Source organism: Pyrobaculum islandicum DSM 4184, from assembly GCF_000015205.1.
Lineage (GTDB): Archaea > Thermoproteota > Thermoprotei > Thermoproteales > Thermoproteaceae > Pyrobaculum > Pyrobaculum islandicum.
Map to the genome: position 1 here is coordinate 55,122 of NC_008701.1, position 111,140 is coordinate 166,261.

The 111,140-nt window shown below is 53.6% G+C and carries 122 protein-coding genes, 2 tRNA genes and 7 pseudogenes (1 of these 131 only partly in view); 64 read left to right on the forward strand and 67 right to left on the reverse strand.

Annotated elements, in window-relative coordinates; genetic code table 11:
- The 4 genes from PISL_RS00310 to PISL_RS00325 all read left to right on the forward strand — a co-directional run.
- On the forward strand, nt 1–514 hold the 3' end of the coding sequence (locus PISL_RS00310) for an ABC transporter substrate-binding protein (RefSeq protein WP_011761820.1). Its footprint begins 1,553 nt before the window's first position; the window shows 514 of its 2,067 coding nt (coding positions 1,554–2,067); the start codon falls outside the window, past its left edge; its stop codon occupies nt 512–514.
- Nucleotides 515–533: 19 nt separating this feature from the next.
- The gene (gene modD, locus PISL_RS00315) at nt 534–1,352 is read left to right on the forward strand and encodes a ModD protein (protein ID WP_011761821.1); all 819 of its coding nucleotides are present in this window, start codon (nt 534–536) and stop codon (nt 1,350–1,352) included.
- A 172-nt stretch (nt 1,353–1,524) separates the two neighbouring features.
- Nucleotides 1,525–2,640: a hypothetical protein gene (locus PISL_RS00320; protein WP_011761822.1), complete on the forward strand. Its 1,116-nt coding sequence runs from the start codon at nt 1,525–1,527 to the stop codon at nt 2,638–2,640.
- A gap of 26 nt (nt 2,641–2,666) precedes the next feature.
- Nucleotides 2,667–3,095, forward strand: coding sequence for a hypothetical protein (locus PISL_RS00325; RefSeq protein ID WP_053240223.1), 429 nt, complete (start codon nt 2,667–2,669; stop codon nt 3,093–3,095).
- Between the two features lie 94 nt (nt 3,096–3,189).
- Here the strand turns inward: PISL_RS00325 and PISL_RS00330 are convergent, their stop codons facing one another.
- The 5 genes from PISL_RS00330 to PISL_RS11205 all read right to left on the reverse strand — a co-directional run bounded on the left by PISL_RS00330 (nt 3,190) and on the right by PISL_RS11205 (nt 5,538).
- Nucleotides 3,190–3,390 carry a hypothetical protein gene (locus PISL_RS00330; RefSeq protein WP_167827576.1) on the reverse strand — a complete coding sequence of 67 codons (201 nt, stop codon included), beginning with the start codon at nt 3,388–3,390 and terminating at the stop codon, nt 3,190–3,192.
- Nucleotides 3,391–3,461: 71 nt separating this feature from the next.
- The gene (locus tag PISL_RS00335; RefSeq protein ID WP_167827577.1) at nt 3,462–4,196 is read right to left on the reverse strand and encodes a DUF4352 domain-containing protein; all 735 of its coding nucleotides are present in this window, start codon (nt 4,194–4,196) and stop codon (nt 3,462–3,464) included.
- A gap of 648 nt (nt 4,197–4,844) precedes the next feature.
- Nucleotides 4,845–5,102, reverse strand: coding sequence for a nucleotidyltransferase domain-containing protein (locus PISL_RS00345; RefSeq protein WP_245218405.1), 258 nt, complete (start codon nt 5,100–5,102; stop codon nt 4,845–4,847).
- 88 nt (nt 5,103–5,190) lie between these two features.
- Entirely contained in the window at nt 5,191–5,391 is a 201-nt protein-coding gene (locus tag PISL_RS11200; RefSeq protein WP_245218471.1) for a HEPN domain-containing protein, read from the reverse strand.
- Nucleotides 5,392–5,448: 57 nt separating this feature from the next.
- Nucleotides 5,449–5,538: a HEPN domain-containing protein gene (locus tag PISL_RS11205; RefSeq protein WP_245218406.1), complete on the reverse strand. Its 90-nt coding sequence runs from the start codon at nt 5,536–5,538 to the stop codon at nt 5,449–5,451.
- Nucleotides 5,539–5,861: 323 nt separating this feature from the next.
- Between PISL_RS11205 and PISL_RS00355 the strand changes: the two genes are divergently transcribed.
- The 5 genes from PISL_RS00355 (at nt 5,862) to PISL_RS10390 (ending at nt 7,597) form a co-directional block, all read left to right on the forward strand.
- Nucleotides 5,862–6,194, forward strand: a complete 333-nt coding sequence (locus PISL_RS00355; protein WP_011761827.1) for a hypothetical protein — start codon at nt 5,862–5,864, stop codon at nt 6,192–6,194.
- 385 nt (nt 6,195–6,579) lie between these two features.
- The gene (locus PISL_RS11210; protein ID WP_011761828.1) at nt 6,580–6,855 is read left to right on the forward strand and encodes a hypothetical protein; all 276 of its coding nucleotides are present in this window, start codon (nt 6,580–6,582) and stop codon (nt 6,853–6,855) included.
- Nucleotides 6,856–7,104: 249 nt separating this feature from the next.
- Nucleotides 7,105–7,191: a hypothetical protein gene (locus tag PISL_RS11215; protein ID WP_245218472.1), complete on the forward strand. Its 87-nt coding sequence runs from the start codon at nt 7,105–7,107 to the stop codon at nt 7,189–7,191.
- 94 nt (nt 7,192–7,285) lie between these two features.
- The gene (locus PISL_RS10385; protein WP_167827579.1) at nt 7,286–7,429 is read left to right on the forward strand and encodes a hypothetical protein; all 144 of its coding nucleotides are present in this window, start codon (nt 7,286–7,288) and stop codon (nt 7,427–7,429) included.
- Between the two features lie 18 nt (nt 7,430–7,447).
- Entirely contained in the window at nt 7,448–7,597 is a 150-nt protein-coding gene (locus PISL_RS10390) for a hypothetical protein (RefSeq protein WP_167827580.1), read from the forward strand.
- A gap of 212 nt (nt 7,598–7,809) precedes the next feature.
- Here PISL_RS10390 and PISL_RS00365 read toward each other — a convergent pair whose 3' ends face one another.
- Nucleotides 7,810–8,712: a GP88 family protein gene (locus tag PISL_RS00365; RefSeq protein ID WP_011761829.1), complete on the reverse strand. Its 903-nt coding sequence runs from the start codon at nt 8,710–8,712 to the stop codon at nt 7,810–7,812.
- Between the two features lie 28 nt (nt 8,713–8,740).
- Between PISL_RS00365 and PISL_RS00370 the strand changes: the two genes are divergently transcribed.
- The 4 genes from PISL_RS00370 to PISL_RS00385 are packed head-to-tail and all read left to right on the forward strand — an operon-like array spanning nt 8,741 to nt 11,929.
- Nucleotides 8,741–10,168: an AAA family ATPase gene (locus PISL_RS00370; RefSeq protein ID WP_011761830.1), complete on the forward strand. Its 1,428-nt coding sequence runs from the start codon at nt 8,741–8,743 to the stop codon at nt 10,166–10,168.
- Nucleotides 10,169–10,171: 3 nt separating this feature from the next.
- Nucleotides 10,172–11,326: a hypothetical protein gene (locus PISL_RS00375; protein ID WP_011761831.1), complete on the forward strand. Its 1,155-nt coding sequence runs from the start codon at nt 10,172–10,174 to the stop codon at nt 11,324–11,326.
- A 27-nt stretch (nt 11,327–11,353) separates the two neighbouring features.
- Nucleotides 11,354–11,698 carry a hypothetical protein gene (locus PISL_RS00380; RefSeq protein WP_011761832.1) on the forward strand — a complete coding sequence of 115 codons (345 nt, stop codon included), beginning with the start codon at nt 11,354–11,356 and terminating at the stop codon, nt 11,696–11,698.
- 21 nt (nt 11,699–11,719) lie between these two features.
- Nucleotides 11,720–11,929: a hypothetical protein gene (locus tag PISL_RS00385; RefSeq protein WP_011761833.1), complete on the forward strand. Its 210-nt coding sequence runs from the start codon at nt 11,720–11,722 to the stop codon at nt 11,927–11,929.
- 217 nt (nt 11,930–12,146) lie between these two features.
- On the opposite strand, the gene PISL_RS00390 is transcribed toward PISL_RS00385, so the two are convergent.
- Complete coding sequence (locus PISL_RS00390) at nt 12,147–14,006, reverse strand: metallophosphoesterase family protein (RefSeq protein ID WP_011761834.1); 1,860 nt, start codon at nt 14,004–14,006, stop codon at nt 12,147–12,149.
- Entirely contained in the window at nt 14,003–15,280 is a 1,278-nt protein-coding gene (locus PISL_RS00395) for an ABC transporter (RefSeq protein WP_011761835.1), read from the reverse strand. The genes PISL_RS00390 and PISL_RS00395 overlap by 4 nt, the downstream gene beginning before the upstream one ends.
- A 94-nt stretch (nt 15,281–15,374) precedes the next feature.
- Here PISL_RS00395 and PISL_RS00400 point away from each other — a divergent pair, with 94 nt between their 5' ends.
- Entirely contained in the window at nt 15,375–16,871 is a 1,497-nt protein-coding gene (locus PISL_RS00400) for an ABC transporter substrate-binding protein (protein WP_011761836.1), read from the forward strand.
- Between the two features lie 11 nt (nt 16,872–16,882).
- Here the strand turns inward: PISL_RS00400 and PISL_RS00405 are convergent, their stop codons facing one another.
- Both PISL_RS00405 and PISL_RS00410 read right to left on the reverse strand, forming a co-directional pair.
- A complete protein-coding gene (locus PISL_RS00405) occupies nt 16,883–18,685 on the reverse strand; it encodes an ABC transporter permease (RefSeq protein ID WP_011761837.1) in 1,803 nt (600 codons plus the stop codon).
- On the reverse strand, nt 18,682–19,725 hold the full coding sequence (locus PISL_RS00410) for an ABC transporter ATP-binding protein (RefSeq protein ID WP_011761838.1): 1,044 nt from the start codon (nt 19,723–19,725) through the stop codon (nt 18,682–18,684). The genes PISL_RS00405 and PISL_RS00410 overlap by 4 nt, the downstream gene beginning before the upstream one ends.
- A 73-nt stretch (nt 19,726–19,798) precedes the next feature.
- On the opposite strand from PISL_RS00410, the gene eif2g reads away from it, so the two are divergent.
- Both eif2g and PISL_RS00420 read left to right on the forward strand, forming a co-directional pair.
- A complete protein-coding gene (gene eif2g / locus PISL_RS00415; RefSeq protein WP_011761839.1) occupies nt 19,799–21,034 on the forward strand; it encodes a translation initiation factor IF-2 subunit gamma in 1,236 nt (411 codons plus the stop codon).
- A gap of 107 nt (nt 21,035–21,141) precedes the next feature.
- Nucleotides 21,142–21,615, forward strand: a complete 474-nt coding sequence (locus PISL_RS00420; protein WP_011761840.1) for an NUDIX hydrolase — start codon at nt 21,142–21,144, stop codon at nt 21,613–21,615.
- Here PISL_RS00420 and PISL_RS00425 read toward each other — a convergent pair whose 3' ends face one another.
- Genes PISL_RS00425 through PISL_RS00440 form a run of 4 tightly spaced genes read right to left on the reverse strand, consistent with a single transcriptional unit; the run spans nt 21,616 to nt 25,484 of the window.
- The gene (locus PISL_RS00425) at nt 21,616–22,737 is read right to left on the reverse strand and encodes an ABC transporter permease (protein ID WP_011761841.1); all 1,122 of its coding nucleotides are present in this window, start codon (nt 22,735–22,737) and stop codon (nt 21,616–21,618) included.
- Entirely contained in the window at nt 22,718–24,709 is a 1,992-nt protein-coding gene (locus PISL_RS00430) for a COG1361 family protein (RefSeq protein WP_011761842.1), read from the reverse strand. The genes PISL_RS00425 and PISL_RS00430 overlap by 20 nt, the downstream gene beginning before the upstream one ends.
- Entirely contained in the window at nt 24,702–25,181 is a 480-nt protein-coding gene (locus PISL_RS00435; RefSeq protein WP_011761843.1) for a hypothetical protein, read from the reverse strand. Before PISL_RS00435 ends, PISL_RS00430 begins: the two co-directional genes overlap by 8 nt.
- 3 nt (nt 25,182–25,184) lie before the next feature.
- Complete coding sequence (locus tag PISL_RS00440; protein ID WP_011761844.1) at nt 25,185–25,484, reverse strand: hypothetical protein; 300 nt, start codon at nt 25,482–25,484, stop codon at nt 25,185–25,187.
- A gap of 47 nt (nt 25,485–25,531) precedes the next feature.
- Between PISL_RS00440 and twy1 the strand changes: the two genes are divergently transcribed.
- Nucleotides 25,532–26,587: a 4-demethylwyosine synthase TYW1 gene (gene twy1 / locus PISL_RS00445; protein ID WP_011761845.1), complete on the forward strand. Its 1,056-nt coding sequence runs from the start codon at nt 25,532–25,534 to the stop codon at nt 26,585–26,587.
- Between the two features lie 96 nt (nt 26,588–26,683).
- On the opposite strand, the gene PISL_RS00450 is transcribed toward twy1, so the two are convergent.
- Nucleotides 26,684–26,920 carry a Holliday junction resolvase-like protein gene (locus PISL_RS00450; RefSeq protein ID WP_053240227.1) on the reverse strand — a complete coding sequence of 79 codons (237 nt, stop codon included), beginning with the start codon at nt 26,918–26,920 and terminating at the stop codon, nt 26,684–26,686.
- On the opposite strand from PISL_RS00450, the gene PISL_RS00455 reads away from it, so the two are divergent.
- The 5 genes from PISL_RS00455 (at nt 26,868) to PISL_RS00475 (ending at nt 30,600) form a co-directional block, all read left to right on the forward strand.
- Nucleotides 26,868–27,419, forward strand: coding sequence for a hypothetical protein (locus tag PISL_RS00455; protein WP_167827568.1), 552 nt, complete (start codon nt 26,868–26,870; stop codon nt 27,417–27,419). The two genes, PISL_RS00450 and PISL_RS00455, sit on opposite strands and share 53 nt — an antisense overlap.
- A gap of 49 nt (nt 27,420–27,468) precedes the next feature.
- On the forward strand, nt 27,469–27,810 hold the full coding sequence (locus PISL_RS00460) for a nucleotidyltransferase domain-containing protein (protein WP_011761847.1): 342 nt from the start codon (nt 27,469–27,471) through the stop codon (nt 27,808–27,810).
- Between the two features lie 21 nt (nt 27,811–27,831).
- On the forward strand, nt 27,832–28,254 hold the full coding sequence (locus PISL_RS00465; protein WP_011761848.1) for a bis(5'-nucleosyl)-tetraphosphatase: 423 nt from the start codon (nt 27,832–27,834) through the stop codon (nt 28,252–28,254).
- Between the two features lie 136 nt (nt 28,255–28,390).
- Nucleotides 28,391–29,104: an ABC transporter ATP-binding protein gene (locus PISL_RS00470; RefSeq protein WP_011761849.1), complete on the forward strand. Its 714-nt coding sequence runs from the start codon at nt 28,391–28,393 to the stop codon at nt 29,102–29,104.
- On the forward strand, nt 29,101–30,600 hold the full coding sequence (locus tag PISL_RS00475) for a hypothetical protein (RefSeq protein WP_011761850.1): 1,500 nt from the start codon (nt 29,101–29,103) through the stop codon (nt 30,598–30,600). Before PISL_RS00470 ends, PISL_RS00475 begins: the two co-directional genes overlap by 4 nt.
- Here the strand turns inward: PISL_RS00475 and PISL_RS00480 are convergent.
- Nucleotides 30,591–31,100, reverse strand: coding sequence for a PaREP1 family protein (locus PISL_RS00480; RefSeq protein ID WP_011761851.1), 510 nt, complete (start codon nt 31,098–31,100; stop codon nt 30,591–30,593). The two genes, PISL_RS00475 and PISL_RS00480, sit on opposite strands and share 10 nt — an antisense overlap.
- A gap of 123 nt (nt 31,101–31,223) precedes the next feature.
- On the opposite strand from PISL_RS00480, the gene PISL_RS00485 reads away from it, so the two are divergent.
- Nucleotides 31,224–31,838 carry a hypothetical protein gene (locus PISL_RS00485; protein ID WP_011761852.1) on the forward strand — a complete coding sequence of 205 codons (615 nt, stop codon included), beginning with the start codon at nt 31,224–31,226 and terminating at the stop codon, nt 31,836–31,838.
- Between the two features lie 156 nt (nt 31,839–31,994).
- Here PISL_RS00485 and PISL_RS00490 read toward each other — a convergent pair whose 3' ends face one another.
- Nucleotides 31,995–32,504 (reverse strand): hypothetical protein, encoded by a 510-nt coding sequence (locus PISL_RS00490; RefSeq protein ID WP_011761853.1) that lies wholly within the window; start codon nt 32,502–32,504, stop codon nt 31,995–31,997.
- A gap of 72 nt (nt 32,505–32,576) precedes the next feature.
- Here PISL_RS00490 and PISL_RS00495 point away from each other — a divergent pair, with 72 nt between their 5' ends.
- Complete coding sequence (locus PISL_RS00495; protein ID WP_053240228.1) at nt 32,577–33,578, forward strand: formate--phosphoribosylaminoimidazolecarboxamide ligase; 1,002 nt, start codon at nt 32,577–32,579, stop codon at nt 33,576–33,578.
- Here PISL_RS00495 and PISL_RS00500 read toward each other — a convergent pair.
- Nucleotides 33,571–34,611 carry a formate--phosphoribosylaminoimidazolecarboxamide ligase family protein gene (locus PISL_RS00500; RefSeq protein ID WP_053240229.1) on the reverse strand — a complete coding sequence of 347 codons (1,041 nt, stop codon included), beginning with the start codon at nt 34,609–34,611 and terminating at the stop codon, nt 33,571–33,573. The genes PISL_RS00495 and PISL_RS00500 overlap by 8 nt on opposite strands.
- A gap of 76 nt (nt 34,612–34,687) precedes the next feature.
- On the opposite strand from PISL_RS00500, the gene PISL_RS00505 reads away from it, so the two are divergent.
- The 3 genes from PISL_RS00505 (at nt 34,688) to PISL_RS00515 (ending at nt 36,587) form a co-directional block, all read left to right on the forward strand.
- On the forward strand, nt 34,688–35,869 hold the full coding sequence (locus PISL_RS00505; RefSeq protein WP_011761856.1) for a glutamyl-tRNA reductase: 1,182 nt from the start codon (nt 34,688–34,690) through the stop codon (nt 35,867–35,869).
- 22 nt (nt 35,870–35,891) lie between these two features.
- Nucleotides 35,892–36,006 (forward strand) — tRNA-Pro (locus PISL_RS00510).
- Between the two features lie 113 nt (nt 36,007–36,119).
- Complete coding sequence (locus PISL_RS00515) at nt 36,120–36,587, forward strand: PaREP1 family protein (protein WP_011761857.1); 468 nt, start codon at nt 36,120–36,122, stop codon at nt 36,585–36,587.
- Here PISL_RS00515 and PISL_RS00520 read toward each other — a convergent pair.
- From PISL_RS00520 to purE, 3 genes are all read right to left on the reverse strand, one after another.
- Nucleotides 36,584–37,912 carry a hypothetical protein gene (locus tag PISL_RS00520; RefSeq protein ID WP_011761858.1) on the reverse strand — a complete coding sequence of 443 codons (1,329 nt, stop codon included), beginning with the start codon at nt 37,910–37,912 and terminating at the stop codon, nt 36,584–36,586. The two genes, PISL_RS00515 and PISL_RS00520, sit on opposite strands and share 4 nt — an antisense overlap.
- 47 nt (nt 37,913–37,959) lie before the next feature.
- Nucleotides 37,960–39,036: a 5-(carboxyamino)imidazole ribonucleotide synthase gene (locus tag PISL_RS00525; protein WP_011761859.1), complete on the reverse strand. Its 1,077-nt coding sequence runs from the start codon at nt 39,034–39,036 to the stop codon at nt 37,960–37,962.
- Nucleotides 39,037–39,106: 70 nt separating this feature from the next.
- The gene (gene purE, locus PISL_RS00530; RefSeq protein WP_011761860.1) at nt 39,107–39,589 is read right to left on the reverse strand and encodes a 5-(carboxyamino)imidazole ribonucleotide mutase; all 483 of its coding nucleotides are present in this window, start codon (nt 39,587–39,589) and stop codon (nt 39,107–39,109) included.
- A gap of 142 nt (nt 39,590–39,731) precedes the next feature.
- Between purE and purL the strand changes: the two genes are divergently transcribed.
- The 4 genes from purL to PISL_RS00550 all read left to right on the forward strand — a co-directional run bounded on the left by purL (nt 39,732) and on the right by PISL_RS00550 (nt 44,909).
- Complete coding sequence (gene purL / locus PISL_RS00535; protein ID WP_011761861.1) at nt 39,732–41,813, forward strand: phosphoribosylformylglycinamidine synthase subunit PurL; 2,082 nt, start codon at nt 39,732–39,734, stop codon at nt 41,811–41,813.
- A gap of 1 nt (nt 41,814) precedes the next feature.
- Nucleotides 41,815–43,083, forward strand: a complete 1,269-nt coding sequence (locus tag PISL_RS00540) for an amidophosphoribosyltransferase (protein ID WP_011761862.1) — start codon at nt 41,815–41,817, stop codon at nt 43,081–43,083.
- Between the two features lie 73 nt (nt 43,084–43,156).
- Nucleotides 43,157–43,990, forward strand: a complete 834-nt coding sequence (gene purN, locus PISL_RS00545; RefSeq protein WP_053240230.1) for a phosphoribosylglycinamide formyltransferase — start codon at nt 43,157–43,159, stop codon at nt 43,988–43,990.
- Nucleotides 43,974–44,909, forward strand: a complete 936-nt coding sequence (locus PISL_RS00550; RefSeq protein WP_011761864.1) for a bifunctional 5,10-methylenetetrahydrofolate dehydrogenase/5,10-methenyltetrahydrofolate cyclohydrolase — start codon at nt 43,974–43,976, stop codon at nt 44,907–44,909. The genes purN and PISL_RS00550 overlap by 17 nt, the downstream gene beginning before the upstream one ends.
- On the opposite strand, the gene PISL_RS00555 is transcribed toward PISL_RS00550, so the two are convergent.
- A complete protein-coding gene (locus tag PISL_RS00555) occupies nt 44,890–45,609 on the reverse strand; it encodes a phosphoribosylaminoimidazolesuccinocarboxamide synthase (protein ID WP_011761865.1) in 720 nt (239 codons plus the stop codon). The genes PISL_RS00550 and PISL_RS00555 overlap by 20 nt on opposite strands.
- Before the next feature lie 113 nt (nt 45,610–45,722).
- Here PISL_RS00555 and purD point away from each other — a divergent pair, with 113 nt between their 5' ends.
- The 5 genes from purD to PISL_RS00580 are packed head-to-tail and all read left to right on the forward strand — an operon-like array spanning nt 45,723 to nt 50,084.
- On the forward strand, nt 45,723–47,159 hold the full coding sequence (purD, locus tag PISL_RS00560) for a phosphoribosylamine--glycine ligase (RefSeq protein WP_011761866.1): 1,437 nt from the start codon (nt 45,723–45,725) through the stop codon (nt 47,157–47,159).
- Entirely contained in the window at nt 47,156–47,410 is a 255-nt protein-coding gene (locus PISL_RS00565) for a phosphoribosylformylglycinamidine synthase subunit PurS (RefSeq protein WP_011761867.1), read from the forward strand. Before purD ends, PISL_RS00565 begins: the two co-directional genes overlap by 4 nt.
- Complete coding sequence (gene purQ, locus PISL_RS00570) at nt 47,403–48,044, forward strand: phosphoribosylformylglycinamidine synthase I (protein WP_011761868.1); 642 nt, start codon at nt 47,403–47,405, stop codon at nt 48,042–48,044. Before PISL_RS00565 ends, purQ begins: the two co-directional genes overlap by 8 nt.
- A gap of 1 nt (nt 48,045) precedes the next feature.
- A complete protein-coding gene (locus PISL_RS00575) occupies nt 48,046–49,164 on the forward strand; it encodes a phosphoribosyltransferase family protein (protein ID WP_011761869.1) in 1,119 nt (372 codons plus the stop codon).
- Nucleotides 49,161–50,084: a phosphoribosylformylglycinamidine cyclo-ligase gene (locus PISL_RS00580; protein WP_011761870.1), complete on the forward strand. Its 924-nt coding sequence runs from the start codon at nt 49,161–49,163 to the stop codon at nt 50,082–50,084. The genes PISL_RS00575 and PISL_RS00580 overlap by 4 nt, the downstream gene beginning before the upstream one ends.
- 189 nt (nt 50,085–50,273) lie before the next feature.
- On the opposite strand, the gene PISL_RS00585 is transcribed toward PISL_RS00580, so the two are convergent.
- Nucleotides 50,274–50,804 (reverse strand): sirohydrochlorin chelatase family protein, encoded by a 531-nt coding sequence (locus PISL_RS00585; protein ID WP_245218474.1) that lies wholly within the window; start codon nt 50,802–50,804, stop codon nt 50,274–50,276.
- Nucleotides 50,799–51,091: pseudogene (locus PISL_RS11220) on the reverse strand (zinc ribbon domain-containing protein); the annotation flags it as partial. The gene PISL_RS00585 and the pseudogene PISL_RS11220, both read right to left, overlap by 6 nt.
- Before the next feature lie 79 nt (nt 51,092–51,170).
- Here PISL_RS11220 and PISL_RS10400 point away from each other — a divergent pair.
- Nucleotides 51,171–51,583 (forward strand): annotated as a pseudogene (locus PISL_RS10400) (zinc ribbon domain-containing protein); the annotation flags it as partial.
- Nucleotides 51,584–51,732: 149 nt separating this feature from the next.
- Here PISL_RS10400 and PISL_RS00595 read toward each other — a convergent pair.
- Together PISL_RS00595 and hemL are read right to left on the reverse strand one after the other, a co-directional pair.
- The gene (locus PISL_RS00595) at nt 51,733–52,845 is read right to left on the reverse strand and encodes a TIGR04053 family radical SAM/SPASM domain-containing protein (RefSeq protein WP_011761873.1); all 1,113 of its coding nucleotides are present in this window, start codon (nt 52,843–52,845) and stop codon (nt 51,733–51,735) included.
- 2 nt (nt 52,846–52,847) lie between these two features.
- Nucleotides 52,848–54,122, reverse strand: a complete 1,275-nt coding sequence (gene hemL / locus PISL_RS00600; RefSeq protein ID WP_011761874.1) for a glutamate-1-semialdehyde 2,1-aminomutase — start codon at nt 54,120–54,122, stop codon at nt 52,848–52,850.
- A 44-nt stretch (nt 54,123–54,166) separates the two neighbouring features.
- Here hemL and cobA point away from each other — a divergent pair, with 44 nt between their 5' ends.
- Both cobA and PISL_RS00610 read left to right on the forward strand, forming a co-directional pair.
- Nucleotides 54,167–54,901 carry a uroporphyrinogen-III C-methyltransferase gene (cobA, locus tag PISL_RS00605; RefSeq protein ID WP_011761875.1) on the forward strand — a complete coding sequence of 245 codons (735 nt, stop codon included), beginning with the start codon at nt 54,167–54,169 and terminating at the stop codon, nt 54,899–54,901.
- Nucleotides 54,874–55,521: a uroporphyrinogen-III synthase gene (locus tag PISL_RS00610; protein WP_011761876.1), complete on the forward strand. Its 648-nt coding sequence runs from the start codon at nt 54,874–54,876 to the stop codon at nt 55,519–55,521. The genes cobA and PISL_RS00610 overlap by 28 nt, the downstream gene beginning before the upstream one ends.
- Here PISL_RS00610 and PISL_RS00615 read toward each other — a convergent pair.
- On the reverse strand, nt 55,504–55,695 hold the full coding sequence (locus PISL_RS00615; protein ID WP_011761877.1) for a hypothetical protein: 192 nt from the start codon (nt 55,693–55,695) through the stop codon (nt 55,504–55,506). The two genes, PISL_RS00610 and PISL_RS00615, sit on opposite strands and share 18 nt — an antisense overlap.
- 244 nt (nt 55,696–55,939) lie before the next feature.
- On the opposite strand from PISL_RS00615, the gene PISL_RS00620 reads away from it, so the two are divergent.
- The 3 genes from PISL_RS00620 (at nt 55,940) to PISL_RS00625 (ending at nt 57,774) form a co-directional block, all read left to right on the forward strand.
- Nucleotides 55,940–56,524 carry a helix-turn-helix domain-containing protein gene (locus PISL_RS00620; RefSeq protein ID WP_011761878.1) on the forward strand — a complete coding sequence of 195 codons (585 nt, stop codon included), beginning with the start codon at nt 55,940–55,942 and terminating at the stop codon, nt 56,522–56,524.
- Between the two features lie 60 nt (nt 56,525–56,584).
- Nucleotides 56,585–56,776, forward strand: a complete 192-nt coding sequence (locus PISL_RS11225) for a hypothetical protein (protein WP_245218407.1) — start codon at nt 56,585–56,587, stop codon at nt 56,774–56,776.
- 341 nt (nt 56,777–57,117) lie between these two features.
- Nucleotides 57,118–57,774, forward strand: coding sequence for a precorrin-2 dehydrogenase/sirohydrochlorin ferrochelatase family protein (locus PISL_RS00625; RefSeq protein WP_053240232.1), 657 nt, complete (start codon nt 57,118–57,120; stop codon nt 57,772–57,774).
- Between the two features lie 31 nt (nt 57,775–57,805).
- Here PISL_RS00625 and PISL_RS00630 read toward each other — a convergent pair whose 3' ends face one another.
- Nucleotides 57,806–58,042 carry a hypothetical protein gene (locus PISL_RS00630; protein ID WP_053240233.1) on the reverse strand — a complete coding sequence of 79 codons (237 nt, stop codon included), beginning with the start codon at nt 58,040–58,042 and terminating at the stop codon, nt 57,806–57,808.
- 21 nt (nt 58,043–58,063) lie between these two features.
- On the opposite strand from PISL_RS00630, the gene PISL_RS11605 reads away from it, so the two are divergent.
- A complete protein-coding gene (locus PISL_RS11605; RefSeq protein WP_342364422.1) occupies nt 58,064–58,183 on the forward strand; it encodes a zinc ribbon domain-containing protein in 120 nt (39 codons plus the stop codon).
- A gap of 561 nt (nt 58,184–58,744) precedes the next feature.
- Here the strand turns inward: PISL_RS11605 and PISL_RS00635 are convergent.
- Nucleotides 58,745–59,209, reverse strand: coding sequence for a DUF6884 domain-containing protein (locus PISL_RS00635; protein ID WP_011761881.1), 465 nt, complete (start codon nt 59,207–59,209; stop codon nt 58,745–58,747).
- Between the two features lie 35 nt (nt 59,210–59,244).
- Between PISL_RS00635 and PISL_RS00640 the strand changes: the two genes are divergently transcribed.
- Nucleotides 59,245–60,051 carry an undecaprenyl-diphosphate phosphatase gene (locus PISL_RS00640; protein WP_011761882.1) on the forward strand — a complete coding sequence of 269 codons (807 nt, stop codon included), beginning with the start codon at nt 59,245–59,247 and terminating at the stop codon, nt 60,049–60,051.
- Here PISL_RS00640 and PISL_RS00645 read toward each other — a convergent pair.
- Complete coding sequence (locus PISL_RS00645) at nt 60,037–60,702, reverse strand: queuosine precursor transporter (RefSeq protein WP_011761883.1); 666 nt, start codon at nt 60,700–60,702, stop codon at nt 60,037–60,039. The genes PISL_RS00640 and PISL_RS00645 overlap by 15 nt on opposite strands.
- 54 nt (nt 60,703–60,756) lie before the next feature.
- On the opposite strand from PISL_RS00645, the gene PISL_RS00650 reads away from it, so the two are divergent.
- Nucleotides 60,757–61,506, forward strand: a complete 750-nt coding sequence (locus PISL_RS00650) for an indole-3-glycerol-phosphate synthase (protein ID WP_011761884.1) — start codon at nt 60,757–60,759, stop codon at nt 61,504–61,506.
- The gene (locus PISL_RS00655; protein ID WP_011761885.1) at nt 61,507–62,460 is read left to right on the forward strand and encodes a cation diffusion facilitator family transporter; all 954 of its coding nucleotides are present in this window, start codon (nt 61,507–61,509) and stop codon (nt 62,458–62,460) included. It begins immediately after the preceding gene.
- Here PISL_RS00655 and PISL_RS10410 read toward each other — a convergent pair.
- The 3 genes from PISL_RS10410 to PISL_RS00665 form a co-directional block, all read right to left on the reverse strand.
- Nucleotides 62,375–62,656 (reverse strand): transcriptional regulator, encoded by a 282-nt coding sequence (locus PISL_RS10410; RefSeq protein WP_011761886.1) that lies wholly within the window; start codon nt 62,654–62,656, stop codon nt 62,375–62,377. The genes PISL_RS00655 and PISL_RS10410 overlap by 86 nt on opposite strands.
- A 38-nt stretch (nt 62,657–62,694) precedes the next feature.
- Nucleotides 62,695–63,675, reverse strand: a complete 981-nt coding sequence (locus PISL_RS00660; protein ID WP_011761887.1) for a sodium:calcium antiporter — start codon at nt 63,673–63,675, stop codon at nt 62,695–62,697.
- A 33-nt stretch (nt 63,676–63,708) separates the two neighbouring features.
- Nucleotides 63,709–63,780: transfer RNA gene (locus PISL_RS00665), tRNA-Ala, on the reverse strand.
- Nucleotides 63,781–63,910: 130 nt separating this feature from the next.
- Between PISL_RS00665 and PISL_RS00670 the strand changes: the two genes are divergently transcribed.
- Nucleotides 63,911–64,897, forward strand: a complete 987-nt coding sequence (locus tag PISL_RS00670) for a metal ABC transporter solute-binding protein, Zn/Mn family (protein ID WP_011761888.1) — start codon at nt 63,911–63,913, stop codon at nt 64,895–64,897.
- Between the two features lie 129 nt (nt 64,898–65,026).
- Here PISL_RS00670 and PISL_RS11235 read toward each other — a convergent pair.
- Nucleotides 65,027–65,239 (reverse strand): annotated as a pseudogene (locus tag PISL_RS11235) (PaREP1 family protein); the annotation flags it as partial.
- Between the two features lie 246 nt (nt 65,240–65,485).
- Here PISL_RS11235 and PISL_RS00680 point away from each other — a divergent pair.
- Nucleotides 65,486–65,821, forward strand: a complete 336-nt coding sequence (locus PISL_RS00680; protein ID WP_011761890.1) for a DsrE family protein — start codon at nt 65,486–65,488, stop codon at nt 65,819–65,821.
- On the opposite strand, the gene PISL_RS00685 is transcribed toward PISL_RS00680, so the two are convergent.
- From PISL_RS00685 to PISL_RS00695, 3 genes are read right to left on the reverse strand one after another with little or no spacing between them, the layout of a single operon-like run.
- Nucleotides 65,818–67,371, reverse strand: a complete 1,554-nt coding sequence (locus PISL_RS00685; RefSeq protein WP_011761891.1) for a hydantoinase B/oxoprolinase family protein — start codon at nt 67,369–67,371, stop codon at nt 65,818–65,820. The genes PISL_RS00680 and PISL_RS00685 overlap by 4 nt on opposite strands.
- Nucleotides 67,368–69,311, reverse strand: a complete 1,944-nt coding sequence (locus PISL_RS00690; RefSeq protein ID WP_011761892.1) for a hydantoinase/oxoprolinase family protein — start codon at nt 69,309–69,311, stop codon at nt 67,368–67,370. Before PISL_RS00690 ends, PISL_RS00685 begins: the two co-directional genes overlap by 4 nt.
- Nucleotides 69,308–70,060, reverse strand: a complete 753-nt coding sequence (locus PISL_RS00695; protein WP_245218408.1) for an MFS transporter — start codon at nt 70,058–70,060, stop codon at nt 69,308–69,310. Before PISL_RS00695 ends, PISL_RS00690 begins: the two co-directional genes overlap by 4 nt.
- Nucleotides 70,061–70,500: 440 nt before the next feature.
- Between PISL_RS00695 and PISL_RS10420 the strand changes: the two genes are divergently transcribed.
- Both PISL_RS10420 and PISL_RS00700 read left to right on the forward strand, forming a co-directional pair.
- A complete protein-coding gene (locus PISL_RS10420) occupies nt 70,501–70,650 on the forward strand; it encodes a TFIIB-type zinc ribbon-containing protein (RefSeq protein ID WP_167827581.1) in 150 nt (49 codons plus the stop codon).
- A gap of 157 nt (nt 70,651–70,807) precedes the next feature.
- The gene (locus tag PISL_RS00700) at nt 70,808–72,028 is read left to right on the forward strand and encodes an RNA-guided endonuclease InsQ/TnpB family protein (protein WP_245218409.1); all 1,221 of its coding nucleotides are present in this window, start codon (nt 70,808–70,810) and stop codon (nt 72,026–72,028) included.
- Here the strand turns inward: PISL_RS00700 and PISL_RS00705 are convergent.
- Entirely contained in the window at nt 72,011–72,376 is a 366-nt protein-coding gene (locus PISL_RS00705) for an MFS transporter (RefSeq protein WP_011761895.1), read from the reverse strand. The two genes, PISL_RS00700 and PISL_RS00705, sit on opposite strands and share 18 nt — an antisense overlap.
- A gap of 312 nt (nt 72,377–72,688) precedes the next feature.
- Here PISL_RS00705 and PISL_RS00710 point away from each other — a divergent pair, with 312 nt between their 5' ends.
- Genes PISL_RS00710 through PISL_RS00720 form a run of 3 tightly spaced genes read left to right on the forward strand, consistent with a single transcriptional unit; the run spans nt 72,689 to nt 76,235 of the window.
- Nucleotides 72,689–73,951 carry a hypothetical protein gene (locus tag PISL_RS00710; RefSeq protein WP_011761896.1) on the forward strand — a complete coding sequence of 421 codons (1,263 nt, stop codon included), beginning with the start codon at nt 72,689–72,691 and terminating at the stop codon, nt 73,949–73,951.
- Nucleotides 73,948–75,051: a hypothetical protein gene (locus PISL_RS00715; RefSeq protein ID WP_011761897.1), complete on the forward strand. Its 1,104-nt coding sequence runs from the start codon at nt 73,948–73,950 to the stop codon at nt 75,049–75,051. Before PISL_RS00710 ends, PISL_RS00715 begins: the two co-directional genes overlap by 4 nt.
- Nucleotides 75,052–75,065: 14 nt before the next feature.
- A complete protein-coding gene (locus PISL_RS00720; protein ID WP_011761898.1) occupies nt 75,066–76,235 on the forward strand; it encodes a glycosyltransferase family 2 protein in 1,170 nt (389 codons plus the stop codon).
- Here the strand turns inward: PISL_RS00720 and PISL_RS00725 are convergent.
- A complete protein-coding gene (locus PISL_RS00725; protein ID WP_011761899.1) occupies nt 76,186–76,713 on the reverse strand; it encodes a hypothetical protein in 528 nt (175 codons plus the stop codon). The two genes, PISL_RS00720 and PISL_RS00725, sit on opposite strands and share 50 nt — an antisense overlap.
- A gap of 10 nt (nt 76,714–76,723) precedes the next feature.
- Between PISL_RS00725 and PISL_RS00730 the strand changes: the two genes are divergently transcribed.
- Nucleotides 76,724–77,983: a hypothetical protein gene (locus PISL_RS00730; protein WP_011761900.1), complete on the forward strand. Its 1,260-nt coding sequence runs from the start codon at nt 76,724–76,726 to the stop codon at nt 77,981–77,983.
- Entirely contained in the window at nt 77,980–79,104 is a 1,125-nt protein-coding gene (locus PISL_RS00735) for a glycosyltransferase family 4 protein (protein ID WP_011761901.1), read from the forward strand. The genes PISL_RS00730 and PISL_RS00735 overlap by 4 nt, the downstream gene beginning before the upstream one ends.
- Here PISL_RS00735 and PISL_RS00740 read toward each other — a convergent pair.
- The 8 genes and pseudogenes from PISL_RS00740 to PISL_RS00765 all read right to left on the reverse strand — a co-directional run bounded on the left by PISL_RS00740 (nt 79,064) and on the right by PISL_RS00765 (nt 88,202).
- Nucleotides 79,064–80,449 (reverse strand): glutamate synthase-related protein, encoded by a 1,386-nt coding sequence (locus tag PISL_RS00740; protein ID WP_011761902.1) that lies wholly within the window; start codon nt 80,447–80,449, stop codon nt 79,064–79,066. The genes PISL_RS00735 and PISL_RS00740 overlap by 41 nt on opposite strands.
- Nucleotides 80,450–80,579: 130 nt before the next feature.
- A complete protein-coding gene (locus PISL_RS00745; protein ID WP_011761903.1) occupies nt 80,580–81,242 on the reverse strand; it encodes a class II glutamine amidotransferase in 663 nt (220 codons plus the stop codon).
- Nucleotides 81,242–82,537, reverse strand: coding sequence for a glutamine synthetase family protein (locus PISL_RS00750; protein ID WP_011761904.1), 1,296 nt, complete (start codon nt 82,535–82,537; stop codon nt 81,242–81,244). Before PISL_RS00750 ends, PISL_RS00745 begins: the two co-directional genes overlap by 1 nt.
- 152 nt (nt 82,538–82,689) lie before the next feature.
- Nucleotides 82,690–83,577, reverse strand: coding sequence for an ATP-binding protein (locus tag PISL_RS00755; RefSeq protein ID WP_011761905.1), 888 nt, complete (start codon nt 83,575–83,577; stop codon nt 82,690–82,692).
- A gap of 47 nt (nt 83,578–83,624) precedes the next feature.
- Nucleotides 83,625–83,783 carry a hypothetical protein gene (locus PISL_RS10425; protein WP_167827582.1) on the reverse strand — a complete coding sequence of 53 codons (159 nt, stop codon included), beginning with the start codon at nt 83,781–83,783 and terminating at the stop codon, nt 83,625–83,627.
- A 724-nt stretch (nt 83,784–84,507) separates the two neighbouring features.
- Nucleotides 84,508–85,911 (reverse strand): CRISPR-associated DxTHG motif protein, encoded by a 1,404-nt coding sequence (locus PISL_RS00760; protein WP_011761906.1) that lies wholly within the window; start codon nt 85,909–85,911, stop codon nt 84,508–84,510.
- Between the two features lie 417 nt (nt 85,912–86,328).
- Nucleotides 86,329–86,610, reverse strand: a pseudogene (locus tag PISL_RS10430) (transposase family protein); the annotation flags it as partial.
- A gap of 668 nt (nt 86,611–87,278) precedes the next feature.
- The gene (locus PISL_RS00765; RefSeq protein ID WP_011761908.1) at nt 87,279–88,202 is read right to left on the reverse strand and encodes a hypothetical protein; all 924 of its coding nucleotides are present in this window, start codon (nt 88,200–88,202) and stop codon (nt 87,279–87,281) included.
- Between the two features lie 841 nt (nt 88,203–89,043).
- Here PISL_RS00765 and PISL_RS00770 point away from each other — a divergent pair.
- The gene (locus tag PISL_RS00770; protein WP_011761909.1) at nt 89,044–89,475 is read left to right on the forward strand and encodes an ArsR/SmtB family transcription factor; all 432 of its coding nucleotides are present in this window, start codon (nt 89,044–89,046) and stop codon (nt 89,473–89,475) included.
- Between the two features lie 96 nt (nt 89,476–89,571).
- On the opposite strand, the gene PISL_RS00775 is transcribed toward PISL_RS00770, so the two are convergent.
- Nucleotides 89,572–90,654 (reverse strand): AAA family ATPase, encoded by a 1,083-nt coding sequence (locus PISL_RS00775; RefSeq protein WP_011761910.1) that lies wholly within the window; start codon nt 90,652–90,654, stop codon nt 89,572–89,574.
- 124 nt (nt 90,655–90,778) lie between these two features.
- On the opposite strand from PISL_RS00775, the gene PISL_RS10435 reads away from it, so the two are divergent.
- Nucleotides 90,779–91,000, forward strand: coding sequence for a hypothetical protein (locus tag PISL_RS10435; RefSeq protein WP_167827583.1), 222 nt, complete (start codon nt 90,779–90,781; stop codon nt 90,998–91,000).
- 503 nt (nt 91,001–91,503) lie between these two features.
- Here PISL_RS10435 and PISL_RS00780 read toward each other — a convergent pair.
- From PISL_RS00780 to PISL_RS00795, 4 genes and pseudogenes are all read right to left on the reverse strand, one after another.
- Nucleotides 91,504–92,004, reverse strand: a complete 501-nt coding sequence (locus tag PISL_RS00780) for a hypothetical protein (protein ID WP_053240234.1) — start codon at nt 92,002–92,004, stop codon at nt 91,504–91,506.
- A gap of 80 nt (nt 92,005–92,084) precedes the next feature.
- Nucleotides 92,085–92,975 carry an MBL fold metallo-hydrolase gene (locus PISL_RS00785; RefSeq protein ID WP_011761913.1) on the reverse strand — a complete coding sequence of 297 codons (891 nt, stop codon included), beginning with the start codon at nt 92,973–92,975 and terminating at the stop codon, nt 92,085–92,087.
- 57 nt (nt 92,976–93,032) lie between these two features.
- Nucleotides 93,033–93,958, reverse strand: a pseudogene (locus PISL_RS00790) (CoA transferase).
- On the reverse strand, nt 93,940–94,335 hold the full coding sequence (locus tag PISL_RS00795) for an acyl-CoA thioesterase (RefSeq protein ID WP_011761914.1): 396 nt from the start codon (nt 94,333–94,335) through the stop codon (nt 93,940–93,942). Before PISL_RS00795 ends, PISL_RS00790 begins: the two are co-directional and overlap by 19 nt.
- 164 nt (nt 94,336–94,499) lie before the next feature.
- Here PISL_RS00795 and PISL_RS00800 point away from each other — a divergent pair, with 164 nt between their 5' ends.
- Nucleotides 94,500–95,063, forward strand: coding sequence for a hypothetical protein (locus PISL_RS00800; protein WP_053240235.1), 564 nt, complete (start codon nt 94,500–94,502; stop codon nt 95,061–95,063).
- A 74-nt stretch (nt 95,064–95,137) separates the two neighbouring features.
- Entirely contained in the window at nt 95,138–95,380 is a 243-nt protein-coding gene (locus PISL_RS10440) for a hypothetical protein (protein ID WP_167827584.1), read from the forward strand.
- Here PISL_RS10440 and PISL_RS10445 read toward each other — a convergent pair.
- From PISL_RS10445 to PISL_RS00830, 7 genes and pseudogenes are all read right to left on the reverse strand, one after another.
- On the reverse strand, nt 95,377–95,598 hold the full coding sequence (locus tag PISL_RS10445; RefSeq protein WP_167827585.1) for a hypothetical protein: 222 nt from the start codon (nt 95,596–95,598) through the stop codon (nt 95,377–95,379). The two genes, PISL_RS10440 and PISL_RS10445, sit on opposite strands and share 4 nt — an antisense overlap.
- Nucleotides 95,599–95,743: 145 nt before the next feature.
- Nucleotides 95,744–96,040: pseudogene (locus PISL_RS00810) on the reverse strand (zinc ribbon domain-containing protein); the annotation flags it as partial.
- A gap of 75 nt (nt 96,041–96,115) precedes the next feature.
- Entirely contained in the window at nt 96,116–96,856 is a 741-nt protein-coding gene (gene cas6 / locus PISL_RS00815) for a CRISPR system precrRNA processing endoribonuclease RAMP protein Cas6 (RefSeq protein ID WP_053240236.1), read from the reverse strand.
- Between the two features lie 9 nt (nt 96,857–96,865).
- Nucleotides 96,866–96,997: a hypothetical protein gene (locus PISL_RS11485; RefSeq protein WP_280531767.1), complete on the reverse strand. Its 132-nt coding sequence runs from the start codon at nt 96,995–96,997 to the stop codon at nt 96,866–96,868.
- Between the two features lie 238 nt (nt 96,998–97,235).
- Nucleotides 97,236–97,943, reverse strand: a complete 708-nt coding sequence (locus PISL_RS00820; RefSeq protein WP_053240237.1) for a cytochrome b/b6 domain-containing protein — start codon at nt 97,941–97,943, stop codon at nt 97,236–97,238.
- A 35-nt stretch (nt 97,944–97,978) separates the two neighbouring features.
- Nucleotides 97,979–98,641 carry a 4Fe-4S dicluster domain-containing protein gene (locus PISL_RS00825; RefSeq protein WP_011761920.1) on the reverse strand — a complete coding sequence of 221 codons (663 nt, stop codon included), beginning with the start codon at nt 98,639–98,641 and terminating at the stop codon, nt 97,979–97,981.
- Complete coding sequence (locus PISL_RS00830) at nt 98,638–101,055, reverse strand: molybdopterin-dependent oxidoreductase (protein ID WP_011761921.1); 2,418 nt, start codon at nt 101,053–101,055, stop codon at nt 98,638–98,640. Before PISL_RS00830 ends, PISL_RS00825 begins: the two co-directional genes overlap by 4 nt.
- Nucleotides 101,056–101,225: 170 nt before the next feature.
- On the opposite strand from PISL_RS00830, the gene PISL_RS00835 reads away from it, so the two are divergent.
- Genes PISL_RS00835 through PISL_RS00845 form a run of 3 tightly spaced genes read left to right on the forward strand, consistent with a single transcriptional unit; the run spans nt 101,226 to nt 102,808 of the window.
- Nucleotides 101,226–101,753: a hypothetical protein gene (locus tag PISL_RS00835; RefSeq protein ID WP_011761922.1), complete on the forward strand. Its 528-nt coding sequence runs from the start codon at nt 101,226–101,228 to the stop codon at nt 101,751–101,753.
- A gap of 16 nt (nt 101,754–101,769) precedes the next feature.
- Nucleotides 101,770–102,336: a hypothetical protein gene (locus tag PISL_RS00840; protein ID WP_011761923.1), complete on the forward strand. Its 567-nt coding sequence runs from the start codon at nt 101,770–101,772 to the stop codon at nt 102,334–102,336.
- 19 nt (nt 102,337–102,355) lie between these two features.
- Nucleotides 102,356–102,808 (forward strand): hypothetical protein, encoded by a 453-nt coding sequence (locus PISL_RS00845; RefSeq protein WP_011761924.1) that lies wholly within the window; start codon nt 102,356–102,358, stop codon nt 102,806–102,808.
- Nucleotides 102,809–103,040: 232 nt separating this feature from the next.
- On the opposite strand, the gene PISL_RS00850 is transcribed toward PISL_RS00845, so the two are convergent.
- The 7 genes from PISL_RS00850 to PISL_RS00880 form a co-directional block, all read right to left on the reverse strand.
- Nucleotides 103,041–103,694 carry a peroxiredoxin gene (locus tag PISL_RS00850; RefSeq protein ID WP_011761925.1) on the reverse strand — a complete coding sequence of 218 codons (654 nt, stop codon included), beginning with the start codon at nt 103,692–103,694 and terminating at the stop codon, nt 103,041–103,043.
- A gap of 78 nt (nt 103,695–103,772) precedes the next feature.
- Nucleotides 103,773–105,176 (reverse strand): putative sulfate exporter family transporter, encoded by a 1,404-nt coding sequence (locus PISL_RS00855; protein ID WP_011761926.1) that lies wholly within the window; start codon nt 105,174–105,176, stop codon nt 103,773–103,775.
- 183 nt (nt 105,177–105,359) lie between these two features.
- Nucleotides 105,360–105,695: a TusE/DsrC/DsvC family sulfur relay protein gene (locus tag PISL_RS00860; RefSeq protein WP_011761927.1), complete on the reverse strand. Its 336-nt coding sequence runs from the start codon at nt 105,693–105,695 to the stop codon at nt 105,360–105,362.
- 37 nt (nt 105,696–105,732) lie between these two features.
- Nucleotides 105,733–106,128: a glutathione S-transferase gene (locus PISL_RS00865; protein WP_167827586.1), complete on the reverse strand. Its 396-nt coding sequence runs from the start codon at nt 106,126–106,128 to the stop codon at nt 105,733–105,735.
- The gene (gene dsrB / locus PISL_RS00870) at nt 106,118–107,254 is read right to left on the reverse strand and encodes a dissimilatory-type sulfite reductase subunit beta (RefSeq protein ID WP_011761929.1); all 1,137 of its coding nucleotides are present in this window, start codon (nt 107,252–107,254) and stop codon (nt 106,118–106,120) included. Before dsrB ends, PISL_RS00865 begins: the two co-directional genes overlap by 11 nt.
- Entirely contained in the window at nt 107,251–108,489 is a 1,239-nt protein-coding gene (gene dsrA / locus PISL_RS00875; protein WP_011761930.1) for a dissimilatory-type sulfite reductase subunit alpha, read from the reverse strand. Before dsrA ends, dsrB begins: the two co-directional genes overlap by 4 nt.
- Nucleotides 108,490–108,526: 37 nt before the next feature.
- The gene (locus PISL_RS00880) at nt 108,527–109,294 is read right to left on the reverse strand and encodes a respiratory nitrate reductase subunit gamma (protein WP_011761931.1); all 768 of its coding nucleotides are present in this window, start codon (nt 109,292–109,294) and stop codon (nt 108,527–108,529) included.
- A gap of 83 nt (nt 109,295–109,377) precedes the next feature.
- Here PISL_RS00880 and PISL_RS00890 point away from each other — a divergent pair, with 83 nt between their 5' ends.
- Complete coding sequence (locus PISL_RS00890) at nt 109,378–110,385, forward strand: radical SAM protein (RefSeq protein ID WP_167827587.1); 1,008 nt, start codon at nt 109,378–109,380, stop codon at nt 110,383–110,385.
- 172 nt (nt 110,386–110,557) lie between these two features.
- Here the strand turns inward: PISL_RS00890 and PISL_RS10450 are convergent.
- A pseudogene (locus tag PISL_RS10450) lies at nt 110,558–110,896 on the reverse strand (zinc ribbon domain-containing protein); the annotation flags it as partial.
- A gap of 51 nt (nt 110,897–110,947) precedes the next feature.
- Between PISL_RS10450 and PISL_RS10455 the strand changes: the two are divergent.
- Nucleotides 110,948–111,139 (forward strand): hypothetical protein, encoded by a 192-nt coding sequence (locus PISL_RS10455; protein WP_167827588.1) that lies wholly within the window; start codon nt 110,948–110,950, stop codon nt 111,137–111,139.
- Nucleotide 111,140 lies beyond the last annotated feature (1 nt).

The window sequence follows — 111,140 nt, forward strand, 5'->3', positions numbered from 1 at the left end:
CATAACCCAAAGGCCAAAGGTGTACGTAGGCGCAATCTCTTACAAAGGCGGCCAGCCCTTTGAAGCGACTCAGTCGTACTTCCCCCCTCTGGTCTTGCTGAACACGCCGGGGGTCGCAGATAGATATGGAATAAAAGGGGTCGCTAAGATCGACTGGGAGGCGCTCTTGAAGGAGCAGCCTGACGTGATCTTCATCGACTTGGGGAACTACATGTTTGTAGTGCAGGACTTTAACAAGAGCCGGGATAAGTACTGCGCTCTTAAGGCCTTTAGAGAGGGGAGGGTATACGGCATTTTGATGTACAACTGGTATGGAACCAATATCGCTACGCTTTTTGCTGACGCCTATTTTATGGGTAAGGTGCTTTATCCTGAGGCGTTTAGGGATGTGGATCCTGTGGCTAAGGCTGACGAGATCTATAGGGAGTTCCTCGGCACGCCCCTCTACACGGCAATAGCCAAAGACTTCAAAGGAGGATTTAGACAGCTGACAGAATTCAAATGCGGGTCCTGAGCCCACTAGTTTTTCTGGCATGAGGAGCCGGTTGGAGGCTTGGCTTTTGGAGGATCTGGGGAGCTACGACTTGACTACTGAGGTTCTAGGCATCGGGGGTCTGAGGGGGGTTGCCCAGCTCTTCGCCAGGGAGGAGGCGGTGGTGGCTGGGTCTGAGGAGGCGGCTGAGGTGTATAGGCTGGCGGGCTGCGGGGAGGTGGAGGTGGTTAAGAGGAGCGGCCAGCTGGCACGGAGGGGCGACGTCGTGTTGCGGGCGGTGGGGGAGGCCCGGTGTCTACACGCCGCCTGGAGGACGGCGCAGGAGGTCGTTGCTTGGGCCTCGGGGGTCGCCACGAAGACGAGGAGGCTGGTGGAGCTGGCGCGGCGGGTCAACCCAAGGGTCGTGGTGGCGGCTACGCGGAAGACGCCGCCCGGCCTGAGGGCGCTGTATCACAAGGCGGTGCTGGCGGGAGGGGGTATGGTCCACAGGTGTTGTCTCTCCGACGGCGTACTCGTCTTTAGAAACCACCTGGTCTTCCTGGGAGAGGGGGCTCTGCAAAAGGCCGCAAAGGCGGCTGCGGTTAGGCCAGCCGGCGTGGAGGTGTCCACCGTCGAGGAGGCCGTTGAGGCGGCGAAGGCGGGTTTTAGCTATATCCAGCTGGAGCGGATGACCCCGGAGGAGGTGGCGGAGGCGGCGGCGAGGGTCAGGTCGGTGAACCCCCGCGTGGTCGTGGGGGCGTCGGGGGGCATAGACGAGCACAACATCGCGTCTTATGCCCCACATGTCGACGTGGTGGTTACCTCTGCCCCCTACCGCGCGCCGCCTATAGACTTGGGAACTGAGATGACGCCTTTATAAAAAACCCTTTGTACGTCTTGACAAGAGTAGCTGAGGACTAGTACAGAAGCCATAGCTGCAAGTCTCGAAAGCCGCATGTACCAGGATGTAAAAACCATCTATAACACCTCGGCGTTGAGTATCTCCCGATGGTTTACAACTTAAAGTTTATATATAACGTGTAGGTTTTGATATGCGTTGGTTGTTTGTTTTAGTGGTGCTTGCCGCGGCACTTTACGCCCAACAGGTTGTCCGCGTGGTTTATCCCCTGCAACTCCCACCTGCAGACATTTTCTCTCTGTATGTGGATTTCAAAAAGGCGGTACCTATATGTCCCCCATACTGCAACAATACTGAGATTGTATCCGTAACTCTAAATGGGGTACTTGACGTGAGAAGCGGAGGCGGCTACAGCGTTGTGCTTTACTACGACAGAGGAGGGGGGTGGAGAGCCTTGTGTACTCTGCCGGTTGTGCACAACGCCTTCTCTGGCTCATGCGCCGTGCCAAGCGACGCCAAGAGCTTAGGCATAGCCCTCTGGCAAGGCGGCAGGTGGCTCCAGAGCGTCGATATACACAACCTGAGGTTTTGGACAGCATGTCTATGTGTCCCAAGGCCGCCTACTATAGAGGGCGTGGATCACCCGTCTGTGGCTAAGGTGGGCGAGGACGTCAGATTCCACGTCTGGCTAAACTGGTGCGGCAACCGCCAGGAGGAGGTCAGACTCCAAATCGGCGGCGTCGAAGTTGTTAAAAAGGCGAGCATAAATTACACATGCCCATTGAGAGTCAGAGTCGACTTCGGGCCCTTCCGCTTTGAAAAACCGGGCGTATACAACTGGACGGTGAGGACACAAGCCGACGTACGCTCTGGCTCTATTAAGATAGAGGATGTTAAGGTCTGTCCCCCAATCCTGTGGCCGCCGAGGATAATTAACTACTCCGTCCCCAGCGTTGTGTACGTCGGCGAGCCGTTCGACGTCAAAGCCGTTGTTGAGGGGAATGTGCCAGCCCTCGTCGTGTTTAGGCTTGGTAATACCACGACAAGCCGCTATGTAGAGTTGGGAAAGGACGGATGTGTAGAGAAGAGGGAGATAGTCTTCAAGCCGCCTCCCCTCAGCAGGCCGGGGACAGAGTCGTGGACGATAGAGGTGTGGATGAATAGAACGAAAACCGACGAGAAGCGGGGGGTGCTTGAGGTGAGGAGTAGGTGTAGCCCGAGGGTCTCGGTGGAGGGCCCACAGCGCGTCTACCTCGGGTCGTCTTTTAACATGACCCCGGCAACTGTGGAGTTAGCGGCGGCGAGCTGAGGATGTCTTTTTCGCCTTTTGAATTTGTGGACGTTAGGCCTGGGGATCTGCTTGGCAGAGACCCGCTGGTGGGGAAGAGGGAGGTGTCCGGCGGCAGCTTGATATATGCCGTAGCTAGAGTGGGGCCGACTCAAGCCCCCACGCCCCCCGGCGTATTTATCGCTATTAGATTCAAGGCTGTGGCCCCCGGCGAGGCTGAGACCAGAGTAGAAAAGGCCAGCTTCGCAGACGAGAAGTTCAACGACGCGGCGGTCTTGGCAAAAAATGCAAAAGTGGTAGTGACGGCGCAGGTCACAACACCCACAACACCCGCCCCCACGACGCCCTCCAAGCCGCAGCAAGAAACTGCGACCACCACGGCGCACTACCAGATCCCGCCGGAGGCGGCGGCGCTTGCAGCCCTCGCCGCAGTCAGCGCGGCAGTAGTCGTCCTAATGGCGAGAAGGAAAACTTAGCGATCTGCTTGACGCTATGGGACATATTTTGCCTTACGATAGAGGAGTATTATGCCGGCTACTGCCACCGTGGCGGTTGCTATTAAGGCTATTTTTACAATAGCCCCCCTCTCTGACTGCCAAGCTCCTCTGTGAGCTTTTTCCTTTCTTCCGCATACGTGGCTTTTAGTTTTTCAAGCTCCGTAGACAGCTCGTTTAGCTTTCTCCCCAGTTCTACAGCTCTTCTAGTCCATGTGTCAACCTCTTCACGACATATGCTTAATTCGCCTTTCATTTGAGCCCTGTCTTTAGGCACTAACAATCATAAACTTCTTTTATTGCTGTCGGAGCTTAGCAATTGCTGTAGCCGGAGTATAGCCTGTGAAACTAGCCAAATTTGATAACGATCTCATACCCCCCGACTATCCCCGTCCTTATGTGGAGCCGCTCTGGTCTCTCGCCGGTTGGTATTTGGAAAAGCACGTCGCCTTCGGCGGCGGAGCCGGGAGCCACACGCGCCGTGGTGTCTAACGCTCTAAATTCGACGGCAGATTTTACAACCTCGTCGGAGACTCTCCACACGAAGTCTAGGCTGAAGGGGTATATCCTCTCATAGCTCCTCCTGGCGTCTGTAACAAGCACAAAGCCGTATATAGGCGGCGAGTTAGTTTCTCTACCCACGTTTTCAACTCTCAACCTGACGACCACGAGCTTGTGGCCTTCCTTCGCCTTGTAGTAACTACTATCGCTTCTAATATACGCCGCCTCTCTCACATCCACTGCAGTGATAACCCAGTCCCCAGCTTTCACCCCCCGGCCTAGAGTCCCCGTCAGATTCACAACCTTTGACGCCTCTCTGGCGGCCTCAGCCAGAGACCATAGAGCGATGTGTACGATAAAAGTGCCTAATAACGCCAGGAGAGAAAATATCATCAACACCACGCCCAATATCAATGGCAGTTTTGCAGACTCTCTCTTTGCTACCATATACGCCCCAATGACTATGCCGGCGATTGCAAAGAGATACCCCAACAAAGCAGACGTAGCCCACGCCACTGGAAACGCAAACAGAGCTAGAAAAAATCCCAGGAGAAACAACACAACAGCCTTCCACACTCTCATAATACCTACAGACCAACATAGATTTGTACTTTTTGAGACTACAACTGTTGTAAAGTCGAGCTCCAAGACGTCATGGAAACCTATAGTGGCCACTGCAGCGGAACCGCTCGCCTACGCTATCTTGGGGGCCGAGAGACGTGTACGAGAGACGTGGGAGCTCGTTGACAAAGGCAAGGTCATACAAGCCAGAAAAGTTCTATAAAGTTGGCAGAGACGGCCCTGGCCGAACTACATAACCCTAGGAAAACCATGCGAAGTCGGGGAGGTAGAGCGCGCTAAGGCTATATAACGCGGCTAAAGAGCTGGTCTTAATATATGACGGCGTCTACAGGTCTTAGAATATATGACGTGTTGCACATACGCAGATTCCGGGCTCACAGCTGAAGACGTCAAACGCAACATAGGCCCTAGAGGACATCGTTGCAATACTCTGGAACAAAGTCAGAAAGACATAACCCACAACTTAATCGCCGTTGTACAAGCTGCTTTTAACGTACGCCGCTCTCCTATTGAGTCTGTATTACAGGCCCTATCGACTTGGCCGGTGGCCGCCGCCTCCCACAGCCTAGTCTCTCTATGCCCTGCCGCGTCCCGCCGGGGTCTAGCGGGGGCTTTGCTGATGTCCCTGCTTCGTCTCCCTACATGCTCCTACGGCTTCGCAGAGGGCCTCGGCGTCTCCGGCCAGGAGTATGCCGCTGGCGATCTCCTCGGCGAACCTGGTGCCCGCCATCTTTCTGAACTCCTCCACCGTGTAGACCCGGGCTCTAGGTCGATGGGGAACGACGAGTCGAGGAAGTCCGGTATCCTGTCCATAGGCCTCCTCCCGTCCTCTCTAAGCACTATCACCACGTCGGCGTCTGAAAACGCCGTGTAGTCCCCCCTCGCCAGAGAGCCGATCAGAACCACCGCCAGGGCCCCCGCTCCACAGCCCACCTAGCGCACCGGAAAAGCTCCCTAAACACCCTCTCCACATCTAGTCTCTCACCGACATACCTCACAATCCTCTCGACGGCGCCCTCCGCATCCCCCTGGTGAAGTAGTCCATCGGAGTTCTCTCGGGGTGCGCGTTAGGGTATCTAGACGGTATGTAGAATTTGTCAAGCCCCTTCGCCGCATCGACGAGGTCGCCGGGCGGCTTGACGTGCGCCGGGAGGCCGGCCAGAAGATAGAGCTGCCCCACGTCTCCACCCCCCAGACATTGGTAGAGAGCCTTAACCGCCTTCTCCGCGGCTTGATGCGCGGCGAAACACGCCTACTCGTAGTCTCCAAACTCTAGAGACCTCCTCGCGTGCTTCAGGTCGCGGAGGGCTTGCCTAAACCAGTCACGCGCCCTAGAGACCACACAGCTGCGTGCACACCGCTTTTTCAAAATCTTGTCGCTGTGTACAAACATCGACGAGTTGCCTCCGAACCTGCAAATAGACGGAAAGCTATTGCAACTCCTCAGCGTTCCTCACCCCCAGCTCTCTATACACGGAGCGCTTTATCCTCCCACCTCGACCAAGCCCCATGCAGAAGAGCCACTTCCCCAGCTCCACAACTCCTTAGAATTTGTAGACGTCAACCTAAATCGATGGTCGCGGTGTCAGAGATGGCGGCCTCCGGAGTCGTCGGCAGGATGGATCTCGCCCCGAAAGGCTTATATAGGGGGGTGGCGGATTGAATGTGGCTGAGAACTTGATTGCGGCCGTTCTGGGCAAGGCCGCCGAGGAGGCCCTAGAGACCGCTGTGCAGGCCTATCTGCAGAAGAAGATCTCGAGGGAGGACTTCCAGACGGCCCTCCTCCTCGTCATCGTCAAGATGATGGGCGACATGAATAAAAAGTTGGACGACACGAACAAAAAGCTAGATGATGTAGATAGAAAGCTGGACAACATCGGGAAAGACCTCGCAGAGGTCAAACAGATACTCGCCGCTCTAAACGAGAATGTGGCCCAGACCTATGAAGAGCTGGCGAAACTCATGGCCAACCTAATGAGGAGGAGCGTCCGGATATAGCGTCTCGGGCTCAACATCCGACGAGAAGGCGGCGGCCAGCAGACGCTATACGAAACACCGCACAGCGGTCTATGACGCCGTTTACGCAACGGTCAAGCAACTATTTTCCAACATCCACTCTCTGGGCGGGTCCGCGTTGTTGAAAGCGGCCGTCCGTAGCTGTGCGCAGTTGACCGCTATGCAGGACGCGAGTTAAGAGCCCTTCAGAAGGCAGCCATGTGACGCAGTCTGTTGCGCATGTCTGCGCGGGCATCCCTACGCTCGGGGCTACGGCTTCGGGCGCGCCCTCCCAGCGCTACAGTACGGAGGCCGAGACCCCACGGCGGAGCTAAGTTGCCTATGTGGAGCAAAGGCGGAGATAGGTTTAATTTTGGCGCATCTAGACGTGAGTCTCGACTTGAAGAGGGAGTTCTTAAGGCTGTTGAGGGAAGACGAGGAGTTTAGATACGCCGTGATGGGGCTACTAGGCGTTGCGGACTTGAGGACCTCACTGGATAACCTAATCAAGGCCGGGGCCAAACACGGCGAAGTAATTGACAAGCTGAGGAGCTCTGTTAAAGAACTGAGGAAAACCATAGAGGCGCTGGCGAGACCCATCAAGGAGTTGAGAAAGGACGCGCTGAGCGAAGACGTAAGAGACACAGCGAAGCTGTACTCGTAATGCGGAACAGCATTGAGAGGTTAACATCATTGGCAACGGCGCTGGGCTACGGGCTGTTCACCGAGGAGGCCTTTAGGGACTTCATCAAGTAGCTAGTCAACGATTTGCTCAAGGTTTACCAAACTAGGCGTTGGACCCACTACGACAGCGAGGGCTTCGGCCGCCCACTTTTGGCCATCGACGTCGACGTTCTCGCTAGAGATAACGAACACGTTCTCGTCGGGTAAGCCCGGCGTCGACCGCGGAGACGTGGCCGAATTATACAGAGAGGGCCTCCTCTACGAGAGAGTTGATAAGGCAATGCCGAGGTTGCTCATTGTAAGCCCCGGCGATTAGGAAGAGGGTTCTCAAGCTGGCTGGAGAACTGGGCGTCGAGGGGGTCTCCAAGTCATATAACACCGCCACCACGTAATGGGTCTCCGACATTGTTGTGTCTAACGGCTTAACCAGAGGCTACGTTACCTGGGGCGAGCTACATAAGTTAACGAAAGCGAACCAGCTGGCGCTCCTTGTTGAAGTGAAGACTGGACTTGAGGCGGTTGGGTGGCACAAGCTGGAGTACGTAATTGACTAGATAAGGGAGTACGTAAATGTGCTAAAGCTCAAGTACGCAGCTTTCAACGAGTTTAAAGACGGGGCGCTTAGGAGCAAGCTTAGAAGAAACGGTATCGAAATCTTCGAAAACTTACTAGGACGCGCCAAGAAATTCCAAGCCTACGTAATCAACGCATTATCCACGTGATAAAAAGCGTAGCTCAGCCTTATGTACAGCGTAACTGCAATGTCTGGGCGTGGGGCTTTATCCATAATTGGGGCGATAAACTCTCGATGTTGATTAGCGATTCCCTAGCTGCTTATCCAATTTTCGTGTTATGTCAAAACGAGAGCTTGTTGTTGGCACTATCACTGAAATAAATACGAGTATAATGCACAAAATTTTTACCTTTAAAGCCGTTAATATGTCTGGTTCTTTGTTTGTGGCGCGAAGCAATGTTTACACTTTTCGCATGTCGTATTTACGCCTAGCTCGTTTGGACAGATGTACTGGCTGTATTTCTCCAGGGCTTGTCTCAGCTGTGAAAGCCTTCTGTGTTCTAGGAATATGATGAGTCTCTTGCCGTTTTTGGCGGCCCACTTAGCCAGGGCTTCTATCGCGGGGATCTGGCTCTTTACGTCTTCGCCAGCGGCTAGATATGTGATGTGGTCGAAGTAGGCGCCGTATTTTTCATAGGCCTTGTAGTTGGCCCCGTCTAGAGACATGAGGACTACCAAGTTGCGCGGCCGCTCTGGCGACGCCGCCACTATGGGGAACGACCGCGTGTATAGGTAGAACGTCACGTGGTGGAAGTCGGACGCCAGCTTCTTGAGGTAGCCCCAGTACCAGTCTGAGAATACGTCTCCGCCTACGTGAAACCTAATTATCTCCGCCCCCCTAAACTCCACGATGAAGCGGGTCCAGTCTCTAAGCCAGCTGTACCCTTCCCTCACGACGTGGATGAAGTTGATGTACTCCCTCAGGAGGTGCAGTGGGTTGTACCTGGCGATGTTTATGTCGTAGCACACAAGCCCCCTCCCGCGGTAGAGCCCGGCGGACCCCGGCCTCCCGCAGAAGGTGGCGTAGGGGCATGTCAGAACCGGCGGGAGGTCGAAGGTCCATATCCTCCCCACCTTCCTATTGCCGGGGACATACGGCATTTTGGGCACCGGCACGCCCCCCGAGATCCTCCTCTGGATTTGAACCAGCTGGGCGAGCTCCAGCTCGGAGCGCGGCGGCCTGTAGGCCCCACCTCTGTAGAGCTCCCAGGCAAGCTCCCTCAACGTCCATCTGCCAATGCGTCTGTCGAACAACGTTAACATATAATAACAGCGGTTTAATAGCTACTTAATGAGTATTTCTCAGGAGAGATGTTATGTCATATTAGGATCTCCGGAAAATTGGCATTATGCAATATCGGAAATATCAAAAGAGAACGAATTAACCCCTAAATACTCTGGTGAATGCGATCCACAATGCCTAATGGTGTTAAGAGAGAAAAAGAAAAATGGAAAAATTCTATGGGCATTTCCTAATACGAAAGATTATAAAGAATTAGAAAATAATTTTAAGACATATAATGAAATATACATACTAGCTGTATCTACTGCCAGGTTTGGTGATACAACACCAGAGGAAGATAAGAAAAACGCGGAGGTATATCTTTCGAAAATTGTGGCTCTCGGTAAGGTGACGAAAGACGACCTTATAGGTGGATGTAGTTGTCAATACTGGCCCAATAAAGATAATAATTGGTATTATAAGTTTTTTATCGAGGTCTTGGCGTATTTAGACCCTCAGAACGGGAGAGACGGCTTTATACTGAAAGGCTTTCAGCCTGGGTCGCTTAAAGAGGTAGATTGCAGACTTCTGTTTAATATCCTCGATTTAGCGGTGAAAAGCGGTATCTATAAGGTTCCGAGATGTAGAGGGGAGAGCGATGTCAAACTTTTTAGAAAAGCTATTGACGAGCTAAAGGGGCAGTTTCAGGGAATGTCTGAAGTGGTGGAGAAGGTGGGGGCGGCGCTGTACGCCGGCAACGTGTTGCTTATCGGTCCGCCGGGGGTGGGGAAGACGACGTTGGCGGTGGAGTTCGCCAAGAGGCTGACGGAGGGCGACTATATCTTGGCCACTGCGAACGCGCTGTGGTTTAGACGTGATGTGGTTGGAGGGGAGACCATAAGGGAGGGCTCCGTCGTCTGGAAGAGCGGCTTGTTGATTAAGGCGTACAACAGGGCCGCCAGAAACTGTGGGAGACCTCTCCTGCTTATAATCGACGAGATAAATAGAGCAGATGCAGATAAGGCCTTTGGCGAGTTCTTCTCTATCTTCAGATCGCCGAGTCCCGAAGACTGGGAAATACCCAAGACGCTGGTGGAGGAGATTGAAGGATATGGCGATAAGGCCGACGAAGAGGCGAGGGCCTTCCTGCGAAACTATAGAGAGATGGGAGACACCCCCCTCAAGAGGATCAGGGTGTTAGCTACGATGAACACACGCGACGTTAGAAACCTGTTTCTGCTGGGGGAGGCCCTCTTGAGGAGATTCACTATCGTGAGATTCGAGAAGATCGGAGAGGATGTTCTAAAGGCCGATGGCGAGCTCTACAGCGCATATCAAAACATGAATAGAGGTGGCGACATTCCGCCCAGCGCGTTAATTCACGCCAAGAGGCTTAGAGACGCATACAAGGCCCTGGGTCTTGCCGAGCCGCGAGCTGAAGAGCTGATCGAGATGTCGTCTGGAGGATTCGCCCTGAGGAAGAGACACAGGACGTAGCCCGTGGGGTCCGCCGAGTGGCGGCGTAGAGATAGACGGTTGTTGGAGCTGGCGGCGCGTTGGTATGTAAAACACTACGTCGGGGGGAGAAATATAATGAAGCTCCTGGGCTTGTCGGAAGAAGAGAGATATGGGGTGGCCTCTGCGTTGTTGGCCGTGTTTGTAAATGCGATGACGGGAGTGGTGAAGGCCGCACTTAGAGACCTCTTGGTTTATAGGGAATTTGCTGTCGTATACGGCGACGAGATCTTTGGCGCCCTAGACGTGGGGAGGACAGTGGCTGTTCTGCCTGCGGGAGTATACGCCTCGTTGACGTACCTCCCCTCGCTTCAAGCGCCTGAGTATGGGATACTGAGGCGCATGGCCTTGAAAGTAGCGAAGTGGGAGAGAGAAGCCGCCGTCGACGAGGAGATGAGGAAGGACGCCGAGAGGCTGAGGCGGATTGCCAAGAGGTTGCCTAAGGCATATGGCAGAGCGGCAGTAGACGTAAGAGAGGGGCCGCCTTGGCTGAGACAGGGCTGGGCTATCTACAGGGCAGCCAAGGCGCTTGTGGAGGGAGAAATATACGTGGGGGAGAGGAGGGGGGTTGGAAAGGCGTTGAAGTTTGTCAACTGGCGCCTATACGAGATGTATATAGCTATGCTTGTGTTAGAAGCCCTACGGCGCTTGGGTTGGAGGACGGTGGGGGTAGACGTGGAGAAACGCGCTGTCTTAGTCGAAAGGGACGGTAAAACCCTGGCGGTGTATCTTAACAGAGCGTTGCCACACCACTCCATAATAGAGGAGGTCGCCGGGGACGAGGTGAGGGGGAGGCCGGATTTAACTGTCGCAAACGCCGATGTGAAAGCCGTGGTGGAGTGTAAATACTCAGACAGGCCGGGCTATATCGCAAGAGGCCGCTTCCAAGTGATGACATATATGTGCGAATACGGTGCAAAAATTGGGATATTGGTATATCCAGCCGTGTCGGAGGAAGAGGCCGAGGATGAAGAAGAGGAGACGGCAGTTAGATGGGCAAACAGCGGCAAGCCGATCCGTATGAAAGACGGCCGCGCCATATACCCCCTGAGGATAGATCCGGCTGATGGAGCTACCGCAGATGAGGCCAGGAAAAAACACCTTGGCGATGTGATGAGACTATTGGAGAGGTCATTATAAGATTTATATATCTACGTAGTGCTTTTTATGGATCTGCTTAGAGTTGGGGTGGCTCTGGTGGGGGTGGCGCTTCTCATCATCGCGCTGGTGGCTCTGGCCTTCTATCTGGACGTCCGGGGGAGGATGGCGGCTCCGCAGGTGCCTTTTTCGGCCTTCTGCTATGGGGGGTACGTAGTGGTCTCCGCCTATGTGGATCTGCGTAATGTGACTGTGGCTGATGGGTCGGGGAGGGTGCTCTGCGCCTTCGACTTCTTGAGGGCTGGGTCGGAGAGGGTGTGTAGGGTGGGCAACGGGACTGTTGCCGTGGTGGAGGCGGGGGGCTACAGTAGGGTGGTGGTGTGCCCCGGGCCGCCCCGGCCGGTAAGAGATTAAAACTCCTCTCTTTTTCCCACTATGCTTAAGGTAGAAAGACAGGGCCCTGTGGCTAGGCTTGTCTACAAGTCTGGAGATAGAGAGGCTGTGGCTGTGGGCCCCGTGTCTGACCTCCCTACGCTCCTCGGCCTCTTTGTGGCTCAGATGGCGAGAGAGGGCTTCACTGCTGAAGACATGTGCTCTGCCTTGAGAAAAGTTTTGGAAGAGCTGGGGCAGTTTTCTCCTTCGTAATCACCGAGAAGAATTCTGTATTTTTGACACAGGCGGAAGGCTAAATATTCATGTGTGCATCTACGGCGTCTCACGTGGGGCTCTGTCTCGACAGGGCTTGTCTCTGGAGGAGGGCCCCACGACCCCGCGCCTGAGGTAGCCTAGCTACTGATGAAGGCGTGGGCGAGGAGAAAGTCTCTAGGCGTAGGGACAGACGGCGTGAGTGAAAAAAGGGGGGTTATTTTTCTCCGTATACCCTGGTTCCGCCGGTTTCGGCCTTCTTTTTGCCTGTTTTGGCGAGAGCTGCCAGTAGCGCCGCGCCTACTGCGGCGATTATGACAAGTACGACGGCTTCAGTTGGGAAGGGGGCTGGTGCTGGGGCTACTGTGAGCGTCGGCGTAGGTGTTGGAGACGGCGTGGGAGTAGGCGTTGCCGTTGGTGTGGTTGGCGTTGGTGTTTTACTTGGCGTGGGGCTTGGGGTTGGCGTGGCTGTGGGCGTTGGGGTGGTTGGAGACGGCGTGGCTTGGCCTATCTGTATTGTTGTGGGTTGGCCTCCTGGGGCTTGTATCTGTAGTGTGGTTGGCTTGTCGTATTTGAATCTATATTGGTATACCGGTTGTTCGCTTGGGTAGGAGGCGAGTATTTTCTTGCCGTCTACCGTTAGGAAGGGTATGCCGACGTTGGGGTCTTCTGCCTTTATTGTCACTGTCACTACGTCGCCGGGAGTGGGGAACCTGGGCATTATCTTTTCTATGGCTACGGCGGGGGCTGGGGCGTAGTCTCCGATGGCTAGCCAGACGGGCTTGCCTACTATAGAGATGTAGTACCGTGTGTATTTAGCCAGTGGGTGTTTCTTCGCTTCTACTAGCTGGGCTGTGCCGTTTAGAGTTTTGAGGCCTTGGTACTGGCCTGGGAGGTCTATGGCTATTGTGCCGGGGAGGAGGTCGCTGTCGATGTATATCTGGGCGGCTTTAGTGCCCCAGGTCACCACGGCGTAGTTTTTGTAGGTGAGGGTTTCTGGGTCTATCTGGACGCGGCCGTCTGGGTAGACGACGTAGGTTCTAAAGCCGTGGGACTTGTCTATGGAGCCGCCTAATGTCCTCGTGGTGACGAAGTAGGTGCCGTTTATCACTACTGTGGAGTTGCCGGAGTGTACGTGGCCGGCCATCACTAGGGCCACCCTGTACCTTATCGTTAGGTTGAGAAATCTCTCGTAGGTGGGCCGGTTGTAGAGGTAGCTGGTGTAGACGATGTAGTAGGGCCTCCTCCCGGTGGGGTCTCTGTTGAGTCTGTCTATGTCCTGGGGGCCGCGGTAGGTCTCGACTATATACGCATCTCTTAGGTAGAAGGGCGGGTGGTGTATGAGGACTATCTTTACCTTGTCTGGGTAGCGCCTCAAGATGTCGCCGTAGAATTTGACCTGCTCTTCTGTTAGATAGCCGTCGTGGCCGCTGTCTAGGCCGATTATTAGATAGGGCCCGACGACTCTATACCAATAGGGGGGCCCTACGTACCTCCTGTAGTTGTTCAGTGGGTCGTCGCCAGCGTGGTCGTGGTTCCCCGGTATTGCGAAGATGGGCTTTGTAATTGTGGAGGCGTATCTGACGAGTAGGGCGTACTGCCAGGGCTGGCCTCCGACGTCTGCGAGGTCGCCGGTGAGGAACACGACGTCGTAGGGGCCGGAGCTGGCGTAGAGAGCGCCGTGGATTAGGCGGTATACAGAGGCCATGTCTAGCTCAACTCCCACATGTATGTCGGTAAGCTGGATTATCCTAAGAGGCCCCGTGACGTTGCCGACCCAGACGGCCTTGGGCTCGTATATCTCACCGCCGTTGATGACTATGTCGTATAGGCCGAGTGGGGCGTCTGCTGGGACATAGGCCGTGATGACGTTTCCAGAGACGTTAAACCTGAGTTCTAGAGGCTTCTCCATCCCGGGGGCGGCTAGGGCGACGCTTTTCACCACAGTTGGTGCGTCAAGCGTGATGTTAAAGACGCCGCCTGGAGTTACGTATGTCGGAACCGCCCATCTGGGGTCTGTAATTGATGCGGCAAATACAAGGGCTACTGTGAGGAGTATTTGAAAAAGTGGTTTCATTTTCTACGGAGGGCTAGCGCGGCTGCTACTATTGCGAATATCAAGGCGAGGGCTGTGCCGACGAAAGCTGTGGTTTTGGCGTTGTTAGCCTCAGCCACGGCGGCGTTGAGCTGTTGGGCGAGTTGATCTATCTTCTGGCTTAGAGCCGCCACTTGGCCGCCCACGGCGTCGACCTTAGTAGATACCTGCGAAACGGCGTTTTTAACGGCGGAGACTTCGTTTTGTAGCGCGGCGGCTGTGTTTTTAAGCGACGAGACATCAGATGTGATTTGGGCCATCTGACGGACTTGGTAGACCATCGTCGTGAGCTCTCTATAGTTGCCAGTGGCCCACAGGAGGAGGTTTCTTAGGAATCTAGGCCCGTCTAGTTGGACCCTGTAGTAAATGGGGGCGGTCATGGGCTCGTAGCCGCCGTATGGCGTCTCGCCGGAGAGGATGAGCACGCTTCCGCTTGGCATAATCTCGGCAGCCATCAGCGCGAAGACGCCGCGGTCGCCTGCCTTGTGGGCCTTTCCATCTCTGCCTTTGCCGTCGGCGGAGGTCCTGTGCTCAACTATAGTGCCCCTCTCGGTGGTTCTGGCTATCACGTAGATATTGCCGTAGGCCTTCTGCGTCTCTGGGCTTGTGGCGGGGACCCACCTCCCGTCGGGCAACACTACGGCGATTACGCCAGGGCCGTGGAAGAGGACGCGCTGGGCGAGGAAGCCGAGGAAGGCCAGCTGAGGCGGCGGGTCGACAACGCCTATCACTCTATAGCCAGCTCTTGCGTTATACTGTGGATCCTCTACTGAGACGTAGTCGACTCTAATGTGGGCGCCTAGGTATTCAGCTATGTCGTTACAGACGGCTTGCGACTCCTCCGAGCCCTGGGCTGGGTAGTCGGAGTCGGCGGCGCACCACAACACTTTGCCTCCAGACTCAAACCATTTCTTTAAGGCGGCTAGCTCCGCCTCGCTGAGGGGCTTAGGCGGTTGTCCGAGGATGATCACATTAAACTTGGACAAGTCGATAGTAGAGAAGTCGCCTCGTATTATCGTGGCCATTTTAGTGGCGTTTAGCTTCGACAGGGTGGGGTCTAGCTTGGCGTCTGGCGGAACGAGGACGTATAACATTGCGAAGTCTGTAATCGCCAGGGGGTTAGCCGTGGAGTTGACCCAGAAATCCAGCCCTTTTGTGGCTTCGCCATGTGCTACATCTACTAATACTGGCACATAGAGTTGTTGGGCGGCGGCGAGGGCCGCCGCCAGGAGCACCACCACGAGTTTGGACTTCATATACCTAGATACGTCTGGTTTTTAAAAGTAGATGCCTATAACTGAAAGCCTCGCCCTAGGAGTAAATATTTTTAACATAGGCTTCTGAAGACACATGCGTATAGGTCTGCTTGTGGGGGCTGTAGCTGTGGTAGTAATTGCGCTTATCGCCGCCCTCCTCGCCACACAACAAGCCCCAGCGCCGTCTCCAACCACCCCGACGCCCACAGCCACGCCAACCCCAAGCCCCACGCCAAGTAAAACACCAACGCCCACGCCAACTACCACGCCTACTCCCACGGCGACTACTCCGCAGGTCTGTACTACGTTGGTTGTTATTACTAGACATCCAACTGACATCCTTGATGTGACAAGGACGCTCTTTTTACAAAGCGATGTGGCTAGGAGGTATGGGATTAGAGATGTGGTTTTTAGGCCTGTAGCCGCCGCCCAGTGGAGAGCTATAATACAGACGGGCCAGGCAGATGTGGCGTGGGGAGGTGGGCCAACTCTCTTTGACTCGCTGTATAAAGACGGCCTTCTGCTCCCGTTGGAGGGAGAGGAGGTGAAGAATGCATTAGCCCAGATTCCCAAGACTATAGCAGGTATGCCTATGACTCGGACGGGGCCGGATGGCAAAGTCTACTGGGTGGCTTGGGCAGTCTCTAGCTTCGGCATCACCATAAATACGAAGGTTCTCAAAAGCCTCGGCCTGCCCGAGCCGAAGAGTTGGACAGACCTGGCCTCGTTTGAGTACGGCAAGGCCGTGCTGAGGGGTTCGCCGGCTGCTGGCCTGTCGCAGTTGACTAAGTCTACTAGCAACACTAGGATTGCTGAGATCATACTACAGGCCTACGGCTGGGACGAGGGGTGGAGGGTGATTACTCTCACCGCGGCCAACGGAAAGATATACGGCGGTAGCGAAGCCGTGAGAGATGCAGTTATAGCCGGCGACATAGGCGCTGGGTGGACTATAGACTTCTACGGCTATACGGCACAGCTCCAGAACCCAGACACGAAATATGTTGTGCCGCCAGATACCTCAGTCAACGGAGACCCCATCGCCGTGGTGAAGGGGACTAAGTGTAGAGAGGCGGCCGAGGCCTTTGTGGCTTGGGTGATCACCCAGGGGCAGGTTGTAGTGTTTGACCCCAAGGTGAACAGGATGCCGGTCAACCCCAATGCCTTCAACACGCCGGAGGGGAGGAAGAGGGCGGATCTCAAGGCCGTGTACGACTACATGCTCAACCTCAAGACTATAAACTTCAACGACACCCTGGCTCTCGCCACTGAGAACGTGGTGATGTATTACTTCGACGCTGCGATTACTGACAACGCCCAGCTTCTCCAAGACGTTTGGGCTAAATTAGTCAAGGCCTATCTCGCTGGAAAGATAGATAAAGCTACGGCAGAGGCTCTGGCCAAACGTTTGGGCGAGCTGGTCACCTTTGTAGACCCGGACACTGGCCAGCCTGTTAAATTAACTATGGAGTACGCCATGAAGATTAACGACAGAATTGCAAACGACGCCGCCTTCCGTGACAAAATATACGCAGCATGGAGAGATGCTGCCAGGAAGAAGTATCAAGAAATTGCTTCACAAATCCCCTAATCCCCTCTTTTTCAGAGTATAAACCCGTACCTAGTTTTCAACACTCTTGTAGTTAGTGTTATAGCCGCCACCTGTATTAATACCAGAATTAGGCCTAGAGTTGCGGCTTCTTGCACTCCGTAGAGACCGCTTTCGAACCTCTCCCGCATAAAGGCGGTTATTGGCATGGCTGTGTCTTGGCCAACGCCCTTGAGGACGCCGAGGGTAATACTGAGGGAGACTTCGCTGGTGACGTAGACAAAGCCTATCAACGCCCCGCTGAGTATGTTGGTCTTGAGGAGGGGCACTAGTATCTTCCTCAAGACGCCGAAGTATCCATCGCCGAGGTTCATAGCTACCTCCTCCATAGAGGGGTGGATCTGCTGTAGCCCGGCGTATATGCTACGGACTACGAAGGGGAGCTTCCTGACGGAGTAGCCCACGATTAGGTAGAGCTCGGGGTGGCGGAGGGGGTCGAGGGCTTGGGCGAGGGCGGGGGCCGTAGGCTTGAGAAATGTCGACAGTTGGAGTGAGGTGAGGAAGTAGGCGTAGGCCACGACGAGGCCAGGTATGGCTATGGGCATCGTGGCCAAGGCGTCTAGGGCGTCTGCGGCGGGTCCTCTAGATCTAGCCGCGGCCAGAGCGATTAACAGCCCTATACCCACCATTATGAGGGTGGCCGTAACTCCGTAGTAGACTGTGTTTATCACGCCTCGGAGGAATAGTGAGTTTTGGAAAACCTCGGCTATGCGATCCGCGGCGTTTTGTAACGAAGGCGCCTCTGGGAGTGGAGTAGTAGTCCACCTCTCTGCGAAGACTAGCGCTATTGCGCCTATGAGGGGGGCCGCCGCTGTGAGGACTAGGGGAAAGGCGATTAGATATATCGCGGCCTTGCCCAGGGGGCCTGGCCTGTAGACCCTCGGCCTGAGCTGTCTAATCAACATGGCGTATTGTCTCAGTCCGACGTATTTCCTCACGGCGAGGAAGGCTGTTATTGAGATTGTGAGGAGGATTAGGGCGAGGAAGGCCGCAGTTGGGCTTATCTGCCCACGTAGTTGGTCTAGAAACTTAGAGTAGACTTGGTATGAGAGGAGCTTCCGAGCGGCTGGGTCGTCTTGGAATATTATGGGGGCTGCCACGTCGTCTATGGCGAAGATGAAGACGAGGACGAAGGCGGCGGCGAGGCCCGGCGTGGAGAGGGGGAGCACTACGTCGCGGATTGTCCGCCGTTCGTCTGCGCCTAGATTCGCAGCCACTTCCTCTAGCGTTGGGTCGACTCGAGTGAGTGCGGCGTAGATATTTAAATACGCTATGGGAAGGAACATTAAGATCTGTACGATAGCTACGGCGGCTAAGCCGGAGATCTCTATCCGGAGGGGGAGGAAGGCGCTTAGTATCCAGTTTAGAGTGCCCCAGCGTGGGTCTAAAAACTTCCTCACGACGTAGGCTGTGGCAAAGGGCATAACGATTAGGGGGAGGGTGGCTAGGAGGCCTAGGGCTGTTCTGCCGGGGAATACGTATTTGGCGAGGACGTAGGCGAGGGCGAAACCCAGCGTTGTGTCGACGGCTGCGACGAGGAGGGCGACCCAGAGGCTGTTTATAATCACGCCGAGGTCTGGCCCCCGTATTACAAGAGTAGGCGGGTCTGTCGGCCTGATATATATTGCGTTAGAGAAGGCGTCGGGAGAGAGGTTTATGTAAAAGGGGTCTGTTATCGATGTGTATATCTCGCCTATCCCTGCGAGGACTTGCCAAAAGATAAAGACTATCGGCGCCACTAAGAAGAGCCCTAGGTATGTATACCCCAATGTCGTCGAGAGTTTGATAAATCTCATGTCTTAAAAGCCCACGCTCTGGCGATTTCTATTTGGATCTCTTCGCCGGGACGCGCTGGCGGCTTCGGCCCCTCGGCTTTGAGCGTCTTGTTGCTACATCTCAGAGTTGTCTGGTAGAATCTGCCTAAGAACACTACGTCTTCGACAGAGCATCTCACGCCGCCGAATCCCATATATATATCCTCTGGCCTTATCACTACATACACCTCGTCTCCTTGCGAAACTTTCTGTGGGGTCTCTGCTGTTATAATAAAGCCGATGTCTATTACGGCAACTTCTCCCCTGGCCTCTACGACGCGCCCACGGAAGAGGTTTGACCTGCCTAAAAATGTGGCGACAAAGAAGTTTTGAGGCTTATGGTATATCTCTTCGGGGGTTCCCACTTGTAGTATTCTCCCGGCGTTCATCACAGCAACGCGGTCGGCTACGGCCATAGCTTCTTCTTGGTCGTGTGTGACATATAGCGTAGTGATAGAGAGTTTTTTTGCTATTTTCCTAACCTCTTCTCTAAGCTCCACTCTGAGTTTTGCATCCAGATTTGCCAGAGGCTCGTCTAAGAGGAGGACCTCTGGCTGGACTACCAACGCCCTCGCCAGAGCCACCCTCTGTTGTTGCCCCCCAGACAGTTGGAAAGGCCTTCTATTGCTTAATTCAGCAAGCCCCACTAATTCTAAAACCTCCTCTACCCGTCTCTTTATCTCCCTCTCTGTAAGGTTAAACTGGTTTTTCTTTAAACGGAGGCCGTAGGCGACATTTTCAAAAACTGTCATGTGAGGCCAGAGGGCCCAGGTCTGGGGGACTATCGCCGTGTTTCTCTGTTGGGTTGGTATTTTTGTAACATCGCGGTCGTTGAAGTATATTCTGCCGGAGGTGGGCTCCTCTAGCCCGGCCACGAGACGGAGGAGTGTGGTTTTTCCACAGCCAGACGGCCCCAACACGGCTAGTATCTCCCCGTCGTTTATTACGAGATCTACGTCATCTACAGCCACTACTCTGTTGTCAAAAACCTTCCGAAGTTTTTCAAGACGTACAATAGTCACATTGTCAATATGGCTAAGATATATAAACTATGGTCTGCGAGTTAAGTATATAAACAGTGTCGTAGATGCTGCCATGACATTTGTCTATCCAGACGCCATAATCTCCACGGCGGGTCATGTCGACCATGGGAAGACCCAGACTACATATGCTTTGTCTGGCGTGTGGGTTATGAAACACAGTGAGGAGATTAAAAAGGCCATGACTATAAAGTTGGGCTATGCCCAAGTCGGTATTTACGACTGCGGCGAGGAGTATTACTATACAGACGGCATATTGATAAACAACAAATGTCCAAACGGCTCTGAGCCCAAGCTTGTTAGAAGAATTTCTATATTAGACGTGCCGGGGCATGAGGTGTTAGTGGCGACTATGGTCTCTGGCGCAGCTGTTGTAGATGGAGCTGTGCTTGTAGTAGACGCCTCCCAGCCCGCCCCCCAGCCTCAGACAGTGGAGCACTTCGCCGTCCTTGACATTATCGGCGTGAGGAGGCTAGTTGTTGCACAAAATAAGATAGATCTGGTGGTCAAAGAGAAGGCGTTGGAAAACTACGAGCAGATAAAGAAATTTCTAGCTGGGACGTGGGCAGAGGGGGCTAAGATAGTGCCTATATCTGCTCTACATAGAGTAAATATAGACGTCTTAGCCACCTATATCGCCAAGACTGTGCCGCCTCGTGAAGCAGAGCTTGGAAAACCCGCGAGGTTTTCTGTACTCAGGAGTTTTAACGTAAACCCGCCGGGCACTCCCCCCGAGAAGCTCAGAGGCGGAGTACTCGGAGGCACTCTCCTCCAGGGGGTGTTAAAAGTTGGAGATGAAATCGAGATTAGGCCTGGGCTAAAGGTGGATAAGCCCAAGCCCGGCTACCAACCGATAATGACAAAAGTCTTGAGCATCGAATACGGCGGTTATAAAGTAGATGAGGCGAGACCCGGGGGGCTTGTCGGCATTATGACTGGCCTAGACCCAGCGCTTACTAAGGCAGATGCCCTCGCTGGGGCAGTCGCTGGAAAACCCGGCGCCCTCCCCCCCGTGTGGACTACTGTTGAAATAGATACCAAGCCCATCCCTAGATCTATAGAGGGTAAGACAGAGCCTTTTAGACAGGGAGAAGTTGTATTAATTGCCGTGGGCCCCGCCACAGTGTTTGGCGTAGTACAAGCTGTCAAGAAGGATTTGGTTACTATAGCTTTGAAAAAAGCTGTATGTGCCGAACAGGGGTCAAAAGTTGTTGTTATTAGACAGGTCAGAAATAGGTGGATTGTGACAAACTACGGAGTCTTAAAGGGAGGCACAGTAGCACTCGAATAGCCGCATAGGGCTCAGTCCGCGGAATAGATCTCACCAATCGAGAGGGGGCAAGTCGTCTTCATTGCTATATGGACTTAAATGTATATATTTGAACTTTCATATTCTTAGTGTGTCTACTTAGGGTAAACCACGCCGGGGGGCCCGACTGGGCGGCTGTGGGAGTGTTGCTAAGGAGTGGAAAAGTGTTGTTAATTAAGCGGGTGGAGAGAGATGGAGACCCCTGGTCTGGCCATGTCGCATTTCCCGGCGGCAGGTGGAGACCTGGCGAAGATCTTTTGGGGACAGCTGTCAGAGAAATCGAGGAGGAGGTGTCTATACAGGTAACAGACGTCGCAGGGGCCCTCCCCCCGTTTTCTCCAGGAAACGCACCTTGGCTTAAAGTTGTCCCATTTATATTCACGGGGTGGGTCGGAGAGCCTAGGCCAAATCCGAGGGAGGTTAGAGAGGCGCGTTGGGTTGGCAGAGATGAGCTTAGAGAAATCACTTGGGGGGGAGAGGCCGCCTTTGAAACAGGCGGGTGGATCATCTGGGGCCTCACCTACAGGATTTTGAAAAAACTTATCGACTGCGGCTTGTTTTAACTATTCATAGCGCAGAGCGTCGACAATATTGAGTCTACTGGCTCTATAAGCGGGGACGAGTACGCCGAGGATATTGGCGCCGATCACCACGGCGGCAGCCGCCCCCACCGCAATAGGCGAGATGGCCAACTTGAGGTATACGCCGGGGCCTAGCGATATTGGGATAGCTGAGGCCGCGGCCAATATGGGAAGCGCCGCAAGTACGCCCGCCCCCACCACTATGAAGGTCTCCAGCAGTAGCATAGCCATGACGTGTCTCCTCTTGAACCCCACTGCACGCATGATGCCTATCTCTTTAGTCCTCTGGAGGATAGATATTGTCACAGTGTCGTAGAGCCACATCGCGGTGACCAACGAGCTGATGCCCGCCAGCGCCCCAAGGCCGATTTGTGCAACAGAGGCCAGCCGGCCGATTTGCCTAGCCAGAGTTTGAGGCGTAATCACCACGGCGTCTGGGAAGTAGGGCCTCAGCGCCTGGGCCAGCGCCTCGGCGGCCTGGGGGCTCCTGGCCACTATGTAGAGGATTATATACCTCCTCTCTGGGTACAGGGCGTTGTCTGCCAACACGTCTGCGGCCCCGATAAAGCCCGTCGACTCGAAGACGCCCGCCGCCACCACCTCGACGACACTTCCGTCGCTTCTCGTCAACGTCATGGGGGACCCGGGCGCTACCGGCATATCGCCGGCCGTACGAACGCGGCTGTTTACCATCACCAAGGGCCCTCCGACGTAGAGCTGGCCGCTTCTCAAAGCCTCCTTAGGCAGGAGGAGCCCTAGGTACTGAGGCGGAATGTAGTACACCGTCACGGCACGCTCCGTCCCGTCTGGCAGCCTGAGTCTTCCAAAGTCCTGTGCTATGGGTATCACCACCCCCTCCTTCGCCACAGCCGTAGCTGTGGCCGCGTCTGCCTCCGTGAAATAACCCCTCTGGGCCATAACCCACACCGTGTTTAGGCCCAGCTGCTGGAAGGCCGACTCCACAGCCGACTTCGCCATCTCCCCCACAGACAGCGCCACGGCCAGCGCCAGAAAGGCCACGAAGACGCCCATAGCCGCAAGTGCCGACCTCCCCGCCCTCTCTCTGACAGACTGCCAAGCCAGCCTAGCGAGGTCTGGCAACACGCCCCCTCCACAAGCCGACGGCCACCACCGCGGCTCCCAATGCTGTGAACGCGGCCAAGACGAGCCACGTCTGTTCCGACCCGCCGCTCTGCTGAAGTGGTGTGGCGGCAGACGGCGCGCTGGCGTTGACGTAGAGAGCTACGGCGCTTCGCGCCGCGTAGGACCTCCCCAAGACGTCTTTGTAAATAGCCGTGATGGTGATATTGCGCAGCCCCGCCCCGTCGGCTACTAGGGTGAAGACTGCGTCTTTACTCCCCTGCGGCTGTATTGCCCCCAGCGGGGGCGGAGCTTTTACAACTCTTGCGCCTGTTACATTTACAACGACGTCTCTCGCATCGACTCCCCCTGCGTTGAAGAGCCTAACCGCCAGGTAGAACGGCTCCCCCGCCGTAGGCGTCTCCGGCACCACCGAGGTCTGTATGTAGAGCTGCGGTCTCTGGAGCGCCACTAGGTAGAGAGTCCCGCTGTATTCGCCAGAAACCCCCGAGGCCAGGGTGTAGGCGGCTCTGTAGCCAATGGCCACGTTCCCCACCACATCTGCGGGGATTTGTATGGGGAGCTCCACGGCCCCTCCCCGGGCTCCGAGGCGGAACGTGGTCTGTGGAAACACCGCCCCAGACACTGGGTAGAGGGTGATCACGAGATGAGATATGTTTACCCTAGGCGTCACTGTCACCTTCACCACATGACTACCGCCGGCCGCCACCTCCCGCGGCTCAACATACACCTCTAGAGGCGCCTTCTGCGACGCCACAAGCGCCACTGAGCTTCTCGCAGTGTAGCCCCCAGCAGACACGGCCACGTCGATGGTAACGACGCCGGAGGTGGGGATGAGCAAAAGGTCGACTCTCGTCGTGCCGTTGCCCGAAAATCTGACAGGCGTCCCCGTGAGAGAGGCCGCCCCGGCGACAGACAGCTCCCCCACGTAGGGCCCGGGAGCTGTGACGTAGATAGACACCTTGTTGACGTCCCCCGCCGTCAAAACGCCTGGTTGCGCGGTGACGTTGAGGGGAAACGGCGAAATTGGGTACACGGGCAACTGTAGCTCTGCTCTGTCCACTGCCCCCGTGTCCAGCTGGACGGTCACGGGGACAGTGGCGTGACCTCCTGCGGCGCAGACAGTAGTGTACACCACGCCGTGTCCCCCGGCCAGCGGCGCGGACCCGTCAGGCACATACACCGTGCCGTTGAGGGGAATGGGGTAGGACACCGAGATGCGCACCCTCCCGCACCCCCCGGCCGGAAGCCACGGGGGGTAAGCCTCTAGCCTAGGGGCGGGCCTCGGCTGTACAGAAAGAGGCACTTGCCTAGAGACGGCGACCTCCCTCCCCAGGGCGTCCCTAGCCTTGACCGTGACCACAAGCGATGCCGAGTAGTCCAGCGGCGCTACGTCTAAATACGCCGTGAGATTGCCGATGTCGCCATAATACACCGCGGGGCTGTAGAGCCTTGCGCCAACTGCCGAAACCTCCACAACCCCCAGGTAGCGGTAGCTGTCCCAAACCCTAAGCAGAATCCTCCCCCTGGCCCCCAGATATAGAGAGCCCACGGCCTCCGCCTTGGGAGACGGGTAGTTGGGCACCTCCACCTCTAGATAGTCTACCCACTCTACGCCGTCTGTTAAAACCCCAGACTTGTACCTATACCTCGACTTAAAAACCACGGTGCAACCTTCCCTCTGCCCCAGCCTGTCGGCTCTTACTTTCAGCACGGCCTCAAACACGCCGGGGCCGGCCGAGGCCGCCCTATAGGGCTCTGCCTTGAGGCCGCACCTAGAGAGCGAGATAGAAACGTCTACGTGCTGGTCGGCGAGGTAGTAAGACAGCTTGAGCAGACCGACGTCGCCGGGGTATTTCGGCACGTCTACCCACTGGCCCCCGAGAAAAAGCCGCTCCATGGCGGGTTGAAAAGCCACCGCCTGGCCTAGGGCTAGGAAGACGCCCGCCAGCAGGACCAGAACCGCCCTAGGCACGGCTCTTACGCTCCAGCAGCCAAGCTAGGAAGATAGGCCCGGCTAAATCCAGCGCCCACTTTGCGTATAGATACGCCACGGGCGGAGTCGGCACACCGGGTGGAGGATGCACTATCAAACTAGGCGCGGCAAATATTAGGAGAAGTACCACGCCGAAGAGAGCGCCCTTTGCGTACCAAGGCATCTTCAGCCGCTCCCACAAGACGGCCAACACAACGCCGACGATAATGTATATAATTAGGCCGACGATTACTCCGCCTACAATTGTCAAAAGTGGTAAGATTTCTACAGCCGTTTGTGCCGCCCGACGGGCTATCTCTGGCGAAGCCCCCTGCGCGATCGCCTCGCGGTATATATAGTCGGCCAGCTGATTTTTTATAGCGTCGATCCCGAAGTAATCGACAATTCCCGTGGCGAGGCCGACTATGAGCCCCGCCACAAGGCCCCACTTGACGCCTGTAGAGATCTTCATACGTCAATAGGCGCCAGTATATATAACCTTTGCCAGTTGCATCACGCCGTTGTAGACGGCGGCGCTGTGCCAGAGGGCTAGGGCGAGGGCGGCGTAGTCCAGCCAGGGGTAGCGCCTCCTCCTCAGGGCTAGGTACAGCACGCCGGCGTTTTTGCCGGCCGCCACCAGCCATATAGACTCGGGGTGGTGGTTCACGAAACGTAGCATCACCTCGTAGGCGCCGAGGTGGCCCACGGCTATGTAGGTAAGGAGGGCGTCGAAATATATGAGGAAGGCTAGCGCGGCGTAGACCAGAAGCCGCATGTGGCTGTATAGGAGAATGTATATATATTAGTTTCGGGAGTTTTTACGTGTCTTGTGAAACTGAGGCGCTTGGGAGGTACCACATATTGGAGGGGCCCAAGATCAAGATTAGGGCCTCGGCGGCCCGGGCGCTGATAGAGCGGCACTACGGCGTGGCGGGCCACGCCACAGTAGAACTCTGTAAGTGGACTAAGGATGCGCTGGAGACCGGCAGATCTTGCTACAAGGTGAAGTTTTACAACGCCCCCGCCGGCGGATCCCACAGATGTGTTGAGATGAGCCCCGTGGGGCTGGTCTGTAGCAACCGTTGCGTCTACTGCTGGCGGCCCACCGAGGAGTTCGACACATTCCAGCTAGAGGAGAGGTTCTACATGGAGCCGGAGGAGATCGTGAGGGAAGTCCTCGAAGAGAGGAGACGGCTTCTCTCCGGCTACTGGGGCCACCCACAGGGGAGGTATAGGATAAAGGAGGCCCTCGAGCCGACCCACTGGGCCATCTCCCTTTCGGGGGAGCCCACCATGTACCCCAAGCTCCCCCAGCTGATAAAGCTGGTGAAGTCACTCCCCTCTACGAAGTCGGTCTTCCTCGTCACCAACGGCCAGCACCCCGAGATGCTAAGGCGGCTCGTCGAGGAGGACGCCCTCCCCACCCAGCTGTACCTCTCCACGAATGCCCCCAACAGAGAGCTGTACTACTTAATAAACGTCCCTGTCTACCGCCGCGAAGACGCCTGGGAGAGGTGGCTGGAGTCGCTGGACCTCCTCGCCAAGATGCCTACCAGGACGGTCCTTAGGATTACCCTGATCCGCTCTCTGAACTACGACGAGAGGTACATACCCGAGTTCGCCCAGATAGTCAAGAGGGGCAACCCGCACTTCGTGGAGGTCAAGAGCTACATGCACCTCGGCCACTCCACCCAAAGGCTGAAGAGGGAGGACATGCTAAGCCACCAAGAGGTGAGGGAGTGGGCGTTTAAACTTCTGGCGGAGCTCGAGAAGATAGGCGCCAGGTTTAGATACATGGACGAAGACGAGGCGAGCCGCATCGTCGTGATCCAGAACATGGACCGGTACGTCGACAGGTGGATCGTTCCGCCTAGGTGACGTCTACCCTGTAGGGCGGCTCCTCCCTTAGGTGAAACACCTCGAACCTCACCCTCTTGGTCTCGACGGCCCTCCTGACCTGACGCTCGGCGTCGTTCAACGTGGCGGTTTACCCGTCTTCACCTCTATAAACACCGCCTCCTCCACCTGCCCCCGGCTCAGCCCCCTAAATGCCATGTAGTCCACCGGGCTCCCAATGAAGCAGAGGTCTTTCGGCTCGATCCCATATCTCTCGAATAGGTAGAGCGGCACCAACTGCTCCCCGACTCTGCCCAGGATCGTGAAGGCGCTTCTCTCGACGGCATTGCGCCTTATCTCCTCCCGCCTCTTCACCTCCAGTTGCTGTCTATACCGCTCCTCCAGCTACCTCCTTGCGGCCTTCGCGGCTGGCATGGTGGGCGCTGTCTCGGCCGCGACGGCCTTCTTTACAGCCGCTGTCGTCCTCGCCCTCGCGGCGCTGGCTCTGTACCTCAGGCGCGGCTTCGCCGAGCTTAAAGCCGTTGACTCCAGCTTCGCCCTAAGCCACCTGGGCGTCAAGCTGATGCTCTACAGCTTGGCGGCCATCGGCGCATCGATCGCCATCTCGGGGGCGTATCGGGGCGATCCGCCGACGTTCCCCAGAGACCTCAACACGCCTAGGGGAGCCGCGGGCTTGGCGGCTCTAGCTCTGCTACTGGCCAGCCTACCCCTTGGGATAGCCGGCTACGCGCTCGTCTTCATACTGGGGGCGCTGAGACTCTACGACAGATTTAGAGACAAGAGGATGCTGGCGGCCGGCCTCCTCTACGCGGTGGACATGCCCGCGCTGGCCATAAAGGCGGGCGGGCGCTGACGCTCGCCGGCCATGTCCTCATGTATCTAGCGCTACGGCAACGCAAGCCATGAGACCTAATCTCGTGGAGACCCTTGCCAAAAGAGTAAGGGAGTATCCCCAGAGGTTTGCCCAGTGCGTGAGGGCGATAGTGAAGAGATACGGCGGCGAGGTCTCCGTCTTCCTCTTCAGCTCGAGGGCTGCCGGGATGCACGGCGCGGTAAGCGACTTCGACATACTGGTTGTGATTCCCAGCTACGGGGACTACTTCGATACAGCGGCTGAGCTCAGAAGGCTCTGCCGGGGCGTCCCCGTCGACATTGTGGTAGACGGCGTCTTGGCCCAGATGCTTAGGGGTTGTAAAACTCTACACGACGGCCTAGGGCTGGGCCTCTGTGTAGAACATAAATAGAGATCTCCTTACTAAAGAGTTATGGAATACGACGAGGTGTCGGCGGGCGCCGTGGTATTCTACAGGGGGGAAGAGGTGGAGTACCTCCTCCTCCACTACCCCGCGGGCCACTGGGACTTCCCCAAGGGCAACGTAGAGCCGGGGGAGACGCCGGAGCAGACAGCGCTGAGAGAGATCAGGGAGGAGACGGGGCTGGAGGTGGAGCTCATCCCTGGCTTTAGAGAGGAGGTGGAGTACGTCTACACCAGAGGGGGGAGGAGGGTGAGGAAGAAGGTCATATTCTTCTTGGCGAGGGCTAAGTCTAAGGAGGTCAAGCTGAGTTGGGAGCACACAGGCTACGCTTGGCTCCCCTTCGACAAAGCCTTGGCGAGAGTGACCTACGAGACGTCCAGGCGCGTCCTTGCCAAGGCGCACCGCCACGTAAAAACACTGGATGGCGTGTAAATTAGCCGAGACGCCACCTCTCCCAATGCCGTGATAGACACTCCTCAAGCAGCCCGCGGTGGCAACGCGGAGACATTTGCAGGTTCCGCTACTTCGGTAAGACTAAAAAGTCTTAAATAACTTCCCTTCGAGGTATGTGGGCTGCATCAGGGCTGAGGGGCTTGTCAAGAGGTTCGGCTCAGTTGCGGCCCTTAGCGGAGTGAGCTTCGAGGTGGGGTGCGGTGAGTCAGTGGCCCTCCTCGGCCCCAACGGCGCTGGCAAGTCCACGACTCTCAGAATCCTCGCCGGTCTCTTGAAGCCAGACGCAGGGAGGGCGGCCGTCTGTGGCTATGATGTACAGGCGAGGCCTAGGGAGGCCAAGGCGTGCCTCGGCTTTCTGCCCGAGGATGCCGTGCCCTTCCTAAACCTAACTGTCAGAGAGAACCTCCAGTACATGGCGGTGCTCCGGGGCCTCCCCGACTCGGCGGTGGACGAGGCGCTTAAGCTCCTCGGCATAGAGGAGCTGGCAGACCGGACCGCCGCCTCGCTCTCAAGGGGCAATAGGCAGAGGCTGGCCATCGCGCTGGCAGTGATGCACAAGCCGAGGGTCCTCCTCCTCGACGAGCCACTGAACTACCTCGACATCCCGGCGCAACAAGACTCCGTCAAGCTCTTCCAGTCGTTGAAGTCGTCGGGGTCGGCCATATTCGTCTCGACGCATATAATGTCGGTGGCCGAGAGGCTCGCGGACAAAGCCCTAGTAATAAACAGGGGGAGGATAGTCTGGCAGGGGCCAATGGACGAGCTTAGGGAGAAGGCGGCCGACGCGGGCGAGAGGATAGAGGACGTGGTGGCCCGCCTGATGAGATGAGGTTCCTCAAGCTGGTGTACTACACCATTAAACAGACCCACTCAAAGTGGAGCTTAGCTTTCGAGATAGGCATGTTCGCCTTAATTTCTGCAAATACGCTGTGGGAGGTATATCACAACCCACAGCAAGGTACAGCTTCCCTGCCCATGAGCGTGCCGTTCGTGCTACTATCGTTGTACCTGGGTTTCTCTATCGTGGCGATCTTCGGCGGCATAACGGCGAGTAAACAAGACCTCGACTTCGTCTTCGCTACACCTGTAGATCCAAGGGCGGTGCACCTAGCTAAAGTCCTATCCGCCTCCATAGATTTGGCATTATTTTACTTTATTGTCTCTTTCCCAGTGATGGCGTTGAACTTCTCGCCGGTTGGCCTCCTTTTCTACTTGGCCACTTGGCTCTCGTTAAGTTTTACATCTGCATTTGCGGTATTAACCGCTTCGTATCTGTCCAGCAGATTAGCACGCGTTTTCTACGTCGGCATACTGCCCGCTCTCGTCTTGTTGCTATTAGTAGCCCCGGAGATGTCGCCCTTCCGGGGGTTGTACTATCCGTCTCCTCTCCACGCCCTCGAGGCGATAATGTTGACCGTGGCGTATCTCGCAACTGCTCCCTATAAGAGGATCGAAGAGGTGGCTACGAACGCATACGGCATATTGGCCAAAGAGCAGGCGCTTAGGTTGGGCGGGAGGGGAGAGAGACCACAGGCTTTGCCTAAGACCTTCTGGGGGGTCATATGGCACACCTCTGTCAACGCGGTGGTGGACGTATATTATACATCTCCCGAGGGGTCTATAGTTCGGCGTGAGAAGAGTTTTAACGTGCTCAAAACATTTATGCCGATCTCAGCGGCGGCCGCCGCAGTATATGCCTTTCTTTCCACCGCCCACATTACAAGCGGCGTCGATTTATCAATAGCTGGGTTTATTGTTGTTAACTTTCTGCTGCTTTTCGTTTTTTCAGCTCTACACCAGGCGGTTGCCCATGAAAGGCTCTGGATTAGTGTTTTGTCCGGCGGCTTGAAGTACCTGCGGTATAGGATGGCGGCTAGGACCATTATCACGGCTTTGCTATTGGTCCCGTGGATAGCTGTGTTTTTGGCGCAGAGCGCCGTCTTTCCGCCGTCTGCCTTCTTAGCGGTTGTCTTGGCGTCGGCGGCGCTTGTAGCCCCCAGCGCCACCTGGCTCATGGCCTCCGTCAAGCCGCCCCCGCAGATTAGGGAGTTGGAAATTCCCATCACAACGCCTAAGCTCTCGCTCTGGAACATCCTCCAGCTCCTCGCAGCGCTCCTCTATTACTCCTTCTCCCTGTCTCCCTACGCGCTGGCGGTTGTTGCTTACTTCCTCAAGCTGGAGTTCCTCTGGCAGATAGCCCTGATAGACGCGGCCGTTGTGCTGTCCCTCTCGGCGGCCTTCTTCTACGTCGTGGTTTTGTCCGAGAGGGGGGCTCCGCTATGGAGCTGGGCTGTGAGCAAGCTGTCGGAGAACGGCTACGTGTGAGAGCTCCGTAGCAAGGCCTTAGTCGTCTCCAAGAGCTTCTCTATCTGCGACGCGGCGGCTTTGACGTGTTCTACAGCCAACGTGGCCTCGTGGAAGCCCCATACGTGTAGGTCGTACGCCACGCTCCAGCCGATGTTGATCTGGGGCTGGTTCAACATGGCGCTGAGGGTCTTCGCCGCTCTGGCCAAGAGCTTAGTCCACCACCTCCCCTCTCTCCTTGCCTCAGCCGCCTCCGGAGTCTTGAACCACGTAGCCAGAGCCTTTATGCACTCCTCAGCGGCTTTATACAGCTTCCCGCTTGCCTGCACGGGGTTGCCCCTCTCGACGTACTGCATGGCCTCGGCGTAGAACCTCTCTGCCAGCCTAACCCTCTCCGCCGCCTCCTCAGGCGGATCCAGTTCAGACAACAACCTGTCTAAAACCTCGGCCTCTACGTCAACGCCGCGTCTAGACAGCAGTTCGTAGACCGGCTTCGGGATCTTGATTTCTACAAACTCCACGTTTCATGCCACGGGTTTATAAATAAATAACGCCATGACACAACCTCTGCAGGATGCCGGAGTACAACCGGAAGCCCCGCCCTTCAGGTAGGAACTGTTTTATATTCGTGTCCTCCCGCCGCTGTGGATTGGGGGAGGATTGCGTTGTGGTTTTACGCCAGGTTTTTCGCTGGCGCGTTGTCGACGGCTAGTAGAGAGGGCGCTTACGCAAACATCGTCCTCTTTCCTGTATTGATTTTCGCGGGAGAGGACCCCCTCGCCGTGTTGCTTGGCTTCGCCATCGCGGCGGCTGTGGCGATAGCGCTGAACCTAGCCGCGTCCCGTAGAGCGATACAAGGGCCGATATTCCGGGTGGGGTCGCTCACGGCGCTAGCCGGCGTAGTCGCCGGATTCCTAACCTTCCTACTCCTCCCCCTCCCCATCCTCAAATACCTCGTAGCCGCCGCCATGTTCGCCACCGGCGGAAAGCTACTGGCAGATGCGGCGTGGGGGAAGAGGGAGTTCTACCTCAAGCACCCGGCGGCCCGAGCCGTGTTAAACTTCGTAGTTGGCGTGCTAGATGTGTTTATTGGAACAGCGGCTAGTTTTGCCCTCGCGAGGGCGTTTGTTAGAGAGCTTGAGGCCCTCCTCCCGGCGGCTAGGGTTGGGGAGGCGGCCTTAAGCGTAGAGCTTAAGCATCGGGTCGCGGTGGGGGCTTCGTGGCGGGGTTGGGGATATTCCTTGGCCAACGTCTCGTAAACTGCGCCGGAAACCAGCGGCTTCTAGACGCTGCCATGGGGCTACTCATCGCCGACCCTCCCCCCGCCGTAGATAACTGCCAGGAGGGGCTTCCTCAGCCGGCTCAGTAGAGTCAGCTCCTCTCTCATACAGATAACGTTTAATAACGTCGACGAGTTAGATTTTGCCGTGTAGATACCACTGAAATATTACGATGTTCTTCTCCACGGTTTCTGGGTGTACTCCAAACTCTTCGGCTGTTCTAATGGAGTCGTATCTAAGTCCGTGTTTTTTAGCGGCGTAGTATAGGAGGGCGGCGATTACGCCCTCTGGCTTGAGGCCGTCTAACGCGCCTTTAGACTTGAGGAAGTTGTAGAGGTTTTTTACCTCTTCTGCAATAGCCACGCCGTATTTCCCCCTCACTTGTTCAAGTAGTTGCTCAACGCGGTCTCTGGGATAACGAACTCCCTCTTGGTAGAGCTTTGCGTACCATTTATATACGCAGAGAAGAGATACGCCGTACTTAACCGCAATCTTATCTATAGAAGTCGCCTCGCCAAGTCTCTTTTTACATAGATATTCAACAGCCGCAAGAAAACACTTGTCTCCCTCTACGCCTATGTTAAAAACTACATCTTCTATACAACGTGTGAGGGGGTCTTCTCTCCGTTGCCAATAGGAAAACATATTGAAATGTTACGTCAGACTTATATCTTTGTCGCCATACAAAAATTCAAAAGTCTTCAACATCTGGAGCACATGTCTGTATTAAAGAGATATGACTTAGAAAAACTTGCTGTAGCAACAGTGGCGTCTCATACTGCATTACAAATTCTGAGGGGGGCAAAGAAATATGGTTTTAGGACTATTGCGATAGCGGGTAGAGCCGACGTCGCCGAATTTTACCAACAGTTTAACTTCATAGACGAAGTGTGGACTGTAGACTTTAGAAATTTTGTAAAAGCGGCTGAAAAACTGGTAGAAGCCAATGCAGTTTTTATACCACATGGCTCTTACGTAGAATACGTCGGCTGGAGACAGGCGCTGGAGGCGCCGGTTCCCACCCTCGGCTGTAGAGAGTTAATCAAGTGGGAGGCAGATCAGTACAAGAAGATGGAGCTCCTCCAGAGAGGCGGCATCCCCACGTCGAGGGTCTACAAAACGCCGGAGGAGGTGGATAGGCCCGTCATAGTTAAGCTCTTCGGCGCCAAGGGGGGCAGGGGGTACTTCCTCGCTAGAGATAGAGAGGAGCTGAGGAGGAGGCTGGCCGGCTTGAGCGACTACATTATCCAGGAGTACGTATTCGGCGTGCCGGCCTACTACCATTACTTCTCCTCGCCGGTCTACGGCAGGGTGGAGGTCTTTGGCGCAGACATTAGGTACGAGTCTAACGTAGACGGGAGGACCTTCGGCTGGGTAGAGCCCACTTTCGTCGTCGTGGGCAACCTCCCCCTGGTTCTTAGGGAGTCTTTACTCCCAACGATATGGAAGTACGGCGTCCAGTTTGCCAAAGCCGTCGAGGAGGTGGTCGGCTGCAGACTTGCGGGGCCCTACTGCCTGGAGTCTATAATAAGAGACGACATGTCAATCTCAGTCTTCGAGTTCTCTGGGCGGATTGTGGCTGGGACGAACATATACATGGGCTACGGCTCGCCCTACTCAGTCCTCTACTTCGACAGGCCTATGGACATGGGGGAGAGGATAGCCCACGAGATAAGGGAGGCCGCCCGGAGGGGCCGCCTAGAGGATCTCTTCACGTAGTAATTTCAGGGAGTCTCCCCTGCTCGGCGGCTTCGCGGATCTCCATAGCTATCCTCCTCCCTATCGATATCGGTTTGCCGAAGTAGAGCTTGGAGTACTGCCCCCCGATCCCAATGTATACGTTAGTGCCGCCGCCTATCCTCGGCGCGACGTCGTAAACCACGAGGTCCAGCTGGGGTGTCACAATGAACTGAAGGGTGAAAGGCCCGATCACCCCCGGGGGGACGAGACGGCGTGCCGCCTCCACAAATCTGTAGCCGACGTCGAACACCTTCTCGAGGAGGGACTCTCGTATTGTCGCAGGCTCGTGGCCCACCTCTATATACCTCACCTCAGGGTCTACCTCCAGCTGGTCTCTGGCAGGCAGGCGGAACACCCCATCTAGGTTGCTCTGTATCCTCCTGTCGAAACTGTGTAACTCAAGCCGTCTCCTCATGACTGAGTAGAAGTAGTTGGCGTTGAAATGGGCCCCGAGGACCAGCTCCTCGATGGAAGACCGCTCTAAGTCCTCCAGCTTTATCACTCCGGCGTCTGCCAGACGTTTGGCCTTTCTGTATAGGTCGTCGCGGTCGCGGGCGATGAAGAACCCCCTCTCGACCCTCCTCTCCGCCTCTGGCATTTTGACGATAACTGGGCGGTCCACCTCGTCCGGTCTAAAAGTCCTAGGCCGCCTTATCCCTGCCTCGTCTAGCAAACGGTAGTAGTTCTGAGGCCCCGTCCTCTCCTCCCACCTTAGTAGGAACCGGTTCCCGAAGATCGGCACTGGGAACTCTCTCTCTATGGCGTCGTAGCCCACATATACTGCGAAAGATCTATTTGGGACAAAAACCGCCTCCTCGGCCTTTAATAAGTCTACGATCTTCAATATGTCTCTATAGTCATCTAATACAATTAGCTTGTCTACCACGGGGAACTCTCTGTAGGCCCTCTCCCTCCCCTTCTTTGCTATAGCCACTGTCTTCAGCCCTTCGTCTCTGGCGCCATCTAACACGTCTAATGCGCTATGGGACGCCAACACAGCCACAGAAACCATAGACAGAAGTAAGCAACAGTTTATAGACATTTCTTTGTATAATATCACTTAAATAGCTGTAATCTCTTAACGAGAGATGGATCTACTCTCTCCCCTCTCCGCCATAGTTTTGACGTATAGAGAGGTTGACACAGATACGCTTGGAAAAATTGGCGAAGAAATGCGTAAATGTCTTGAGCAAATGGGGCGGGGCACGCCTATATACGTCTTACATACTTGTGGCAGAGTTGAAGCCTATTTGTACGGCGCCTCGCCAGAGGAGGTACAGACTGTGGCAGAGACCTACAGGAAATATGTCAACTCTGTACGTATAATCGCCGGCGTCGAGGCGGCGCGCCACCTCTTCCGTGTGGCGGCTGGGCTGGACTCTATGTTGATCGGCGAGACCGACGTACTTGGCCAGCTGGAGGAAGCCTTTGACAGACAGGTGAGAGCCGGCTACACCAGAGGCTTGCTGAAGACTATAGTAGAGAGGGCCGTGCGGGTGGGGAAGCGGGTGAGGACGGAGACCGCGATATCTAGGGGGCCCAGGGGGCTGGGCTCTCTTTCAATAATCTACGTGTCGCGTCTCCTCGACATGAGACAAGCCAAAGTCGCAGTATTGGGAGCTGGCGCAGTTGGCGCCGGGCTAGCTATGGAGCTGGCGGCCAGGGGTGTGAAAAAGCTCTATATATTAAACAGGACTTTAGAAAAAGCTAAGGAGGTTGCGGCTAAGACGGGGGGAGAGGCCAGGCCGCTGACTAAGGAAGAAGTAGAGCGCTGTCTGAGAGAGTGCGACGTAGTGTTCTCCTCAGTGCACTCCATGGAGTATATAATAGATAAAATACCAGAGGGGGCCTCTGTAAAAGTAGTGGTGGACCTCGGCGTCCCCCAGACCGTGGCGTCTGGCCTACCTGTGAAAGTTGTACGGATAGAAGACCTCAGGGAGATAGCGGAGCAATACAACGCAGAGAGAGCCTCCGAGATAGCCAAAGCTGAGGCCATAGTCGAAGAGGAGCTGGCGATACTACCCAAGCTCCTCGCCAGGAGATATATAGAAGAGACAGTCTCCACTTTTATTGAAACGGCTATGTTGGCCGCAGAAGAGGAGGGGGCTAGAGCCGGTTGTAACACGGCGACTCTAGCCGCGAGAACCACAGTGAAAAGAATTCTCCTACCCCTTGTAGAGAGGCTAAAAAAGATGGCAGAAGATGGCCAGATAGAAGAGGCTGTAAAACTAGCGCAGATGCTGTCGCAGACCATCGGCAGAAAAATATAAAAACTGTAGGAGAGTAACGTAAGGGGCCGTAGTCTAGCCTGGTAGGATAGGGCTTAAAGCCCTCTAAAGCGCGGTTCGGGTCCGCGTGATCCCGGGTTCGCGGTAGAGCCGGCCCACAAATCCCGGCGGCCCCACCACTCACACATCGCTCTACTGTCGCCCAAGCGCGGCCTGGCCTATATAAACGTTGGCCATCTACAACTACGCCATAGGCGTGGCAAAACTTTTAACTAGATGCGCCGCCAATTGTATGGCCATAACACTTTCTCCCGCAGTAGCAGAGCTTTTGAAGAGGGCGGCTGGGGACCGGGATGTAGAGGCTTTTCTCGCAGATCTGTTGGCCGGGAGGCTCGACCCGCCCGAGCGCGTCGAGCTGTATCTCCGCCTACACGAGAAATACCTCAGGGAGGCCGAGGAGCTGTATAGAGGGGGCGATCTTGTACAAGCCGGCGAGAGGTACTGGGGCGCGGTCACAGCCCTGCTGAACGCGTTGGCCAAGAAAAGGGGAGAGCCTCACTACAGCCACAGAGACTATGCGGTGCTAATCGACAGACTGTACAGAGAGACAAAAGACAGAGAACTCGTCACGGCGTTCGCCATGGCGGAAAGGCTACATGCCAACTTCTACCGCAACTTCCTCTCGCCGGAGGGCTTTGAAGTCCACAGGGAGTCCGCGCTGAGGCTCGTGGAGAAGCTAAAAAAGCTGGCCGAGACCTAGGCGTCTACGACCTCGGCTATAGTGACTAGGGGCTTAAAGACGTAGTCCTTGAGATAGTGAACAAACGCGGCTCTGTAAACCCTAAGGGCGTACTTGGCGCCCGGGGCGGCGTCTGTTGAAACCTTTGCTATATAGTTGGCAACAGCTCCATACGCCTGGAAGTTGAAGCCTGCGTATAGTTTCTTTATAAGGGACGCCACCGTGCTGGGGACTTTGTTGGCGATGAGATCGCCAACGGGAAGGCCCACCCCCAGTGTTCCACCGACGTCTAGAAGAGGCTCATTTTTCATAATCTCGAGGTACCAAAGTGTGTTATAATCTCCCAATTTGCCGTCTATCCCCGTGTAGGTGCGGGTCTCCGCGGGGCTGATGGAGGTCGGCATCTTTGGGATGTAGCCAACTGACCTAAGCGCAATGTTCCCGTTTTCAAAGGCGAGGTTTAGCATGTATAAACTGGCGCGTGTGTCAACCACATTGCATGTGTAGATATCATATACGTCGTAGCCGATGACCCTCCATATTGAAGAGTAGAACATCACAGCCGCCGACTGCCCGTCGGCTGGGGCGTAGCCTCCGCTACCTTGCGATATTAGGTTGCCCGTGCCCCAGCTGTACTCTCCGGTTATTCTAAGCTCTGTGCCCCACTTCAAGCTAAGTGCACCGTAGGCGTTTAACTTTAGAGCGCTACCGTCTACTTTGTAGCCGAACCAGATATCTTCGCCGAAGGCTTTTGAAGACGAGTCTTTTAGGGCGACTGCCGGCACGTAATCTGGATCCGTGAGATTGACGTCTGAGATGTAAAACACCTTGGCCTCTGGACAAGTCGCAAATCTATGGCCGGTGCTCCTCCTGGCGGCCCCCCTCACTCTATATACTCTGCTCCTCAACGCCGGCCTCTCAATTACGTCTGTGTAAAACAGCGGCTCCGCGGGCGCGGTGGGCAGTATGGTAAACAGGGCGTGTTCCGTAGACGTAGGGTTGTCTCTCCTCAGCTGTTCTTCAACCCAGCTCTCGGCCTGTCTCTTAACTCTCCTCTTGTCTAGCCTAAGGACGCCGTCTTTTACAGCCACCTCCTCCACAACGCCATCTGGCTCCCACACCAGAAGTGCGTTGAAGTCTACAGGTCTGTCGAACTCGTCTACGAACTTGAGCTCCACCACGTCGTCGTTACTTGCGAATTCAGATACCCGCTCAAACCAGTAGCTCCTCGTCTGCGGCCTCGCCGCGTTTTTCAAGACGCCTAGGAGTTGCCAGCCGCCAACCGCCGCAACCGCGCCTGCCACGCCCAACGTGAGGAGTCTTCTCCTGGTGATCCCCCACCCCATAGCCGGGAGAATCTACTATTTTTTACGTTCGTTTTTTGTTGTTTTTTCTATTGTCTACTGCCGTAGTTTTTGAGGACGAGTTCTGGGAATTTTCTGCCGTAGATTATCCTCATCGCCTCTCGGGCCTTGGCTATGGCCTCCGCCGTGGTGTCTGCTGTGATGTTTACGTGGCCCATCTTGCGCCTGGGCCGCGCCTCCGCCTTGCCGTACCAGTACACCTTGCCGAGCCTCTCCAGCTCCCTAATGGGTGGGCTGGCGACGCCCAGTAGGTTCACCATGGCGGTGGGCGCTAAGGCGCGTGGCCTCCTGAGGGGGAGGCCGACGGCTGCTCTGACGTGGTTTTCGAACTGGGAGGCGTCTGTCTCTAGGGTCCAGTGGCCTGTGTTGTGGACGCGGGGCGCGATCTCATTGACGAGAATCCTGCCGCTTCTGTCTTCGAAGAACTCCACGGCGAGGATGCCTACGTATCTACGCCACTCCAGGATCTTCTCCACGTATCTATAGGCCTCGGGCGGCGCCTCGGCGGGGGCGTAGTTCCACACCAAGATGCCTTGGACGTAGTAGTTCTGGGCGGGCGGGTAGAAGTACACGTCGCCGTCTTCAGACCTAGCCGCTATTATTGAGAACTCCCTCGCGATGTTTACGTATTCCTCCACCAGGAGGGGGCCCTCCGCGGGCGGCCTCTCTCTGGGGAGCAGATACTGGCCCTTGCCGTCGTAGCCGCCGGAGGGCACCTTGGCGATGGCTCTCCCCCACTTGGCCGCCAGTTCCATAGCCTCTGCGCCATCTCTAGCCACAGCCCAGCGGGGGGTCGGCACCCCCAGCTCGCCGAGCGCCTCCCTCTCCCATATCCTACTCTTCTTCACCCTAAGGTAGTCCAGATGGGGCCTCAGCTTGCCCAGTTTGTGGGCGTATTCCGCCACCTCCCATTCCACATTTTCAAACTCGAAGGTGACGTAGTCCGCCCTCTCTACCTCCCGCAGCGGGTCGCTCGCCTTAATAGCATATTTATACGCAGGGGCTCTGGGGTCTGGGTCGTAGACGACAAAGTCCAGCGGCAGTCTGGCGGCTGCCCAGGACATCATAAGTGCCAGCTGGCCCCCTCCGAGAACCAATAGCCGCATGGTTTCTATTAACTAGCTGTTTTATAAAAATTCCGCAACCGCCGAGTTTTACCCCCCCTAGATTTTTATTTTATGGCTTAAAATCGCCTAAGAAACTTTTTGAAAGAACTTCATCGCGCATTTGTGCCATGTGTTTTTTCACTTTCTCTTTCACCTCGGGGTATTTTATGCCTAAGATTCTAGCTGCGAGAAAAGCCGCATTTGCAGCTCCGCCTATTGCCACAGTGGCTACGGGAGTGCCCCTGGGCATTTGGACGATAGACAGTAGCGAGTCTAAACCGCCGAGGTGTTTTGTCGGTATGGGGACGCCTATGACAGGCAACGGCGTATATGCCGCAGTCATGCCTGGCAGATGGGCAGCCCCTCCAGCCCCGGCTATAATTACGTCAAATTCCTGCTCTGCCTTTTTAGCAAATTCTGCCATAAAATCTGGCGTCCTATGGGCGCTTACTACTCTAGCTTCATATGGTATTTCTAACATCTTTAAAACTTCTAGAGCCTCTTTCATAACCTCTAGGTCGTTTATAGACCCCATTATCACAGCCACCTTCATGTCCCAGGTGACTTAGACCAATTTATACCTTCCCCGGTAATATTTTAAACATATGCGTAAAATCGCCTACGTCCCTTCAATAAAAATCCGCAGTATATTTAACCGAGTGATTAAACTTTTATAACAGCCAGTTCCTATACCCATGGGTTTAACACAACGCGAGCTTGAGATAATACGTGAGAGACTGGGGAGAGAGCCCACAGCCGCCGAGTTGGCCTTTTTCACGTCACATTGGTCTGAGCACTGCTCCTACAAATCCACTAAGATGTGGCTCAGAGAGCTCCCCGGCTCTGCGCCGTGGGTTGTTAGAGGAAGGGGCACAGACGCCCCGCTTGTAGAGGTGGCGCACGGTCTCTACGTCAGCTTTAAGATAGAATCACATAACCACCCTAGCGCCGTCGACCCCTACAACGGGGCAGCTACCGGCGTCGGTGGGATAATACGAGATATCCTAACCGTTGGAGCGACACCGATAGCTCTTCTCGTTAATCTACACTTCGGCCCTCCCGAGGACCCCCACGCCAAGTGGATATTTTCTAACGTGATTAAGGGTATCTCTGACTATGGCAACCGAGTCGGGGTCCCCGTGGTGGGCGGCGAGACGTGGTTTGACGAAGATTTTACATACACTCCCATAGTCCTCGCCACTTGCGTCGGGGTGGTTGAGGCAGAGGCTGTGCCGAAGGGTTACGTAGAGCCTGGGGATTACATCGTGGTGGCGGGCCTTGGGGCAGACAGAAGCGGGCTAGGCGGCTCGGCCTTCGCCAGCAAGACCTTGGAGGGGGGCGAGGACCTCGGCGCAATACAAGTGGCAGACCCCCTAATGGGAAAAAAGCTAATCGACGTAGTGAAAGAAGTTAGTAGATGTGTAAAGTTCATAAAAGACCTGGGAGGCGGGGGCTTGGCCACAGCTCTCGCCGAGCTTTCCCACTGGTTTTCCCTAGGGGTGGAGTTCCACTTAGACAAGCTACATGTACGAGATGCATCGGCCTTGCCCGAGGAGTTGCTCATAAGCGAGACACAAGAACGTCTGATTTTCGTCATTTCTCCACGAGATTTGCCATGTCTAGAGGAGGCGCTGAGAAAATACGAGGTTCCATACTCTATCCCAGGGCGTTTTGTAAAAAGCGATAGAGTATTGGTAATGTGGAAGGGCGTTAAGATAGTCGACATACCTATTTCTCTAGCAGATGGAGCGCCGGAAATCCTCTGGCCTCAAGAGCCTTACCAACCATCCGATATTCCCGAAATCCCCGAGCCGCCTATAGACAAAGCGATAGATATTGTCTTGTCCTCCCCCAATGTAGCTAAGAAAGAGTCTATATACATGCGCTTTGATTTCGATGTAGGAGTTAGGACGGCAGTAAAGCCGGGGGAGGGAGACGCCGCAGTGTTAAAACTCTATCAACGTGGGCAACTGGGCCTTGTAGTAAAGGGAGACGCCAATCCGAGGTACACCTTCTTAGATCCGAGACTGGGGGCCGCCAACGCCTTTGTAAAAGCCTATAGAAACGTCGCCGTTGTGGGCGGAGTTCCCCTCGCCGCCGTAGACTCTATAAACGTGGGGAGTCCCGAGAGGCCGCAAGTCTACTGGCGGTTTGTACAAGCTGTACAAGGCCTAAAGGAAGCCGCAACTGAACTTGAGGTGCCTATTGTAGGGGGTAAAGTCAGCCTATACAACGAATACATGGGCCGTCCCATAAAGCCGACAGTTGCCGTGGTCGTGCTTGGCAAAATCGACGACGTGTCTAAGGCAAATAGAGCGCTTTGGCACGACGGCGACAAAATATACATCTGGGGCGTTACAAAAGGTGAAGTAGGGGGGAGCGAGTATTTAAAAAGAGTACATGGGATACTTGCTGGGAGGCCTCCTAGTATAGATTATGCGGCTGAAAAAGAAATTGTAGCGGTTATACAGAGCTGGCTTGGGAAAATAAGTGGCGCTACTGACGTAGGACTCGGCGGGTTAATTACGGCGTTGGCAAAAATGGCTATAAACAGCGGCATAGGCGGCGAAATAGATGTATGTAAAGCCCCGGCAGAGACTACAAGACTAGACTATCTATTATTTAGCGAGTCGAATGGCCGTTTTATAGCAACGGGAGCAGAGGGGCCTGGCGTTGCAATTGGCGAGGCATATGGCGAAGAGTTTGTGGTTAAATGTGGCGGGACGTTGATATATAAGCGGGGGGTGGAAGAGCTTAAACGTCTAATGTCTCTTTGATATGTGTGGCATAGGCGCAGCGTGGGGTAAAGGGGCGGGGGCCGCGGTGGTAAAAATAGGCCTTTGGCTATCACATAGAGGACACGAGGGCGTTGGATATGCATATTTAGAGAACGGCGCGGTGAAATTGGGGAAACCCCCAGAGGATACGCAAGCCGCGTTAGTACACGTTAGATACTCCACCTCGGGGCCCTACGGTGTGTCTTTACAGCCGGTGTATGTAAAATACCGAGATCTAGAAATTGCAGTTGCTTTCAACGGCACAATTGTGAATTTTAGACAGCTGGATAACACGGCGTCGTTTGACGGCGAGGCTTTAGCAAAAAGTTTGGCAAGAGAGATGTGGGAGAGGGGGGTTGTAGAAGGCGTACAAGAGGTGTATAAAAGGATAGTGGGAGCGGCGTCACTTGTGGCGCTTACTCCATGGGGTATACTTGCAGTGAGAGATCCGCATGGGATAAGGCCGTTGGCCCTAAGCCACGATATAGATGGCGTAAAAATCGCGTCGGAGACTGTAGCGCTTGAAAACGGCATAGAGTTGGCGCCTGGCATCGCTATAATGTATGGCGATAGAATATCTACTTGGAAGATAGACCCAAAGCCGATGCGACTATGCGCATTAGAATATGTATATTTTGCCCACCCTGCGTCAAAACTTGGGGGGAGACTTGTGGCAGACGTTAGAAAAGCCCTAGGCCGCGCCCTGGCGGAAGATGAGACAGAAGAAGGCGATGTAGTTACCTACGTGCCTGAAACCGCACGGCACGCTGCGTTAGGTTTTGCCAAGAGGTTAGGCCTAGAGGTTGTAGACGCCGTGGTGAAAAATAGATTTTCTGGCAGATTATTCATAAGGCCTCCGAGCGAGAGAAAACCAGAAGAGGCTTTTTATGTAGTGAGAGATTTTATAGAAAAGAAAAGAGTATTTCTCATCGACGACTCGCTCATAAGAGGTACAAATATAAAGGCCATTATATGGATGTTGAAAAAAGCCGGCGCGACTAAAGTACATGTGAGAATAGCGTCTCCGCCAATTAGATGGCCTTGTTTCTATGGAATGGATTTTCAAAAAAGAACAGAGCTTGTAGCATGGGGAAGAGATGTGGAAGAGGTGAGAGAGATAATAGGCGCGGATACCCTTCGTTATATCTCCATGGAGAAGTTTAGAGCTATCCTCGGCGATGTCGTATGCTACAGCTGTTTCACCGGCGTATATCCCCATGGAATAGATATAGATTGGGCTGAGAGAGAGCTTTCTAGGAATTTTAAATGAGTAGTTAAAATACATTAGGAAAAACCGTGGAAATTAACGCAATAGTTTATATATCTGTTTAAATTTTGTGATTGTGAAAATAGGAATTCTGGCGTCTTGGAGGGGTACAAATGCAAAAGCTATATTTGACCATGTAAAACTAGGCGTCTTAAGAGGGGTAGAGCCTGTGTTGTTGATATATACAGACGAAAATGCGCCAGTGAGAAAGATAGCGGAGGCCTACGGCGTAGAGGCTGTGTATATACAACACAGGGGGGTCGCCAGGGCGAGGAGAGAACAAGAACTAGCAGACCTTTTGAGACAATATGGCGTAGACTTAGTAATACTGGCTGGCTACGACTACATATTGGGGTCTTCCTTTATTGAACAATTTAGGTGGAGGATATTAAACATCCACCCCTCTCTTCTGCCATTTGCCGGAGGTAAGGGGATGTATGGTTTGAGAGTCCATATGGAAGTGTACAGGGCTGGCGTAAAAATCTCCGGCCCCACTGTACATCTAGTAGATGAGTCTGTAGATGGAGGCCCCATTCTAGATCAATGGCCTGTATACATAGGGGATATATACGGGCTTGACCTCCCATATGAAGAAAAACTAGCTATACTAGCCGATAGAGTTTTGATATATGAACATAGGCTCTACTCAAGAGTAATACAGGCTGTGGCAGACGGCTTGCTGGAGGTAATTAGCGAACGTGTAAAATATCCCAAGGTGATAGAGGAGGGGGGCAGGATTAAGTATGAAGAAGAGGAAGTTGAGGTGGCTAGAGCTGTGTTAAAAACTGGCGAAGGCTGGCTTAGAGAGTGGCGTGAGAGACAAAGAGTCTATGTAGAGCATCAGCTTAGAGAGTGGCGTGAGTCTGGAAAGCCCATGCATTTGATATGTCCCCATGGTTGTTTGGATTAAAGGCGACAGACTACATACAGAAACTCTGGAGTGGGCTAGACGCCACGTGAAGGAGTTAGAGCGCTATGGAGTTACTCCAAAGCTAGCCGTACTCCTTCTAAACGACGACCCAATAGAGTTGGAGACGCAACATAAATACGTATCTCTAAAGGCAAGAGATATTAAGTCTATAGGAGGTGAGGTTGAGCTTTTCGAGCTATATAAAGAGCCGCCGGAGAAAAGAGAAGTCGCGGCGTTGAAATTAATAGAGAGGTTGAATAACGCAGATGATGTAACTGGCATATTAGTCCAAAAGCCTCTGCCGCCGTATGTAGACGAGACAAAGATTTTTGAGAGACTCTCCCCTCTAAAAGACGTAGATGGCCTTACCCCCGAAAATAAAAAACGGCTAGTGACAGGCTTCGACTTAGATAGAGATATCTTGCCTTGTACACCCGCCGGTATACTGGAGTTATTTAGACAATATAAAATCGACGTCAGAGGCAAGGATGTCGTTGTAGTTGGCAAGGGGACTTTGGTGGGGTTTCCACTCTCTATAATGTTAATGCAACTAGATGCAACAGTCACAGTTCTCCACGCCCTGAGTAAAGACAGAAAATATTACGTAAGAAACGCAGATATTATAATTTCCGCAGTGGGGAGGCCGCCGGAGCTATACAGCGACAACCCCTGGAAGCTCACTGGAGATTTTATAAAAGAGGGCGCCGTAGTAGTCGGCGTAGGCGGCAAGGTTGACCCAGTTACAAAAAAGTGGTATTTCGACGTTGATGAAAAAAGCGTAGCTGAGAAAGCGTCTTATCTAACGCCAAATATCGGCGGCGTGGGACTTGCCACTAGAGCCCGCCTTGTGAAAAACCTCATAATTACGAGTTATATGGTTGCAACACGCGTCGCCTCGCCTAGACTTCTCGCTCTTTAATGCCTAGGAGCTCTCTAGTGAGTATAAGTAGTTGTTCGTACCTCTGTAAAAGCCCTTTTACATCGCCTGTCTTCCTATAGTACTCTTTGTCTAGGTGTTCGCCATTACACAAAAGTCTAAAGGTGTCGCCGCTTATCTCATCAATAAGTAAAAACTTTCCACTACGTCTACCAAATTCAAACTTTATATCTATAAAATCGCAATTAGCTTTACTATAAAGCTTTCTTAACGTCTCTGCCGCTTTTGTTGCAATTTCGGCGATTTCATAGATTTCGCTTTCTTTTAATATGCCGGCTTCTACAGCGTCTTGAGGCAATATGAGAGGGTCGTGGAGTCTGTCGTCCTTTAGGTGGAGTTCTACAAGCGGTTTTCTAAACTCTTGCAGGGGGGCTACAAGCGGCATTCTCCTCAAGTAGCTACCATATGCCTTAAATCTAACAATAACCTCCAGTGGTATTACATCTGTCTTATAGACTTCTAACGCATTTAAATCCACCATTTGTATGAAATGATTTTCCACGCCTTCTCTACTTAGGTATTTAAATAAGATGGCGGAGAGAGCTGCAGAAAGCGCGCCTTTGTTAGGCGCTGTGTCTCTCCTAGCTCCATCAAAAGCCGTAACTTCGTCTTTAAATACCAACACCAACGTGTCTCCCCTAGAGTAAACTCTCTTGGCTTTCCCCTCATAGACCAACTCCATATGTACTACTGCGCTACGTCTTTTAAATATTCACTTTTAATGAAGATGAGATTTCCCGCGTCGCCCCCAGATATTTTTTCAATAAACTTTTAAATAGACACATTCGTCTCGCCATGGACAAAGTGTTAGTCGTAGGCGACGGCGCGCGAGAACACGCCATTGCCTGGTCATTAGAAAAGTCGGGGGTTGCCGTTGGCGCCGTGATTTCACATCTAAACCCCGGGCTTGTAGACATTATAAAACGTACCGGGGGGAGGGTCTTCTTAGGAAGCCCCGTGGACCCCCATTTTGTGGTTAAGGCCGCTGAGGAGTTCTCTCCTGACTTAGTTATCATAGGCCCAGAAGAGCCGCTTTTTGCAGGGGTGTCTGATGCCCTACGTGAAAAAGGGTTTAGAACTTTAGGCGCCTCTAAGAGACTTGCGATTATTGAAATGCGGAAAGACGTCGCCAGAGCTCTACAGTGGAAGTATGGAATACCCGGGAGGTTGATATACGGCGTATTTAAAAACATAGAGGAGGCGTATAGCTTTAGTAAAGCTCTTGGCGCTGTGGCGATAAAGCCCATTAGACAAGCCGGTGGCAAGGGGGTGAGAGTGATCTATGGAGATGCCAAATATCTGGAATTTGACGAAGCGTATAGAAAAAGCGCTGAAGACATAATGAAACAACTTTCTAATTTTAGGGATGTTGACGCCGCAGTGCTTGTAGAAGAGGCTGTATGGGGTATCGAGTTTACAATACAAGCGTTAACAGACGGCGAGACGCTATTCTTCTTCCCGCCTGTACAAGACAATCCACATGCATATGAATATGGCGTAGGGCCTGAATGCGGCGGCATGGGGACAATCTCGCCATTGCCATTCTTGGAGGAGGGAGAGGTAGAAGAAGCTAAGAAGGCTGTAGAGTTCACTGTAAAAGCCTTGCGTGAGGAATTCGGCGAGAGATATGTGGGCGTAATCAGTGGACAAATGATGTTGACAACGCGCGGCCCCGTCATAATTGAGTACTACAGCAGGCTGGGAGACCCAGAGGCACTTAACGCCCTCTATCTCTACGAGGGAGACGCCTACTCTCTGTTTAGTCTTGCCGCCGATGGTAAACTTCACAAAGCGGAGAGGAGGTTTAAGGAGGAATACACAGTGGTTAAAGCTCTTGCCCCCCTGGGCTATCCGCATAAAAGAGATATAGCCAAGGGGAGGAGGGTATATATCGATTGGGACGTGATCAAGAGAGAGGGGTGTCTCGTCTTCTTCTCGTCCGTTGAAGAGAGAGACGGCGCCTATGTCACACTTGGCTCTAGGGCACTTGAAATCCTCGCCCCGGGGAAGACGGCAGAAGAGGCTTATCTTAAGTCGGAGAGGTGTATGTCTGCGGTGAGGGGAGACGGCGTCTACTACCGCCGCGACATTGGCTCGCCTGAGTATATGTCCTACATGGCAACTAAGGCGGGCAAAGTAAGAGCTGTCTACAAGTGGAGAAGAGAGAGAGGCTTAGACGGCAAAATTGCGATATGGGAGCCGGGGGTGGGGCTGAGAGAGTATAAGCTATGAGGTACCTCGTTTACTTAAACATAGCCTACAAGCGGGGGATTAGGGATCCCGAAGGCGAGACTATCCAGAGGGAGATCTTCGAACGCCGTGGCGTTAGTATAGAGGTGAGGGCGGGGAAGTGTCTAGTATTAACTATCGAGGCCTCAAGCCCGGAGGAGGCCAGAGAGAAGGCGTTGAAGCTGGCGTGGGATATGCGCCTGGGCAATCCAAACGTCCACATGGTAGAGGTGGTGAGAGTGGAATATGTATAGAGTGGCTGTTTTAAAATTTCCCGGTACCAACGGCGACTATGATGTGTTGAGGGCGCTGAATTTAGTAGGTCTCCAGGGGGAGATTGTGTGGTATAGAGACTACGCCGCGGGGAAATATGACGCGGTTGTGTTAGCCGGCGGCTTCAGCTACGGAGATCGCCTCAGGGCTGGGGCAATAGCGGCACAGACAGAGGCCATAGAACAGCTAAGGAGAGACGTAGAGAGAGAGATCCCCGTGTTGGGCATATGCAACGGGTTCCAGATACTAGTCGAGGCAGGCTTCCTCCCAGGTGCGCTGGCCCCCAACGAGCCCCCCGGCTTTATATCGAAGTGGATTCAGGTGGCCGTAGTAGATGTGAAAACTCCCTTCACCCATCTATACGAGCCGGGAGAGGTGGTGTATATGCCTATTGCCCACGGCGAAGGTAGGTACATACCGTCGGGGCCCTATACCCAAGCCTTTAGATATGTGGAAAACCCTAACGGGTCTCACAACGCCACCGCTGGGGTGAGTAACGGAAACGTCCTCGGCCTCATGCCTCATCCAGAGAGGGCAGTGGATAGAGATATCTCCAGAGGCGGCGTCGGCGGCTTAAAGCTGTGGCTAAGCCTAAAGAGCTGGCTCAAGGGGTGACATGTCGGTGGGTCTCTTCGCGATATATAGCTTCGGGGGCCCCGTAGAGCTTTGGTCTATGGTATACTACGGCCTTAAGGCTTTGACAAACCGCGGCGACTTCGCCGAGGCGTATGTATACAACGGCGGGGTGGAGAGGGTCGAAGTGGACCTCTCTAGAGAGGTGGAAAGATCTCTCCGCGGCTCGGCGGCGGTCGGTTGCGTCTCGCCTAACGGCGGCTGTTGTAGAGAGGTAGAGGGCGGCGTGAGGTGTTCAACCAACGACGGGGGGACATACGTCGAGTTGCGGAGAGACGGGGTTGTGGCAGCTAGACGTGGCGAGTCTCTATGGCATCTAACCCTCGGCGCACATGGGTTTGACTACGCCATAATCTCCACAGAGAGCGCGGCAATTGAGATCCTAGGCGGTGAGATCAGAAGGTCGCTACGGCCGGGGGAAATCATAGAGGTCAGCGAGTTGTATCTAAGGTCAAGAGGCGGCGGAGCCAGCGGCCCGCTCTGCGCCCTTGAGTTTATATATATGGCAAGACCCGACAGCAGAATAGACGGCGTTGAGGTGGCTTCTGTCAGAGAGAAAATTGCTAAGAAGCTTGTAGAGAAGATAAGCTACACACCAGACGTAGTTGTGGGCATCCCAGAGACGGGTTCATATTACGCCGCCCATATAGCTGCTGCCCTTGGGAGGCCCTATCTGCCTGCCTTTGTCGCAACGGCGAGGGGGAGAAGCGCCTTGTTAGACGAAGTGAGAGATAGGATGGCCGTCATACAGCTGAAGGCTAACGTCATAGAGTCAGCAGTGAGGGGGAAGAGGGTGCTCCTAGTAGACGACAGTATGATAAGTGGCATCACCATAAGGCTTGTGGCGCAGATGCTACGTCAGAAAGCCGGCGCCCTTGAGATATATGTGGCGGTAGTGGCGCCTCCGCTGAGGAGAACGTGTCCCCACGGCGTGAAAATGCCGCCGGAGAGCCACATGATCTATAACGCCGTGCCGCCTGACGAAGTTAAATACGCCTTGGAGGTAGACGGCATATTCTACCTATCAGCCGACGAGCTAGAAGAGACCTTGAAAGAGGCCGGGGTCTCGGTCTGCACCCTCTGTATGAGGCCGAGACGATGAGGTATAGAGACGCCGGCGTAGACCTAGACAAACACTGGGCGGTACACAAAGCGGTGTCTCAATACCTCGGAGGCGCCAGGGGGATTTACACAAGCTCTCTAGAGGTAGGCGGCGCCAGACTTACGCTCCATGTAGACGGCGTGGGAACAAAGGCAGTGTTGGCGCTAGAGTTAGACAGACTTGAGGTAGCTGGGAGAGACTGCGTCACAGTAAATGTAAATGATATAGTCTGCGACGGCTTTAAGCCGCTGGCCGTTGTGGACTATGTAGCTGTAGAGCCCCAACACCTAGACAAGGTGCCCAGGGTCGTAGCCGGCGTTGCTTCCAAAGCTGGCGAAGTCGGCGCTCAGCTCTTGGGCGGCGAAACGGCAGTTCTGCCGGGAGTGATCTACGGCATAGACGTAGTCTGCACAGTCCTTGGGATAAAAGCCGCGTACACAAGGCCGCCGGCCCCAGGCGACGTCTTGATAGGTCTCCCATCCACAGGTCCCCACGCCAATGGCTACAGCCTACTACGCCGACTGTTTAAGCCAGAGGAGGAAGTCTGCGGCAGGCCAGCGGCAGAGCTGCTGCTGGCAGAAGTCGCCGACTATAGCCCCGTGTTGAAGGCCATGGAGGAGGACACAGTCGCCGGAGCGGTTCATATCACGGGGGGTGGGTATAGGAAGTTGAAAAAGGCGCTCGGCGGCCTGGGGGCAGAGGTGGCCTTCGACGTTCCATGTCTCTTCAGAGAGATCGTCAAGAGGGGGGTTGAGCCACACGAGGCTTACCAAGTCTTTAACATGGGCATAGGCATGGTTGTCTACACGACTAAAGACCGGCTTGGAGAGGCGCTGAGAGCTCTAGAGCCCCTAAACCCGAGACCCATCGGCGAGGTTAAACAAGGCGGTGGCCTATTGGTAAATTCCATAATAATATAGTTGAGGGGGTTGAAGCTGAGAATGTCCTTTTGGGAAAAATGTTTAACTGTGTTGTGGAGTCAGAAGAGGCGCGGAGACGAGTGTAGGGGTGGTTGTGGAAGTTAGCTTGTTGTACAACTTCTTGGCCTATATCAGCGGCACGTTGTCCCGGTTGTTGTTGAAGCCGCAAGTGGGGCGCCGCAAAGGGGGCTATTGGTAAACGGTATAGAGATCTAAGACAACGGGCAAAGCCCTTCTTAGATACTCGATAAAGCCTGGTTGCTCTGCGAGAGGCGGGAGTAGCTGTGTCTTACATCTGCTGTATCTCCTAGCGATTTCGTTGTATATAACGCCCCGCGTCAGAACCACCGGCGCCGCCGTGGTGACGCAAGGCGCCGAGTCTATGTTTGGCTCGCCGTAGAGAAAGACAACAGGCAGGCCGGTGTGGCGGATCTGCTCCCCGGCGTCTGGCCCGTGGAAGATGTAGAGGTCGGCTCCCAGCCCCCTTAGATAATCCACAAACCCCGGCCAACCGAGGAGGGGGGGCGCTTTGACAGCCGCCACCTCTAGCGCCTTCCGGTAGTCGTTACCCTCTGTGATAAATATAGGCACGCCCAGCCCGCCGCCTCTGTATCTCGGTTCCGCCGCTTCCAGAAAGGCGTAGGAGACACCCAGGGCCTTAGCTATCTCTGCAACTTGTGTATTGTGTATAGAGTCTCTAGAGCCGTGGAAGATCAACACTACGGCGGCTTGGTGCTCTCCGGCCAACTTTATGATCTCGCGCGTTGCGTCTACCACGACTTCGCGGATTATATATATTAAATAAATTTCCACAACTGCCTCTGGAGATCCAACGCTCTAAGCGGGTCTCTGTCCTCGTCCACATGCGCGAGGGCTCTACTCAGCCGGCTTATGTGGGCATGAATCCTCTCAAGCTTCTGAATCCGCCTCCTCTCGGGGAACTTCAGTAGCTCCACGGTTTTACCATCAACAACCAGCCCAACCTTTATGTAGTGGTCTAGGCGGCTCCGTTAAACGTCCAACTTAGAGTTGGGAACGAGAAAGATAAAGTAAGGCCGTCTTCGTCGACTTAAAGAAGGGCGTAGTCTAATCCGAGACATCGTGGTAGACGCAACGCGCGAGATCATAAAGTTGGCCGGAGAGCACCAAGCCGCCATAGTCGTCGATACGATGGAAGACGAGAGTTACCGGGAGCCGAAGGAGGGGGACAGTAGTGGAGTGAAGAAACACTTTCTAGACGGGTTGGGCCAGCTGAGGAGGCGCCTACAACACTTGGCGCAGTGGTATGGACTGCCGTATCTAGAGGAGCGGCTGTACTCAACTGTATGCCCCGCTGTGGCGCGAAGATGAAAGAGCTGAATAACAGGCGGATGCGTTGTCCTTCTTGCGGCTTCAACGACAACCGAGACAACGTGCCACTGCTCTGGGCCAAAAAGAGGTACTTAGAGCTCCTCCAGAAACAATCCGTTTTTTCGCCCATCACACTTTTAAGTTCGTAAGTTTCCTCATTTCATGAGCCACGCCCCCGGCCCTGGGGCCCGGCGACCAAGGGGGGCAAAGCCAGCCCCCTATGACCCGAGCCCCCTCGTCTGGGGTTGCCGAAAGGCGGCCCCGGACGGGCCCCGAGCCCCCCGGGGAGGGCCGGGCGCTACAAAGGGGGGCTGTAGATGCATGCTGGATCCTCTGCTAGTGGGTCTTTGAAATAGGCGAAGGCCCTTGCCCTTGAGCCCCCACATATGTCTTTGTATTTGCAGACGCCGCATCTCCCGCCGAATTCGCCGCGTCTCATCTTTTGGAGGAGTGGGTGCTCTCTATATATCTCCACCAGGCTCCGTCTTCTGACGTTTCCCAGGGGGTAGGGCAAGAAGCCGCTTGGATATACAGTGCCGTCGTAAGCGACGAAGATTATGCCAAAGCCGTCACGTGTGGGGACTATGGTAGGGTCGATCCCCCTTCTGGGCGGGCCCATCAGCTCCCTGAGACGCCCTACCAGCTTTCTATATAGCGGGCTGTCGTAGGTCTTGCCCTCTAGTCTCTCCAACTTTGCCCTTCTATAAAACGGCGCTTCCACAGTCCTCACTTGTAGGCCGTATGTAGAGACGTCTACGAGAAACTGCACAGCCGCTTCGTACTCCTCCGGCGTGATGTCGAGCTCCTCTTTTGCCCTGCCGGCGACTATTAAGAAGAAGACCTCCCACGTCCTCACTCCCAAGTCTGTAATTAACTTGGCAACTTCTGGAAGCTCGGTTAGAGACTTTCTCCAAACGACAGTATTTACCTGGACTTGTATCCCCATGTCAACTGCCGTTTTTATAACTGCCACAGTGTCGCGAAAACTTCCAGCGACCCCCCGCAGCTCGTCATGTGTCTCCTCTCTGGCGCCGTCTAAACTGATAGAAATAGACTTGACGCCGTGTTCTCTAACGGCTTTAAGCGCCTCTTGGTTTAAGTTAGGCGAGACGGCTGGGGCAAGCGACGTGGGGACACCCAGCTGGTTTGCGTAGTCAATGAGGTCAAACAAGTCGTTTCTCATAAGGGGGTCTCCCCCTGTGATCACTAGTAGCGGCTTGGGGTCGCCAAAAGACGCCACTTGTTCAATAAGCCTCTTCCCCTCCTCTGTGTTTAACTCCCCGGGCAACGGCTTCAGTATCGCGTCTGCCCTACAGTGTTTACAGGCAAGGGGGCAGGCCTTGGTAGATTCCCAAAACACGATGAGGGGAGCGCTGTGAAACCTCTCAATGAGCTTCTTAACCTCTCTCACGTCTACTTCCCGACTTGGCTTTTTAACTCTGTAAAAGCTTTTTCAAGAGCTGCCAAAGTGGTCTCCACGACGTCTTGGGTGTGTGCCGCAGAGGTGAAATTTGTCTCGTACTGCGACGGCGCTAGATATACGCCGTGTTTAATGGCTAGCTCGTGTAGCTTGAGGTAGAGCTTTTCGTCGCTTTCTCTCACGTCCTGTGGCGTTTTCACATCCCCCCTCTTGAAGTAGAGCTGGAACATGGAGGCGATTTGTTTAACCACTACGTCGAAACCGGCCCTCCCGGCGATATCTTCTATGCCCTTTGCCAGTCTCTCTGCGGCCTCGTTGGCGATTTTATACGGCTCTCCCTTTTCCAATTCCTCTATAACTGCGAGCCCTGCCGCCACGGAGACCGGGTGGGCGTTGTAGGTGCCCGCGTTATAGACTGGGCCGCTTGGCGCCACCATATCCATGACGTCCGCCCTTCCCCCGAATATACCTATGGGGAAGCCGCCCCCGACGACCTTCCCCAGCGTGGTCAAATCTGGCCTTACGCCGAAGTGGCCCTGGGCCCCGGAAAGCCCAACTCTAAACCCAGTCACCACCTCGTCAAAGATGAGGAGAGCCCCCACCCTCTCCGTCTCTTCCTTCAGCGCCTTTATGAACTCGCGGTCGGGGATTATTAGGCCGTAGTTTGCCGCTATCGGCTCGACGATGACGGCCGCAAGCCTCCCGCCTATTTCCCTAACTGTCTTCACAAAGGCATCGACGTCGTTGTAGGGCACAACGGCGGTGAGCTTTATGACGTCCTGCGGCACCCCCGCGCTCGTGGGGATTCCCCAGGTGGCTGCCCCAGAGCCTGCTTTTACAAGGACGTAATCGTGAGAGCCGTGGAAGTTGCCGTCGAACTTGATGATGACATCCCGCCTCGTGTAGCCTCTGGCAAGTCTCACGGCGTTCATCGTGGCTTCAGTGCCGCTGTTTACGATACGCATTTTCTCGATGGAAGGCACGTGGGCTTTTATCCTCTCGGCGTAGGCGACTTCCTCCTCTGTGAGGAGAGCGTAGATCCACCCCCTCTCCAGCTGTTGCGTCACCGCGTTTTTTACGCGGGGGTGGGCGTGGCCTAGTATAATCGCGCCGAAGGCCATGCAGTAGTCCACGAGCCTCCCCCTGTCTGTGTACAAGTAGGGCCCCGAGGCCCCCTTGGCCACGAGGGGGGCGGCGAGGTGTTTAAGAGCTCTAGCTGGGGAGTTTACACCGCCTGGGAAAACGCCCCTAGCCCTTTCAAATAGCATACGACATATTCCAAATAGTTTTTAATCTATTTACAGTGAGTTTTGTGGGGAGGGTCTACGTCGTGGGGGCGGGGCCAGGCGACCCCGAGCTCATCACGGTCAAGGGCCTCAGGCTATTGGAAAATGCAGACGTCGTACTCCACGATAGACTTGTGGCGCCTGAGTTATTAAAACGCGTAAAGCCCGGGGCCGTAGTGATTGACGTGGGCAAGAGACCAGGCGGCGCCGGCCCCACGCAAGCGGAGATAAACGAGATACTCTTCAAATATGCACAGCTATATAACACTGTGGTGAGACTCCACGGGGGGGATCCCTTGGTGTTTGGAAGGGGGTTTGAAGAGTGTGAATACCTTGTGGCAAGGGGGGTTCCCTGTGAGTTTGTCCCCGGGGTTACCAGCGGTTTTGCTGCTCCCGCACGTTATTACATACCTCCGGTAGTTAGAGGCACTGCGAGCTCTGTTGCGTTAGTCACAGGGAGAGAAGACCCCTCAAAGGGCTTGCGTCAAGTAAATTTCAGACGATTAGCCAACGCCGTAGACACTATAGTCATATATATGGGCGCCTCTTCTGCTGGCGAAATAGCTATAGAGCTCATAGAGGGCGGCTTGTCTGGAGAAACTCCCGTCGCCGTGATAAAATCCGCATATTTTAAAGATGAAGAGTTCTATACTACTACACTAAGCCGTCTCGGCCCTGTGCCAAATCCAAGTATAATAGTCGTGGGAAGGGTCGTAGAGAGGGGGGCTAGGCTATGGGAGGCGGCACGGAGATTGTTGTAGTTAGAATTAAAGAGGGACGTTGCCCCAGCGGCGCATACTGTATATCTATAGGTAGGATAATTCCACGCCCTGATGTTGTTATTCCAGACGGCGACTACTTAGTCATCATGAGCCCCTCTGTGGCTTATTCGATAAATTTAAGCAACGTTGTAAAGAAGTTCAAATGTGTTATATGTGTAGGCCCTTCTACAGCAGAGGCCGTCGGCAACTGTATAGTGCCAAGAGAGTATACGAGCTATGGCGTAGCGCGGTTATTGAAGGAGCTCGCCCCTGGCAGAGTCGTCGTCTTGAGGTCAAGCGCTGGCAACGAGGTGTTAAAGACGTTGGTGCCAAATGTGATAGAAGTTCCTGTCTACGACATTGTATTAGATAGAGACAGGATAGAGGAGGCGGCAAAAGCCATAGTCATGGCAAAAGCTGTGGTATTTACAAGCTCAACCGCCGTAGAGGCGGTAGCTAAAGCTGTAGACCTCACAGGAAAGACCGTAGTTGCAATCGGCGCCGTGACGTCACAAAAATTGACGCAACTGGGAATACCACATATAACGGCGGGTGAAGCTACAATAGAGGAGGCTGTAAAAACGGCGAAAAAAGAGTTAGAATTATTTAAGCCCAAGTAGTTGTCTAACCGCGTCTATAAGTTGGCTAGTGATACTGCTCGTAGCATTTTTAAAGCCGAGTATTTGATTTACGGCGTTTTGAACTACGCCGGTTACCGTAAGTGCAAATGCACTCACAAGCGCCACCGCTACCAACAGTAGTAACACCTCCTCAACAAGTATTGAACCTCTCACATCAATATACTACAGTTTATAACCAACTTTGTCGACAACATAGCGATGTCGTTCTGTCCAGTCAAATTTCTCCAATAATCGCAAATTTTACAACAGAAAGCCTCGCCCTTTAGGGCGGGGGTAGATTTAAGCTATATTTTTCCATGGCTGAACTGGTGAAGACAGCGGAAGAGAGGGGGGCGGGCGCCGCGCGGGGGGTAAATCCAAGCGTGGGATGGCCCTGGCGGGGGGACTCCCCGCCACAATGCCCTCCGCCCGGACTGTCCGCCTGAGGCTCCTCCCCACGACGGCGCAGGAGCGCAAGTTGCATAAGCTGGCAGACGCCGCGGCTAGGGCCTGGAACGAGGTGAACTATCTGAGGAGGCGGCAGTTCTTTGCGAAGCAGGGCGTAGACCTAAGGGGCACGTATAACGAAATATACAACAGGTATAAGCGTATTCTTGCGCCGGCCGCCCTCCAACAGATCCTCAACAAGAACGACGAGGCGTGGCGGAGTTTCTTCGCCCTCCTGGCGAGGCTGAAGGCCGGGGAGCTCCACATGAAGAAGGTCTCTCCCCCCAGCTACTGGAAGGACCGCCTCCTTGGGAAGAGGGTCAAGCGCCTTATCGTCAGAAGCGACCAGTACTACGTAGAGCCTATCAACGACGGAGAGGGCTACATAGTCCTCAAGGACTTCGGCATGAGGATACGCTGGGAGGATAAAGTGGTCTGGGAGGCAGGGCAGGCTGGAGATTGTATACGAGCGGGGGAGGTGGCTCGCCTACCTCCCCATAGAGGTCGGCGTCTGGTCGCCTGCCAGCAACCCCAGAGAGATGTGCAGCCTAGATAAAGCGGCTAAATCCACAAGAACGGCGGAGTCCACCGCGGCCTCTGCAAGAAGTTCAACATCGTGCTAAACGCCGACGTAAACGCCGCGAGAAACATAGCCGCGAAGCTCGGCCACAAGACGCCAACGCCGAGGAAGATAGAAACATATTATCCCACGTCAAACAGATTAACCCCGGACAACGGCCGAGACCCCCACAGTGCGGACCCCGCCCTAAAGGGCGGGGAGGGGGTCATATTTTCAACCCCTAGTTGAGTGTCCAATAAGATAGTCCTAAAAAATACGATTAACCACGGCGACATTTCAAAACTGCAAACGCCATTTAGAACTAGGGCCAAACAACAACTCATTCCCCAGTCCATCGACCATTTAACTTTTCTTCTCAGAAAACTCTCTCTTACATGAACCACACCTCCAGCCCTGGGGGTGGCCGGGCCTTGCGGCTATCCCAACCAGCCCCGCGGTCGTCTACTATGCGGTTGCGGGCCCAAGCCCCCTGGAGACTCGGGCACCACAAAGGGGTTACTTATTTTATAAAGCTTGGCGACGTATGTAAAGGCGCCCAAAGATATAAAAACAAAGTAGATGTGAGGGATGTGCGTATACCTCTCTGGGTCGAGGCTTCACGTCTAAAAGTTCTAATACTTGGCGGAGGCTCTGTGGGGACGCGTAGAGCTAAATATTTTCACACGGCGGGCGCCAAGGTGAGAGTTATTGCAAGAGACGTCACGCCGGAGTTAAAATCCATGGGAGTAGAGATAAAATATGCGGATCTCAACGTCTACGAACCCGCCGAGGATATAAAATGGGCAGACATAGTGGTAATCGCAGTTGATGATCAAAGACTTGCAGAGAAACTCTTTAGACAGGCTGAGGCGTTGGGCAAATTGATAAACGACGCCACAGATGCCACACGTACACACGTGGTAGTGCCCTACGAGAGAGAAATCGCAGGACTAAGAGTAGCAGTCACTAGCGAAGGCGCGGCGGGCACGCCGGCTAGACTTTCACTAGACATAATAGAGGGCTGTATTAAAGAAAGCTGGATTCCAGTATTCTATAGTGTATATAGAGAGCTAAAGAACGAGGCAAAAACATTGATAAAAAACACAAAAACAAGACTACACTTCTACCAAAAGTTAGTTGAAGATGAAAAATTTATGAAATATGTAAAAGAAAAAGACGAAAAAGCTGCAATTAAACGGGGAAGAGAACTGCTACACTCTATCCTAAATGAGGAAAAGGCCGCCTAGCCCTAGGGCGCCTAGGGACTCACTCGCACCGTCACTTGTAGTCTCTGGCGGCAACGAAAGTAGTTAACAACGTGGCCAACACGTGCTTCTCAACGCTCAAGACAAGCACCACTACGGCCATGGCCACCACGGCAAACCAAAGAGCAGAACGGATTCGCAGTGGCGAAGCCCCTGTGATGGCAGTCGTCGCGGCGTCGGCGAGCCCACCGTCGCTGTGAGACAGACGTATAAGGTAGTTGAAAGGGAGGTGTGGACGGGTTTGCGCCAACTTTTTTATGACTGTGGAGGTATGGGCTCAGTACTGTTCTGTCCAAAGTGTGGAGCCAAGATGGCAGAGGAGAGAAGGCGCGTTATGCATTGCCCCGCCTGCGGCTTCAAGGCGCATAGAGACAATGTGTCCGTGATTTAGACAGAGAAGAGGTACTGGGAGCTACTCCAGAAACAACCCGCTCTCCCCACTCCGGCGACTACCACATTTTTAACCTCGTAACTCTCTCTATTTCATGAACGGCGCCTGGCCCTCTGGGCGGTTGACGGGGGCGCGCAGAAGGCGAAAATCGACCGTTAGACGCCACGTCCCCCGTATGACCCGCCCTCTCGCCCCGGCACACCCGAGGCGGGCCCCCAAGTCCCCCAGGGAGGGGCCAAGAGAAAGATAGGGGGACAAAGCCCATAGACTGTCGTTATAACAACGTTACTCTCTTCATTTCAGATGGTGTAAAAAACACATTTTAAAACTTTATTATCAGGGTAAAACGTTTTGACATTTGATGGGGAGAAGACCCGGTCTGATATATGAAGAGGGCATTCTGCACCGACGTGAAGTGATGATCCGCCAGTGGCCTAACGGTGAAGACCTCACCCTTTGCTGATTTTAAGTTCCCACAACATATAGATTTTAGATGATGTACAGAGGTGGCCCCCTCAGCGATTTTATGAGCGAGGGTTGGGGGTGCTGAAAATATTTTGATTACTTCGCCAGTTTATACAATAGCTCTCTAAGTACTATATGTTTGTTAAAGTTGCCTGTCTTTATCCACCTCCCACATGCTCTATATGGCGCGAGGATGTATACGCCGTGGCTACACACTGCCTCCTCCACCGCTATGTAATATGGTTTCGACACCACGAGTATAACTGTGGAGTTTTCAATAAGCTCAGCTATAGCGTTTAGAAGGCCAACAGATCTAGCCCACTTCTTTATTTCCTCAGGCGACCTCCCGCTTAGAGTCACATCATACGGCTCTAATACTTGATTCTCATGTACCAACCCATATCTAGCAGATATTATATACAAAGCGGCGGGAACCCCAGCAGATCTAACCTCGTCCAACACTTTTACAATTCTTCTCACAGAAGGCCCTCTGTATAGCTCTCTAGCTGGCGCGGCAACTCTAAGCTTTTCGGCAGTACAGTTGGTAACAATTGAAAACACATAATTATATTAATACCAAAATTAAAGATGACGCCATGGATTTCTTGACGGCGATTGTATTGGGGGTAGTTCAGGGAGTGTCCGAGTGGTTGCCCATAAGTAGCAAGACGCAGGTTATGTTTGTCTCACAACTACTACTGAGCGCAACGCCTGAGCTCGCCTATTCGCTGGGACTCTTTCTCGAGGCCGCGTCGGTATTAGCCGCATTGATATATTTCAGACTGGTGTATCTAAAAATTTTGAGGGGGTTTCTTGGAGACGCCGAGGGAAGAAAATGGCTGACTTACGTAATAGTAACCACCGCCGCAACAGGCGCCGTGGGAATACCGCTTTATATGGCGGCAAAACGCTACCTACTCTTAGGCGCAAGCGCCGGCTGGCTTATGGTTGTACTTGGCGTCGCAGTCATATTTAACGCAGTACTTCTTCAGAGAGCCCGCTCGGTGGCGGGGCTTAAAACCTTTGACGACATGACTCTTGGCCACATGGCGTTGGTAGGCCTAGCCCAAGCCCTATCGGTGTTGCCTGGCATAAGCCGCTCTGGCATAACCACAACAACATTGTTACTACTCGGCTACCGGCCAGACGAAGCTTTTAAATCTTCTTTCGTCTTAGTGCCAATTGCAGGACTCGGCGCCACAGCCTTGGCCTACCTCTCAGAAGGGGGCGCAGTGGCCACTCCCGAAGTTATTACAGCTATGTTGATAGGGCTTGTAGTTAGTCTTGTAACTATAAAGGCTCTGCTAGAATTTGCAAAAAGTAAACATGTCACACTTGTGAATATAGTAGTAGGCACTTTGGCAATAGCCGGAGGAATTACGAGAATTCTACTTAGTTCTTAACGTAGATACATACCTCCTAACGCCGTATATCAACAACGCTTCAAGCGGTATCTGGGCCCACTTGACGAGTATCTGGCCGAGAATTATCTGAGCTTCTGGGCCAAAGGCCAGCGATATAAACACTGCCGTGTCTACCACTTGCGAAATAAGAGAAGAGCTATAAACCCTAGCCAGTATGTGGAGACGGGGCCACTTAGTCACAATGTAGACGTCTACCGTAGAGGATATGAGGTAGGCGGCGAGGGAGGCAAGCGCAATCCTGGCGGAGGGGGCGATTACCGAGTCCACCACGGCGGCTCTCTCGGCGAACCACGCCGGCGGGGGTAGCTGAGCGGCGGCCCAAGCGGCGAAGGCCACCGCCGCCTGGAAGAAGAAGCCGAGCCTCACGGCCCTCATGGCGAACTGCCTCCCGTAGAAAATCGCCATGGCGTCTAACACGGCGACGTTAGTCATAAATATGACAGTACCCGCAGGCGCAACGCCAATGCCATAGTCCACAAGTTTGTTAGCAATAAACTGCGCCGCTGTGAGCGTGCCGAAGAAAAGGCCTACAAGTACCGTGTCTATCTTCTCTTTCCATAGCCAAATTAAAAGTAGGTAGATTAAGTATAGAATAACTCCGTAAGCCCAAGCTTGAAATACTGCTAGCATAAACGGCGGGCTTTACCTCAGCTTAAAAATTTAAAGCAGGCATTTGTCGAACATGTGGATTTTCTCACCGCAGTTAGAAAAACTGTCGAACTCCGGCTGGCCACAGAGCCGCCGCCCCCCACGAGAACAACTCCATTGCTAGACTTTACAAAAGCCCTCGGAGACTTCGGCATTATTGCAGAGTATAAACGTGCGTCGCCCCGCGGCGTAGTTAGACTAGACCTCCCGCCCTGGGCTTACTTCGCAGAGCTATACAGCTACGCCTCGGCCTTCTCCGTCCTCACAGAGCCCTTTTGGTTCCTCGGAGACTATCGCTTCATACCCATAGCCAAAACCTTCAAGCCCGTCCTCATGAAAGACTTTGTAATAGACAAGAGACAGATAGAGATGGCGTATGGCTATGGCGCAGATGCCGTCTTAATAATATACCGGCTTGTAGATAGAGAAAAGGCCATGGAGCTCGCCGAATACGCCCAGAGACTGGGTCTCACCCCCCTGGTAGAGGTGGACAACGTACAAGACGCCAAAGAGGTCGCCACGTGGGGCGGAAGGGTGGTAATCGGGATAAACGCCAGGGACCTCCGCACTTTAGAAACAAACCTCATAAGGGCCTTTGAGATAGCCAAGTCGCTAAGAGGAGATGTAGATTACATAATTGAGAGCGGCATTTCCAAGCCGGAGGAAGTGGAGAAGGCTTGTCTCCTATACGCCAGGGGGGTGTTAATTGGCACAGCTCTTATGAAAAACCCCGCCTTGGCAAAAGAGTTAAAGACGGTAGCTGAAAACTGTGTTGCAAGACGCTAAATGGATAAGCTAAAGGCCGCGTTAACCTCACTTATTGCAGGCATTGCAGTAACTGCACTTAAGATAACGGCGTGGCTACAGAGTTTTTCTGTGGCGGTGCTTGCAGACGCAGTCCACTCCGCAGTTGATTTACTAGCGGTTGCTATTACATATCTAGCAGTTAAAACTAGCGTAAAACCTCCAGACGAAGAACACCCATACGGCCACTACAAAGCGGAGACATTAGGCGGAATAGGTGGATCTCTAGCAGTAATGGCGTCTGCAACTTTTATCGCATATGAGGCATTTACAAGACTAGTGCGGTGGGAGCCATATACGCCCAGCTTAGCTGGCGTTGTTACAATGGCTATAGCCATAGCGGTAGATTTCAATAGAGTAGTTGTCCTCCGCAAATTTAGAGGAGTTTCAAGAGCTCTCGAAGCAGACGCCCTCCACTTCTCCACAGACCTTGCCTCATCTTCTGCCATACTTGCACTACTTATCTTCGGCGTAATTTCTGAAAAGTATGCGCCAGAAGTTTTCACACGTTGGAGCCCGGCGATAGATATCGCCTTAGCCACCGCCATAACTATATACTTCATAAAGCTAAGTCTTGCACTACTTAAATCATCTATAATTGAGCTATTAGACTACGCCCCACCTGATGTTGTTATAAAAACACGTCAACTTGTACAAAGAGTCGCCGGAGTACAAGCTGTAAAGACTGTAAAAGTAAGAAAGGCCGGCGGAGTATACCACGCCGATGTAACAATAGCAGTAGATGAAAATCTCACAGTTAAGGAAGCTCACGAAATTGCAGACCAGGTAGAGAAGACTCTAAAAGAAGAGCTAGGTGGAGACATCGCCGTACACGTAGAGCCGCACAAGCCTAGCCAGAGGCCTGAGGAGACTCCTTCAGCTGCTTCTCGATCTCCTCAAGAGCCTTCTGGACCTCCTTCTCGATCTCCTCGATAGGCTTCGGCGGCGGGGTGGTGGCGAGGGCGTAGCCGACCCACGCCAGTATCCCCAAGACGGCGGCCACAGCCGCGAAGGCAGTCAGCTGGAGGATAAACAACTGCCAGGGCGAGAAGAAGACAAGCCAGCCGTACAACACAATGCCAACAACCCCAGCCACAACAAGCCCCAAGCCGATAGCCTTATCTCTATGCATGACTACAAAAAACCCCGGGTTTATATATGTTAAATCATCTAAAGCGGACAGCTCTGATGAAGCGTATAACACAGGACGTAATAGAGGTAGCCAGCAAGCCCTATGGGAGCTGTGAGGCCGAAGTAGCCGAACCAAATAGCCACCACCTCAAAAATAGACACCAAAACCGCCAAGATGAGAGCTGTCGCCGCCGCCTCCTCAAGGGTATAGACCCCAAGAGCCATGGCGAGACCGGGGTAGAAGGTGCTGTAGAGCGCTTTCTCCCCAACAATAACGCTGACCCCCTCATCGTCCTTCCCCTTAGCTATGAAGATAAGCCCCACGATAGACTCGGGAATCACTGTGGCTATGGGGACGAGGATTATGGAGAGGGCGAGCTTGTCAAGTCCGGCGGCCGCCCCCAGATCCTTGATCCCGCCTACGAGCCACTCGGCGCCAAACGCCATTGCCAAAAGAGCCGCCGCAGTCTGCACCGCCGGGTTCCTAAGCCAGAGGGAAACGCCGGCCTTCTCCACCTCCTCCTCTCTAAGCATAAACTTGGCATATAGGAAGTAGAGGACGAGGAGGAAGACTCCATACAGCTGGCCGAAGACGCCGTAGCGCTCCGGGTGGAGAAACAAGATGGGCAAGAGGGGAATGGTAAACACAAGCAGGGGAACGGCCACAATGCGGTGGACATGCGGAAGCTTGTACCTCCTCCTCCCTAGAGCCCACGCCGTTATGCTTGTCAAAATGACGACGGGGTAGATCACAGTAGCCGCCATAAACGGCTGAGCCACTATAGACCCCCAAGCGATCTCTATCTGCCCCCGCAGAAGCGCCACGGTAAAGACGGCCAGCTCTGGGCTTGAGGTTATGATGGGGGCGAAGATAGCGGCAACCCCCACCGCCGCGCGCCTATATCTCCAAGATATGTAGTGAACTAATTGCTCAATTAACACACCAGCGAGGATAGTCAGTAAAATACCAACTACCACTCCAAAAGGCCCAATTGAGGGGACTAGAGACACCTCTGCCATAGGGCCTGGAGAAGAGACGCTTTTTAAAATTAGTGGACCGGCCGGGATTCGAACCCGGGATCACCCGCGCGCGAGGCGGGCATCCTTCCGCTAGACTACCGGCCCTGTTTTGCAACACATGTAGCTTAAAAACTTTATCCATGATTCACTCTCTGTGCACAGAGCCGTGAAGAAAACGGAGGATGTAAACCGATGCCGTGCACAAGGCTTAAATATCCCACACGATCCTACTGCCATGGCGACGAAAACTCTCTACCTTGCGGCCGCCCTGCTGGCCATCGCGGCGGCCGCCCAGACGACGCCAAAAATTGTGGTGTCGTTCCCCGCCTATAACGTCGTGCTCAGCGAGGCTTTTCCAAATGCAGACGTGATCCTCATCACAAAGGGGGCGTCGGACCCACATGAGTACCAGCTGACGGCTGAAGATCTGCAGATGCTCGCAAGCCTTACTCCACGCGACGTCGTCGTCCTCTCCATGCACGCGCCCTTTGAGCAGAAGATCGCCGAAATGGCTAGAGACAGCCAGATAAAGGCCAAGGTCATAGACCTCACAAAAATCCAGCAGTATCTAACGTACGACAACGGTGCAGTGAACCCCCACGACCACGGCATATACCCGCCCAACGTCCTCAAGCTGGTAGCCGCCGTGGCAAACGCCACCGGGCTAAAGCCAGACCCCACCTTCCTACAGAAGCTACGGGAGCTCAACTCGACGTACTGCTGTAGATTCAGTGGAAAAGCCGTGGCGCTGACCCCAGCCGCGCAATATATACTCCACTGGCTTGGATACAGAGACATAGCCGTCCTCATCAAAGAGCCGGGTGTACCACCCACCCCCCAAGACCTCCAAAAGGCCCTCCAATACGCAAAAGAGGGCGCCCCAGTCCTAGCCGCCGTGGTGCGCGGAGAGGCTCTACGTATAGTAGACCAGTTTAGACAGAAAGCCCAGGAAGCCGGAGTAAACCCCCACATAATCACGGCAGACTTCTCCAAAAACTACATCCAGACCCTAGAAGCTACAGTTAGACAAATAGCGGCGGTTGCCCAAATGTCCTCAGCCGCCGAAACCACAGCCAAACAAGCAACACAACAGAACACGGCGGCTACCCAGACGACGCACCCAGCCGCTGGCCCAGAACTGACCATCCCAATCGCAGTAGCCGCCACAGCCATCGTGCTATTTGCCGCAGCTCTACTCCTCCTCAGGAGGAAAAAACAATAGGTTTTTTCACCGTCTGCCGCCTGTCCCTACGCCTAGGGACTTTCTCCTCGCCCACGCCGTCATGGGTATCCATGATACCTCTGGCGTGGGGTCATTGGGCATGGGGCCGGGCGGCACGCGGCCCTCCGCGAGCGCCCTCCTCTCGATGTTTATCACGGCTGCTATATACGCCTTCCACACCTGAAAGGCCTTCCCCGCCGCGTTTCTCACTAGGCCGCGCCGTAGGAAGTCAAGAGCCGGCCTAGCCTCGACAAGGGTCTCCAGAAGACGCGCCGTAGCGTAATCTTCATTTGTGGACTTCGGCAGAGACCTTTCTAAAACTCGGCAGACGCCACAGTATATTTCGCAATTCGAAGTATTTGGCAAGAGATGAGGCAGCGAGAGATGTCGTTATGCTAATAGGCGAGTGGAGGTTTTAAAGCTACGTGTTGGATGGACGTACGAGTTTGACGAAGCTCTACTAGAGCTTAGAAAGGCGTTGACCCTCGGCAAGTGAGGAGCTGGTCTCGTGGGTCTGGAGACTGGGTACTGGTCGGTCGGCGTTTACTGTGGGCGAAAAGTTTAATAAGGTGTTAGAACTTTGGAGTTATGTATAAGCTGTTGCTTCATGTAGATAGCGACGATCCTGCGCCGATGTCTATCGCGTTGTCTAATGCGGAGAACTTTCTTGCGGCTGTTGGGCAGGGCGAGGTGGCTCTGGTGGCTAACGGGCCTGGGGTGAGACACTTCGTCAAGGGGTCCCAGTTTGGGAGTAGAATCGCGTCACTTGCTAGGAGGGGGGTCAAGTTCTACGTCTGTAACAACGCGCTTAGGAACTTGGGGATCGACCCCACGTCTCTTGTGGCTGAGGCAGAGGTTGTGCCTGCGGGTATTGTAAAAATCGTGGAGTTAGTCCAGCAGGGCTATATATACGTCAAGCCTTAGTCGCAGAGCTGGCCGGCGGAGCCGTAGCCCCCTCCGCCTGGCGTTTCTATTATGACTTCGTCGCCTTCGTCGAGCTCCACGGTGTCTGACCTTATGGCGACTTCTCCGCCCCTCCTCCTCTTGACTACGACTCTTGCCGGTTTTCCGGGGCAGCCGCCCTCTAGCCCCCATGGCCGCGTGTCGAAGCGGCTAGCTATTATCGAGAGGGTGGCCGGCGCCAGCGTCTTGAAGGCCCGCACTATTCCGTCTCCACCTCTGTATCTGCCGGAGCCTCCGCTCCCCTCGCGTATCCTATAGGCGGTGAATTTGATGGGATATGTCCTCTCTGCGATTTCTATGGGGGTGTTTAGAGTGTTTGTCATGTTGACGTGGACGCCGGAGACGCCGGGGCTGTTGGGACGCCCGCCTGTCCCGCCGCCTATTGTCTCGTAGTAAGACCAGTATCTGCCTCTCCAGACGCCCCCGATCATTACGTTCATCATTGTGCCAGAGCCCGCCGCGGGGATCCTCCCTGGGAGGGCCTTGGAGAGGGCCATGAAGACGGCGTCCGCCACCCTCTGGCTGGTCTCTAGGTTGCCGGCGCCTACCGCGGCGGGTTTCACTGGATTAACTATAGTGCCCAAGGGGGCCTCCACCTTTATAACGCTATAGAAGCCGTGGTTTGTCGGCACGTCGGCAGCCAACGCCGCTCTAACTGCGAAAGACACCGCGGAGTAGGTCACCCCGAAGACGGCGTTTATGGGGGCGTCTACCTGTCTCGCCGTGCCTGTGAAATCTGTCCTCACTCCGCCATCTCCGACCTCAAGCGTGACTCTCATGGGTAATAGCTCCCCCCTCCAGTCTAGGTAGTCCACTGCGTCGAATCTGCCGCGGGGCCACTTGGAGATTTCGCCTAGGGTCAGCCTCCTCCCGTATTCGACGGCCTCTCTCCAAGCGTCTAGCACCTTCTCGCCGTAGCGTTCAAATAGCTCCCTCACTCTAGCCGCGCCGACGCGTGAAGCCGCCAACTGAGCCTCTAGGTCGCCTTTTGCGACTTCTGGCGTTTTGAAGTTCTCCAAGATGAAAGATAGGGCCTCTCTATTTAGCTGTCCTCTCTTCAGTATTTTTACGGGCGGTATGACGACCCCCTCTTCGTATATAGTCTTCGCACGTGGATTAAGCGACGCAGGGAGGGGCCCTCCTACATCTACATAGTGTGCTTTCGAGGCTATGTAGGCGACGAGTCTCTCCCGCCAGTAGACTGGATACAATACGAGCACGTCGTTGAGATGAGTCCCGGCGATGTACGGGTCGTTGGTTAAAACAGCGTCGCCCTCTTCCAGCCCCTCTCCCTCCAAGGCCTTTAGTAAGTTTATAATTCCGATATGGAAAGAGCCTAGGTGGACCGGTATGTGCTCGGCCTGCGCCACGATGCGGCCTTCTGCGTCTACCACCGCGACGCTGTGGTCCATACGCTCTCTGATGTTGGGCGAGAATGCGGAGTTCCTCAGCGCGATCCCAGCCTCTTCGGCGATGTACTCAGTGGCTTTGTATATGATCTCCCACCTCATAGTCTCAGCTCTAGGCCGTATCTCTTTACTTCCGCCTCCCACCTCGGCGGCACCACTGTGGTGGAATAGTCTTCGACGATTAACGCGGGGCCTCTCACCCGGTAACCCAGCGGTAGCTCCGCCCTGTTGTAAACTGCGGCTTTCGTCCAGCCGTCGAAATACGCCTCCTTTTCCCACGGCGCTGGACTCCCCCTCTCCGGCGGCTGTGGGAGCTTCGGCTTTTGTCTCTTCACGATGGCGAACACGCGTATTGTCACAACCTCTATCGGCTTGTCTAACACAAATCCGTAAGTCGCCTTGTGTTTCTCCTCGAAGGCCCGTCTGACGGCCTCGGGCGTGAGATCTTGGCCTAGTGGGATCGTGAGCTCCCAACCCTGCCCCACATATCTAACGTCGGCATATCTCACGTAATAGTCAGGGCTGTATCTGGCCAGCTCCTCCTCCAGCCGTCTAAACCCGCCCTCTAGGTCTCTGGGGTAGGCCATCCTAGCCTCGAATCTAAAGTCCGCCATGAGCATGCCAAGAGAGGTGAACACCCCAGGCAGAGGGGGCACCACCACGCGACTTATGCCGACCTCCTCGGCAAGCTCAGCTGCGTGTTGTGGCCCCGCCCCGCCAAAGGCCATGAGCACAAAGTCTTCCGGGTTTAGACCTCGCTCCACCGTGACTAGCCTTATGGCTCTCGCCATCTCTACATTTACCAGTTTTATTGCGTCTGCAGCTACGTCGACGGGGTCGCCCAGTTTGCCTAACGCCTCTACGGCGGCTTTTGTATTAAGCTTCAGCGCGCCCCCGGCCAACACCTCCGGAATTCTGCCAAGGGCTAGGTTTGCATCTGTGACCGTGGGCTGGGTGCCTCCCCTGCCATAAGAGACGGGCCCTGGGTCCGCCCCGGCGCTTATGGGCCCCACCCTGAGGGCGCCTCCCGCGTCTCTCCAAATGATCGTCCCCCCGCCTGCGGAAACTTCAGCGAGGTCTACAAAGGGGAACCTCACAGGGTAGCCCGAGCCTTTGACAAGCCTCCCTCTGTGGCTCTCCCCGCCCACCTCATACTCTGTAGTTATAGAGGGCTGGAAGTCCACCACCGTGCCGGCCTTCGCCGTCGTTCCTCCCATGTCGAAGGAAATGACTCTGGCCTCGCCCGCCAGCTTGGCCAGCTCAGCCGCGGCGACGACCCCAGCCGCGGGGCCCGATTCGACAAGCTGTACAGGCCTTCTGGCGGCTTCCTCTACCGTTACAAGCCCGCCGGAGCTAGACATAACGTAGAGCGCCCCGCCCCTACCCTCTACGAACTCCCTCAGACGCGACAGGTAGCGGCTTACCAGCGGCATTAACGCTGCATTTACCACCGCAGTGGAGAAGCGCTCGTACTCCCTAGGCTCGTGCGCCACCTCATATGACGCAGTGACGTAGCTAAACCACCTCTGGAGCACCTCCTTGGCGGCCTTCTCGTTGCTGGGGTTTACGTAGGAGTGGAGGAAGGCCACTGCGGCGCTCACGGCGCCCATGGCCTTAGCCCTGGCAGCCAGCGTCTCTACCTCTGCGGGGTTTACAGCCTTCTCTATTGTGCCGTCTGCAAGTGTTCTCTCGTCGACTTCAAATCTAAGCTCTCTCGGCACAAGCTGACGTGGCTTGGCAAAGTAGAGGTCGTACAGCCTAGGCCTGTTCTGCCGCCCTATCTCTATGACGTCGCGGAAGCCCCTCGTAGTAAACAGCGCCACCTTGGGAAGCTCAAGCCCCACTTGGCCAAGGAGGGCGTTTGTACCAATGGTAGATGCGTGTAGAACTTCGTTGAAGCCCATCTGCGAGAGCCCCATAATCACGGCCTTCTCTGGCTCTCTGGGGGTGGAGAGTATTTTCAAAGTGATTATGTCTCCTCTCTCGTCTACTGCGACGAAGTCTGTAAAGGTCCCTCCGACGTCCACAGCGACTATTTTCATTTCTTTACACGGAGGGCGTATGTTAAAACTCCTACGAGGCCTAGAGTTGCCAATATGGCTAGGTAGACACCAGCTAGAAGTCTATCGACGCCCATGATTACAGTCATCACATATGGCGCTGTCCCTGCAAATACTGTGTTGCCAATTTGATAAGCAGAGGAGACGTCGGTGGTTCTAACTAGAGTGGGAAAGAGCTCGGCTAAGAAGGCGGCTTCTGGTGTATACACTATCCCATGGGCGAGACCGGTGAGTATTGCCACAGCAAAAAACATAGGCACGTTGGAAAGAGCTTGGTTTATAAGTAGCGCTCCGATGATAAATAAAATGATTCCCAGGGTAATAGGCACTACGTTTCCCACTTTTTCTGCAACAAAGCCGCTGGCTATTATTCCCAGTAGGTCAAAAACTGCGAATAGTACAATTGCTAAAAACCTCGTCGGAGCGTCAACGAGCTTAAGCGCGCTTGCTATATTGGGAAGGAAGGTGTTCCCGTAGTAAAATACTGCCCCAGCTGCGCCGGCGAGTAGGATACCGACCAATAACTCCTTCCAGTATTTTGTAAACACCGCCGCCACAGGATTTTCAATTTGCATAACGGTTTTTCTAGCCTCTATATATTCTAGTGTTTCGCCAAATTTAAACCTGAAGAACAAGCCTATAACTACTAACACCAGAGATAGGAGAAACGCAACTCTCCAACCCCACGCCGAGACTGCGGCGTCTCCAAGCACGTAAGTTAATATCAACATTACGCCTGCCGCCAGGAGGAGACCTAGGGGCACCCCGCTTTACGCCGCTTCCGACGGGGTTATGGGCAGGTATCTCGGCGGGGGCGTCTCCGAAGTGGCTTAGGCTTGAGTCTCGTGATTGTTACTGTCGGTAATTAAAGGAGGTTATCCAAACTGGTAGTTGAAGATTTTACACACTTTTTACTGACTGCGCCTGACGTGTTGCATATTTTTCAACGGGGTCTATATCCTCCCGTTTGTACGTTGTACGTGGAGTCTATATGTGTTTCACTTGCCTGGCTTGTGAGACGCGGATTTGCGGGGTAAGGCTGTGGGATTATGTAGCCGGTCTCCATTAGGTAAAGCGTGACGCGGACTGAAGTTCAAACTTTTGGAGAACTCCCCCTCCATATATCTTGTTATAAGGTGTTGTTTAAAAAGGTAGAGGATTGCAACGGCTTATGATTTGTCCGTACTGTAGCTCTGGCAAAATAGTGTTGCAGAGCGGCGAGTATGTGTGTAGAGAGTGCGGCACGGTTGTGGGGTGGCGCCGCCCAGAGTTACGCCGCCGCGTTGCTGCCCTCTTAAGGGGGGCAGACAGACGAAGTTGACAGCGACGTGGTAAAGTTCTACTCGAACAGGAGTTTTCCTGAAAAACGCAGTGCGGCGAACCATATCTTATTATGGAAGACAGACAGTATAGAAGAGGGGAGCGGACGGAAGAAGCGTAGCCGGAGACGCAAGAAGAACAGTGCAGAGAGGAAAGACGTGAAGAAGGTGTATGTTGTAACACACACCGTCGCCGTCCCCAGCCCGCGGCTGAGTTGGAGGAAGTTCAATACGCTGAAGGAGCTTGTGGAGAAGTATAGGGAGCTGGTCGTCCACCTCGTCGACTACGGCTTTAAACACGGCGTGACGGGACAGATCTCGCTCCGCAAGGCCCTGTATGAAGAACTGCGCAGAAGGCACCCCGACCTCCCATCCCACTACGTCTACACGGCGGCGCAGGACGCGGCCGCCCGCGTAAAGAGCTTTATGGCGCTGAAGCGGGAGGGAAAGGCGAAGACGGAAAAGCCAGAGATACGAAGGATCAGCATTTGGCTTGACGACCACCTCTGGATCCGCGAGGGCTTCACGGCGGTAAGGGTGTCGACGCACAGGGGGTGGGTCACGATTCCGCTTTGGCCCACCAGGCAGTTCTGGCGCCACATCAACGAGGGGTGGAGACTGAAGACACAGCCGAGGCTAAAGCTGGACGAGAAGAGGCGCATCGCCTACGTCTACTTCGTCTTTGAGAAGGTTGTGGAGGAGAAGCCGGCGAAGGGCGTTGTCTCCGTCGACCTAAACGAGAACAACGTGGCTGTGAAGGCCGGCGGCAGGGTGTACATCCTTGAGACTGGGATCAGGGACATAACGCTCGGCTACAACAGCAGGAGAGAGGTCATGCAGTCTCTGAAAGGAAATAGGTACGTGAGCCGGGCGCTGAAGAAAAACGAACTGAACAAAAAGAACGACATCCGCAGAAAGGTAGCCAATTTCGTAGTCAGAGAGGCGGAGAGATTAGGCGCCGCAATAGCCGTCGAAAATCTGCCAAGGGAAGTGCCAAAAAACATGATCAAAAATGTAGATGATCCAAAGCTCAGAGATAGAATCTACAAAGCTGGATTTAGAAGTATGTTAAGAGAAATTATACAAAAGGCAAGGGAACACGGCATCCCGGTGATAAAGGTCGACCCGAGGGGTACCTCCTCCACCTGCCCGCGGTGTGGGGGGAGGTTGGTGAGGGGCCCTGCCCCGAGGCTCCTCCTCTGCCCCCACTGCGGGTGGGAAGGGGGGAGGGACGTCGCCGCCGTCATAAACATCGAAAGGAGGGCACTCGAGGAGGGCCGCGTGCCGCCCGGCCCCATGCCCAATGACCCCACGCCCGAGGTATCTTGGATACCCATGACGGCGTGGGCGAGGAGAAAGTCCCTAGGCGCAATAGCCTAGGGACAGCGCGGTATTTGCCACAGCTACCCCCCACTCCTTATATGATGGGACTAGGCCTATGAGAGCTGTGGCTAGACCTGCCGTTAGTAAAGTCCAAAAGATGGCCGTTCTTCTGCCAAAACGATCGCCGACCCACCCAAAAAACAAAGCACCCAGAGGGCGTGCGAAAAATCCAAGCGCAAACGTTAGAAATACATTAGCAAGTTGCACTATAGGGTCTTTAGAGGGGAAGAAAGCAGCGCCTACATATGTCGCAGCTACGGCGAAAAGAAAGGCGTCATACCATTCTAACACTGTTCCTGAGGCTACGCCTATTATGAGACCGGGTCCGATACTTCTACTTGCCATGACATGAGATTTTACTTATTTTTAAGTACTACCACTATATAGATACCATAGTCACTATAGTGGGCATTTAATTTATCTATAGGTAATACTTATTGTACTGCAAAAAGATTTCAAAAATCTATCAATACGATATCTAGAATAGCTTTGGAATAGTGGTTTTGCTTTACTAGTGTGTTTATGATGCTTTTCCAGCGGCGCAAAATACAAAATATGGTCTCTTACTTTGTGCCTACGTTAGGGGTCAACTATTGGTAAAGTTGCTGACTGTTATGGCCGGCATGATTTTATTTATATGGGGGGTTTAGCCTAGGCGTGGAGAGAGCTGTAAAAAGCGCCGCTTGGATTACGGCGGCTACAGTCGTTACGACAGTGTCTGGTCTTGTGTTTTGGAGCTTGGCGGCTAGGCTGGGCGGGAGGGCGGGCTTGGGGGCGGCGGCGTATGAGGTGGCGGCGGCTAATGTGGCTTCTGCGCTTTTAAATATCGGGCTTCAGAGTTACACGCTTAGGTTTGTGTCTGATAGAGGCGGGTCGGCGCTGGCCACTGCCTACACGGCAGCTGCTCTCCTCTCGCTGGCGGGAGGCGCAGCGCTGGCGGCGCTGGGCTTTGACTGGGCTCCTCTCCTTCTTGCATCTTCTCTTTTCTTCGCCGCATCTGCGGGAGCTCTCATAGCTTCTGGATTTTCCGCCGGCTATTTCTATTCGGCATTGACAGGGGCTGTGTTAAAACTAGCCCTGCCCTTTTTCGCCGCCCCGCTTTTTGCTTTTACAGTAGCTTCGATAGCTTCTGCGGCAGTCGCAGGAGTTTATGCAGCAAGGCGAGTTGGCTTATCTAAGCCGGGGGGCTGGGGGGACTTTCTCGCGGCCGGCCTTAGTAACTACGCTGTGAATTTCTCAGTGAGTTTCGCCGTGTCACTTGGCGTTGTTATAGCTGGGGCGTTGGGGAACACAGGACAGGCCGGCGTTTTGTATCTCCTTGCCATGGCTGTCCTCGCCGCTTCTTCAGTCGCCGGCGCTCTGGCCCAAGCTAGCGTTCCTGTGATGGTGGAGGGCGGCACGTCGCTGGCCGAGAGGGGGGTTCGCATCGCCGTTGGTATTAACGTTCCGCTGGCTATTGCGGCGGCCGGTGCGTCGTATGTGTTGATGTCTCTACTGGGGAGGGAGTATGTGGAGGATGCGCCTTCGCTTGCAGCTGCAATGCCGGCGGTGGTAGAATTGTCTGCTATTTCTATGGCGTCAGCTATATACAATGTAGAGAAGAGGTGGCTTGACTTAGCTATACTTGGCGTTGTCGGTTCGGCTTCTGTAGCTGTGTCCTCCGCCCTTCTGCCCCCGGGCGTTGCCCTAGCCGTAGGGTTTATACCGCCGTTTTTAATCTCGCTTAGGGCTGTGCCGCAGGCACCGCTATTGATAGGCCTTGGCCTCACAGTTGTTTTTACGCCTGTCGCCTATATATCTGGCGTATTAGGCGGTCTTTTGGCGGCAGCGGGGGCGGCATCTGTATTACACGTCCTGGGGGTGTTTAATGTCAAAGATTACATCCGCCTGGCGAAAATCGTACTGTCTAGAAGTCCGTGATATTTTTTGCCCTTCTGGGCGGTCTCGCGGCTGGGGGGAGGTGGGGGGCGGCCTACGGAGTGCTTGCAACCTATATCCTCTATGTTTTGTACGGCTTGAGCCCCCCTCTGGGGGTCGTCGGAGCGCTTGTTGTTATCGCCGCGGCGCGCGGCCTGCGGCTTGACAAACTTACTCTCTACGCCCTTGCGACGGCTTTTGGCAAATTTCTCCTTCTGCCGCATCTGGCAAGCCGCCCCATCCCGTACTACGAGGCTCTGTGGTACGCGGCGCAAGTTTCGCCAGAGTGGAGGACCTACGCCCCGCTTACCTACCTCCCTCATATGCCGCCGCTTGAACTCGCGCTGGAGGGAACGCTCTTCGTCGTCGGCGCTGCTGCCCTAGCCTCAAGGGCGTTGGCCGAGGTGTGGGGACGTGGGGCTGTCTTCTGGCCTCTCTTGGCGCCTGAGCCGCTAGTGTTTGGACATTTTGCCATGGCGATGCCGCTGGCGTGGATTGCGGCATATTTCGCGCGACTGAGACGCTGGGAGTGGGCGCTTGTCTCTGTGGCGTTTGCCGCCGGCTTTCACATCTACGGCGGGGCGGTGGCTCTGCTCTTCGTGGCGTTGTATGGCACGCCTTGGGTGCTCCTACTGGCGCCTTTGGCATTGCTGACCCCCCAGTCTTGGGTTCTCATCTCGCTCCTCTGGCGCATACCGGGGACAGACCTCCTCTCGGTTCTGGAAAAGGTGGCTTTTAGGGCGGAGTGGTTTTGGTACATAAAACTGGCGGTGGAGCTCGCCGTTGTTCTGGCGGCCGCAGTCTCCGCGGGGAGAGCAGGTGTCGTGGCTTTAGTAGGGATTTTGGGGGCTCTACTCACTGCGAGAGCGCCTCAAGAATACGCCGGGTTTGTATATAGGCACTTCGCCGTAGTACTCCCCTTCTCCAGGCCGAGGCCTCTGTGGGCTTTCGCACTCCTCGCCTTCGTGCCGTATCTTATGCAGGTATATTTCTTTGGCCTAGACTGGGGCTGGGCTGTGAGGTATGCCCAGTCTTTTGCTTGTGGCTGTCCAGTGGAGGGCCCTGTGGAGTCTGCATATAGGCTTATATACTTAAAAGACTAAGTTTTCGGCCTCTTGTGTGTATAACTGTTGTACTTCCAGTTTTAAACGAAGCTGAAGCGCTCCCAAAGGTAGTGGAGGAGCTTAGGGCGGCTGGCTTTAACAATATCTTAGTGGTAGACGGAGGCTCCACAGACGGTAGCGTCGAGGTGGCGAAGAGACTCGGCGTTAGAGTCATCAGCCAGATGGGGAGGGGTAAGGGGATGGCGGTGAGGACGGCCCTTATGTACGTCGACACTCCCTATGTCGCTTTTCTAGACGCCGACTATACCTACCCGGCGGAGGACCTCAAAAAGCTGTTGCCCCTCCTCCGCCATTACGACGTCGTCCTCGGCGCGAGACGTGGAGAGATGCCCCTGATATATAGGCTGGGAAACAAGGCCTTGGGCTGGCTATTCCGGCTTCTCTTCGGCGTAGACATAAGAGATCCTCTCACCGGCATGTACGCCGCCAGGACAGAGGTACTTAGAGATGCCGCTCTTGAGGCCAGAGGCTTCGATCTAGAGGTGGACCTCTTGGCGAAGGCGCTTGCAAATGGCGCCAGAGTGGCCGAAGTGGAGATTGGGTACAGGAGGAGGGTTGGTAAGAAGAAGCTCAAGCCTTGGCACGGGCTTTCCATCGCGCTAAAATCCCTCTCGCTTGCCTACCGACTAAACCCCACCCTGTCCCTCTCCCTCCTCGGCTCGTTTCTTCTCGTACCTGGAGTTGCCCTGGGGTCGTGGGTGGCATATAGGTTCTTCTACCAGGGAGTTCCCCACTACATGTTGGGTCTCTTCTCTCTAATCCTCATAATGCTTGGCGCTCTGTCTATTGCATTGCTCCCCCTAGCCACAGCCGTGTTGAGACTTCAAGCCGCCGTGAGGAGGAGAGATCTGCGCCTCCCCACGGACTGTCTCCCGCCCTTGCCCGAGCCTACGCCGCTGGCGACGCCGGCCTTAGCTAAGTCGGAGGGGGGCGAGACAGAGACGCCGCTTCTCCACGTGGGCAGGGGGCTTGTTCTATCCTTCATGGCGCTTTTGGCAACAGCAGCCTATTACCTCGGGGTTGGAGACACCACGACTGCAAATAAGCTGGCTGAGTGGGCCTACTACGCCCTGGCGGGCGCCGTCGTTGCTCTGCTTATAGACGCCGCGGTGGTCAGCCGCCGTGAACAGCGAGAAAGTCAGACATTGGGAAGTCATGGATAACGCGCTGGGGCGAGCCGGATATGTCAAGGGGGCGGCCGTCTATCTGAAGAACTCCAGACACCTCTCTCGGCGATCCGTCGGGGGCGAGACAAAGCTTCCCCTCGAAGGCGAGGGTTCTACTGGCGAGCTGTGTAGGCCTGAGGACGACTCTGTAGCACCCCCCGCCGAGATCCTCTATGTTAAGTCTCCCCTCAGCTTTAAGCTTGAGGTAGAGCGATATGGCGTTGATCTCTTGTGAAGTGCAACGGCCCCCCGGGTCGCATACGACTACTCGCCAGAGGTTTACTGCGAATTTGTAGCCATGGACTACGCCATAGGCGTGGCTCCCATCTGCTGCCACAAAGCCCCAGGGGAAGTAGGCAGTATAGATGCCGGCCCTCAGCCGCTCCAGTAGGTCTATGGGAGGGGCTAGGACCACAATCAGGGCGGTCGCAGTGAAGGCGACTGCCGTGACGGCGGTGATTAAGTGGCCTCGCATTGGCTATATAATGCTTCTCCTATATATTCCTTACTTATATTTCTACCTCCAACAGCTATGGCTTAACGCGTCGTGGCTCCCCCGGGGGGACGACTACCCTATACACGTCTACTTCGCCCTTCTGCTTAGGAGTGAGCTCGTCTCCCTCTTCACAAGCCCCGGGGAGTACCCCGGCATTCCCCACCTCCTGGGCCTCCTCTGGGGGGACCCCCTGGCGCTGGGGAGGGCCTTCGCCGTGTACGCCGCTGCACTAGCCGTCTTGGGGGTGGCGCTGTATGGACTCTACTTTAGAGCTGTTGGAATTCCGGCGCCTTTCCTCGCCTCGTTCTACCTCGTGACGGCGTCTGTGAGAACTCTAGCAGGGCTTATCGACGGCCAGATAGCAGATAAGACAGTCCTCCTGGTGTTCGTCCCACTGTCGCTCTACCTCTACGCCAGGGGGCGGCCGGCCGCCGCCGTCGCCGCCCTAGCGCCGTCTATATTCACAAATTATCTCGGCGTTGCTTACGGCGGGCTTCTCTTGGTGATGTACGCCATTTACGGCGGGAGGAGGGCCCGGCTGGCGCTCATGATCTACATAGCCCTTGTGGCAGTGTTCCTCTGGCATAAGGCCCTCTCCGTCCTAGAACTGGCGGGGCAGGCGGCCTCTGTGCCGCCGATGCCCTGGGACCCCGCGTGGGGTTTGGTCTACGCCTTCTACGGCCCCTCTCCCGCCATCCTAATACCGCTTGCCATCCTGGGGCTTAGGAAGAGGGCTGTGGCTCCCTTAGCCATCGCCTCCCTCCTGTTGCTCGTCATAGGGGCGGCGAGCTCCGCCTACGGAGAGAGACTATACAGAATAGCGGCGCTTCTATTACCGGCTTCGGCGGTTGCTTCTGGGTGGGCGGGCCTCGCTGTAGCGGCGTATTCCGCCCTCCCGGCCGCGGGGGGCTGGGCGTGGGCTCTCGGCGCTGTGCCGGGGCTCTATCAGCTTGTGGATAGGATCACGCCGAGTCAGCTCGACGCCTATCACGCCGTGCTAGAGACGCTCCCGAGCAACTCGACCGTTGAGGTGCAGTGGAGCCTAGACCCATGGCTCCTCCCCTTGGCCTACGCATACAGACCAGACATCAAGGTGTACTTGACGGCTTGCCGGTGGACGCAAGCCGATTTCTACGTCTATACGCCTCCCGACCCCCGCCAGTGGTACATGCCGTGTATACGCGAGGTGGGCCCGCCGCCAGGCGTGAAGATAGCCAGTTGGGGCAACACCACCCTCTACAAGAGGTGAAAGTCGCCATATTCTCCGAGTCTCTCTGGCCGTTGGGGGAGGGCGGCGCGGAGCTCGCTACGTACCTCTACGCGAGGTTGCTCACCAAGTTGGGCGTCAAGATTAGGGTCTACGTGAGACGGGGAGGCGCGAGGTGGGAGGGGCTTGAGGTGGTGGAGTTGGGGGGCGCCGGGACAAGGAAGTTCCACGCCCCACCGCTGGGGGCGAGAAGGGCATTGGAGTGGTGTGACGTGGCCTACTTCGCCTCGGCCTACTGGGAGCTGGTGCCTCTGGCAAAAAGGATGGGAAAGAGGACAGTTGTCCATATACATAGCTACGATCCAGCATGTCCCGTGGGGACGCTTTTCAACACGCCGGCCGGCTCCGTCTGCCGCCCGGAGATGAGAAGGTGCTGGGGCTGTATATACCTCCAGGAGAGATCGTTAGGACGCCCCTTCTGGAGGGCTGTGGCCTCGCAGGTTTTAAACGGTTTGTCCAGCCCATTGTTCACAAAGGCTGTGAGGTCAACAGACGCGTTGGTGTTTGTATCTGAGGCGCAACGTAGACTCTTCGCCGAGCACTTCGGCGACATGCCTAAGAGCCACGTGGTGTACAACCCGGCGCCTCCTCTACCGCACCTCCCGCCCGGCGGGAGGGCAGTGGGCTACTTCGGGGGGCTAAGCCCTTGGAAGGGGGTCTATGTGCTGTTACGCGCATGGGCGCGCCTTGGCGGTAGGGCAAGACTGTATATGACGCGGGCCTCCGCCTTGAGGAACCGTCCTCCTGGCGTAGTGGTGCTCGGCGACCTAACGCCGGGGGAGCTGGAAGAGGTGCATAAGGCGGTGTCTGTGGTGGCCGTCCCCTCCCTCTGGTGGGAGCCCTTTGGCTATGCCGCTCTTGAGGGCTTGGTGAGGGGACGCATAGTCGTGGCTTCAGACGTCGGAGGTCTTCCCGAGGTGGTGGGGGGCGCCCCTGGGGCTAGGCTCGTCCCGCCGGGCGACGTAGAGGCACTGGCGGAGGCTTTGGAGTGGGCTTTAGGAGTAGACGTGGCGGAGCTGGGGGTTAGAAATAGGGAATACGCCCTTAGGAAGTTTGACGGGGTTAGGCTTGCTGAACGGCTTCTAAAGGTTTTGGAGGGCTAGCGTATATATATGGGATTGATAACATCTCGGCCAGCTCTTTAGTTGCGGCGGCTACGTCCTCGGGGGCTAGGTCTCTGACGTCGTATTTGCCGAGGGCAGAGACGGCCATCTGTATTTCTAACTTTAGCGACTCTATGTACTTCGACACGCCCTCCTCTCCCTTTGTCAACGCCGCTATTAAGAAGGGTCTTGCCATGTAGACCGCCGTTGCGCCGAGGGCAACCGCCTTGACCACGTGTCCGCCGTTGTAGAGCCGGCCGGCGATGAGGAGGGAGGTCTTCACCCCCGCCTCTCTAGCCGCTTTTATGTACTTCAGCCCGACCACCGTGGGGTAGCCCAGGTCCTTTAGGGCGACGGTGGGGGCCATCCCCGTGCCGCCCTCCTTCCCGTCTATAACCACGGCGTCTGCCCCCTCTCTGCTCGCCACCTCTATCACCTCGGCGGCGTCTCTAAAGGGCCCTAGCTTGATCCAGATCTTTGCCTTTGGATACGCCGTCTTCATAAACCTTATGGCGCCCGTCAGTATCTCCCTTGTGAATGTGCCCGGGACGGAGTAGCGCGTGGCGTACTTCCCACCGTCGTAATCTATTAGATATTTCCGCCTCAGCTTCTCAGCCTGCTCCTTGGGGATCTTGATGACGCCGCCGAGGCCGGGCTTGGCCCCCTGCCCCACCTTTATCTCGAAGCCGATCCTACCCTCCTCCACGTACTGCTCCAGATCCTTATCGCTGTAGACTCTGTTCCACAGCTCGTCGTAGGCGTCCTCCACGCTCTCTTGGATAAACACCCCGCCGTGTTTTCCCATGTTGGTCAAATAGGCTAGGAGCCGCTCCTTGAAAGAGGGGTGGCCCCGCGTGATCCTCCTAGAGTACCCCCTCACCGTGGCCACGTTTTCCCCGATGCCGAGGGGGATGCCCGCCTTGGCGGCCGCCTTCGCTATAGCGATGGCGGTTTTACTGGCCACATCTGTAGAGCCCATGGACCCCACCACCACGGGCATCGACGCTGGGAAGCCCCCCACCAAAGTCTCGGTGTTGACGTCGGCGAAGGTGGGCTCCCGGAGCAACTCGGCGGCTTTCTTCAGCCTGAGGGGGGTGAAGGCGGGAGGCATCAGCAAGATGTCGTCGAGAGTGTAGAAGCGGGGGCATCCCCGCCTGTGTACCCCAGCGCCGAGTACAGCGCTTCCATATGAGGCGAGGAGTCCAAAGGGGTATACGGCCTCTTTGCCTCTGAGCGCCCGGTAGGCTATCTCGTCCACTGGGTAGTCTTTGAAAAACTCTCTGAAGCCCCTTATCCCAAAGTAGAGTCCCCTAAGCCTAAGGATGAGTTTGGCAAGTAGAAGCATATGCGGCGGCGCGGCCACTATTTTTCTATAATACGTGCACAAAATACAGACAGGCCGGGGACATAGAGGTATTTGTTATCTAGATACGCCGGGCGTGGCGGGACATTGTCTTGAAAAGCCGGTCTTTAGGCTAGAATTTTACCACTACTGTTTTCCCGTTTTCTAGAGGCTTCCAGCCTTCGCGTTGGCCTAGGGGCTCCGAGGCGATTATGCCGTCTTTCTCCACAGGCACAAAGTGGGGGTGTTCGCTCCCTCTGTAGGTATAGAAGATGGCTAAGCCTGCGAGGTCTACAAAGACAAAGTTCAGGACGGGCTCCTGGGGGTCTAGGTAGGGCTTTGCTAACTTTGCGGCTTTCCTCACTGCGGTCTCGTCTCCGCCCAACGCTATTATTGCCTTGAGTAAAAGCTCGCTGTCTGTGGAGCCGTCTAGCTCTCCCACTTCAACTCCTTCTTCTCTAAGGGCGGCTTTGTACCGCTCTCTGTCTATAGTGCCATTGTGAGCTATGGCGTATCTCCCCCTCACGATGGGGTGGGTGTTCTCTAACGTCGGCTCACCTACCGATGCCAACCTGCTGTGTAGTATATACAGTATATATCCGTCTGGGGGCTCTACATAGTCTTCCCATATCGGCCTAATGGATTTATATAGTCCGTAGGACCCTGGGCGTGTCCAGAGCGCGCCCCAGCCCGACCCGTGGCTCCAGCCCATGGTTCGGTCTCTCCTGGAGACTTGGACAAAATCGAGGAGGATGTCTCTGGGGGGTTTTCCAAGGGAAAAAAGAATTCTACACATTAAACAGTGGTTAGATACTGCTCGTACTCCCAAGGCGTGATGGTGTTCCAAGTCTTCTCCCACTGGTATTGTTGGACGTAGCTCTGCCACTCTGCTTGCTTCACACCGAGGTAGGCCTTTACGATCTCGCTTGGTAGTTCTCTCGCAATTTTGCCCTCCTCCATGTATTTCAGCGCGGCGCCGAGGTTAGGCGGCGTCTCTCTGACGCCCTGTAGGTCATAAGCCACCTCTTGGACGGGGGGCGGCGGCTCTATCTTGTTCTCTAGGCCTTCTAGTCCTGCCAACACCATGGCGGCGAAGGCTAGATATGGGTTCATGGAGGGGTCTGGGTGTCTGTACTCAATCCTGTTTATCTTCCCGCCGTAGTACGGCACGCGCACCATGGCTGAACGGTTGCCGAGGCCCCACACGACGCGGGTAGGCGCCTCGTGGTGTGGCACTAGGCGTTTGTAAGAATTAACGGTTGGCGCCACGATCGCGGATATAGATATGGCGTTGTTTAATATCCCGCCGACGACCCACTTAAGCTCCTGGGTTGGCTCTTTCACCGAGGCCATTAGGTTCTTCCCGTCTTTCCACACAGATATGTGGGTGTGGGCGCCGCTTCCGTTCATGCCCCAGAAGGGCTTTGGCATAAAGGTGGCGATGTAGCCATATTTGGCGGCTATGGCTTTTGCCATAATTTTAAACACCAGTATTGAGTCTGCTACTTTTAACGGGTTGCCGTATGGGATATTTACCTCGAACTGGGAGGGCGCAACTTCGTGGTGGGTCTTAGTCTCGCCGAGCCCCGCCGCGGCGAAGTTCTCCATAATCTCCTCTACTACCTTTCTAGTTGCTCCCGGCGGTACGTCGAAGTAGCCAGCTCTCTCCGGTAACTCCGGCGGGTTGCCCCGCACGATGAAGTACTCTATCTCTACGCCGATTTTAAACTGATAGCCGCGTTTCTCTGCCCTCTCGAGGGCCTGCTTAAGCACGTTACGTGGATCTAATGGAGATGGCGCATTGCCGTCTAGAGTGTTGGTGAAGACATAGGCGGCCTTCCCGCCGTTCCAACTCTCCACATATACGGCAGATGGGTCAACCACGGCAACAAAGTCGCTTCTGTTCACAGTGCTGTAGGCGGGGATAGAGGAGCCGTCGTAGGGAACGCCGTCGATAAACGCATCTCTAGCCATGTCGATTGGCATTATATCGACACGCGGTCTGCCGTAGATGTCTACAATTACAAAGTAGATGTATTTAACGCCTGCGCCTTTTAACACCCTCCATATGTCTAATCCCTCTACCTGCATAAACCGCGGAGATGTGGGGAATATATGTTTTTCGGATAGGCTATTTACATACGTCGGCGGAATATTTAGAATACAAAACCAAAAAACCAGGGGGATCAAAGTATGCCATACCATAAGCCCCTGTTGTACGTTGTAAAAATTCTAAGATTTTGCTAGACGATTTTAAGCTCAATAACGCGGTTATCTATCACAACGGCGCTTTTCTTAAGCTGAAATTTATACATGACGTGCGGTTTTGTAATCACAATGTAGGAATGTATCAAAACGTCGTCAGGCGGCACTTCGTTTGTCACTAATATAACACGTAGGCCAAATTTTGCGCTTTCAAAAACAAGATGGCGTACCACCTCCCCCCTCTTGAGGACGTTTTGAGCCTCGTCAACTATCAACAGTTTCCTCGGGCGATGCGACACGCCCTCTCTCTGCATTCTATCATAGAGCAGGGCGAGGACAAAAAGAGAAATCATCACTTTCTCTTCGTAGAGCCGGAGCTTAGAGAGGTCAATGACAACAGTTCTCTTTAGCTTAAGTAGGAGATCCAGGGGGATCTTCCCCCTTTCGAGAACTTCTACGATATACTCCAGTCTCCTGGCGATGGCGGCGCGCATCTCTACCTCCGCCCTAGACGTGACGAGAAAACTCTCTAACGCCTCAAGTACGTCGCCGATTTTTCTAATCTCGGCGTTTCTAATAGCTCTATAGAGAAAGTAGATAGAGGGTTCGTTAAGATTTAGAGAGAGGCCAATTATCTCTGTGAGAAGTTTCTTATCAAAATTTCTAAAGTCGTATTTTAGAAGTCTAGCATCTACCCTAAGCCCTACGTCATACTCCCCAACCCAGTCGAGAATAAGCGCGGGGAGGCCAGACCTCTTTACAATCTTCTTCGCCAAGCGGCTCTTGCCGCTACGTGTCGGGCCTAGAATAACCACATGTCTGTCAAGAGGTAGAAAAACGGGAAACCCCCACCTCAGCCCTACAAAAACCCCGTCTTGCGACAGGAGGAGAAATATAAAAAACGCAATAGCTACAACCTCCCACACATATACCTTTAAAGATTATAAACAAATTACGACCGCGCCGTCTGTCCCTAGGCGCAACAGCCTAGGGACTTTCTCCTCGTCGTCATCGGCACCCACGGTACCTCAGGCGTGGTGCCGAGCGGCACGCGGCCCTCCGCGAATGCCCTCTTCTCGATGTTTACCACCGCGGCGATCCCCTCCCGCCTTAGGGTTTCAATCAGTTCCATGAACTACTCCACCGTGAGGTATTGTTCTGTTTGGCCCATAGATATGTACGGCACGGGGAGAAAAGTCTGCACCTCGGCGGCTTATACACAAAGCCCAGACCGCGGCGCCGAAGCGTAAGACAATACGCCACACCGCCGGCCGAAGACGCCGATAACTATGGGCAGAGGTATCAAGAGCTAATAGAGAAGACAAACCCGCCCCGGCGACTACCTCACTTTTAACCCCCTAACTACTCCTCATACATGAACGACGTCTGGCCCCCGGGGCAGCAGACGGGGGTGCGAAGACAGATACAAAATAAACAACTAGCGGCCGGCCCCATATGACCCGCCCCCCGCCCCGGTGCACCCGAGGCGGGCCCTTAAGTCCCCCAGGGAGGGGCCAAGAAAAAGATAGGGGGACGTTAAGGATGTTTTCTCTTGACAAGCGGCGAGACTTCCCGACGTCTTGTGGCGTTGTAGTGCCGCTGGGAACCGGCGGCGTATAAGCAGCGCAGTCGGATACTTTAGTAACTTAATCCTAATCTGAAGGGCGAGGTTTCAAGCCCGAATAATCGGGTCGGATTATGATATACAAGCGCATTCTAATCTAGGGACTTCACTTCTGTTGCTACACGCCGTTTGAGCTTGGGGCGGTTTTCTTCTTCGCGTTTATTGGGAAAGCTTCCGCGCTTTTATACACACGAAAGGCTTAAATACGCATGGCACATCTGCGGTGGTGGTGCTAACAAGCGGGTACTCTGCCTTCTAGATATTTGACAAGCTTTTCTACAAGTCCCCCGTCGTATACCACACGAGCTATTTTACCGTTTTTTAACTCGAGGCGTTTTATAAACGCCGGGGAGAGGCCGCCGTGGGCTAGGAAATTTCTCGCAGTTCTCTGGTCGACTCCTCTCTCTGCCAGCCGCCTCCTCTCTTCTTCAACTTCTTTTTTCGCCTCGGCTAGGCTTTCGCTTAACACATCTACATAGCTTTTATCTTCAAGATGTTTCAAAACCTCCTCTTTGTGTCTCCAGACGGCGAGCCACAGCTCTGGCCAAACTACTGCATCTAGGCCGTACATCGTGGCTACTACCTTCTGGAGGAGGGCGACTTCTTGTGTCGCAGTTTTTAAAACTTCAGAGATGTATATCGCGCCGCGTCTTTCATATTCTCTAGCCACTGCGGCGAGATAATCCACAAGCGATGCGGCCGCCTCGCCGCTGAATATATGGCCTAGCTCTTTCCACACTTGATACATCACCACGTCTACAACAACCTCCGCCCGCTGGTGTTCATATCTAACCACGTGGTTTTCTAAAACTGGCCTAGACTCCATAAGTCTCGGAGGTTGTTCAGGCAGGCCGAAGGTGGGCTCCCACCCGTCGTATATAGCGCCGGGGAAGCCCAAGGCCGCCGCGCCATTAGACATAAGCCATATCATCCTACCAAAACGTGTACACCTCGCCTTGCCCACCGCCGTTAAATTACGGAGGGCCGACACCTCTCTAACTCTTTGTAATACCGTCTGCAGCCCAGACACGTCTAGTATTTTTAACTCTGGCGTCGTCTCCACCCGCGGGGGGCGTACAGATGAGATACAAGTCTTCTCCTCTACGTCAGCTGGATACGGCTCAGAGTTGACTAAGACAAGTCTATTCTCCATCCCCCGGCCAATTGCGGCTGCGACAACGGCGTAAAGCGCCGAGACTATGACAAAATTTAGGCCGTGGGTTAGGTCTAGAAAGATAAACGAAGCGCCCTCGGCCCCCTCCCACACTGCTTTAAACACGTCTACAAATATGGCCTCGGGAGTCCCCTCAAATTTCCAGCCGTAGTACAGCCCCATCCCAGGGACAGATATAACTCTCGCCTTAACTCCCAGCTCCTCTGCCCACTTCATATACTGCTCCACGGCGCGTCTCCTCAAATCGCCGCCCTCCCTTGGGTTAACTACAGAGTCGGAGCCGACTACTAAAAGGTCGACGTCTAAACCAGTTAGGTATTTAAGTAGAGACCCGGCGGAGGTACAGCCGACAAATCTAGCAGACCTCCCCCCAAATGCCCTCCCACCCAATTCCTCAGCTACATACCTCGCCCTCTTCCACGCAGGCGGGTACCCCCACACACTTACTACAAAAACCCTCACATCTAGAGAAACACAGTCATTAAAAACAATGCCCTCCCGCCAGATGTCGTTTCCAGGCTGGTTGAGGCCGTTTTCGCAACCTAGAGAAGTTTGTCTTCCCTTGGGTTATTTCGCGACAGAAGGTGAGAAGATGTTGGATATCCACATCTGTCGAGACGCCTGCCTAAGACATCTTAGACATCTCACGACGGCGCCCGGGAGCAAACGGATATCGCCACATCATCTACACGTTTCTCAAACGTCCCTCTATCTTTCTCTTGGCCCCTCACCTGGGGGACTTGGGGGCCCGTCTCGGGTGTGCCGGGGCGAGGGGGCGGGTCACCCGGGGGACGTGGCGCCAAGTCGTTAACTTTCCCCATCTTCGCGCCCCCGTCAACCGCCCCGGGGGGCCAGGCGCCGTTAATGAAATAGAGAGAGTTACGAGGTTAAAAACACGACTGTCGCCGGAGTGGGGAAAGTTTGTTGTTTTGTCTTCTGGAGGAGTTCCCAATACCTCTTCTCTGTCTAAATCACGGACACATTGTCTCTATGCGCTCTGAAGCCGCAAGAGGGGCAACGCATGAAGCGGCCTTTCTCCTCTGCCATCTTAGCCCCGCGACGGGGGCGAACGATCGAATACAGCCGCTCCTCCAAGTACGGAATGCCATACCACTGGGATAACTCCTTCAACCTCTTTCTCAGCTGGCCGAGGCCATCGAGGGGTGTATCAAGGCTTTGACGGAGAGATACAGAATGACCGCGCCGCCTGTCCCTACGCCTAGGGACTTTCTCCTCGCCCACGCCTTCACCGACAGCCCAGCTGTCTCGGGCGCGGGGTCGTGGGGCCCTTCTCTAACGCGGGCCTCATAACACAGCCCTCGTCGGGGTTAATGGGCGGCGAGATGTCTTCTGCCAGGACAATCTTCAAGTTGACCTGCCCCGTTCTTATAACACACGTCTCTATTTATTATTCTTCACCACTCTGCCATGAAGATATAGACCGCCGGGCATCCCGCCCCAGAGGGCGAGACTTATTGTGGTTACCAAGGGTCACAGGTTCTGTGCCTGCTGTAAGTTCTGCCAATGCCGATAGAAGATCACATATCTCGGTAGTGTAACGACTTGTATCTCACCTCGGCACCTCTTTTCAACAAGCCCAATACTCAGGATTTTCACGTCTCTTGACGTCCGACCTGCAGACTCTCAACGTCTTTTATTATTACTAACAAGCCATGCGTCAAGTTCGAAACAAGCTTAAAGGTCGTAGCTCCCAGAGCTACTACAGTATTTTTGCCCCACCTTCGTCAACAAACACACGTAGAGTGTAATAATTAATAGTAACGTCCACAGACATGTCTCCCTGAAGGGGGAGGGAATCCGCCGCTGATTTATATATAGCGTGTAAAACGGATTTTAAAGAGGTCTTGCATAAAGATCTTTTGATATATTTTCTTTGCCTCTATATAGCTTAGCCTATATGTAAATTTAGCCAGCGCCGCGTCGGCTAAAATAGCTCTGTCATATCTACCGCGTATGACCAGGGGGCCAACAACTCTAGGCCTTAGTAAGACATATAGCGTAGTTGCCGCCGCAAGTGCCTTCTCTTCTTCTGGCTTCAATCTCGCCTCTTTGAGATGGGCTAAAGTGAGGGCGAGGCCCGGCGGCTTTGGGATATCTACGCTTAATTTTCTCCCCACGGCCTTATGTAGATGAACTACGTTGACTCTACACCCCAACTTCTTGGCTAAGTACTCTGCTATTGTCTCGTGGTACCAGTCGCTGTGGATTAAGACATCTCCACTGGCGTATTTTAAAACTCTGGCGATCTCCCTAGCCCTCAGCTCGCTTCTAAACTTTATCCTCGACGCGTCTAGCCTGGCGTATTTAGCCGTATAGACTACGATGTTTTCAAAATCTTTCCTCAGGAGAGCCGCGTTGTAATTCTTAAAGACATTGCCTAGGGCTGACTCGATATAGGCAATGTACTTCTCAGTTGGGTCGTTCACATCTAGTCTACCCATCAACGCGGCCATCCTAATCTTCATCGCAATCGTGCCGTAGGGATCAGACGGAATTACCTGAACCCCCCTACTCTCTAGTCTCCTCAAGCTATTGTAGAACTCCCTGGTATATATTGGGTCGAAATATTCAATCTCGTAGAAGAGAGAGTCTAGATCTATCTCCCCCCTTAGAAACTTTCCAACCCCCTCTACATTGGGAACCTCGGCTATTACAACGTCGTACTGTTCTGCCAACTCGACGAAATACCCCACGTACTCTGTACGCTGTGGTGTAAAAACAACTGAAATCATAATTAAAATGACTATTGTATATAAATCTATGATCGACTAGCCACATATCCCGTCGCCACATTTCTAGACTTCAGAAGTCTTGCCAAAAAGTCTAAGAAGGCTTTGTAATGAGATATGCGTCTTGTAGTTGCGTTGGCTACTGCGGCTATGGTAGCCACCATTTTAGCCGCTCTTCGGCGAGAAGGACTTTGAGACTAACTACAGTGTACGCCCCTTGTCACTAAAGGAGCTAAGTATTTGTCTACACAGCTTTAAAAATTCACCCCGCCCTAAAGGCAAGGTTTCAACCACGAACAATCGGGCTAGTTTATGATTGCCACCTCTCGCGTTAACTATAGTAATAATCTGAACATAATTAGCGCACAGTTTGAAACTCCCTCCTTCTGTCTCAGCGTCTCGATTAACTTCACAAGCTGATCAACTGTGAGGTATTATTCAGTTTCCATTTTATGTGTTTAACCCATGGACACATGTAATACGTGGGAGGAAAGCTTGTACCTCGGCGTCTGAATAACCGTAGAGACAGAATTCCGCTGTTGTAGACAAAGAGGAGGTACTGGGAGTTGTTGGAAAAAGCAAAACAACCCACTTCCCCCTCTCAGCAACCACCACACTCTTAAGCTCGTAAAACTATCTTACCTACGAGGGACCCGGCGGCTAGGGGACACAGCCAGCCCCCAATGACCCAAGCCCCCTTGCCCGTGGCCGCCCAAAAGGCGTCTCCGCGGGCGGGCCCCAAGCCCTCCGGAGAGGGCCGGGCGCCACAGGGGGCTCTGGTACCCCGCCCTATTCACATAAAGAGTCGGCTATAAATTTTTATATCTGCACATCTCTTTCTAACATGGAGTTTAAGCCGGTGTATTACATGGTGTTGGAGTCTCTGGCACGTGGGGCAAAGTCGGTAGATGAGCTTGCAGATGAGCTCGGCCTAGAGCCCCACGATGTGGAGGCTGTCTTAAATACGCTAATGGTAGCTGGGTTTGTAGAAAAGGGAGAGAGAGGCCTTTTGTTAAAGAGAGTTGTATATAGCCTAACGCCACAGGGGTGGAAGACGCTGGCGGAGTGGAGACAGAGGGCTAAGGCAGAGTTAGAGAAGGCCGCCGAGCTGAGAAAAGCGGGCAGAGAGGAGGAGGCGGAGCAGATCCTCCAGCTCTACGAGCCCGCCATACCCCTCATGTTCGCTGCCGGCATCCTAGACACAGCCCTACTCACAGCCCTCGCGTTGGAAGAGCTTGAGGCGGCAGACGGCTGGGATCAAGACGTGGCTTTTTAAATCTGCTTTTTGAGCAGAACGCAGATAGGTTTACAGCTGAAAGCCCCGTTAGGACGGTGGTCAAAGTCGCGCATATGGAGCTGTCTTTAATTTAGCCTATTGACAAGAGACAGCGGTTTTCGCCGCGTGTCTAAGTAATGGATCCGCCGGCTTGTATACGTCGTCTTCTTTCTCCAACCACCCCTCTTCTACCAGCGTCTTTAGGAGTCTAGACAACTCTGCGTCGTACACGGGGCCTTCTTTGATCTCCAGATATCTCTTTATCTCAGACCACGTGGCCCCTTCGGCCGCCGCCTGCATTATGTAGATGTACCTCCTGCTCTGCCTCAGCTGTACGAATCTGCAGAACTCGCCCCAGGCAAGACGCGCCGCCTTCTCCAGCACCTCAGCGATGAGAGACTCTGTGAGTCTCCCCGCCCTAACTGCCTCAAGGCCTAGATAGGCCAACCAGCCGATGACGCCGTCTAGCTTATCGACGGCTGTCTCCAGCGCCTCCTTGGTGTATCTCACACCTGCCTCCTCTAGGCCTTTTGTGAGAAACTCCTTAGCTCTATCTCTGGGGAGCGGTCTCACTTGGATTGTGTATATATAGCGGCCGTACATCGGCGACGGGGGGTCGTCCGGCCTTAGGAGGCGGTGTATAAGCCCGACCTTGGAGCCGGTGAGGAGGAAGACGACGTTGGACAAGTTGTCGTATGCCCAAGCGAGAACCGGCGTGAAGGAGCCGCCCTTCAACTTATAGAGCTCCTGCGCCTCATCTATGACAAAGACGACGCGGACCCCCTCTGACTCAGCCCACTTGTCTAAGGCCTTCAACAGCTCGGCGGGCGGAGGCCTACGCTTGCCAACGGCAAAGCTTATCTCCAGGCCCGCCACGGAGACGCCGGAGATCCTAGACAGCGCCTCCAAAAGCCTTCTAGACCTCGGGAGAGCGGACTTCAAAACGCCGTAGAAGTCGTCCCAGGTGACATAGGTACGCCACTCGAACTCCCTCACGTCTACATAGACCCTGGGCAAATCCCACGTCGTTGCTTTTGCAAGAGAGGTTTTCCCAACCCGCCTCACCCCCAGAAGTGCGACCACCCTCCTCTCCCTCAGCGCCCTCCTCAGCTCCTCCAACTCGGCCTCTCTATCGAAAAGCTCGTCAGGCCTCTCCACAGGCCCTTCCTTAAACAACATACCTCCCTAGTAACTAGGGAGGTATAAAGTTTTAATAACCGGCCACGCCGGCGGCAGGCGCCAGTAGCCGGCTTTAGAGCTTCCATAAGAAATTCGGCATATTTTTCGGCGTCTTTTGTTTCCTATGGGAAACAAAGTAGATTTAGGAATAGTTAATTTAGCAACTATGTACGTATATGTAGATGGGCTGAAATCTCTGTTGGTTATGGGAGGCGCATGGAAGCAAGCCAAAAGTTTTACAAGACAAACCCACGGCGCCGTGCCCCGTCTCAGAGCCAGCGAAACCCGCCCCCTCCCCTGGCGCTGGCTGAGACTGCGACATATGCGGCGCCCGCCGACGTGTTGACTACGGCGGCTGTCTGGGGGCTTCGTTGAGTTGAATCTACTCTTCGCCAACGCGTCTTGGCCCGCCGCGGTGGCGCTGAGCAGCGCCGCAAGGCGGCGTTGGGAGGCATGGCCATGACCTTCGCAGCCAGAGCCGTCGCTAGCAACTTGCCGACCTCGCCGGCGTCATACGCCGCCGTTGCCACCCCCAAGCCTTGTTCATACCGGCGATACCCACCGCGGCGTTGGCGGCGCTCGCGGTAAAACCGCCATAGAACAAACCCGTTTTTTAACCAATCCAATCACATTCTAAATTCTGCACTCACCAGCTATGAAGCAGTGAAAATGAAGGTAGTAAACCACAAACATGTGACCCGCCTTAAGGGAACCCTCGCCCTTTAGGGCGGAGAGGAGGTCAGATGGTTAAGCTAAACGGCAAAATCTCGCAGCAGAGAGAGTCTTCGTGGTAAACGTTAACACAAGGCCCAAGAAGCCGAGGACAGCCGGATACACTAAAAGCGGCGGCTAAAGGCCAGTCAATGCCTTAGTCTCCGCCCCGTAGGGTAAACATGGGAGGATATATGGGCGGGCCAGCTTGATTGCCTCAACGAGCCAAGCGTCTTGTTGGTTGTATAGTTTTATACAGTAGCCGGCCTCTCCGGGGTCTAGCGGCCAGTTTTTCACACGGCAAAAAATCGGCAGAATCGCGCCAAGTTTTACATTGTCTTCTATCCAGACGCATCTTACCGCAAAGGCGCCTAGTTGTGTAAGTGTTGCTGGAGTCTCCGAGTCCCAGTCTCCGCTCCTCCCCACGGAGATTACGCCCAGCCTCCTAAGATCGTTGTATGCCATCGCCGGCAACACGCCGAATTTTTTCAAAAGAGGTTTTTCAACCTCCTCTAGCTCTCTCTTATGTACAACTCCCCGCGTCTTGGCTAGATATCTCAACAACACGCCATAGACAGCAAATCCGTCGGCGCCGGCCTTATCTAAGACTTGGAGCTTGTCGCCACTGTAGTGTGGCATTAATCTAGTTAAAAATCTGAGTATAAACACATATTCACTATATTAAAAACCGACTGAAGCGCTTGACGTCTCTCGGATTTTTATGAGCTGTAGTATTTTAAAATTCCCTGTACTGCCATTTGGAAGAGGTGGTAATGCGCCTTTAGTTTTTTTAACTCTGGGTAGACGCGGCGGAGGTCTTGATCTCTCTCAGCTAAGATAGACTCTAGCTCTGCAGGCGTGAGTTTTTCTCTGGCGGCTTCTTCCGCAGATCTACTCCATGTCTCTAGTTGAGATAGATGTCTATTTAAGAGGTCGACGGCGTTGTCTAAAAGATCGTGGTGGGTATATGCGACGTATCTAGGCCTTTTTGAAATCAGCTTCTTGACGCTTTCTATATACATGTCGAGTCTAAGCGGCTCCATTGTAGTTGGAATAATGTAGTCAAGCGACTTTACGTATATGCCGGCGGCATCTCCCACCACAAGTATATCCCACGGCTTTATGATAAAAGACTGGTGGTGGCTCGCATGTCCAGGGGTGTGGACAACCTCAACCTCTATGTCGCCTATGTTTACAATCTCACCGTCTTCTGTAATTTTGGCGTTTCTACTAGGCACTTCGAGAGGCCTTCCATACAACTCGCCGAGCCATCCCATGGCCTCTCTCGCAGGCACCCATATTATATCTGGGTTGGGAAGCACCTTAGCGCCTCTAGGGTGTACGTAGAATAAGGCCTCTGGATTTAACTCAGCCAAGGCCCCCGAGCCTCCGTAGTGGTCTATATGTACATGTGTAAGAAATATATGTGAAGGAGGTTTTCCAAGAGTTTTAACAGCAGTTACTAGATCTGCTTTTGAACACGCAGGCCCTCCCTCAAAAACGGCGAGATTTCTCCCGGCGTCTACCACATATACAGACACGAGATTGGAAAACCCCCCGGGCTCTAGATCTATCTTATAAACGCCCTCTAGAACTCTAACTATTTTCATACTAAGACTTTAATAAGCACTTATAACAGTTACCTTCTCTATTCTAGGTTAAAAATATCAAAGCTTGTCAAGAAGCTGGTTGTGTTCGCCTAACACAGGCGCGGACCCCCCGGCTGGAGCTATGGAGCGAATTATCTCGCCTAGGTCTACCCCGTGGCAAACCTCTTGTATAGTTCTAACTGGCGAAAGCGGTATATCGAGTTCAGCCGCTTTTTTCAACAGCTCTATACAGTTAACTTTAGCAAACTCTCTCTGCACCTCTTCTACAGCCTCTCTATCATACATTCTACTTCCCAAATCTTCTCCAATTATTGAGACAAAACGCCGCCAGAACTTTTCCTCCACTGCGCCAAGCGCCACAGATCCGCCGGCGCATTTATACACATTGTAAAACGGGTAGCCCCCAGTAAGGTGTAGATCGCCTATATGTTTCAACTGTGCGAAGTTGAGCAGATTGAGCATATATGCCGTAGTCTCCATAGGCACTTCAAAATATCCAGCTCGGCCAGTCGCCACCGCAACAGCCGCTACAAACGCCGCCGCCAAGCCCGTGGCGACGTCTACACACTGGGGCACCGGCGGCCTATCGCCTAAGTGGCCTGCAACGGCAGCGAAATTTATGTCATGCCCAGGCGCGTCTGAATTTTTATATCCAGAGACTGTGACGTATATAATATTGGGGTTAATCGATTTTAACACGTCATATGAAACTCCGCGGCAGCACGGCGAAAACTTGTCAACACTATATCTGCCTTTTCGATAAGTCTATAAAGACGGGCTCTATCCTCCCCCCTCTTCAAGTCCAATACCACGCTGTATTTACCAGCGTTAAGTATCTGGAAAAGTGGAGGTATGTAGACTCTCAGGGGGTCTCCCCCAGGGGGCTCCACTTTAAAAACCTCAAACCCCCACCCCGCGAGCAGTCTGCCGGCAAGCGGCGCTGGGTATAATACGGCAAGCTCCACTACTCTATACTTCGCCATACGTCAACTAGCTCCTGGGGACATCTAGTAGATTTCAACCTTCCCCCCTCGTTTTCTACACACACAGCTACGATATGGCCTGTAGCAGACAACGCGCCGGTCGTCTCGTTGTAAATCTCAAAGCCGTATTTAACTGCCTTCTCCCTAATCTCCAACGGCTTTAAGACAACCCTCGCCACATCGCCTCTTCTTAACGGCGATTTAAATACGGCATAGGCCTCCACACGCGGCATACGGCTGTGTATTTCCAAAACGCCCCTGGCCCTATAGAACTCCTCCTCGGCATGTTCAACTAGGCTAAAGAACTCTGAAAAATGGACTATTCCAGCCGCGTCAGTTTGAGACCAATAGATGTAAAATCGCACCTCAAAAGGCATAACTAATGTTTACCAGATGTTTTTATCTTTCTACATAGCAAAAACGGGCGTCCTAAAGCTCTGCGCTACCTCTGCCTTTTCAACCTGAGCCGGCGACGTGTTTTACGCTTTAAATCCCCACAATCTTCTCCAAAACATTTATAATGTCTAGGCCGATGTCTTTAATGCCAAAGGTTGTCAAGCGTTCAAGCGCTGAGGAGGAGTATATAGAGGGCAAGGTATATAACTCTTTATTAAAAGCAGGCGCCACAGACGAAGTTACAAAAGAAATTGTTAAAGAACTCGGCGAATGGGTGAAGAAAAGGAGGAAGGTCTTCAGCGACGAAATCAGGAGGTCTGTCCTAACTCGTTTAAGAAAGCTAGAACCCGAAGCCGCCGACGCGTGGGAGTTTTACGACAGAGTTTTCAAAGGCGGAGTCACATTTGACAACGGCAAGGTGGTAGTGGTGGAAAAAGGCCGCCTATACCTAGGTAGAAAGATTAAAGACGTGGGAGGCAAGGGGCTTAGCAACGCAGAAGAGGTGAGAGAAATCTTAGACGAGCTTAGAGAAGATATGGATTATGGGCTATCTCCCAAGGTGATAAACGCGAGGCTTTACGCTCTGTTTATGGGCGTCCTCCATAAGAAAGATATGCCAAAGGAGGAAAAAGAGAAGGCTATAGAGCTCATAAATGAGTTTAGGAAACAACTTGGCTGGAAGCCCTACGAGTTGAAGAAGCCCCTGTAGCATGTTACGCTTAATTACCCTCATCTCCATATCTCTGGAACACCAGCTTTTTCATGCGCCCTATGTGCTGTCTTATGGCATTTACTCTCCAACACCCAGGGTATCTGCACTATATGTCTAAGCTTTCGCAACTTAACTATTCAGTGCTAGGGGACTCATCGTTTATAAGTGTGGCGTCCTACAGCTTTATAGATGTTACTACAGGCTTGTTTCCTGAAGACCCCTTGGAGAGTGTCAGAGAATACACCTTTGGATTACATATCACATGTTCATGTAGTACATCTTCAATGCGGCAGACGAGGGCTTTAAGAAGTTAAGACTCCAACTGGCGTAAGTAGCTGAATACTGCCTCGACAAGCCTTTCTATATCGTCAACCACTAGGTCGATGTGTGGATATCCGCCGAACCCGGATTTGTCAAGTCCGTTGTATTGAAATTTGTAGAGGTTGATGGACACGTTTGTAAGGTCGTAGAGCCTCATCCTGGCGGCGTCCTCTAACACCTTTGCCACGGCAAGCATATAGCCGGTAGGCATAAAGCCCCCTTTGCGGCTCCCGGCCTTCCCGGGGGGCTCGGGGCCCGCCTGGAGTCGCTTGGAGCAACCCAGGGCGGGGTCATGCCGGCGGCGCCCTAATCGCCGAGCCCCAGAGCAGGGGTGGCAACTCATGGGATAAATGGCTTTACGAGCTTAAAAGTGTGATGGCTGCGGGGGTTGGAAAAACGGGTTTTATCTTCCTGAGGAGCTCCCAATAGCGTCTTTTGGCCCAGAGGAGCGGAATTCAATCTCTGTGATCTGAGAAGCCGCAGGCGCATTTCATAACGCGGTTTTTCTCCTCTGCCATCTTGGCGCCACACTTCGGACAGACGGTTGAGTACAACCTCTCTTCCAGATACGGCAGTCCGTACCATTGCGCTAGCGCCTGTAGGCGTCTCCTCAGCTGGCCAAGCCCGTCGTAGAGGCGCTTCTTCTCTCCATTGCTCTCTGCATTCTGCCAAGGCTTGGCGAGTTCTACCACATAAGTTTACAAACTTTAAAAAGCTTATACACAGCTCTATATGAGAATTTCGACTTTTTCTATCCTGTATTTTCCAAGGCCGATGGCTCTTGAAATCCCGACGCCAGTTAACTCGCCGAGCTTCAACAGAGATAGCCACATCCCCACATCGCCATATATAGCCAGACGGGCTCTGCCATAGAACACAGGTACCTTCCTCGCCTCACCGATGTTAAGCCACCCAGTCTTGATGCGCATGCCGACGAGCTCAAGCGCCGTGGGGGCCCGGTCCGCCAACTCCTTTAGGCTGACGCCATAGAGTTGGTAGTAGGTTTTGGCCAGGCTGTAGGCAAGTCTCTGGGGAGAGGGGTAAAGGACGTCTCTCCCGTGGAACATGAAGACGGTGGGGTAAAACACCAGCTCAACCACCGCCATGCCATGTCTCTCCTCCAGCTTCCCGTCGGCGGGGACTATGTCGATGCCCGAGACCTCAAGCACACAGCCCACCTCCACCCTCGGCTCGGCGGCTAGAGAGTCCAAGAGGAGCCGGGCGTCGTGTTCCAAGAGCAGAGCCCTGAGCTCAAAGGCGGCCCCCGGCTCGAAGGCCTTCTGCGACCCGTTCAGCCCCGAGAGGACGGGCGCGCCGCCGTGGTAGAGGGGGTGGGCGAAGACCCTCCCTTTAGGCTCTGCCACCCTCCGTAGAGCTGTGAGAAAAAAGTTGTACACCAGCGACCCCGACCAACCCGTGAGAAGACATGGGGTTGCCCCCCTTGCCCTCACCGAAACTAATACAACCACGGAAACTCTCTAGCCCATATTTAAAACAATCATTTCACCGACGATAAGGCTTCTCCACCTCTCCACCTCCTTCTTTGTTCTTTCCAATATGTCACCGTCCACAAAGTACTTAGGCCCTTGACCTCCAGTAGCCTTTGCCACATACCAGTCTCCGCGAGACTGATCGTTGATTTCGCCGACGGGACACACCTCTACAGTAGAACTTGCTTCACTCTGCTAATTCCGCGTGTTGATTAAATGAGCGATGTCTTAGAGAGGGCCGGCCGGAGCTCGGACGTGAAGTCGTGGAAGAGACTTGGCCCTCAATGAAGAGAGGCGTGAGGAGAAACCCCGCCTAAAAGGCGGGGCACGTTATTAAAACATAGGAAAAAGTGATTATTTACACAGCGATTCCACGTCTTCTTAAGTAGTTTGGCATGTGTGTTTTTGCCCAGTCTAGTGGGATGGTTCCGTCGCTGAACATGGCGTTGAGTAGTGGTCTGTTTGTGGGGTGTAGTACGGCGAATATGTGAAGCGCTACGAAGAGTAGCCCTAGGGCGAAGCCGACGTCGTGTAGCAACAGCATAAGTCTCGCCTCCGCTAGAGATAGGCCTAGGGCGTCTCTATAGACAAGCGCCACGCCGCTAATAGAGAGGAGTACTACCGACGCGATAAGCACAAGCGCCATGTAGGCAACAAACACGTTGTGTCTCTCCATAGACGCCTTGACGTCCTCGGGAAGCGGCTTGCCGAAGAGGTAGTGCCCAGCCAACGCCTTAGCTTCCCTAATCTGTTGGCCAAGCGGCTTGCGGAAGGCGTCAAAAATCCTCACCTTCTTAAAGAGGAGTAGATTGACGGCGTACACCAAGAGCAACGCCCCCCATATATGCCCTAGAAATCTGTGGGCAATTCTAAACAACTGCACGCCGGCTGTAACGGCGTCTGTGCCCACCGCCGCCGCCAGAGGGGCGCCCACCGCGTACACCAGGGGGGCCAAAACCTCTATGGCAAATAGAGCGCCGCCAGTAATCGCCAACACAGTAAACAACAACAAATTCCACTGGTGGGCAACCCTATACCCAATACTTACAACCTCCACTCTATCCATGTATAAAACTAAGTAGAAGTTTAAAAACTTTTCTATTATTTTTTCTCTTCTACCCTCGCCCGACGCCAAGCAACAAAACCCAAAACAGCAAGAACGCCAGCAAGCGCAGCGCCTCCTGCTGTAGTTAATGATTTTAACGTACTTCTCGTCTCTATAACGGCTTTTGTCCCCTCGTCTTCTGGCGGCTTAATGTATTCTCCCTTAGTAAATTTCTGTGATACCTCACTAGAGGGACTCTCTATATCTCCAAATACCAACGCGCCGGAGGGACAGACCTCTACACATACAGGTCTTAACCCCTCTGATACTCTTCTTAAACATTCAGACCCCATACACTTCGCAGGTTTGTTATTTTTCTCATCCCACCACACCGCTCCATATGGACAAGCGGCTAAACAGTATCTACAGCCTATACAAGAGCTCTCCCGTAGTTTTACTAAGCCATCTCTATCTTTATACAGAGCATTTGTAGGACATGTTGCAACGCAATACGGCTTATCGCAGTGTTGACAATAGACAAGATATAACGTTGGTTTAGGCCCTGATTTAACTTCGACCATTTTAATATCGCTTTTAAGCCACCCCCATACTTTATTCATTTCGCCGCTACTATTATAATTAGCTGCATTACATGCTGCAACACAAGCGCCACAAGCTACACATCTTGAGCGATCCCAGAGGAGGACTAGCCGCGTCATAGCCTCCTCACCCTAACCGTGGCGTTGGTGGGGGCGGACCCAACCACCGGCTCTATCTTCCCAGTGGCGAACCACTGCGGGTTAACGCCCTCCCTCAGCCAAGCGAAGTCGCCGTTAATAAAGCCAGATCTCCTGCCTCCTATGAAGGAATACGTGAAGAGAACCCCCTCCCTAACTCTATTTGTCACTTTGACTCTAGCCACAGCTTTAAAACCTGTGTCGATACCCTCGAGCTCTACCACATCGCCGTCTCTTATACCCAGACGTTCCGCATCTTTTGGATTCATCCAGACAGATCTATCGGCGAGGAACCTGGCGTTTGGCGTAAAGGCGAAGTGTGCAGAAACCACCTGGTCCTTCCCGTTGACTAGGTAGAACTCGTTGGGAGCTTTCGGCGGGGTATACAGCGGAGGTCTATAGTCGGGGAGCGGGTCGAGGCCGTATTTAAGCGCAGTGAGAGAGTATATCTCCACCAAGCCAGTGGGCGTGCCGAGCTTCGTCTTGTAGGGCCTAACGCCGTACTCCTTGCGCTTCAGTACCACGAACCCCTTCTCCTCTAGTTGCCGCTTGATCTCGTCCAGCGGCATCTTAAACGCGTCGGCCACCTTCTTCAGTGCGGCTTCCACCAGCTGTCTCTCCCACTCCTCAAAGGCGTGGGGGTCGGCATATCTCTCGTCGTAGCCAACAAGCTTAGCCCTCTCCGGGAAGGCCCTTCTCACGATCTCCATCAAGATCCATGGAGCATGTCTGGCGTCTACGCCCGGCGGCGGGTCGAGAGCCTTATGTGACATCTGGATAGCAGCGTGGAGAGTCCACTTAACGACCGCCACCTCCTCCCTCTCTAGAAACATAAGATCGGGGAGGATGTAGTGGGCGTAGTCCACATGGTCATGCGGAAAGATGTCGATCGCAACTACCAGCTCCAATTTCTTTAACGCCTCCACCGCCCTCTGGTAGTTGGTATCTCTCTGTAGAGGGGCGGTCCCAACTATAAACAGCGCCTTTATATTCTCTCCAGCTAAAATTGCGTCATACACTGCGTTAAACGTCGAAACAGCTAGCGGGTATTTTGATGTATCTATTCTCTTGGCAGTCGGCCTAGGTATTTTCATGCCGGTAACTGTCACAATGTCAGGTCCCACGGGGTCACACACATTTGGGTACTTAGCTGACTCTTGGAAACAAAGGCCGCCTTGTTTATCTATGTTGCCAACTAAGGCGTTTAAGATGAGGACTAGGCGGTATGTATCAAATTCATTGCCATTTCTTGAGGTATACCATCCATCTTCAATAACGCCCTTGTTTTTTGCAAACTCTTCTGCAATTTTAGTAATTATCTCAGCCGACACTCCTGTAATTTCAGAAGCCTTCTCGGGCGGGTATTTAGAAACACGTTCTCTAAACAGCTCGAAGACGGTCTTAGCCCCGCCTAGCCTCTGTCTTACCTCGTCTGTAAGCTCAAGAGCGGGGTCCTTTGCTTTTCCAAGCGGCGCCAGTGCTTGTGTCGCGTTATCCCACACGACGTAGTCTGCCTCAACACCTATCTCCTTGCCTCCCAGAGGTTTGCCATCTGGCTTTATTAACATAGGCGCGTTCGTATAAAACTTAAGAAATTCTACATCATACAACTTCTTTGAAATTATCACATAGGCCATAGAGGCTAGAAAAACAGCATCGGTCCCAGGAATAATCGGCACCCATTCCACAGCGCCAAAGGCAATGTTAGGAGCTCTAGGATCTATAACAACGATCTTTGCCCCCCTCTCTCTAGCCTTGGCTAAACTCCTCACATGTCCCATAGCTGCATCTAAAACACGGCCTAGCAACACTAGATATTTTACATTTCCATAATCGGGATCTACCGTCGGAGGCCCGCTCGCACCTAACACAGCCCTTCTCGCCGCCGTCGAGGCGGAGTGACACGTCCCCTCGTGGCCTATGAGATTCGGCGTTCCGATCAACGCGGCGAAGAGTGGGAGGAACCAGGAGTGGACGTCGTGTCTCGTGATGACCACGCTCTCGGGGCCGTACTTCGAAACGATGTCCTTAAGCTTCGCCGCGATTTCGTTCAAGGCCGTGTCCCAGTCGACCTCCACGAAGCCGCTCTCGACACGTTTCAAAGGCCTCTTGAGACGGAGGGGGTGGTTCCACATCTGAAGTGCCGAAGCCGCTCTTGCGCATAGGCCAGGCGATGGGTGTCCAGAGTTGGGTAATAAATAACGGCGGCCCCCCCGCTCTATATATAAGAGACCACAACCTGCGCCACATGCCCCACACATAACGGGAACCACTTTTTCAAAAGTCAACGAGCTAGTTGTCTCATGTATACTTCCATATGTAAATACGCCAAGTGTAGAAGTTGTAATTAAAGTTGTCGCAGAGAGTTTTATAAAGTCGCGCCTATTAGTCGACATTGGAAAAGAGGGTTGTCATAGTTTTAAAAAATTTATTACTTTTATATCCGAAAGAATATTGTACATAAGTTATACATCAATTACAAAATATAAATAAAGAGTACAAGAGATATAAAAACTGTACAATACGTATAAACGAAAAGAATTTATATAAAGAGCTAAATTAACCTATGCTTGGACTTATTAGATATTTTTGGCAAGACCTCATGCCCCCTCTGCCGGATGGGTGGCGCCCCGTGCTGAAGAGATACGTAGAGCGTTGGCCCAAGCCGCTTACCCCATACGCCGTGGCAAAAGAGGTGGAGTTAAGCACTTCTGCCGTCTACCGCGCCGTCTATGCCCTCGCCAAAAATCGCTTGATCCTCCCGGCAGGCAGAGGCTACCAAGCCACAGTGAAGGGAGCCATAGCTCTCCTTGTAGAAGAGGAAGACCCCCGCTGGCTTGACGCAGTTAGAAAGATCTGGGGGATAGGGATAGACGACACAACCGCAACGTTTTACCTAGCCGCGCTTGGGGCCGCAATACGGAAGCTGGGCTTTACTATAAGAGAAGCATATATATGCAACTGGGTTGCCAGCCAAGCCTATATAATAACTCAGCTCGACCGTCTGAGGCTACCTTCCGCGGTAGAAGAGACGATAAAACCGCTACTAAAGTTTCCAGAAGGGACACACCACAGCTGTAGTAGATATAAATAATAACTTTTTCCTAATTGTGTCTAGATCTACAGTACCAGTAGAGGGAGATGTAGCTAGAGAAGTGGCGTCTCTAGCAAAAAGCCACGGATTTTCGGTTGTTAGACTAGCTACAGACTCTCTTAAATTAGCTATAGAGTTGATGAAACGAGGTGTAACACCGGTAAACGCTCTTGAGATGTATAAACTACTTGAAAAAATAATAGCATTTGACGTAGTGCCAGTCCCCCTTTCCTTCCTCGAACTTCTAGCTAAAAAGTGGGATATCTGTAACAACCCTGAGATAGAACACTATCTGAAAGAAATTGGGGAGAAATTTGGCAAAACTCTCCTCTCCGAGTTTAAAAACTTTAACGAATTTGTAAGAGTAGCGTCTCTTCTCTTTGCACAATTTCCCACCACTCGTTTTACAATTAATAAAACAGGCAATGTTTGGAGAATATATTTTGCACCAGCCGGCCCCCTTTCAGCTAGGTGTCTCGCCCGCTTCGCCGAAGAGGTAATCAAGCAGTTTGGATGTGTAACAAAGACACAATATAATCCAGTAATTGCTGCAGAAGTAGAATGTCCGGGAAAAACATTATAACCTCTGTACAATTTCTGACATGGTTAGAGAATATTCACGTCTTGCACTCAGGAAAGACTTAGCCGAAGAATTCTACCGCGCAGTGAAAAACTTGGGGAGAAAACCTAGCGAAGTATTGGAGTTTATAATACAAGCCGCAGTAGATTCAATAAACCACGGCGTAGACCCCATAGATATGGTTCACATATGTCGCCTAGCGAGAAGCCTAGGCCTTGGCCGAGGCGGCTATGAAGTTGGCAAAGAGGCTGGAGTCCTCCTAAGAGCCTACTACAGCCCAGAGGAGTTTCTCGAAATACTAACAAGAGTCGGGCCTAAGGTATTTCATGCAAATAGAGTAGGGCCGAACGCCTTCCGTGTTAACAATGCAACAATTAGAGAAACATTAAGGGGTGTACTAGAGGGCATTGGATACAAAGTTAGAGTAGAGGGAGATATGGTTTTCTTAGACAACGTTCCCGAATATACCAAGTAAATGACGCTAAAGAATTTAAGACAATCCAAAGAACCCTTTGGGGAGTCGGTAAAAACAACAGAGACTTAAAAAGAACTATATAGTTGATAGCGCCAATATCTCTATCCCGCTACTGCTTCTCGCCCCTCCATCCATAAAATATAATTTCAGCCGTAGAATTGTTCTGAAAACTTTCATAACTTAAAAAGTCGTTAAAACGTAAAAACTCTTCCTATAGTCGTGAAGTAGAAAACTATCCCACTACTTCTTCATACTTCTTCGTACAGAACCACCAGGTCTTGCACTCAATTCCGGTCTCCTTTAGTCTCTTCTCAGCGCCCTCGTATCTTTGAGGCGGTGGGACTATTACTGGGTCGCCTGGCCTCCAATCGACAGGCGCCAGATAGCCATGTTTATAGTTAAATTGTATTGCGTCAATTACACGTAATATTTCGTCGACGCCTCTACCAACTGCAAGTGGATATAGGGCGAACCAAACTAGCTTTAGCTCTGGGTCTATTAACGCCACCATTCTTACGGTGGCTGTTGTGCCTGGTGGAATTGAGTTAAACAAATTTGCTACTTGGAAATCTGGCACGTCGGAGATTATTGGAAATGGAATCTCGACACCCCACAGCTGTTTTATCTGTCTCTTCCACTCTACATGGCTATAGACGGTGTCTACACTAAGGCCAAGTAGCTCGACCCCCCTCTTCTTAAACTCCTCATATTTCTTTGCAAAGGCAATAAACTCTGTCGTACAGACCGGTCTGAAGTCGCCGGGGTGGCTAAACAACAACAGCCACCTGCCCTTGTAGTCACGGAAACACCTCCTCCCGGCGTCTGTATCGAAACATAGATCCTCCGGAATTTTCATCCCCAGATACGGGCCTTTTACTTCTGGCATAGCTAGTTTCTTTTAACATATTTTAACATAACTTACTTGTTTATGTGTAATTGGAAAAAGGTATTGAAAAAAGTGGGGTTATTTGGGGAAGAAGGCGGTGGCTAGGAGGTAGGCAACGCCTATTATTACAAGTAACGCTATGCCGTAGGCTATGAAGAGGTTCCACACCTTATACTGCTTCATCAGCGAGAAGCGTGTGTTTATTCCAATAGCTACAAATGTGAGGCCGAAGAGCAGAACTCTAAACGGGTCGGTGCCGCCGCCTACCAATATGGGGACAACAGCTTTTGTGGCCTCATCGACGGGATTCGCCGCTTTTGCATATACAGAGCCCGCAAGGCTTAAGATAAGCGCTGAGGCCACGAGGCTAGTGAAGAAGTACCCCAGGACGAACTTGGGGAATCTAAACCACAGCTCCAGCGGCGACGGCTTCCTCTGTGTTGCCGCTGCGGCGCGTCTAGGCTCGACTAGGAATACCCAAATTAGCGCAAGCACAAAGGCTATCACGCCGATCCAGATGTCGATAAGCACTTTGCTCATTACGCCTATTTTAAGCGGCGTGTCTGAGCCTATACCTCTTGCGATAATTTCTGCCGAAGCGGCCGCCGCACCGTCAGTCTTCACAGATAGGCCCATCCAAGCGCCTGCGGCAGCTTCCGATATTACACCAGATTTAACAAGACTTATCGCAACCCAGGGCAGTATTATCAACTCGACGGCAGCGTAGATAAGTATGGCAGCGGAGACCATCGTGGGGTATATGGCAGGCGCCCCTATGGCGCCCGCCGCTGCTATTGAGGCAGAGACTCCACAGACGCCAACGCCGACAGCTGAAACAACGCTTAAGTCTGTGTTCTTTGTGAAGAGTCTAAATATGGGGAAGGCCAATAACATAAACAGGGGGAACCCTATTAGGACCATTGTAAGAACTGAGCCGCCGTATCTAATCCAGTCTGTGAAAAGGATCTTAGCACCCAGGAGGACAATTGCAGTTTTTATAAACCACTCGCCCCTCGCCGACCCTAACAGCCACTGTGGTAACTTGGGCAAGTTGCCAATTAAGATGCCTATAAACAACGCCAGTGTAAAAGCGAATTCAGTAGTCACTACGCTGGCGATAGGTTTGTAACCTGTAATTATTGCACATATCCACCACAGCCAGTAAATCACAGTGAAGCCCCTTACCCAGTCCGAGGGCTTTATGCCAATTAGCTTGGCAGGGCCCATTAATAACAACATCAACACTATCCAAGCCACTATGAGGTTTACCCACGGCGAGCCAAACACCATCTTGGGGTTAGGCACAGCCACAGGCGACGAGATATCTGTCCAGACTTTCCACATCGGCACCCAACCCAGGGCGTCTCTATACGCGTAGAAACCTATAAACGCATAGAAAAAGAGCGCCAGCCCTAGCCACAACGCCCACCAATCCTCCTTCTTATATAGAGAGGACCAGTCTATCTTTCTTGGTTGCGACATGAATCAAACCTAAATGATAAAATTAAGTAATTTATTATCCAACTCTCTGTAATAGATAAATGAACTTTACAAATACAAATTGTACACACCATATACATGTTGAACAGAGTAGAGTACATATTACATTATATAGGTTATATCTTCAAAAACCGTTCTAGTTAACGGTTGTAAGAGAAGTTTTGATTAGACGCAGCCTGTTGGCTTTGGCGCTCCTGCTACTTTACAAGCGCCGTTGGCAGGCCCCGAGGGAAATAGCTGGTAGATCTGCTCAAGGGTAAATCCCGTCTCTTTTAGCAACATCTTTATAGGTGGACACACGCCGTAGGTCTCCCAATACTCTCTAAGGTACTTAACTACCTTCCAGTGGTCCTCGGTCATCTTCTGTATGCCCTCAAGCTCCCGCGCCATCCACTCGGCAACTTTTTCATTCCACACCTCGGGATTTGATAGGAAACATTCTTCGTCTAATATTATTGTTACGTCGTCTACTTTATACTCCCCTGGACATTTTACTGGCATGTCGTTTATCACTATACGAAATAAAAAATTTAGTTACTTAAATCTGAGAAACTATATAGCCGTCGCCTAAGAGATCGTGTAGTCTCTCCTGTAGTATTGCATAAGCTATGCGGTCCCAGTGAAACATGGCATCTCCCGGTGGTATTTCAACACGGAGAAGCGGTAGGTAACCCCCCTCTGTGGGGAAGAGCACAAGTACAAACTTAGTCTTTCTACCAACCCACGGTATATTATCTACAGTAAACTCTATAGCGGTCTCTTTCTCTCCCTGTATCTTCACTCCGTACCATATAAAACTGAGCGTGTACGAGGAGGGGGAAAGGTCTGAAATTATATACATCTTGAATTGGGGAATGTGAAAAAACTCTCTATTTTCTGTCTGGTAGGCAAGGAAAAAGGGTAGTGTTCCAGGTGGTATCTCCCTATGGCGCATCTCTGAATCCTTTGAATATAACCTCGCCCCTGGCCCTGTATGTCAAATAGGTTCTTGCGGCGTCTGGCCACCATAGATACTGCGCCGCCATTTTCGGCGCACCCACTAACTCGACGAACTTTGCCCAGCCTATTCTCTCGACAAAGTCTGCAAGTCTCTCTCCAGGTTTGCCATGCGTCTTCCACACATCGATAACCTTTTTCACCACTGCGACTATTTCCTCATATCTCGGCGGATTTGCAGGAATCCACGGTATAAGTACTCTAGCGAGTCTAGGCCCGACGCCTGTGTTCGCCATCTTGCCGCCTATCAATATGGCCGCGCCTACGTCCTTCGGGTCGTAGTCAAACGCGTCGCAGTTGTCCTTACAACGGCCGCAGTTGATACACTTCTCGCCCACTAATACAAGCTTTATCTTTTCCCCCTCTCTCCTTAGCGTTAACGCGCCGGTTGGACATACTTGCACTAGGAAGACTTGGCTCTCTGGTATTTTAGCAAGGGCTTTGGGAGGCGGCATACACAGCGGTAGTACCTCCTCTCTTATCTTGGGCGGGGCGCCCCACATGCCGACAATTGCTATGTCAATAGCGGTGCCTCCTGCACAACCCGAAGGACAGCCAGATATGAAGACCCTCAGCTTTGCGGGAAGCTTCTCCTCGCCCGTGAAGTAGGGCTTGAGGGCGTCTCCAAGCGCCTTGCCAATACTCGGCGCATCTATCACCGCAATTTGACATGTGAGAAACGCAGTACATGTATTGATGCCCCACAGCGCCCCTCCCCAGCCTCCCACTGGGAAGCCCAACTTCTCCAGCTCTTCCTTAATCTTCAGCGCTTTATCAAGCGAGTCTGTGATAAACTCGACGTTACCCGCAATAGTTATACGCAGGGCGCCCACGCCCAGTTTGTCGGCGATATCAGCAAACTTCTCCAACGTATCCACGCTAACTCTGGCGTTAGGCGGCAGAGCCGCTTTCACAGTGAATACTCTCTCGCCTGTCTCGGAGATGTGCTCTATAATGCCGGGGCCGTGGAACTTCCTCTCTTTCCACTTGCCGTAGTTCCGCTTGACTATATCTGGCAAGAACTTGTCAAGCTCGTTGGGTATGTTTAACTGTATCGCGCTCATATCCCCACCGCCCGTCTTAGTTCTTCTGCAAACTGGGCATATTTCTTACGCTCCTCCTCCGGCAAGACGCGGTACGGCACATTGTCTGGCAACTTTTCGACAAGCTTCGGAGTGTCCTCTAGCTGTATACCTGCCTTCTCTATGAATTGGTAGAGCCCCGTCATGAGGATGTAGTCGCCTATACGTACCTTGGCCTGCGCCTCCTTATCCCACGGCTCAATAACTTTAAACACCAACTCGATGCCTTTCTGCACCTCGTCTGGCTTCAAGTACCCCACAAACCAGCCGAGCTTAGGACCATACCTCCCCTTTGAACCTCCGCCGACTAACACAGCCACCCGTCTCTCTTTTCCGGGCTTGATGGCTGGATATGCCTTCCTAATACAGTACATACACTTCTTACACCTAGAGCCGTCTATCTTAAGCTCTTTCTTTTCGGCATCCCAACTTATCGCCCCGCCGGCGCATTTAGAGACGAGGTCGTTGGGGTCCGCCTCGCCCGCCTCTATCTTCTTCCTTAGAAGCTCTTGGTCTACCTCGGGGGCGCCCTTCCAAGTCCCAATGAAGCCGAGGTCTGCTCTGTTTGCTCTACCGCAGTCCATGGGGCACCCCGAGAATTTAATCTTGAACTTGTAGGGGAACCCCGGCACTGCAATTGCGTCGTGGATCTTCTTGTCTTTTCTAAACTCTGTAAACCACTTCAGAGTGTCGTAGAGCGCAAACTCACAGAGGGCGGGGCCTACGCATGTATTCAGCTCTCTAATGGCGTCGCCGCTACCGCCTACGTCTGTACCAACCTGCCTCAACGCCTCAATCATGGCGTCTCCCACCTCTTTGCTCTTCACATTAATCACCATGGCGCCCGTCTGACCTACCACCTCCACAAGGCCGATTCCATACTCCCTGGCCACTTTTATAATTCCCCTTAGGTAGCTCGTTGGTAGAAACCTCCCCGGTGTGTGGAAGACTCTGAAGTGTACCTCCTCTCCGCCCTTCGGCACCCAATCTCTAGCAATTCTCGCCAATACTCCCGTTAGACGCTTTGCCTTTACCGCGCTAGGCCCCCACGGGCTTTTTCTAGCGACTAGACCAACGCCATATACGTGGAGTGGGTAGCCTGTTTTCCTCATCTCCGCCACGTGGCTTGGCCACGGCCCCTTCTCTAGCTCTTTGAGGTATTGCTCAGCCATCTCGAGCAATTTGTCTGGCGGCGGTAGATTTGGGGGTGCGGCCATGAGAAAAAATGTTCTAGTATTAAATAAGCCTTATTACTTACTTTAAAATAACTTCGCTTCCAGATACTTTATATGGTGGGGATGTAATTGTAGGTTCAAAGAATATTGTAAATGGGTGTATCATTTTTCCAAATGGGACGTATATCATTAACACTTCTGCGAGGAATATGTGTAATTTAACCAGCGGCTCCGCCTTAGTTATGGCCTCTAACGCCGCGGCTACATTGCCTGTCAGTAGATTTTGTAGCCACGGCGTAACTGTTTTGTCATAATGTGGATGTATGACGGCGGTGTTGACTAGGCCTACGAGTACTATCGCCGTTATTAAGACTAGTGCAAACCAATCGTCGGCGAAGGTAAAGCTTTTTACCTCAGGCTTTGTCAGCCGCCTAGCCCAGAGCAAGATTAATCCTATAATTACCACAATGCCGAATAGCGTCCCTAGGCCTATAGCTATTATTTTTCTAGTGGCTGGGTCTATGCCCATTGCCGCAAGTTGCTCAGGGGAGAAGAAGAGAGCTGTGTGGCCTAGGAAGAGAGTTAGAAATATACCCCAGTGGAAGAGGAGCGCACCCCAGTAGAGCAACTTGTCGTTGGTGTATTTCAGCGTGTAGAATGTCAATATCCGTTTTAACACCTCTCCAGCTCTAGCTCCTGCGCTCCAGTTGTAGGAAACTACAGCTACGGAGGCTAGAGAGGTTAGTCCACGTGGCGAAATCCAGGCGCCTATCTTGGCTAGAACTCCTACAATAAGTATTACTAGGGCGAGATATGGGACGCCTATGAACAACACGGCGTCTAGCATACTATATCTTTACACACCTCTTTTATTATCTTGTTTTCCACTTTTGAGTAACAAAATGGATATTGTAGCTGATGTAGTATGTTGTGTATAAACCTCGTATATACCAGGTTGAGGTCTCTACGGCATGTAACGCCAACTGTGTATATTGCCCAGTCTCCTACTTTAGGCAGAGGGGCCTCTGGCCTGTGAAGCTCATGGATTTTGACCTCTACAAGAGGTTTCTCGCCGAGGTAGAAGAGGCTGAATATATCCATCTGCAGGGGTGGGGCGAGCCGCTTTTACATCCGCGTCTTGTAGAAATGGCGGCTTCTGCAAAAAAGATAGCTAATGTCGGAATTACGACAAACGGAACGCTTCTGAGAGAGGAGGTGACTCGCGCTCTTGTAGAAATCCCCATAGATATCCTCGCCGTTACCTTCGCCGGGGCTAGAGCCGAAACTCACAACAGATATAGAGAGGGAAACGACTTCAACGTAGTCTTTAGGAATGTAGAATATTTGCTAAGGATCAGGCGTGGGAAGCCAGAGGTGGTGGCCATATATATGCTACTTGGCGATAACTACAGGGAGCTTCCTGGGTTTGTAAGAATGGCGGCTAGGCTCGGGGTAGACCGGGTAAAAGTAAGTAATTTAAATTATTTATTCAACACCGAGGGGGCGTCGTTAAAAGCTTTTTCAGACACGTGGGAGAAGCCTAGAGAAGTCGAGAGAGCTATTGTAGAGGCGCAACAGATCGCAAGAGAGGTGGGGGTTGGCTTTGTGACAGATAACATAGCGCCATTTGAACTCGCAGAGTGTCCCGAAACGCCGACTAAAGCCGTTTTTATAACTGTCGACGGCGATGTATGTCCATGTGTCTACCTTGGGCTTCCCTGGCCTGAGATTCCCCGGTTGTTTAACATACGTCTTTTTAAAATCCCTAGGACCTGTTGGGGAAATTTAAAAATGGAGAGCTTAAGAAAAGTCTTGAACTCGGAAAAGGCAAGGGAGTTTAGGTCGAGGTTTGAATATAGGAAGTACAACATGGACGTCGGCGCCATAGGCGAGCCTCCAGATGTCTGTAAGACTTGCTATAGGCTGTTTGGAGTGTGACCCGCCCACCTCGTCCCCCTTAACTCTTTCTTGGTCTCTCCCTGGGGGGCTTGGGGGTCTGTTTTGGGTGTGTTGGGGTGGGGGTGGGTCTTATGTGGCTGTGGGTTGTTGATTTTCTTTGTCTGCCGCCGGGGGGCCGGCGTTGTTCATGTGTAGTTGGGGGGTTAGGTGGTGGTCGCCGGGGGGTTGTTTCTAGCCCCCAGTACCTCTTCTCCACCATGTCATGGGGGCGTTGTCTCTGTTGTCTGAGAAGCCGCAGGTGGGGCAACGCATTACGCGGCCCCTCTCCTCCGCCATCTTAGCTCCACAACGGGGCAGACCGTGCTGTAGAGTCGCACCTCTACATATGGAATGCCGTACCACTGCGCCTCTTCAGCTGGCCGAGGCCGTCTAGGAGGTGTTTCTTCTCTCCGCTCCCCTCCTTCAGCTCCCGGTAGCTCTCCTCCACTGCATCAACTACGACGGCGGCTTGGCGCTCTCTGGCCAGTTTTATGATCTCGCGGGCGGCGTTGCCCCTTCCAGTACGAGCCAACTAGAGACGGCCATATACGCGACGCCCGCCGTGTTGGCCACGGCAGCGGTGGCACTGAGCGGCGCCGTCGTAAAGGCGGCGTTGGGAGGCATGTTGTTGACCTTCGCAGCCAGAGCCGTCGCTAGCAACTTGCCGACCTCGCCGGCGTCATACGCCGCCGTTGCCACCCCAAGTCTTGTTCAATTGACAATACCCATCGTGGCGTTGGCGGCGACGCCGTGAG

Excerpts from the sequence above, each read along its gene's own strand:
- PISL_RS10420 (WP_167827581.1), top strand. The coding sequence starts at position 70,501 with ATGATTTGTCCGTACTGTAGCTCTGGCAAAATAGTGTTGCAGAGCGGC.
- PISL_RS00695 (WP_245218408.1), bottom strand. The coding sequence starts at position 70,060 with ATGTTGATATTAACTTACGTGCTTGGAGACGCCGCAGTCTCGGCGTGG.
- PISL_RS00640 (WP_011761882.1), top strand. The coding sequence starts at position 59,245 with ATGGATTTCTTGACGGCGATTGTATTGGGGGTAGTTCAGGGAGTGTCC.
- PISL_RS00850 (WP_011761925.1), bottom strand. The coding sequence starts at position 103,694 with ATGCCAGAAGTAAAAGGCCCGTATCTGGGGATGAAAATTCCGGAGGAT.
- PISL_RS00685 (WP_011761891.1), bottom strand. The coding sequence starts at position 67,371 with ATGAGGTGGGAGATCATATACAAAGCCACTGAGTACATCGCCGAAGAG.
- PISL_RS00880 (WP_011761931.1), bottom strand. The coding sequence starts at position 109,294 with ATGCTAGACGCCGTGTTGTTCATAGGCGTCCCATATCTCGCCCTAGTA.
- purQ (WP_011761868.1), top strand. The coding sequence starts at position 47,403 with ATGTATAGAGTGGCTGTTTTAAAATTTCCCGGTACCAACGGCGACTAT.
- PISL_RS00365 (WP_011761829.1), bottom strand. The coding sequence starts at position 8,712 with ATGTTAACGTTGTTCGACAGACGCATTGGCAGATGGACGTTGAGGGAG.
- PISL_RS10410 (WP_011761886.1), bottom strand. The coding sequence starts at position 62,656 with ATGCATAGAGATAAGGCTATCGGCTTGGGGCTTGTTGTGGCTGGGGTT.
- PISL_RS00690 (WP_011761892.1), bottom strand. The coding sequence starts at position 69,311 with ATGAAAATAGTCGCTGTGGACGTCGGAGGGACCTTTACAGACTTCGTC.
- PISL_RS00390 (WP_011761834.1), bottom strand. The coding sequence starts at position 14,006 with ATGAAACCACTTTTTCAAATACTCCTCACAGTAGCCCTTGTATTTGCC.
- PISL_RS00395 (WP_011761835.1), bottom strand. The coding sequence starts at position 15,280 with ATGAAGTCCAAACTCGTGGTGGTGCTCCTGGCGGCGGCCCTCGCCGCC.
- PISL_RS00795 (WP_011761914.1), bottom strand. The coding sequence starts at position 94,335 with ATGCCTTTTGAGGTGCGATTTTACATCTATTGGTCTCAAACTGACGCG.
- PISL_RS00550 (WP_011761864.1), top strand. The coding sequence starts at position 43,974 with ATGGTTGTTTGGATTAAAGGCGACAGACTACATACAGAAACTCTGGAG.
- PISL_RS00465 (WP_011761848.1), top strand. The coding sequence starts at position 27,832 with ATGGAATACGACGAGGTGTCGGCGGGCGCCGTGGTATTCTACAGGGGG.
- PISL_RS00500 (WP_053240229.1), bottom strand. The coding sequence starts at position 34,611 with ATGGTTTCTGTGGCTGTGTTGGCGTCCCATAGCGCATTAGACGTGTTA.
- PISL_RS11605 (WP_342364422.1), top strand. The coding sequence starts at position 58,064 with ATGGGCTCAGTACTGTTCTGTCCAAAGTGTGGAGCCAAGATGGCAGAG.
- dsrA (WP_011761930.1), bottom strand. The coding sequence starts at position 108,489 with ATGGCCGCACCCCCAAATCTACCGCCGCCAGACAAATTGCTCGAGATG.
- PISL_RS00785 (WP_011761913.1), bottom strand. The coding sequence starts at position 92,975 with ATGAAAATAGTTAGAGTTCTAGAGGGCGTTTATAAGATAGATCTAGAG.
- PISL_RS00475 (WP_011761850.1), top strand. The coding sequence starts at position 29,101 with ATGAGGTTCCTCAAGCTGGTGTACTACACCATTAAACAGACCCACTCA.
- PISL_RS00855 (WP_011761926.1), bottom strand. The coding sequence starts at position 105,176 with ATGTCGCAACCAAGAAAGATAGACTGGTCCTCTCTATATAAGAAGGAG.
- PISL_RS00580 (WP_011761870.1), top strand. The coding sequence starts at position 49,161 with ATGAGGTATAGAGACGCCGGCGTAGACCTAGACAAACACTGGGCGGTA.
- PISL_RS00435 (WP_011761843.1), bottom strand. The coding sequence starts at position 25,181 with ATGAAGATCTCTACAGGCGTCAAGTGGGGCCTTGTGGCGGGGCTCATA.
- modD (WP_011761821.1), top strand. The coding sequence starts at position 534 with ATGAGGAGCCGGTTGGAGGCTTGGCTTTTGGAGGATCTGGGGAGCTAC.
- PISL_RS00320 (WP_011761822.1), top strand. The coding sequence starts at position 1,525 with ATGCGTTGGTTGTTTGTTTTAGTGGTGCTTGCCGCGGCACTTTACGCC.
- PISL_RS10445 (WP_167827585.1), bottom strand. The coding sequence starts at position 95,598 with ATGCCTACCGGCTATATGCTTGCCGTGGCAAAGGTGTTAGAGGACGCC.
- PISL_RS00825 (WP_011761920.1), bottom strand. The coding sequence starts at position 98,641 with ATGACGCGGCTAGTCCTCCTCTGGGATCGCTCAAGATGTGTAGCTTGT.
- PISL_RS00520 (WP_011761858.1), bottom strand. The coding sequence starts at position 37,912 with ATGGGGTGGGGGATCACCAGGAGAAGACTCCTCACGTTGGGCGTGGCA.
- PISL_RS00540 (WP_011761862.1), top strand. The coding sequence starts at position 41,815 with ATGTGTGGCATAGGCGCAGCGTGGGGTAAAGGGGCGGGGGCCGCGGTG.
- PISL_RS00765 (WP_011761908.1), bottom strand. The coding sequence starts at position 88,202 with ATGATTTCAGTTGTTTTTACACCACAGCGTACAGAGTACGTGGGGTAT.
- PISL_RS00740 (WP_011761902.1), bottom strand. The coding sequence starts at position 80,449 with ATGCTTCTACTTGCCAAACTCATCCTTAGGCTTAGGGGACTCTACTTT.
- PISL_RS00335 (WP_167827577.1), bottom strand. The coding sequence starts at position 4,196 with ATGAGAGTGTGGAAGGCTGTTGTGTTGTTTCTCCTGGGATTTTTTCTA.
- dsrB (WP_011761929.1), bottom strand. The coding sequence starts at position 107,254 with ATGAGCGCGATACAGTTAAACATACCCAACGAGCTTGACAAGTTCTTG.
- PISL_RS00860 (WP_011761927.1), bottom strand. The coding sequence starts at position 105,695 with ATGCCAGTAAAATGTCCAGGGGAGTATAAAGTAGACGACGTAACAATA.
- PISL_RS00460 (WP_011761847.1), top strand. The coding sequence starts at position 27,469 with ATGAGACCTAATCTCGTGGAGACCCTTGCCAAAAGAGTAAGGGAGTAT.
- PISL_RS00490 (WP_011761853.1), bottom strand. The coding sequence starts at position 32,504 with ATGTTTTCCTATTGGCAACGGAGAGAAGACCCCCTCACACGTTGTATA.
- PISL_RS00405 (WP_011761837.1), bottom strand. The coding sequence starts at position 18,685 with ATGAGATTTATCAAACTCTCGACGACATTGGGGTATACATACCTAGGG.
- PISL_RS00505 (WP_011761856.1), top strand. The coding sequence starts at position 34,688 with ATGGATCTACTCTCTCCCCTCTCCGCCATAGTTTTGACGTATAGAGAG.
- PISL_RS00745 (WP_011761903.1), bottom strand. The coding sequence starts at position 81,242 with ATGTGTAGAATTCTTTTTTCCCTTGGAAAACCCCCCAGAGACATCCTC.
- PISL_RS00515 (WP_011761857.1), top strand. The coding sequence starts at position 36,120 with ATGGCCATAACACTTTCTCCCGCAGTAGCAGAGCTTTTGAAGAGGGCG.
- PISL_RS00495 (WP_053240228.1), top strand. The coding sequence starts at position 32,577 with ATGTCTGTATTAAAGAGATATGACTTAGAAAAACTTGCTGTAGCAACA.
- PISL_RS00775 (WP_011761910.1), bottom strand. The coding sequence starts at position 90,654 with ATGTTGTTTAAGGAAGGGCCTGTGGAGAGGCCTGACGAGCTTTTCGAT.
- eif2g (WP_011761839.1), top strand. The coding sequence starts at position 19,799 with ATGACATTTGTCTATCCAGACGCCATAATCTCCACGGCGGGTCATGTC.
- PISL_RS10440 (WP_167827584.1), top strand. The coding sequence starts at position 95,138 with ATGGCATTTACTCTCCAACACCCAGGGTATCTGCACTATATGTCTAAG.
- PISL_RS10435 (WP_167827583.1), top strand. The coding sequence starts at position 90,779 with ATGGGAAACAAAGTAGATTTAGGAATAGTTAATTTAGCAACTATGTAC.
- PISL_RS00565 (WP_011761867.1), top strand. The coding sequence starts at position 47,156 with ATGAGGTACCTCGTTTACTTAAACATAGCCTACAAGCGGGGGATTAGG.
- PISL_RS00680 (WP_011761890.1), top strand. The coding sequence starts at position 65,486 with ATGTATAAGCTGTTGCTTCATGTAGATAGCGACGATCCTGCGCCGATG.
- PISL_RS00575 (WP_011761869.1), top strand. The coding sequence starts at position 48,046 with ATGTCGGTGGGTCTCTTCGCGATATATAGCTTCGGGGGCCCCGTAGAG.
- PISL_RS00820 (WP_053240237.1), bottom strand. The coding sequence starts at position 97,943 with ATGGATAGAGTGGAGGTTGTAAGTATTGGGTATAGGGTTGCCCACCAG.
- PISL_RS00800 (WP_053240235.1), top strand. The coding sequence starts at position 94,500 with ATGCCAAAGGTTGTCAAGCGTTCAAGCGCTGAGGAGGAGTATATAGAG.
- PISL_RS00645 (WP_011761883.1), bottom strand. The coding sequence starts at position 60,702 with ATGCTAGCAGTATTTCAAGCTTGGGCTTACGGAGTTATTCTATACTTA.
- PISL_RS00730 (WP_011761900.1), top strand. The coding sequence starts at position 76,724 with ATGCTTCTCCTATATATTCCTTACTTATATTTCTACCTCCAACAGCTA.
- PISL_RS00750 (WP_011761904.1), bottom strand. The coding sequence starts at position 82,537 with ATGCAGGTAGAGGGATTAGACATATGGAGGGTGTTAAAAGGCGCAGGC.
- PISL_RS00385 (WP_011761833.1), top strand. The coding sequence starts at position 11,720 with ATGCTTAAGGTAGAAAGACAGGGCCCTGTGGCTAGGCTTGTCTACAAG.
- PISL_RS00835 (WP_011761922.1), top strand. The coding sequence starts at position 101,226 with ATGCTTGGACTTATTAGATATTTTTGGCAAGACCTCATGCCCCCTCTG.
- PISL_RS00705 (WP_011761895.1), bottom strand. The coding sequence starts at position 72,376 with ATGGCAAGTAGAAGTATCGGACCCGGTCTCATAATAGGCGTAGCCTCA.
- PISL_RS00440 (WP_011761844.1), bottom strand. The coding sequence starts at position 25,484 with ATGCGGCTTCTGGTCTACGCCGCGCTAGCCTTCCTCATATATTTCGAC.
- PISL_RS00655 (WP_011761885.1), top strand. The coding sequence starts at position 61,507 with ATGGATAAGCTAAAGGCCGCGTTAACCTCACTTATTGCAGGCATTGCA.
- PISL_RS00845 (WP_011761924.1), top strand. The coding sequence starts at position 102,356 with ATGGTTAGAGAATATTCACGTCTTGCACTCAGGAAAGACTTAGCCGAA.
- PISL_RS00380 (WP_011761832.1), top strand. The coding sequence starts at position 11,354 with ATGGATCTGCTTAGAGTTGGGGTGGCTCTGGTGGGGGTGGCGCTTCTC.
- PISL_RS00780 (WP_053240234.1), bottom strand. The coding sequence starts at position 92,004 with ATGCCACACTACAGTGGCGACAAGCTCCAAGTCTTAGATAAGGCCGGC.
- PISL_RS00555 (WP_011761865.1), bottom strand. The coding sequence starts at position 45,609 with ATGGAGTTGGTCTATGAGGGGAAAGCCAAGAGAGTTTACTCTAGGGGA.
- PISL_RS00770 (WP_011761909.1), top strand. The coding sequence starts at position 89,044 with ATGGAGTTTAAGCCGGTGTATTACATGGTGTTGGAGTCTCTGGCACGT.
- PISL_RS00725 (WP_011761899.1), bottom strand. The coding sequence starts at position 76,713 with ATGCGAGGCCACTTAATCACCGCCGTCACGGCAGTCGCCTTCACTGCG.
- PISL_RS00610 (WP_011761876.1), top strand. The coding sequence starts at position 54,874 with ATGGGAGGCGGCACGGAGATTGTTGTAGTTAGAATTAAAGAGGGACGT.
- PISL_RS00525 (WP_011761859.1), bottom strand. The coding sequence starts at position 39,036 with ATGCGGCTATTGGTTCTCGGAGGGGGCCAGCTGGCACTTATGATGTCC.
- purE (WP_011761860.1), bottom strand. The coding sequence starts at position 39,589 with ATGAAGGTGGCTGTGATAATGGGGTCTATAAACGACCTAGAGGTTATG.
- PISL_RS00660 (WP_011761887.1), bottom strand. The coding sequence starts at position 63,675 with ATGGCAGAGGTGTCTCTAGTCCCCTCAATTGGGCCTTTTGGAGTGGTA.
- PISL_RS00670 (WP_011761888.1), top strand. The coding sequence starts at position 63,911 with ATGGCGACGAAAACTCTCTACCTTGCGGCCGCCCTGCTGGCCATCGCG.
- purD (WP_011761866.1), top strand. The coding sequence starts at position 45,723 with ATGGACAAAGTGTTAGTCGTAGGCGACGGCGCGCGAGAACACGCCATT.
- hemL (WP_011761874.1), bottom strand. The coding sequence starts at position 54,122 with ATGCTATTTGAAAGGGCTAGGGGCGTTTTCCCAGGCGGTGTAAACTCC.
- PISL_RS00620 (WP_011761878.1), top strand. The coding sequence starts at position 55,940 with ATGCCCTCCGCCCGGACTGTCCGCCTGAGGCTCCTCCCCACGACGGCG.
- PISL_RS10425 (WP_167827582.1), bottom strand. The coding sequence starts at position 83,783 with ATGGAACTGATTGAAACCCTAAGGCGGGAGGGGATCGCCGCGGTGGTA.
- purL (WP_011761861.1), top strand. The coding sequence starts at position 39,732 with ATGGGTTTAACACAACGCGAGCTTGAGATAATACGTGAGAGACTGGGG.
- PISL_RS00400 (WP_011761836.1), top strand. The coding sequence starts at position 15,375 with ATGCGTATAGGTCTGCTTGTGGGGGCTGTAGCTGTGGTAGTAATTGCG.
- PISL_RS00865 (WP_167827586.1), bottom strand. The coding sequence starts at position 106,128 with ATGCGCCATAGGGAGATACCACCTGGAACACTACCCTTTTTCCTTGCC.
- PISL_RS00830 (WP_011761921.1), bottom strand. The coding sequence starts at position 101,055 with ATGTCGACTAATAGGCGCGACTTTATAAAACTCTCTGCGACAACTTTA.
- PISL_RS00370 (WP_011761830.1), top strand. The coding sequence starts at position 8,741 with ATGAGTATTTCTCAGGAGAGATGTTATGTCATATTAGGATCTCCGGAA.